The sequence below is a fragment of the Janthinobacterium silvisoli genome, assembly GCF_014200725.1.
Classification (GTDB): Bacteria; Pseudomonadota; Gammaproteobacteria; order Burkholderiales; family Burkholderiaceae_D; genus Janthinobacterium.
Window position 1 is genome coordinate 630993 of the sequence record NZ_JACHCL010000001.1, and the last position, 115055, is coordinate 746047.

At 60.6% G+C, this 115055-nt stretch carries 105 protein-coding genes, 3 tRNA genes and 1 riboswitch (2 of these 109 cut by a window edge); of the genes, 52 read left to right on the plus strand and 56 right to left on the minus strand.

Translation table 11 applies throughout. The features are described from left to right. The 3 genes from HDE75_RS02765 to HDE75_RS02775 all read left to right on the plus strand — a co-directional run. On the plus strand, window positions 1-136 hold the end of the coding sequence (locus tag HDE75_RS02765) for a YecA family protein (protein WP_183676329.1). Its footprint begins 1487 nt before the window's first position; only the last 136 of its 1623 coding nucleotides appear in the window; its start codon lies off the left edge, out of view; its stop codon occupies window positions 134-136. Window positions 137-526: 390 nt separating this feature from the next. Then, window positions 527-687: riboswitch (FMN riboswitch) on the plus strand. Between the two features lie 196 nt (window positions 688-883). Further along, the gene (locus HDE75_RS02770; RefSeq protein WP_183676328.1) at window positions 884-1417 is read left to right on the plus strand and encodes a 6,7-dimethyl-8-ribityllumazine synthase; all 534 of its coding nucleotides are present in this window, start codon (window positions 884-886) and stop codon (window positions 1415-1417) included. 77 nt (window positions 1418-1494) lie between these two features. Continuing rightward, window positions 1495-1860, plus strand: coding sequence for a hypothetical protein (locus HDE75_RS02775; protein WP_183676327.1), 366 nt, complete (start codon window positions 1495-1497; stop codon window positions 1858-1860). 2 nt (window positions 1861-1862) lie between these two features. Here the strand turns inward: HDE75_RS02775 and HDE75_RS02780 are convergent, their stop codons facing one another. Then, on the minus strand, window positions 1863-2576 hold the full coding sequence (locus HDE75_RS02780; protein ID WP_183676326.1) for a hypothetical protein: 714 nt from the start codon (window positions 2574-2576) through the stop codon (window positions 1863-1865). Window positions 2577-2719: 143 nt separating this feature from the next. On the opposite strand from HDE75_RS02780, the gene HDE75_RS02785 reads away from it, so the two are divergent. Both HDE75_RS02785 and HDE75_RS02790 read left to right on the plus strand, forming a co-directional pair. Next, window positions 2720-2899, plus strand: coding sequence for a hypothetical protein (locus HDE75_RS02785; protein WP_183676325.1), 180 nt, complete (start codon window positions 2720-2722; stop codon window positions 2897-2899). 134 nt (window positions 2900-3033) lie between these two features. Beyond that, the gene (locus tag HDE75_RS02790) at window positions 3034-3246 is read left to right on the plus strand and encodes a hypothetical protein (protein ID WP_183676324.1); all 213 of its coding nucleotides are present in this window, start codon (window positions 3034-3036) and stop codon (window positions 3244-3246) included. A gap of 97 nt (window positions 3247-3343) precedes the next feature. Here HDE75_RS02790 and cydX read toward each other — a convergent pair whose 3' ends face one another. The 5 genes from cydX to cydD form a co-directional block, all read right to left on the minus strand. Continuing rightward, window positions 3344-3466 (minus strand): cytochrome bd-I oxidase subunit CydX, encoded by a 123-nt coding sequence (gene cydX / locus HDE75_RS02795; RefSeq protein WP_183676323.1) that lies wholly within the window; start codon window positions 3464-3466, stop codon window positions 3344-3346. A gap of 36 nt (window positions 3467-3502) precedes the next feature. Beyond that, the gene (cydB, locus tag HDE75_RS02800; protein ID WP_183676322.1) at window positions 3503-4657 is read right to left on the minus strand and encodes a cytochrome d ubiquinol oxidase subunit II; all 1155 of its coding nucleotides are present in this window, start codon (window positions 4655-4657) and stop codon (window positions 3503-3505) included. 20 nt (window positions 4658-4677) lie between these two features. Then, window positions 4678-6249, minus strand: coding sequence for a cytochrome ubiquinol oxidase subunit I (locus HDE75_RS02805; RefSeq protein ID WP_183676321.1), 1572 nt, complete (start codon window positions 6247-6249; stop codon window positions 4678-4680). A 110-nt stretch (window positions 6250-6359) separates the two neighbouring features. Beyond that, window positions 6360-8045 carry an amino acid ABC transporter ATP-binding/permease protein gene (locus HDE75_RS02810; RefSeq protein WP_183676320.1) on the minus strand — a complete coding sequence of 562 codons (1686 nt, stop codon included), beginning with the start codon at window positions 8043-8045 and terminating at the stop codon, window positions 6360-6362. Further along, window positions 8042-9730: a thiol reductant ABC exporter subunit CydD gene (gene cydD / locus HDE75_RS02815; RefSeq protein WP_183676319.1), complete on the minus strand. Its 1689-nt coding sequence runs from the start codon at window positions 9728-9730 to the stop codon at window positions 8042-8044. Before cydD ends, HDE75_RS02810 begins: the two co-directional genes overlap by 4 nt. 138 nt (window positions 9731-9868) lie before the next feature. Here cydD and HDE75_RS02820 point away from each other — a divergent pair, with 138 nt between their 5' ends. Together HDE75_RS02820 and HDE75_RS02825 are read left to right on the plus strand one after the other, a co-directional pair. Next, entirely contained in the window at window positions 9869-10432 is a 564-nt protein-coding gene (locus HDE75_RS02820; protein WP_183676318.1) for a GbsR/MarR family transcriptional regulator, read from the plus strand. Between the two features lie 120 nt (window positions 10433-10552). Beyond that, window positions 10553-10735 carry a hypothetical protein gene (locus HDE75_RS02825; protein ID WP_183676317.1) on the plus strand — a complete coding sequence of 61 codons (183 nt, stop codon included), beginning with the start codon at window positions 10553-10555 and terminating at the stop codon, window positions 10733-10735. Window positions 10736-10805: 70 nt separating this feature from the next. Here the strand turns inward: HDE75_RS02825 and HDE75_RS02830 are convergent. From HDE75_RS02830 to HDE75_RS02855, 6 genes are all read right to left on the minus strand, one after another. Beyond that, window positions 10806-10880: transfer RNA gene (locus HDE75_RS02830), tRNA-Arg, on the minus strand. Window positions 10881-10987: 107 nt separating this feature from the next. Continuing rightward, window positions 10988-11064, minus strand: a tRNA-Pro gene (locus HDE75_RS02835). A 92-nt stretch (window positions 11065-11156) separates the two neighbouring features. Next, the gene (gene glmM / locus HDE75_RS02840) at window positions 11157-12494 is read right to left on the minus strand and encodes a phosphoglucosamine mutase (protein WP_183676316.1); all 1338 of its coding nucleotides are present in this window, start codon (window positions 12492-12494) and stop codon (window positions 11157-11159) included. A 41-nt stretch (window positions 12495-12535) separates the two neighbouring features. Beyond that, a complete protein-coding gene (gene folP, locus HDE75_RS02845; protein WP_183676315.1) occupies window positions 12536-13384 on the minus strand; it encodes a dihydropteroate synthase in 849 nt (282 codons plus the stop codon). 141 nt (window positions 13385-13525) lie between these two features. Next, on the minus strand, window positions 13526-15406 hold the full coding sequence (ftsH, locus tag HDE75_RS02850; protein ID WP_311735056.1) for an ATP-dependent zinc metalloprotease FtsH: 1881 nt from the start codon (window positions 15404-15406) through the stop codon (window positions 13526-13528). A gap of 210 nt (window positions 15407-15616) precedes the next feature. Beyond that, window positions 15617-16300, minus strand: coding sequence for an RlmE family RNA methyltransferase (locus HDE75_RS02855; RefSeq protein WP_183676313.1), 684 nt, complete (start codon window positions 16298-16300; stop codon window positions 15617-15619). 42 nt (window positions 16301-16342) lie between these two features. Between HDE75_RS02855 and HDE75_RS02860 the strand changes: the two genes are divergently transcribed. Further along, window positions 16343-16813, plus strand: coding sequence for a YhbY family RNA-binding protein (locus HDE75_RS02860; RefSeq protein ID WP_183676312.1), 471 nt, complete (start codon window positions 16343-16345; stop codon window positions 16811-16813). An 89-nt stretch (window positions 16814-16902) separates the two neighbouring features. On the opposite strand, the gene HDE75_RS02865 is transcribed toward HDE75_RS02860, so the two are convergent. From HDE75_RS02865 to HDE75_RS02890, 6 genes are all read right to left on the minus strand, one after another. Beyond that, window positions 16903-17346 carry a DUF4149 domain-containing protein gene (locus HDE75_RS02865; RefSeq protein WP_183676311.1) on the minus strand — a complete coding sequence of 148 codons (444 nt, stop codon included), beginning with the start codon at window positions 17344-17346 and terminating at the stop codon, window positions 16903-16905. Then, complete coding sequence (gene greA / locus HDE75_RS02870; RefSeq protein ID WP_183676310.1) at window positions 17346-17822, minus strand: transcription elongation factor GreA; 477 nt, start codon at window positions 17820-17822, stop codon at window positions 17346-17348. Before greA ends, HDE75_RS02865 begins: the two co-directional genes overlap by 1 nt. Window positions 17823-17976: 154 nt before the next feature. Next, the gene (gene carB / locus HDE75_RS02875; protein WP_183676309.1) at window positions 17977-21195 is read right to left on the minus strand and encodes a carbamoyl-phosphate synthase large subunit; all 3219 of its coding nucleotides are present in this window, start codon (window positions 21193-21195) and stop codon (window positions 17977-17979) included. Continuing rightward, window positions 21188-22366 (minus strand): glutamine-hydrolyzing carbamoyl-phosphate synthase small subunit, encoded by a 1179-nt coding sequence (gene carA, locus HDE75_RS02880; protein WP_183676308.1) that lies wholly within the window; start codon window positions 22364-22366, stop codon window positions 21188-21190. Before carA ends, carB begins: the two co-directional genes overlap by 8 nt. Before the next feature lie 307 nt (window positions 22367-22673). Then, window positions 22674-23078, minus strand: coding sequence for a GlcG/HbpS family heme-binding protein (locus HDE75_RS02885; RefSeq protein ID WP_183676307.1), 405 nt, complete (start codon window positions 23076-23078; stop codon window positions 22674-22676). 78 nt (window positions 23079-23156) lie between these two features. Next, window positions 23157-24068 (minus strand): patatin-like phospholipase family protein, encoded by a 912-nt coding sequence (locus HDE75_RS02890; protein ID WP_183676306.1) that lies wholly within the window; start codon window positions 24066-24068, stop codon window positions 23157-23159. Window positions 24069-24166: 98 nt separating this feature from the next. Between HDE75_RS02890 and HDE75_RS26580 the strand changes: the two genes are divergently transcribed. Further along, window positions 24167-24892 carry a hypothetical protein gene (locus HDE75_RS26580; protein ID WP_221291744.1) on the plus strand — a complete coding sequence of 242 codons (726 nt, stop codon included), beginning with the start codon at window positions 24167-24169 and terminating at the stop codon, window positions 24890-24892. Window positions 24893-24998: 106 nt separating this feature from the next. On the opposite strand, the gene HDE75_RS02900 is transcribed toward HDE75_RS26580, so the two are convergent. Beyond that, window positions 24999-27071, minus strand: a complete 2073-nt coding sequence (locus tag HDE75_RS02900) for a M13 family metallopeptidase (protein WP_183676305.1) — start codon at window positions 27069-27071, stop codon at window positions 24999-25001. Window positions 27072-27822: 751 nt separating this feature from the next. On the opposite strand from HDE75_RS02900, the gene leuA reads away from it, so the two are divergent. After that, window positions 27823-29520 carry a 2-isopropylmalate synthase gene (gene leuA, locus HDE75_RS02905; RefSeq protein ID WP_183676304.1) on the plus strand — a complete coding sequence of 566 codons (1698 nt, stop codon included), beginning with the start codon at window positions 27823-27825 and terminating at the stop codon, window positions 29518-29520. A gap of 49 nt (window positions 29521-29569) precedes the next feature. On the opposite strand, the gene egtB is transcribed toward leuA, so the two are convergent. After that, window positions 29570-30805 carry an ergothioneine biosynthesis protein EgtB gene (gene egtB / locus HDE75_RS02910; protein ID WP_183676303.1) on the minus strand — a complete coding sequence of 412 codons (1236 nt, stop codon included), beginning with the start codon at window positions 30803-30805 and terminating at the stop codon, window positions 29570-29572. Between the two features lie 19 nt (window positions 30806-30824). Then, the gene (egtD, locus tag HDE75_RS02915; protein ID WP_260173627.1) at window positions 30825-31865 is read right to left on the minus strand and encodes an L-histidine N(alpha)-methyltransferase; all 1041 of its coding nucleotides are present in this window, start codon (window positions 31863-31865) and stop codon (window positions 30825-30827) included. Window positions 31866-32153: 288 nt separating this feature from the next. On the opposite strand from egtD, the gene HDE75_RS02920 reads away from it, so the two are divergent. Together HDE75_RS02920 and HDE75_RS02925 are read left to right on the plus strand one after the other, a co-directional pair. Beyond that, window positions 32154-32843, plus strand: a complete 690-nt coding sequence (locus tag HDE75_RS02920; RefSeq protein WP_183676302.1) for an ABC transporter ATP-binding protein — start codon at window positions 32154-32156, stop codon at window positions 32841-32843. A 186-nt stretch (window positions 32844-33029) separates the two neighbouring features. Next, window positions 33030-33317, plus strand: coding sequence for a hypothetical protein (locus HDE75_RS02925; RefSeq protein ID WP_183676301.1), 288 nt, complete (start codon window positions 33030-33032; stop codon window positions 33315-33317). A 226-nt stretch (window positions 33318-33543) separates the two neighbouring features. Here the strand turns inward: HDE75_RS02925 and HDE75_RS02930 are convergent, their stop codons facing one another. After that, entirely contained in the window at window positions 33544-34305 is a 762-nt protein-coding gene (locus HDE75_RS02930; protein WP_183676300.1) for a GNAT family N-acetyltransferase, read from the minus strand. Between the two features lie 157 nt (window positions 34306-34462). On the opposite strand from HDE75_RS02930, the gene HDE75_RS02935 reads away from it, so the two are divergent. Beyond that, on the plus strand, window positions 34463-36757 hold the full coding sequence (locus HDE75_RS02935; RefSeq protein WP_183676299.1) for an FdhF/YdeP family oxidoreductase: 2295 nt from the start codon (window positions 34463-34465) through the stop codon (window positions 36755-36757). Here the strand turns inward: HDE75_RS02935 and fdhD are convergent. From fdhD to HDE75_RS02965, 6 genes are all read right to left on the minus strand, one after another. Then, entirely contained in the window at window positions 36747-37583 is an 837-nt protein-coding gene (fdhD, locus tag HDE75_RS02940; protein ID WP_183676298.1) for a formate dehydrogenase accessory sulfurtransferase FdhD, read from the minus strand. The genes HDE75_RS02935 and fdhD overlap by 11 nt on opposite strands. Before the next feature lie 91 nt (window positions 37584-37674). Then, window positions 37675-38331 carry a hypothetical protein gene (locus HDE75_RS26910; RefSeq protein WP_183676297.1) on the minus strand — a complete coding sequence of 219 codons (657 nt, stop codon included), beginning with the start codon at window positions 38329-38331 and terminating at the stop codon, window positions 37675-37677. A 90-nt stretch (window positions 38332-38421) separates the two neighbouring features. Continuing rightward, complete coding sequence (locus HDE75_RS02950; protein WP_183676296.1) at window positions 38422-39879, minus strand: Ppx/GppA phosphatase family protein; 1458 nt, start codon at window positions 39877-39879, stop codon at window positions 38422-38424. 170 nt (window positions 39880-40049) lie between these two features. After that, entirely contained in the window at window positions 40050-41132 is a 1083-nt protein-coding gene (locus HDE75_RS02955) for a calcium:cation antiporter (protein ID WP_183676295.1), read from the minus strand. A 120-nt stretch (window positions 41133-41252) separates the two neighbouring features. Beyond that, window positions 41253-42404, minus strand: coding sequence for a GGDEF domain-containing protein (locus tag HDE75_RS02960; RefSeq protein WP_183676294.1), 1152 nt, complete (start codon window positions 42402-42404; stop codon window positions 41253-41255). 36 nt (window positions 42405-42440) lie between these two features. Next, window positions 42441-42716: a hypothetical protein gene (locus HDE75_RS02965; RefSeq protein ID WP_183676293.1), complete on the minus strand. Its 276-nt coding sequence runs from the start codon at window positions 42714-42716 to the stop codon at window positions 42441-42443. Window positions 42717-43127: 411 nt separating this feature from the next. On the opposite strand from HDE75_RS02965, the gene HDE75_RS02970 reads away from it, so the two are divergent. After that, window positions 43128-46004: a bifunctional diguanylate cyclase/phosphodiesterase gene (locus HDE75_RS02970; protein WP_183676292.1), complete on the plus strand. Its 2877-nt coding sequence runs from the start codon at window positions 43128-43130 to the stop codon at window positions 46002-46004. Window positions 46005-46069: 65 nt separating this feature from the next. Here the strand turns inward: HDE75_RS02970 and HDE75_RS02975 are convergent, their stop codons facing one another. The 4 genes from HDE75_RS02975 to HDE75_RS02990 all read right to left on the minus strand — a co-directional run bounded on the left by HDE75_RS02975 (window position 46070) and on the right by HDE75_RS02990 (window position 50534). Beyond that, entirely contained in the window at window positions 46070-46951 is an 882-nt protein-coding gene (locus tag HDE75_RS02975) for a LysR family transcriptional regulator (protein ID WP_183676291.1), read from the minus strand. Between the two features lie 80 nt (window positions 46952-47031). Further along, on the minus strand, window positions 47032-47649 hold the full coding sequence (trhA, locus tag HDE75_RS02980; RefSeq protein WP_183676290.1) for a PAQR family membrane homeostasis protein TrhA: 618 nt from the start codon (window positions 47647-47649) through the stop codon (window positions 47032-47034). A gap of 104 nt (window positions 47650-47753) precedes the next feature. Next, a complete protein-coding gene (locus HDE75_RS02985; protein WP_183676289.1) occupies window positions 47754-49262 on the minus strand; it encodes an NYN domain-containing protein in 1509 nt (502 codons plus the stop codon). 111 nt (window positions 49263-49373) lie between these two features. Next, complete coding sequence (locus HDE75_RS02990) at window positions 49374-50534, minus strand: dienelactone hydrolase family protein (RefSeq protein WP_260173632.1); 1161 nt, start codon at window positions 50532-50534, stop codon at window positions 49374-49376. Window positions 50535-50750: 216 nt separating this feature from the next. Between HDE75_RS02990 and HDE75_RS02995 the strand changes: the two genes are divergently transcribed. Continuing rightward, window positions 50751-51113, plus strand: coding sequence for a flagellar basal body protein (locus tag HDE75_RS02995; RefSeq protein WP_221291745.1), 363 nt, complete (start codon window positions 50751-50753; stop codon window positions 51111-51113). A gap of 26 nt (window positions 51114-51139) precedes the next feature. On the opposite strand, the gene HDE75_RS03000 is transcribed toward HDE75_RS02995, so the two are convergent. Then, entirely contained in the window at window positions 51140-51736 is a 597-nt protein-coding gene (locus HDE75_RS03000; protein ID WP_183676288.1) for a TetR/AcrR family transcriptional regulator, read from the minus strand. 140 nt (window positions 51737-51876) lie between these two features. On the opposite strand from HDE75_RS03000, the gene HDE75_RS03005 reads away from it, so the two are divergent. Genes HDE75_RS03005 through HDE75_RS03015 form a run of 3 tightly spaced genes read left to right on the plus strand, consistent with a single transcriptional unit; the run spans window position 51877 to window position 54742 of the window. Next, window positions 51877-52938 carry a sugar phosphate isomerase/epimerase family protein gene (locus tag HDE75_RS03005; protein ID WP_183676287.1) on the plus strand — a complete coding sequence of 354 codons (1062 nt, stop codon included), beginning with the start codon at window positions 51877-51879 and terminating at the stop codon, window positions 52936-52938. A 17-nt stretch (window positions 52939-52955) separates the two neighbouring features. After that, on the plus strand, window positions 52956-53822 hold the full coding sequence (locus tag HDE75_RS03010; RefSeq protein ID WP_183676286.1) for an alpha/beta fold hydrolase: 867 nt from the start codon (window positions 52956-52958) through the stop codon (window positions 53820-53822). Further along, entirely contained in the window at window positions 53819-54742 is a 924-nt protein-coding gene (locus tag HDE75_RS03015; RefSeq protein WP_183676285.1) for an alpha/beta hydrolase, read from the plus strand. The genes HDE75_RS03010 and HDE75_RS03015 overlap by 4 nt, the downstream gene beginning before the upstream one ends. Here the strand turns inward: HDE75_RS03015 and HDE75_RS03020 are convergent. Then, window positions 54739-55275 carry a molybdopterin-dependent oxidoreductase gene (locus tag HDE75_RS03020; RefSeq protein ID WP_183676284.1) on the minus strand — a complete coding sequence of 179 codons (537 nt, stop codon included), beginning with the start codon at window positions 55273-55275 and terminating at the stop codon, window positions 54739-54741. The genes HDE75_RS03015 and HDE75_RS03020 overlap by 4 nt on opposite strands. A 192-nt stretch (window positions 55276-55467) precedes the next feature. On the opposite strand from HDE75_RS03020, the gene HDE75_RS03025 reads away from it, so the two are divergent. From HDE75_RS03025 to HDE75_RS03060, 8 genes are all read left to right on the plus strand, one after another. Then, a complete protein-coding gene (locus HDE75_RS03025) occupies window positions 55468-56304 on the plus strand; it encodes an IclR family transcriptional regulator (protein ID WP_183676283.1) in 837 nt (278 codons plus the stop codon). A 38-nt stretch (window positions 56305-56342) separates the two neighbouring features. Continuing rightward, on the plus strand, window positions 56343-57497 hold the full coding sequence (locus HDE75_RS03030) for an acyl-CoA dehydrogenase family protein (protein WP_183676282.1): 1155 nt from the start codon (window positions 56343-56345) through the stop codon (window positions 57495-57497). Window positions 57498-57508: 11 nt separating this feature from the next. Next, window positions 57509-59053, plus strand: coding sequence for a class I adenylate-forming enzyme family protein (locus HDE75_RS03035; protein ID WP_260173636.1), 1545 nt, complete (start codon window positions 57509-57511; stop codon window positions 59051-59053). Window positions 59054-59136: 83 nt separating this feature from the next. Then, complete coding sequence (locus HDE75_RS03040) at window positions 59137-60303, plus strand: ABC transporter substrate-binding protein (protein WP_183676280.1); 1167 nt, start codon at window positions 59137-59139, stop codon at window positions 60301-60303. A 91-nt stretch (window positions 60304-60394) separates the two neighbouring features. Beyond that, entirely contained in the window at window positions 60395-61267 is an 873-nt protein-coding gene (locus HDE75_RS03045; RefSeq protein ID WP_183676279.1) for a branched-chain amino acid ABC transporter permease, read from the plus strand. Beyond that, entirely contained in the window at window positions 61264-62241 is a 978-nt protein-coding gene (locus HDE75_RS03050) for a branched-chain amino acid ABC transporter permease (RefSeq protein WP_183676278.1), read from the plus strand. Before HDE75_RS03045 ends, HDE75_RS03050 begins: the two co-directional genes overlap by 4 nt. Beyond that, window positions 62234-62947: an ABC transporter ATP-binding protein gene (locus tag HDE75_RS03055; protein ID WP_183676277.1), complete on the plus strand. Its 714-nt coding sequence runs from the start codon at window positions 62234-62236 to the stop codon at window positions 62945-62947. Before HDE75_RS03050 ends, HDE75_RS03055 begins: the two co-directional genes overlap by 8 nt. Further along, window positions 62940-63641 (plus strand): ABC transporter ATP-binding protein, encoded by a 702-nt coding sequence (locus HDE75_RS03060; protein ID WP_183676276.1) that lies wholly within the window; start codon window positions 62940-62942, stop codon window positions 63639-63641. Before HDE75_RS03055 ends, HDE75_RS03060 begins: the two co-directional genes overlap by 8 nt. 76 nt (window positions 63642-63717) lie before the next feature. Here the strand turns inward: HDE75_RS03060 and HDE75_RS03065 are convergent, their stop codons facing one another. Then, on the minus strand, window positions 63718-64110 hold the full coding sequence (locus HDE75_RS03065) for a VOC family protein (RefSeq protein ID WP_183676275.1): 393 nt from the start codon (window positions 64108-64110) through the stop codon (window positions 63718-63720). 82 nt (window positions 64111-64192) lie between these two features. Between HDE75_RS03065 and HDE75_RS03070 the strand changes: the two genes are divergently transcribed. The 5 genes from HDE75_RS03070 to HDE75_RS03090 all read left to right on the plus strand — a co-directional run bounded on the left by HDE75_RS03070 (window position 64193) and on the right by HDE75_RS03090 (window position 67165). Beyond that, window positions 64193-64732: a GNAT family N-acetyltransferase gene (locus HDE75_RS03070; RefSeq protein ID WP_183676274.1), complete on the plus strand. Its 540-nt coding sequence runs from the start codon at window positions 64193-64195 to the stop codon at window positions 64730-64732. Window positions 64733-64883: 151 nt separating this feature from the next. Continuing rightward, window positions 64884-65135 (plus strand): hypothetical protein, encoded by a 252-nt coding sequence (locus HDE75_RS03075; RefSeq protein ID WP_183676273.1) that lies wholly within the window; start codon window positions 64884-64886, stop codon window positions 65133-65135. Further along, a complete protein-coding gene (locus HDE75_RS03080) occupies window positions 65132-65398 on the plus strand; it encodes a hypothetical protein (RefSeq protein WP_183676272.1) in 267 nt (88 codons plus the stop codon). Before HDE75_RS03075 ends, HDE75_RS03080 begins: the two co-directional genes overlap by 4 nt. 176 nt (window positions 65399-65574) lie before the next feature. After that, complete coding sequence (gene lepB / locus HDE75_RS03085; RefSeq protein ID WP_183676271.1) at window positions 65575-66252, plus strand: signal peptidase I; 678 nt, start codon at window positions 65575-65577, stop codon at window positions 66250-66252. 46 nt (window positions 66253-66298) lie between these two features. After that, window positions 66299-67165 carry an NAD-dependent protein deacetylase gene (locus HDE75_RS03090; RefSeq protein ID WP_183676270.1) on the plus strand — a complete coding sequence of 289 codons (867 nt, stop codon included), beginning with the start codon at window positions 66299-66301 and terminating at the stop codon, window positions 67163-67165. 179 nt (window positions 67166-67344) lie between these two features. Here HDE75_RS03090 and HDE75_RS03095 read toward each other — a convergent pair whose 3' ends face one another. Further along, window positions 67345-68403 carry an aldo/keto reductase gene (locus HDE75_RS03095; RefSeq protein ID WP_183676269.1) on the minus strand — a complete coding sequence of 353 codons (1059 nt, stop codon included), beginning with the start codon at window positions 68401-68403 and terminating at the stop codon, window positions 67345-67347. Between the two features lie 152 nt (window positions 68404-68555). On the opposite strand from HDE75_RS03095, the gene fghA reads away from it, so the two are divergent. Then, the gene (gene fghA / locus HDE75_RS03100) at window positions 68556-69416 is read left to right on the plus strand and encodes an S-formylglutathione hydrolase (RefSeq protein WP_311735057.1); all 861 of its coding nucleotides are present in this window, start codon (window positions 68556-68558) and stop codon (window positions 69414-69416) included. Between the two features lie 11 nt (window positions 69417-69427). Here the strand turns inward: fghA and HDE75_RS03105 are convergent, their stop codons facing one another. The 4 genes from HDE75_RS03105 to HDE75_RS03120 all read right to left on the minus strand — a co-directional run bounded on the left by HDE75_RS03105 (window position 69428) and on the right by HDE75_RS03120 (window position 74278). Further along, window positions 69428-70096 (minus strand): alpha/beta hydrolase, encoded by a 669-nt coding sequence (locus HDE75_RS03105; protein WP_183676268.1) that lies wholly within the window; start codon window positions 70094-70096, stop codon window positions 69428-69430. A 140-nt stretch (window positions 70097-70236) separates the two neighbouring features. Beyond that, entirely contained in the window at window positions 70237-72513 is a 2277-nt protein-coding gene (locus HDE75_RS03110) for a xanthine dehydrogenase family protein molybdopterin-binding subunit (protein ID WP_183676267.1), read from the minus strand. Then, the gene (locus HDE75_RS03115; protein ID WP_183676266.1) at window positions 72506-72979 is read right to left on the minus strand and encodes a (2Fe-2S)-binding protein; all 474 of its coding nucleotides are present in this window, start codon (window positions 72977-72979) and stop codon (window positions 72506-72508) included. Before HDE75_RS03115 ends, HDE75_RS03110 begins: the two co-directional genes overlap by 8 nt. Before the next feature lie 18 nt (window positions 72980-72997). After that, a complete protein-coding gene (locus HDE75_RS03120) occupies window positions 72998-74278 on the minus strand; it encodes a cytochrome c (RefSeq protein ID WP_183676265.1) in 1281 nt (426 codons plus the stop codon). Between the two features lie 205 nt (window positions 74279-74483). Here HDE75_RS03120 and HDE75_RS03125 point away from each other — a divergent pair, with 205 nt between their 5' ends. The 6 genes from HDE75_RS03125 to HDE75_RS03150 all read left to right on the plus strand — a co-directional run bounded on the left by HDE75_RS03125 (window position 74484) and on the right by HDE75_RS03150 (window position 79539). Then, the gene (locus HDE75_RS03125) at window positions 74484-76136 is read left to right on the plus strand and encodes a Na+/H+ antiporter (protein WP_183676264.1); all 1653 of its coding nucleotides are present in this window, start codon (window positions 74484-74486) and stop codon (window positions 76134-76136) included. A gap of 165 nt (window positions 76137-76301) precedes the next feature. Then, window positions 76302-76880: a regulatory sequestration protein YfiR gene (gene yfiR / locus HDE75_RS03130; RefSeq protein ID WP_311735058.1), complete on the plus strand. Its 579-nt coding sequence runs from the start codon at window positions 76302-76304 to the stop codon at window positions 76878-76880. Between the two features lie 5 nt (window positions 76881-76885). Beyond that, entirely contained in the window at window positions 76886-78136 is a 1251-nt protein-coding gene (dgcN, locus tag HDE75_RS03135) for a diguanylate cyclase DgcN/YfiN (protein WP_260173639.1), read from the plus strand. Between the two features lie 17 nt (window positions 78137-78153). Further along, window positions 78154-78657 (plus strand): outer membrane lipoprotein YfiB, encoded by a 504-nt coding sequence (gene yfiB / locus HDE75_RS03140; RefSeq protein ID WP_183676262.1) that lies wholly within the window; start codon window positions 78154-78156, stop codon window positions 78655-78657. Further along, complete coding sequence (locus HDE75_RS03145) at window positions 78654-79163, plus strand: gluconokinase (RefSeq protein ID WP_260173640.1); 510 nt, start codon at window positions 78654-78656, stop codon at window positions 79161-79163. The genes yfiB and HDE75_RS03145 overlap by 4 nt, the downstream gene beginning before the upstream one ends. Before the next feature lie 70 nt (window positions 79164-79233). Next, on the plus strand, window positions 79234-79539 hold the full coding sequence (locus HDE75_RS03150) for a DUF3144 domain-containing protein (protein WP_183676261.1): 306 nt from the start codon (window positions 79234-79236) through the stop codon (window positions 79537-79539). Window positions 79540-79573: 34 nt separating this feature from the next. On the opposite strand, the gene HDE75_RS03155 is transcribed toward HDE75_RS03150, so the two are convergent. The 4 genes from HDE75_RS03155 to HDE75_RS03170 form a co-directional block, all read right to left on the minus strand. Next, window positions 79574-80116 (minus strand): gamma carbonic anhydrase family protein, encoded by a 543-nt coding sequence (locus tag HDE75_RS03155; protein ID WP_183676260.1) that lies wholly within the window; start codon window positions 80114-80116, stop codon window positions 79574-79576. 37 nt (window positions 80117-80153) lie between these two features. After that, entirely contained in the window at window positions 80154-80888 is a 735-nt protein-coding gene (locus HDE75_RS03160; RefSeq protein WP_183752995.1) for a CPBP family intramembrane glutamic endopeptidase, read from the minus strand. A 122-nt stretch (window positions 80889-81010) separates the two neighbouring features. Continuing rightward, window positions 81011-81628, minus strand: coding sequence for an OmpW/AlkL family protein (locus HDE75_RS03165; protein WP_183676258.1), 618 nt, complete (start codon window positions 81626-81628; stop codon window positions 81011-81013). A 132-nt stretch (window positions 81629-81760) separates the two neighbouring features. Beyond that, window positions 81761-82657, minus strand: coding sequence for a LysR family transcriptional regulator (locus HDE75_RS03170; protein WP_183676257.1), 897 nt, complete (start codon window positions 82655-82657; stop codon window positions 81761-81763). Window positions 82658-82833: 176 nt separating this feature from the next. On the opposite strand from HDE75_RS03170, the gene fur reads away from it, so the two are divergent. The 5 genes from fur (at window position 82834) to HDE75_RS03195 (ending at window position 86477) form a co-directional block, all read left to right on the plus strand. Next, the gene (gene fur / locus HDE75_RS03175; protein WP_183676256.1) at window positions 82834-83271 is read left to right on the plus strand and encodes a ferric iron uptake transcriptional regulator; all 438 of its coding nucleotides are present in this window, start codon (window positions 82834-82836) and stop codon (window positions 83269-83271) included. 194 nt (window positions 83272-83465) lie between these two features. Further along, a complete protein-coding gene (locus HDE75_RS03180; protein ID WP_311735059.1) occupies window positions 83466-84683 on the plus strand; it encodes a SpoIIE family protein phosphatase in 1218 nt (405 codons plus the stop codon). Window positions 84684-84754: 71 nt separating this feature from the next. Further along, complete coding sequence (locus tag HDE75_RS03185; RefSeq protein WP_183676255.1) at window positions 84755-85312, plus strand: SiaB family protein kinase; 558 nt, start codon at window positions 84755-84757, stop codon at window positions 85310-85312. A 22-nt stretch (window positions 85313-85334) separates the two neighbouring features. Further along, on the plus strand, window positions 85335-85733 hold the full coding sequence (locus HDE75_RS03190; protein ID WP_183676254.1) for a DUF1987 domain-containing protein: 399 nt from the start codon (window positions 85335-85337) through the stop codon (window positions 85731-85733). A 15-nt stretch (window positions 85734-85748) separates the two neighbouring features. Then, on the plus strand, window positions 85749-86477 hold the full coding sequence (locus tag HDE75_RS03195; protein WP_260173642.1) for a GGDEF domain-containing protein: 729 nt from the start codon (window positions 85749-85751) through the stop codon (window positions 86475-86477). A 3-nt stretch (window positions 86478-86480) separates the two neighbouring features. On the opposite strand, the gene HDE75_RS03200 is transcribed toward HDE75_RS03195, so the two are convergent. From HDE75_RS03200 to HDE75_RS03240, 9 genes are all read right to left on the minus strand, one after another. After that, window positions 86481-87203: a substrate-binding periplasmic protein gene (locus HDE75_RS03200; protein WP_183676252.1), complete on the minus strand. Its 723-nt coding sequence runs from the start codon at window positions 87201-87203 to the stop codon at window positions 86481-86483. A 203-nt stretch (window positions 87204-87406) separates the two neighbouring features. Then, window positions 87407-87502: transfer RNA gene (locus HDE75_RS03205), tRNA-Sec, on the minus strand. 12 nt (window positions 87503-87514) lie between these two features. Continuing rightward, complete coding sequence (gene selB / locus HDE75_RS03210) at window positions 87515-89470, minus strand: selenocysteine-specific translation elongation factor (RefSeq protein WP_183676251.1); 1956 nt, start codon at window positions 89468-89470, stop codon at window positions 87515-87517. Next, window positions 89467-90873: an L-seryl-tRNA(Sec) selenium transferase gene (gene selA / locus HDE75_RS03215; RefSeq protein WP_183676250.1), complete on the minus strand. Its 1407-nt coding sequence runs from the start codon at window positions 90871-90873 to the stop codon at window positions 89467-89469. Before selA ends, selB begins: the two co-directional genes overlap by 4 nt. Continuing rightward, on the minus strand, window positions 90873-91913 hold the full coding sequence (gene fdhE / locus HDE75_RS03220) for a formate dehydrogenase accessory protein FdhE (protein ID WP_183676249.1): 1041 nt from the start codon (window positions 91911-91913) through the stop codon (window positions 90873-90875). The genes selA and fdhE overlap by 1 nt, the downstream gene beginning before the upstream one ends. Before the next feature lie 136 nt (window positions 91914-92049). Next, entirely contained in the window at window positions 92050-92733 is a 684-nt protein-coding gene (locus HDE75_RS03225; protein WP_183676248.1) for a formate dehydrogenase subunit gamma, read from the minus strand. Next, window positions 92723-93646 (minus strand): formate dehydrogenase subunit beta, encoded by a 924-nt coding sequence (gene fdxH / locus HDE75_RS03230; RefSeq protein ID WP_183676247.1) that lies wholly within the window; start codon window positions 93644-93646, stop codon window positions 92723-92725. Before fdxH ends, HDE75_RS03225 begins: the two co-directional genes overlap by 11 nt. Before the next feature lie 13 nt (window positions 93647-93659). After that, a complete protein-coding gene (gene fdnG, locus HDE75_RS03235; protein WP_183676246.1) occupies window positions 93660-96731 on the minus strand; it encodes a formate dehydrogenase-N subunit alpha in 3072 nt (1023 codons plus the stop codon). 244 nt (window positions 96732-96975) lie between these two features. Further along, window positions 96976-99129: a TonB-dependent receptor gene (locus tag HDE75_RS03240; RefSeq protein WP_183676245.1), complete on the minus strand. Its 2154-nt coding sequence runs from the start codon at window positions 99127-99129 to the stop codon at window positions 96976-96978. Between the two features lie 351 nt (window positions 99130-99480). Between HDE75_RS03240 and HDE75_RS03245 the strand changes: the two genes are divergently transcribed. After that, window positions 99481-101202, plus strand: coding sequence for a methyl-accepting chemotaxis protein (locus HDE75_RS03245; RefSeq protein WP_183676244.1), 1722 nt, complete (start codon window positions 99481-99483; stop codon window positions 101200-101202). A 10-nt stretch (window positions 101203-101212) separates the two neighbouring features. On the opposite strand, the gene HDE75_RS03250 is transcribed toward HDE75_RS03245, so the two are convergent. Continuing rightward, window positions 101213-102106: a LysR family transcriptional regulator gene (locus HDE75_RS03250; protein ID WP_183676243.1), complete on the minus strand. Its 894-nt coding sequence runs from the start codon at window positions 102104-102106 to the stop codon at window positions 101213-101215. Between the two features lie 122 nt (window positions 102107-102228). On the opposite strand from HDE75_RS03250, the gene HDE75_RS03255 reads away from it, so the two are divergent. From HDE75_RS03255 to HDE75_RS03290, 8 genes are all read left to right on the plus strand, one after another. After that, window positions 102229-102885 carry an ANTAR domain-containing response regulator gene (locus HDE75_RS03255; RefSeq protein WP_183676242.1) on the plus strand — a complete coding sequence of 219 codons (657 nt, stop codon included), beginning with the start codon at window positions 102229-102231 and terminating at the stop codon, window positions 102883-102885. Window positions 102886-102940: 55 nt separating this feature from the next. Continuing rightward, a complete protein-coding gene (locus HDE75_RS03260; RefSeq protein ID WP_183676241.1) occupies window positions 102941-104056 on the plus strand; it encodes a CmpA/NrtA family ABC transporter substrate-binding protein in 1116 nt (371 codons plus the stop codon). A gap of 11 nt (window positions 104057-104067) precedes the next feature. After that, the gene (cobA, locus tag HDE75_RS03265) at window positions 104068-104847 is read left to right on the plus strand and encodes a uroporphyrinogen-III C-methyltransferase (protein ID WP_183676240.1); all 780 of its coding nucleotides are present in this window, start codon (window positions 104068-104070) and stop codon (window positions 104845-104847) included. 268 nt (window positions 104848-105115) lie between these two features. Beyond that, on the plus strand, window positions 105116-106408 hold the full coding sequence (locus tag HDE75_RS03270) for an MFS transporter (protein ID WP_183676239.1): 1293 nt from the start codon (window positions 105116-105118) through the stop codon (window positions 106406-106408). A gap of 11 nt (window positions 106409-106419) precedes the next feature. Continuing rightward, the gene (gene nirB / locus HDE75_RS03275; RefSeq protein WP_183676238.1) at window positions 106420-108945 is read left to right on the plus strand and encodes a nitrite reductase large subunit NirB; all 2526 of its coding nucleotides are present in this window, start codon (window positions 106420-106422) and stop codon (window positions 108943-108945) included. Window positions 108946-108954: 9 nt separating this feature from the next. Next, window positions 108955-109296 (plus strand): nitrite reductase small subunit NirD, encoded by a 342-nt coding sequence (nirD, locus tag HDE75_RS03280; RefSeq protein ID WP_183676237.1) that lies wholly within the window; start codon window positions 108955-108957, stop codon window positions 109294-109296. Further along, window positions 109293-110513: an NAD(P)/FAD-dependent oxidoreductase gene (locus HDE75_RS03285; protein WP_183676236.1), complete on the plus strand. Its 1221-nt coding sequence runs from the start codon at window positions 109293-109295 to the stop codon at window positions 110511-110513. The genes nirD and HDE75_RS03285 overlap by 4 nt, the downstream gene beginning before the upstream one ends. Before the next feature lie 15 nt (window positions 110514-110528). Then, window positions 110529-113213 (plus strand): nitrate reductase, encoded by a 2685-nt coding sequence (locus HDE75_RS03290; RefSeq protein WP_183676235.1) that lies wholly within the window; start codon window positions 110529-110531, stop codon window positions 113211-113213. On the opposite strand, the gene HDE75_RS03295 is transcribed toward HDE75_RS03290, so the two are convergent. Continuing rightward, window positions 113214-113666: a hypothetical protein gene (locus tag HDE75_RS03295; protein WP_183676234.1), complete on the minus strand. Its 453-nt coding sequence runs from the start codon at window positions 113664-113666 to the stop codon at window positions 113214-113216. It lies immediately after the preceding gene. A 30-nt stretch (window positions 113667-113696) separates the two neighbouring features. Further along, window positions 113697-115055, minus strand: partial view of a SulP family inorganic anion transporter gene (locus tag HDE75_RS03300; protein ID WP_183676661.1) — the 3' portion only. It continues 117 nt past the right edge of the window; the window shows 1359 of its 1476 coding nt (coding positions 118-1476); its start codon lies beyond the right edge, outside the window — the gene reads right to left on this strand; its stop codon occupies window positions 113697-113699.

Below are 115055 nucleotides of genomic sequence, written 5' to 3' on the forward strand. Positions count from 1 at the left end.
GTTCATGCGGGACGCACCAGATATTGGAAGACTGAAGGAGATGACCCAAGAGGCACTAGCCACTGAATATTGCACGCGAATGAGCGACATAATATTAACGCGAGAGAACAAGGGCTCTGGGCGATCACAGCTTTAAAATCTCAATACCAATGACCGCTTCTGGACGAAAGCAGTCGTCTCGATTTCTGCTCCGTGCCGGATGACCGTAAACCGTCGACTTGATTCAGGTTGTGGCCCCCTGATTTCGGTGTCTGTCGTTCAGTTTCAATATCAGATCGCTGAAGATCGCTGTCTCACGATTGCTGGAACAGCGCATCGAAAACTTGTTATAAATCGTCAATTTTCTGGCCACAGGACTCTCGGAACCACGCTCTGTTCATCCGCAAGTCCCTGCGGCGAGTCCAAGAACCAGAACAAGTCATAGGCAAATCAGGGCCGTATTGCCGTACGGCACTTTTCTATGCAGCATCCCAAACAAGCATGTTATAGTCAGACCGCTGCGTCCCGCACCCTGTGCGACGACGCGGCACGTTCTCAGGGCGGGGTGCAATTCCCCACCGGCGGTAATGGCTGCAATGCCTAGCCCGCGAGCGCTTGTTGCTGATGTCGATGACATGGGTGGCAAGGTCAGCAGACCTGGTGAGATTCCGGGGCCGACGGTATAGTCCGGATAAAGAGAGAGCGGGATGGAATCGACGTTTGATGCATGGTTTCTTGCATGCAAATGACGTCGTGCGCGTATCGACCGCGTCCTGGATCAGCCTATGCCAGGCCAGGATCGGTGTACTCGCACCCTGTGGCTAGTCACGCCTGTCACCGGCAGATTGCATCCTTATCTATCCACGCCCTGTTTTTTGTTATTTCTAAAAACAGGAGTCATACCATGTCACAACAAGCTTTTATCACCGCCACTTCCGATCAGGCAGGCGGGCGTATCGCCTTTATTCAAGCCAGCTGGCACCGCACTATCGTCGAACAGTGCCGCGTGTCTTTCATCGCCGAAATCCGTGAACTGGGCTATCTCGAGTCAGACATCGATTTCTTCGACGTCGCCGGCGCCTTTGAAATTACACTGCAAGCACAACGCTTGGCCCAGACCGGCCAGTATGCCGCCGTGGTGGCAGCGGCCTTGGTGGTCGATGGCGGCATCTATCGTATGGAATTTGTTGCCGAAGCCGTTATTTCTGGCTTGATGCAGGTGCAGCTTGCTACCGGCGTGCCCGTACTGTCGGCGGTGCTGACACCGCACCACTTCCACTCCGGGGATGAACATCAGCAATTCTTCTTCCAGCATTTCCAGGTCAAGGGAGCGGAAGTAGCGCGAGCGTGCGCCTCGACCATACGTGCATTACGCCAGATCCCAGCGCTACCGGGGGTGGGCGTTAGCAAACAGGTAGAAATGCTCACCACTAGCTAAGCTTGGCAACATCGGCAAGTTGCACGTAACATCGCAGCTTGCCGATGTTTCCTACACACACTTTGAACGAGTACAGCATGCAAGATTCTCCCTCCTTCCAGTCCCGCGTACAACCATGGATGAATGCCTGTTTTGGCGCAGAACTGGCCGCTGACCACGCAGAGCGTAATCACCGTTTCCTGGAAGAATCGCTGGAACTGGCGCAAGCCTGTGGCGCTACGGCCGGGGAAGCCCATCAACTGGTCGATTATGTGTTTGGCAAAGAAGCCGGCGACAAGAAGCAGGAAGTGGGCGGCGTGATGGTGACCCTGGCCGCCCTGTGCCTGGCGCATGAGCTTGACATGCATGCGGCGGGTGACGAAGAGCTAGACCTGATCTGGGCCAAGGTCGATGCGATCCGGGCCAAGCGGGCGGCAAAGCCCAATTTCAGCAATAGCAAGTAAGACTATTCGCCCAGCAAGGCCAGCGACTCCAGCCAGTCCGCCCTCCAGTCACGCAGCAGCGGCTGGGTGGCGAAGGCTTTTTTCAGGTGGGACATCGGCACGCGGTGTACATCGTGCAAACCGAAGGCCAGGGTGACGGGATGCCACAAGTGGCTATTCTTGCCACCGCGCGAATTCTTGCGCACGCGGGCGCCATCGTCGCCAAAGATACCTACGCCGCCTGCCATGCCCTGGTCCAGGTCGACCTTGCCTACGCCGGCAAAGGCGATCAATATCTGTTCGCGGCTCAAGCCTTTCAAGGCGCTGGGCAAGACCACGGATACTGGCTCGGTTTCTACCTGCGCAGGCTGCTGCAACTCTTTCAGCAGGCGCAGCAAATCGCGCTCCTGGAAATGCAAGCCATCTTTGGATACACGCATGCCTTCGCCCGGCAACTGGATCGGCAAATTACCCGAATCGCGCGTCAAACGCAGGCGCAAGTCGGCGCCACCGGCAGCCAGATGCCGGGTGTCTTCGATAAACACAACCGGGGCCGCATAACGCGTCACGCCGTCGGCAAACAGCTGTGCCCATTCTGCCGAATAATCGAGCCATACATACGCTAACCCGCCCTGCTCCAGCAATCGCGCCAGGGTCCAGGGTGTGCCTGTCTGAGCAGTCAGCCAGGCACAGGCTTCGTCGGCGGTGGCGCGATAGGGCAAGGAAATGGAGGTCATGGAGCGGTTCCGGTGGCAAGAATGGCGGCAGTGTAGCAGAGAGCCAAGCGTCATCTGCGGGGCGCGCCTTTTCTACGCCGTGTGCTAAGCTGAAATCGTCATCAGCGCAATCAGCGCGAGGAGTGCCAGCAATGAACTCAGCCATGAATTCGGCAACCAATGCCGCCGCCACACCATCGCCGCCACCGGAGCGCGACTCGCCCACGCCTGCAAACGAAAGCCACGCGGAAGAAGCCCTCGACGAAGCGCTAAAGGAAAGCTTTCCTGCCAGCGACCCGATTGCCGTGTCGACACCCAAACCAGGCGGCAAGTCCAAAGATTAGCTTAGTCACTGGCAACACCATAGCCACCCTTGCGGTGGCTTTTTTGCGCCTGCTGAATCCGAACAGATCCGTTCTGCGTACATGGCTGTAGCGCCATGCATAACGCGGGCGGCCACAGGATAGAAAGGATAGCCATGCGCCATTACAGCAAACAAGCCGATCCCATCGATCAGCGCCTGTATCTTGCCCAACGGATTGACATCGCCTGCGAACGTTTGCGCCAGCGCGACGATGCGCTGGCCCGCGAACGCTGCGCCTTGTGGGTGACGGCCTGGTCGGTCGCGGCCGGCGCCGATACGCCACGCGGCATGAAGTTGCGTATCCGCGGCGAATTCATCTTGCTTTAGCCCAAACAAAAGGCCTCGCCGAAAGCGGACGCAAATGCGAACGCCGGGCGAGGCCTGCCAGCCATATCATGCTCAATCGGCCATGACGGTCAGCTTCTTATGATTCCTTGCGGTACTTTTCAGGCGTTGTGTCGCCATCGACCATTTCGTACCACATCGCATTGAGCACGGCGAAGGTCGCCGCCAGCGGAAGGCCCAGTATCCAGGCGAAATACCACATAATTTTTCCTTTCTTTCATACTTATTGAAACGCGGCTTAGTACGCGTGGCCCTTGCCTTCTTCGATCGCCTTGCCATCAACCTTGCCCCACAGCACTTTATACACCCAGCTCGTGTAAGCCACGATCAGGGGGATGAAGATGGCCGTGACCACCACCATGATGAACAAGGTCATGTGGCTCGATGACGAATCCCACACCGTCAGGCTGGCGCGCGGATCGATCGACGATGGCAAAATGAACGGGAACATGGCCGCGCCCACGCTGAGGATGATGCCGGCGATGCTGGCCGCGCTGGCCAGCAGGGCTGGCACTTCGCGTCGCGCGCGCAGGAAGGCAAACGCCAGCAGCGGCGCTACCAGGCCCAGCGCAGGAGCGATCCAGGTCCATGGATGGGCCGCGAAATTGAGGAACCAGGCGCCGGCATGCAGCTCGGCCGTTTTCAGCATGGGGTTCGACGGGCCATCGACCACCACCGTGCTGGTGATGCGGTAGCCATCGATCCAGAACCACAGGGCCACGCCAGCCAGCGCATACAGCACGATGGTGGCAAGCGCCGCCACACTGCCGTAGCGGCGCGCACGCTCAGCCACGGCGCCATCGGCCTTCAATTGCAGCCAGGCAGCACCATGCATGACCAGCATGGCGACCGAGACCAGGCCGCACAGCACGGCGAACGGGTTCAGTAGTGCAAAGAAGCTGCCGTCATAGAAGATATGCATATCGGACGAGAAGCGGAACGGCACGCCTTGCAGCACATTGCCGATCGCCACGCCGCAGATCAGGGCCGGCACGAAGCCGCCGACGAACAGGGCCGCATCCCAGCGGGCGCGCCAGCGCGGATCTTCGCGCTTGCTGCGAAATTTGAAGGCCACCGGGCGCAAAATCAGCGCCACCAGGATCACGAACATGGCCAGGTAAAAGCCCGAGAACGAGACGGCGTACAGCTGCGGCCAGGCGGCGAAGATGGCGCCGCCACCGAGGATCAGCCACACCTGGTTGCCCTCCCACACGGGGCCGATACTGTTGATGATGACGCGGCGTTCCAGGTCGGTCTTGCCGGCGAACGGCAGCAGGATGCCGGTGCCCAGGTCGAAGCCATCCGTGATGGCAAAGCCGACCAGCAGCACGCCGATCAGCAGCCACCAGATCAGGCGCAGGGTTTCGTAAGAAATCAATTCATGCAGGATCATGGTATGGTCCTCCTTTCAGCTTAAGCGAGTTGAGTGCGGGTGACGGAAGGCGCGACGGCAGGCGCCGTTTCGGCCGGCCCCTTGCGGATCGCCTTCAGCATCAGCTTCATCTCGATAATCAGCAGCACGGTGTAGATCGCGGCAAAGCCGGCAATCGTGATCAGCAGGGTCGTGATGCCCAGGTTCGATACCGCCACGGCGGTCGGCAACACGCCCTCGATGACCCACGGCTGGCGCCCTACTTCAGCCACGATCCAGCCCGCCTCGGCGGCGATCCACGGCAGCGGAATGGCGAATACGGCCACTTTCAACAGCCAGCGGTGGGCGTCCAGGGTGCGGCGCACGGACAGGATAAAGAAGGTGGCGGTCAGCGCGATGAAGAACATGCCCAGGCCCACCATCACGCGGAAGGACCAGAACAGCGGCGCCACGGCAGGCACGGTGTCTTGCGCGGCCTTGCTGATCTGCTCGGGCGTGGCCAGTCTTGGATCATCGACATAGCGTTTCAGCAGCAGCGCATAACCGAGGGAATTGCCTTTCGATTCAAAGATATCCTTGGCCTCTTGTGGCACTGCGCCGCCTGGCGGCACGCTGCGGATGGTTTGCAGCGCGTCATAGGCCTTGATGCCGTCCTGTATCAGCAACTCGCCGCGTTCGACCAGTTCATTGATGCCGGGAATCTCGGTCGACAGCGAACGCGTGCCGATCAAGCCCATCACCATCGGGATGTGAATCGCGTAATGCGTTTCGCGCGCTTTCTGGTCGGGGAAACCAAAGGCCGTGAAGGCGGCAGGCGCCGGCTCCGTGTGCCACATGGCTTCAATCGCGGCCAGCTTCATCTTTTGATGTTCCGACGACAGATAGCCGCTTTCATCACCGAGCACCACCACCGACAGCGAGGCGGCCAGGCCGAACGAGGCCGCCACCGTCATCGAGCGCTTGGCCAGTTGCACGTGGCGGCCCTTGAGCAGATACCAGGCCGACACGCCCAGTACGAAGATGGCGGCCACCGTATAGCCGGCCGAGACCGTATGCACGAATTTCGCCTGCGCCACCGGATTGGTCAGCACGGCGCCGAAATCGGTCACTTCCATGCGCATGGTTTGCGGGTTGAAGGCGGCGCCGACCGGATTTTGCATCCAGCCATTGGCGATCAGAATCCACAAGGCCGAGAAGTTCGAACCGATGGCCACCAGCCAGGTCGTGGCCAGATGGCCGCGCGCCGACAATTTATCCCAGCCAAAGAAGAAGATGCCGACAAAGGTCGCTTCCAGGAAGAAGGCCATCAAGCCCTCGATGGCCAGCGGCGCGCCGAAAATATCGCCCACATAATGGCTGTAATAGCTCCAGTTCATGCCGAACTGGAATTCCATGACGATGCCGGTGGCAACGCCCATGGCAAAGTTAATGCCGAACAGGACGCCCCAGAACTTGGTCATGTCGCGCCAGATGGTGCGCCCCGTCATCACATAGACTGTTTCCATGATGGCCAGCATCACGGACAGGCCGATGGTCAGCGGAACGAAGATAAAGTGGTACAGGGCGGTCAGCCCAAATTGCAGTCTTGATAATGCAACAATGTCGAGGTCCATTTGCTTTCCTTGGTGTTTCTATTTCTTAAGTGTAAACTTTTTATTAAGACAAGGCCGTACGTTTGTTTCTTTAATGCACCATATTTACTGCACAATATTTAGTGCGCCATTCAGTCAGCCCGCAAGCTCTGCAAAGCCGCTTCAAACCCCACCGTACCGCGCCGCACATCGCCATTGACGCGGCCATGGCGGATGCTGATCAGGCGATCCGCCAGCGCTGCTTCGCGCCGCAAGTGGGTTGCGATCAGCAAGGTACGCCCCTCGCAACGGGCGGCCAGGCGCACCAGCACGTCATGCGCGGTGGCCGCATTGAGCGCCTCGGTGGCTTCATCCAGCAGCCACAGCGGCGACTCGTGCAGGAACAACCGCGCCAGCGCCAGGCGGCGCGACTGCCCGCCCGACAAGCCCAGCCCGCCCTCGCCCAGGCGCGTGTCCAGGCCGCCCGTCATGGCCTGCACTTCCGCCTCCAGGCCCGCCGCCCGCAGCGCTTCCCACAGCCGACCGTCGTCGGCCTGCGGGTCTGCCAGGCGCAGGTTGTCGCGCACACTGTCCTGGAACAGCTCGGTACGCTGCGTGAACAGACAGGCGCGCGGCCCGCTGTAGTTGCCGGCCAGCGCAGCGATTTCACGCGCCGCCACCGCCAGCAAGGTCGATTTACCGGCGCCGCTGGGGCCAATCAAGGCCACCCGTTCGCCAGCGGCCACTGTCAGCGATACGCCGTGCACGATGGCCATATCACTGCCAGCGTGGGCGGCGCTCACTTGCTCGAAGCGCACGTCCGCCGTCACCTCTGCATCAGGCGCAGTGGAACCAGCTGAGGCCACGCGCGGTCCCAGCCTGCGGACCGCCAGCAACATGCGCCCCGCTTCCAGCGCGCCACGGCGCAAACTAGCAAACGGTTCGACGGCGGTGAGCGCAATGAGCACACCCAGCGCCGCCACCGGCACCGTGATGGCCTGGCTATCTACCAGCGCAGCCACCGCCAGCAGCACGCCGGCCAGGGTAATCGCGCCGGCGATGCTGTAAGCCGCAGCGGCGCGCGTTTCCAGGCGGTTCAGTTCCAGGTCGGCCCGGGCCAGCGCACCATCGATGCCAGCCAATACATCGCATTGGGCGCCGATACGGCCCGCCATCACCAGGTCAGTCTGGCCTGCCACCAGGTCGATGGTGGCTGATCGCAGTTGCTCGGTGGCGCGCGAACGCACGATGGCGTGGCGCTGCGCACGGCGTATCAGCAGCGCGCTGATGCCACCGCCGCTGAGCAGCAGCCAGACGGCAAACACCACACCCATACTGATCTGCATGAAACCGAGGGCCACAGCGGCCAGCAGCGCCGCGCACAGGGCCGTAAAGGCAGGCACGATCAGGCGCAGATACAGCGATTCCAGCGCATCAATATCGGCCGTCAAACGAAACAGCAATTTGGCCGGCTGGCGCAGCAAGCGCTTGCCCGCTTCCGGCAGCGACCAGCCACGGAACAGGTCCACGCGGATAGTGGCCAGCGCGGCGAAGGTGGCGTCATGCGTGACCAGCCGCTCCGCGTAGCGCGAGCCGGTGCGGCCTATCGCCAGCAAACGGATGCCGGCCGAAGGACCGAAGACGTCGAACATCAAGGCAGTGGAAGCATGCAGGCCGGCAATCGAGGTGGCCGTGATAAACCAGCCCGACAAGCCCAGCAAGGCCATGCCGGCAATCACCGTCAGGGCTGCCAGCACGGCGCCGGCGACCAGCTTGCCCGGCTGGGCCAGCAGCAACTGGCGCAGCACGGGATTGAGTGGAAAGAACAAGGATTTCATGCGCGCCGTGCCTCCATCATTGCCAGCTCTGGGCCGATGACGATGCTGCGCTGCAAGCGGCTGGCCAGCACGGGATCATGCGTGGCAACGAGCATGGTCTTGCCCTTGGCCAGGGCCAGCAAGGCGTCGGTGACGCGGCTAGCCGTTTCACTGTCGAGGTGGGCGGTCGGCTCATCGACCAACAGCAAGTCGGCACCGGCAGCATTGACGGCGATCACTACGCGTGCCAGGGCCAGCCGTACCGCTTCGCCACCGGACAAACCGTGGCCGCCATCGCTGAGCATCACACTGGGCCGCGCCTGGGCCACGGCAGACAAGTCGGCCAGATGCAGTGCGGCATTAACATTCGCCACGTCAGCATCGGTGCGGCCCAGGGTCACGTTCTGGCTGACGGAAGCGGCAAATACGTGCGGCCGCTGGCCCATCCAGGCCATGCGCTGGCGCAAGGCGGCCACGCTGGCATCGCTCATCAGCACGCCGCCAATACGGATTTCGCCTCCATCGGCTGGCAACAGACCTGCCAGCAAGGACAGCAAGGTCGTCTTGCCAGCGCCGCTGACGCCCAGCAAGGCCACGTGTTCGCCGCCACGCACATGGAGGTCGAGTTGGGAAAACAGCGGCGCTTCGCCAGGCTGGGTAAAGTGCAGCTGGCGAATCTCGATGGAGGGTGGTGCTGAAGAAACAGCCGGCGCAACAGAACGGGTTGCGCCACCAGGCAAGGCCATGCCTTCGGCGGCCAGCTCATGCATGCCGGCCAGGGCCGCTTCGCCGGCCGCCTTGTCATGCCAGACGGCAGCCAGTTCACGCAGCGGCTCGAAAAAGGCGGGCGCCAGCAGTAGGATGAACATGCCCTCCCCCAGAGTCAAGACATGGCCCCAGCTGCCGAAGTGGAAGGTGCCCAGCAGTGAAAAGCCGATATAGGCGGCCACCATGGCCACACCTAATGCGGAAAACAGTTCCAGCACGGCGGATGACAGAAAGGCGATGCGCAGCACAACCATCGTGCGCCGGCGCAAGGATTGCGCGGTCTCATCGAGGCGGCTGGCCGTAGCGTCGACTGCATCAAGGGCGCGCAAGGTGGACAGGCCACGCAGGCGGTCCAGCAAGAAAGCATTCATGCCGCCCATTTCCACCATCTGCGCGCGGCTGGCTGCCTGTGCGCCCATGCCGACCAGGGCCATAAAAATCGGGATCAGCGGTGCGGCGATCAGCAGGATCAACGCGGCCACCCAGGAGAGTGGCAGAACTACCGCCAATATCACTAGCGGCACCAGCATCACTTTCCAGCGCGTGGGTTTGTAGCGCACCAGGTAGGGCACGATGGCTTCGGCCTGTTCAGCCATCACGCTGGCCGCCTGGCCTGATTGCGCACGCTGGCGGTCCATCGGCGAACGGTGTGCCAAAGAATGCGCTACTTGCGCACGCAATGTGGATAAATGGCCACGGGCGGCCGCATACATCACGCGCGCGCCCCACGCTTCTGCCCAGGCGCGCAGCAGGCCCAGCAGCAATACGCCAGCGACCGGCGCCAGCGCGGCTTGCCAGGCAGAGCCCTTCAACATGCTATCGATAGCCCAGGCCAGCAAGGCCGCCTGCGGCAACCACAGCAAGGCGGCGCCGCCCTGCACCAGACTGGCAAAACGGGGAAGATCAAACTGCGGCAAAGAAAGTGGCGTGTTAGACATTAGATACTTATTGAGTTTTCAGAAATCTCTGTAAATTCGATATTTTGTATAATACTGCGAAACGTGCCATATATCAATTGACCCAGCCTCCACTGCGTGCAAAAATTTCAGTTAATTATGAAAACTCACCATATCAACATGACTCCGCTGATCCTGACCTTCGTCAGCCACTTCGGCGAGATGGGCAGCCGCTGGGGCTTTAACCGAACGGTTGGGCAAGTGTACGCTTTATTGTTTGTTTCTGAGCAACCTTTGCATGCAGACGAAATCGCCGAACACCTGAGTTTTTCGCGCTCGAACGTGAGCATCGGCCTGAAGGAATTGCAGGGCTGGGGCTTGATACGGTTGACGCGCATCCCGGGTGACCGGCGCGAGTATTTTTCGTCGCTGGGGGATGTGTGGCAAATCTTCCGCGTGGTGGCTGCCGAACGCCGACGCCGCGAAGTGGCGCCCACCCTCACGGTGCTGCGCGAATCGCTGATGACGCCGGCCACCGAACCCGTAGACCAGTATGCGCAGGAGCGCATGCGCGAAATGTATGAATTGGTCGACTTGGCCAATACCTGGTTCGACGACTTGCAGCGCTTGTCGCCTGAATCGATGGCGCAGTTGATGAAGATGGGCGCCAAGGTGCACAAGCTGCTCAACGCCAAGGATCGCCTGTTTGGCAGCAACAAGAATACGGAAAACAAGGAAGACTAGGCGCTGGAGCGCAGGCGTTTTTATACCTTCGCTACACGCCAGGGCCAGCTATTTACACGGTTTTTAGGTCTCTCTCGCTATGCTGGACAGCATCAGCACTGTCCACGCGAGGAGGCTTTCATGCACTATCAGCACTTGTCCCAATCACGCGCACACCGCGCAGCACGCCATCACTTGCCTACGCGCGAACGGCTGCGCCTGGCGCATGTGTTTACGCGCAAGACGTGCACGCTGGTCGCTGCGCTGCTATGCGCGGTGCCGCTGCTCTATCTGTTGAAAGTGGTGCTGTACGCACAGCCATAGACAAGGAAAAAAACGGGAAAGAGAGAACGCCTGAAGGTGGCGCCTGGGTCCGGCATATGGAAGCATATACTGGCCCGCCCAGAGGGAATCGAACCCCCATTCACGGTTTAGAAGACCGTTGTCCTATCCGTTGAACGATGGGCGGAAAGGTGCAATATTTTAACTGATGCTTGATGGCAATGGAATGCTCATCGGCACTCACTGCTACACAATGAAAAACGGGCTGTCATTTCTGACAGCCCGCTTATATTTTGGTCGGAGTACAAGGATTCGAACCTTGGACCCCCTGGTCCCAAACCAGGTGCGCTACCGGGCTGCGCCACACTCCGAAGACAAGATAATAGCGCTTCCCCACAATTTCGTCAATTGCCATAGACAAAATAAGGGGAAATAAAATCGATTCCTGCCTTAAATCCCGGCTTTAAACAGGGACGTGCGCTGCAATTCTACGCGCCATGCTTTCGGCCTTGTCCTTGTCCTTCGCTTCCACCATCACGCGGATCAGCGGCTCGGTGCCGGAAGCGCGGATCAGCACGCGCCCCGTATCGCCCAGCTCTTCTTCCACCGTGGCTTTTTCCGCCACCATCGCAGCGTTTTGCTGCCAGTCGAAACCGGGCGCCACGCGCAGGTTGATCAGGGTTTGCGGGAACAGCACCAGGTCGCTCAGGCAGTCCTGCAAGCTTTGGCCGCTACGCTTGAGAGCGGACAGCACTTGCAGCGACGACACGATGCCATCGCCAGTCGTATGCTTGTCCAGGCACAGCAAGTGGCCCGAACCTTCACCACCCAGCAGCCAGCCGCGCTCTTTCATGATTTCCAGCACGTAGCGGTCGCCCACCTTGGCGCGCGCGAAACCGATGCCTTTTTCCTTGAGCAGCACTTCCAGCGCCATATTCGTCATCAGGGTGCCGACTGCCCCCTCCACAGGGCCACTGGCCAATCTATCCTTGACCATCACATACAGCAACTCGTCGCCGTTATACAAGCGGCCCGTGGCGTCGCACATGATCAGGCGGTCCGCATCGCCATCGAGCGCGATACCCAGGTCGGCGCCATGCTCAACCACGGCTGCCGCCATGGCCTTGGGCGCCGTGGCGCCAAAGCCCGCATTGATATTCAAGCCATCAGGCTTGTTGCCGATGGCGATCACTTCCGCACCCAGCTCATGGAAGACGTGCGGCGCGATGTGGTAGGCGGCGCCATGCGCGCAATCGACGACGATCTTCAAGCCATGCAAGTCCAGTTCGGTAGGGAAAGTGCTCTTGCAAAATTCGATGTAACGGCCTTGCGCGTCATCCAGGCGCTTGGCGCGGCCCAGCTTGTCGGAGGCCACACACGCCATGGGCTCGTCGAGCGCCAGTTCGATTTCCTGCTCCACGCTGTCAGGCAGCTTGGTGCCCTGGCCCGAGAAAAACTTGATGCCATTGTCGTGGAAAGGATTGTGCGACGCGGAAATCACCACGCCAGCCGTCAGGCGCAGCGCGCGTGTCAGGTAGGCGATCGCGGGTGTCGGCATGGGGCCAGCGAGCATCACATCGACGCCAGCGGCCGAAAAGCCCGCTTCCAGCGCCGCTTCCAGCATATAGCCAGAAATGCGCGTGTCCTTGCCGATCAGCACGGTCGGATGCACCTTGCCACCATGCGACTTGGCCAGCACCTTGCCGGCCGCATAGCCGAGGCGCATGACAAAGTCGGGAGTGATAGGGGCGTCGCCCACCAGACCACGGATGCCATCGGTACCAAAATATTTACGGCTCATAGATACTCTCTTCTTTTTATAGGTAATAGTGACTTCAAAACTCAAACTTGCGCGTGCGCCATGCGCCACACCTTCAATGCATCGACCGTCTCCGCAACATCATGTACGCGTACAATTTCCGCACCTTGCGCTACAGCAAACAGCGCTCCGGCCAGGCTGCCCGCCAGGCGCTGCTCGACAGGACGGCCCGTCACGGCGCCTATCATGGACTTGCGCGACAACCCCGCCAGCACTGGCAGGCCCAATTCGCTACGCAAGTGACGCGTAGCGCCCAGCAAGGCGTAATTCTGTTCCACCGTCTTGCCAAAACCAAAGCCAGGATCGACGCACAGGCGCTCACGATCGACGCCGGCCGCCGTCATCACTTCCACGCGCTCGCGCAGGAAATCCGTGACGTCGCGCACCACATCGTCGTATGCGGGCTGGTCCTGCATGGTGGCGGGCACGCTTTGCATATGCATGATACACAGCGCGCAGTCACTGTCGCGCACGGCAGCTATGGCGCCCGGCGCACGGAAACCGTTGATGTCATTGATCATGTCGGCGCCGGCCAGGATGGCTTCGCGCATGACTTGCGGCTTGTAGGTATCGACGGACAAGGGTTTGCCGCAATCGCGCAAGGCGTACAGCACCGGCATTACCCTTTGCAGCTCATCGTGCAGCGGCAACGGCGGTGCGCCAGGGCGGCTCGATTCGCCTCCGATATCAATGATATCGACGCCGTCGGCAATCATCTGCTCGGCGCGCGACAGTGCAAACTCCAGGCTGTGAAACTGGCCCGCATCGGAAAACGAGTCTGGTGTGATATTCAGGATGCCCATCACCAGCGCCTGCGCGCCCTGCCCTTGCAGCTGGAAGCCGAAACGGCCAACTTGAAAATAGTGTCGCATGTGCATCTAATAGTTCAATGAAAAAACAGGCATAGTCGTCTATACGATCGCTTGCCCGAGTGCAGATTGTAGCGCTAAAGAAAAAGGGTAAGGATCACTCCTTACCCTTTGTTACTTTAACTACAAACTACCAGACTGTCATCAGGCTGGCGCCGTCGCGTTCGGCGAGATGCCGCCCGTACCGCTGTCGCCTGCATTACGGCGTGGCGGAATGACTTTAGGCGGACGCGGCTCCTGTCCCGCCATGATGTCGTTGATCTGGTCTGCATCGATGGTTTCCCATTCCAGCAGAGCCTTGGTCATCACTTCCACCTTGTCGCGGTTTTCTTCCAGCAGCTTGCGCGACAGCGCATATTGCGTGTCGAGAATGCTGCGGATTTCAGCATCGACCTTTTGCTGGGTCGCTTCGGAAATCGTCTTGGTCGCGCCGCCGAAGAAACCTTCGTTTTCGCTGTCTTCGTAGACCATGACGCCCATGCTGTCGGACATGCCGAAGCGGGTCACCATCGAACGGGCCAGCTTGGTGGCGCGCGAGAAGTCATTCGAGGCGCCGGTCGACATCTGGCCGACGAAAATTTCTTCAGCGATACGGCCGCCGAACAGGATGGAAATTTCTTCCAGCATCTTGTCCTTATAAGCGGACAAGTTATCGTGCTCCGGCAACTGCCAGGTCAGGCCCAGGGCCCAGCCGCGCGGCATGATCGTCACTTTATGGACTGGGTCGGCTTTCGGCAGCAACTTCGCTACCACCGCGTGACCGGACTCATGGTAAGCCGTATTGCGGCGTTCTTCCTCGCGGATGATCATCGATTTACGCTCAGGACCCATGTAGATCTTGTCTTTTGCATCTTCGAAGTCCGACATTTCCACCAGGCGCTTGCTGCGGCGCGCGGCGAACAAAGCAGCTTCGTTGACCAGATTGGCCAGGTCGGCGCCCGAGAAACCAGGCGTACCGCGGGCCAGGATATCGGCCTTGACGTCGGTGCCGATAGGCACTTTGCGCATGTGCACGTTCAAGATCTGTTCACGGCCGCGGATGTCTGGCAAGCCGACGGATACCTGGCGGTCGAAACGGCCTGGACGCAGCAGCGCTTTATCGAGCACGTCTGCACGGTTGGTCGCGGCCACGACGATCACGCCGGAGTTCGCTTCAAAACCGTCCATCTCGACCAGCAACTGGTTCAGGGTCTGTTCGCGCTCATCATTACCACCGCCCGTACCGGCGCCGCGGTGACGGCCAACGGCATCGATCTCATCGATAAAGATAATGCAAGGCGAGTGTTTCTTGGCGTTTTCAAACATGTCGCGTACGCGGGAGGCACCCACACCGACGAACATTTCAACGAAGTCCGAACCGGAAATCGAGAAGAATGGCACTTTGGCTTCGCCGGCAATGGCGCGCGCCAGCAGGGTTTTACCCGTGCCTGGAGGACCAACCATCAGCACGCCGCGTGGAATACGGCCACCCAGTTTCTGGAATTTGCTAGGGTCCTTCAGGAAGTCGACGACTTCATTGACTTCTTCCTTGGCTTCGTCGCAACCGGCGACGTCGGCAAAGGTCACCGTGTTGCTGGCTTCATCCATCATGCGGGCTTTCGACTTGCCGAACGAGAATGCCCCGCCCTTGCCGCCGCCCTGCATCTGACGCATGAAGAAAATCCAGACGCCGATCAATAGCAGCATCGGGAACCAGTTCATGAAAATTTGCTGCAGGAATCCTACTTCCTCTGGTGGACGCACATCGAAGTGCACGCCATTGTCACGCAGGTCGCCGATCAAGCCCTTGTCGAGCATGGTGGCAGTGGTACGTACCTTGGTATCGTCCATCATTTTGGCGGTAATCGCCGAACCCTCGATCACCACATCCTTGACACGCTTGGCTTTGACTTCATCCAGCAAATCGGAATAAGCGATGGACTTGCTGCCACCCGAGCTGCCGTGGCTGTCGAACTGTTTGAACAGCATGAACAACAGCAGCAAGACGACTACCCAGATGGCAGATTTGGAAAACATGTTATTCACGAAGACTCCTTGGATGCAGTGCGCATCTTTTACTTATAGCAGAAATACGATTTTACTCGCAATAAGCGGGCCGTGCCAAAGCCCGCCGATCCGTGCGCGCGAAACGAAACCAAACGAAACGCGCTCACGTCAACAAGTGCAGTATAAACAATTTAGGTGCTAACACCACGATTGCTACGGCACTTCTCGTTCTTATGTGCGGATTCTGCCTTAAATATCAAGAGTGGAATCATCTTCCTCGATAACATTTTTAACAGGATTCTTCAGTCCACGTCCCATCAGGAAGATTTCCGACGACTTGTCGCGGCTGGCCTTGGGCTTTTTCTGCACCACAACCTTGAATTCGCCGCGGAATTTCTCCACGATCTGGCTGAAACCCATGTTTTTAAAGCATTTCACCAGCAATACGCCCGATGGTTTCAGGTGCAGCTGCGAAAACTCGACGGCCAGGTCGATCAGATGTTCCATGCGCGCGGCGTCTGCGGTGGCGATACCGGACAGATTGGGCGCCATATCCGACATTACCAGATCCACTTTGCGTCCTTGCAAGACCACTTCCAGCTGACGCAGCACGCGCGCTTCGCGGAAATCACCCTGGATGAAGTTAAAGTCGGCAATCGGCTCCATTTCCAGCATGTCGAGGCCAATCAAGGTACCATTGATACCGCCGCCGTCCTTGCCAGCGAGCTTGCGGCGTGCATACTGTCCCCAGCTGCCAGGGGTGCAACCGAGGTCGACAATCACCTGGCCAGGCTTGATCAGTTTCTCGTCTTCATCGATTTCTTTGAGCTTGTAAGCGGCCCGGGCGCGGTAGCCCTCTTTCTGTGCCAACTTCACATAAGGATCATTTATGTGGTCGTGCAACCAGTTTTTGTTTAATTTCTTCTTTGCCATTCGCGTAGAATACTGCTTTTAAGGGAATTACTAAAAATTATTATGCTAAAACTTACACCCGTAGAGCGCAGCGCACTGCGCGCCGAAGCACACGCGCTGAAGCCTATCGTCATCATTGGCGAAGCGGGCTTGACACCTGCTGTCCTCAAAGAGATCGATCTGGGCCTCGATTCGCACGGTCTGATTAAAGTCCGTGTATTCGGTGATGACCGCGAAGCCCGCGTTGGAATGTACGATACGATTTGCGGCAATCTCGGCGCCGCCCCGGTACAACATATTGGCAAGCTGCTGGTACTTTACCGTCCGAAAAAAGAAGTGGTTAAGGAAAAGATCAGCTCCGGCAAAGGTTTGCGCGAAGTGACGATCGTCAAAGCCAGCGCCAGCGGTACCAAGCGCCCGAGCGTGACCAAGGTCATGATCAAAGGCAATGAGCGCGTTACCGAAGGCGGCACCATCAAACGTGCAAAACCACGTCAGAAGAGCGCCAAGAAAAGCGCACTGGGCAGCAAATAAGCTTGCACAGTGGCAGCCGTCAGGCTGTTTAAACAAGAAGCGGAGCAAGGATTTATTCCTGCTCCGCTTTTTTTTGCTCAGTTAATTGCTTACTGCTGCTTCCAGATCAACACGCCAGCCAACAGGCTCTGCACGGCGAAGATCAGGGTCGACACGCCATGCAGCATGCCGAAACGGCTGCGCATCGCGTCATCCATCACGCCGGACGGCGCTTGCGCACGCAGCTCGGCCATCAAGGGAGTGATGCCAAAATAGCTGACCAGGGTACACACCAGCATGGACAGCACCAGCGCGCCCAGCAGGCGGCGGCGCTTGGGCTCCAGGGCGTCTGCATCCCATTGCAGCAGCGCCAGCAATATCAGCGCGCACGCAATCGACAGCCACGCTTCGACCCTGAACAGGCTGCCGGCGATCGTGCCGGCCAGCATGCGGTCACTCAGGGTGGCAAACAGGGTCGGCGCGACAACAAAGCCGACCGTCCACAGACTGCCCGCCCAGAGGGTGGCGACGAGAAAACGTACGCGGCTCAGCATCAGATGTACAGTACTTCCAGGATTTCGTATTCGCGCGGGCCGGACGGCGCCTGCACTTCGACCACATCGCCGGCATATTTGCCGATCAGGGCGCGGGCGATCGGCGAAGTCACGGAAACCTTGTTCAGTTTCAAGTCCGCCTCATCGAGGCCGACGATCTGGTAGGTGACTTTCTGGCCCGATTCCAGGTCTTCCAGGTTCACGGTCGAGGCAAATACCACGCGGCCTTCCGCGTCGAGCGCAGCCGGGTCGATGATTTGAGCAACGCTCAGCTTGCCTTCCAGTTCGGCGATACGGCCTTCCACGAACGCCTGGCGTTCCTTGGCGGCGTCATATTCGGCGTTTTCCGACAGGTCACCGTGCGAGCGCGCTTCGGCGATGGCATCGATGACGATGCGGCGTTCCTTGGTCTTCAGGTGATGCAACTCCTCTTTCAGAAGTTCGGCGCCGTATTTGGTCAGTGGGACTGTGGTCATGTTATCTCTACTATCTGCTAAATGTGATCGGTGATCGGTGATCGCTAACCGGTCTAACAAGTGAAAACCACAGAGGCCGCGCATTATTTTGCGCGAAACTCTGTGGTTCGTGTTCCTACAGTGTACTGCATTAACAGCAGCAACTGCAATCAGCTTAGCCTAGTGTGCGATGCAAACCTTGCAAATCGTACACACGCAGCTCATCGAGGTGACGGATGCCTTCGACAGCCGCTTCCGCGCCGGCGATGGTGGTGTACGTGGTCACGCGAGCGGCCAGGGCCGAGGTGCGGATGGCCCGCGAATCGACAATGGCGCTGCGCTTTTCTTCCACGGTGTTGATCACCAGCACGATTTCATGGTTTTTCACCATGTCGACCACGTGCGGACGGCCTTCGATCACCTTGTTGACTGGCGTGACAGGAATGCCGGCGGCAGCGATGACGGCAGCCGTACCCTTGGTGGCGCAGACGGTGAAACCGGACTCGACCAGGTCGCGCGCCACTTGCACGGCGCGCGGCTTGTCCGACGCTTTCACGCTGATGAAGACCTTGCCCGATTTCGGCAGGTTCACGCCAGCGCCCAGCTGCGATTTCACAAACGCTTCGCCAAAGGTCTGGCCTACGCCCATGACCTCACCGGTCGACTTCATTTCCGGTCCCAGGATGGTGTCCACGCCTGGGAACTTGACGAACGGGAACACGGCTTCCTTGACGCTGAAGTAAGGCGGCACGACTTCTTTGGTGATGCCTTGCGACGCCAGCGATTGGCCAACCATGCAGCGGGCGGCAATCTTGGCCAGTTGCAAACCGGTGGCTTTCGAGACGAAAGGCACGGTACGCGAAGCGCGCGGGTTCACTTCCAGCACGTAGACGACGTCTTTGCCATCCTGTTTCTGGATCGCGAACTGCACGTTCATCAGGCCGACCACGTTCAAGCCCTTGGCCATCAGCGAAGTCTGGCGCTTCAGTTCTTCAATCGTTTCAGCGGCCAGCGAGTATGGTGGCAACGAGCAAGCCGAGTCGCCCGAGTGCACGCCTGCCTGTTCGATGTGTTCCATCACGCCGCCGATGAAGGTGGTTTCGCCGTCGGAGATGCAATCGACGTCGCATTCGATGGCGTCGTTCAGGAAGCGGTCCAGCAGCACCGGCGAATCGTGCGATACCTTGACCGCTTCGCGCATATAGCGTTCCAGGTCGCGTTGCTCGTGAACGATTTCCATCGCGCGGCCGCCCAGTACGTAGGAAGGACGCACTACCAGCGGGTAGCCGATTTCCTGGGCCAGCGCCAGCGCTTCAGTTTCGGTGCGTGCGGTGCGGTTAGGCGGCTGGCGCAGTTCCAGCTTGTGCAGCATCTGCTGGAAACGCTCGCGGTCTTCGGCAGCGTCGATCATGTCAGGCGAGGTGCCGATGATAGGCACGCCATTCGCTTCCAGGTCCAGCGCCAGCTTCAGCGGAGTCTGGCCGCCGTACTGCACGATCACGCCGACCGGTTTTTCGATGGCGACGATTTCCAGCACGTCTTCCAGGGTCAGGGACTCGAAATACAGACGGTCAGAGGTATCGTAGTCGGTCGACACGGTTTCCGGGTTGCAGTTGACCATGATGGTTTCGTAGCCATCTTCGCGCATGGCGAGGGCCGCGTGCACGCAGCAATAGTCGAATTCGATACCCTGGCCGATACGGTTCGGGCCACCGCCCAATACCATGATCTTTTTCTTGTCGGTCGGATTCGATTCGCACTCTTCGTCATACGTGGAATACATGTATGCCGTGTCGGTCGAGAATTCAGCCGCGCAAGTATCGACGCGTTTGTAAACCGGGCGGATGTTCAGGGCGTGGCGTTGCTGACGCACGGCAGTATCCGTCGTTTGCAGCAGGAAGCCCAGACGACGGTCCGAGAAACCTTTTTGCTTCAACTTGTACAGGGTGTTCTTGTCCAGGTTTTCCAGCTTCTGCGTGTCCAGCCACAGTTCCAGGTCGACGATTTCCTTGATCTGGATCAGGAACCATGGGTCGATCTTGGTCAGCTGGTGCACTTCTTCCAAGGTAAAGCCCTGGGCAAACGCATCGCCCACGTACCAGATACGTTCAGGACCAGGCTCGCCCAGTTCTTCTTCGATCTTTTCGCGGTCCTTGGTTTTTTCGTTCATGCCATCCACGCCCACTTCCAGACCGCGCAAGGCTTTCTGGAACGATTCCTGGAAGGTACGGCCGATCGCCATCACTTCACCGACCGACTTCATTTGCGTCGTCAGGTGGTGGTCGGCGGTCGGGAATTTCTCGAACGTGAAACGCGGGATCTTGGTGACCACGTAATCGATCGATGGCTCGAACGATGCTGGCGTGGCGCCGCCCGTGATTTCATTGCGCAACTCGTCCAGGGTGAAACCCACGGCCAGCTTGGCAGCGATTTTTGCAATCGGGAAACCGGTGGCTTTCGACGCCAGTGCCGAGGAACGCGATACGCGCGGGTTCATTTCAATCACGATCATGCGGCCATCGACCGGATTGATCGAGAATTGCACGTTCGAACCACCGGTGTCGACGCCGATCTCGCGCAGCACTGCCAGGGAGGCATTGCGCATGATCTGGTATTCCTTGTCGGTCAGGGTTTGCGCTGGCGCAACCGTGATCGAATCTCCCGTGTGTACGCCCATCGGGTCAAGGTTTTCAATCGAGCAAATGATGATGCAGTTGTCCGCCTTGTCGCGCACCACTTCCATCTCGTACTCTTTCCAGCCCAGCAAGGATTCTTCGATCAGCAATTCTTTGGTCGGCGAAGCTTCCAGGCCGCGTTTGCAAATCGTTTCGAATTCTTCTTCGTTGTAGGCGATACCGCCGCCGCTGCCACCCATGGTGAACGATGGACGGATGATGGTCGGGAAACCGACTTCGCGCTGGACCGCCCACGATTCTTCCATCGAGTGCGCCACGCCAGAGCGGGCCGAACCGAGGCCGATCTTGGTCATCGCGTCCTTGAACTTGGAACGGTCTTCGGCCTTGTCGATGGCTTCCGGCGATGCGCCGATCAGCTCGACGTTGTATTTCGCCAGCACGCCATTGTTGAACAGGTCCAGTGCGCAGTTCAGCGCGGTCTGGCCACCCATCGTTGGCAGGATCGCGTCAGGACGCTCCTTGGCGATGATGCGCTCGACTACCGACCATGTGATCGGTTCGATGTAGGTGACGTCGGCCATTTCCGGGTCGGTCATGATGGTCGCAGGGTTGCTGTTGACCAGGATGACTTTGTAGCCCTCTTCGCGCAGGGCCTTGCACGCTTGCGCGCCGGAATAATCGAATTCGCAGGCCTGGCCGATCACGATCGGGCCAGCGCCAATAATCAGAATACTTTTAATATCTAAACGTTTAGGCATTTTTCTTTTTCTCCTCCGCAGCCATCAAGTTGATGAAGCGGTCAAACAGGTAAGCAACATCCATCGGGCCCGGCGACGCTTCAGGGTGGCCCTGGAAGCAGAAGGCCGGCTTGTCCGTGCGGGCAAAGCCCTGCAGGGAACCGTCGAACAGCGATTCATGGGTAACGCGGCAGTTGGCAGGCAAGGTGGCTGCATCAACGGCGAAACCGTGGTTTTGCGAAGTGATCAGGACCTGTTTCGTTTCCAGGTCTTGCACCGGGTGGTTGGCGCCATGGTGGCCGAACTTCATCTTCAGGGTTTTTGCGCCGGAAGCGATCGCCATGATCTGGTGGCCGAGGCAAATACCGAAAGTCGGAATGCCTTTTTCGATCAGTTCCTTGGTGGCCGCAATCGCGTAATCGCATGGTTCCGGATCGCCAGGACCATTCGACAGGAAAATGCCGTCAGGATTTAAGGCCAGCGCCTCAGCCGCCGTCGCCTGCGCCGGCAGCACGGTCACTTTGCAGCCGCGCGCCGTCAGCATGCGCAAGATATTGCGCTTGACGCCGTAGTCAAACGCCACCACGTGGTATTTCACGTCGGCGTCCGCCAGCTGGCCGTAGCCGGTACCGAGAGTCCACTCGGTTTCGCGGTATTCATACGCATCCTTGACGGACACCACTTTGGCCAGGTCCATGCCGGACAGGCCAGGGAAGGAACGCGCCAGTTCCAGCGCTTGCGCGGTGGATGGCTCATTGCCTTGCGTGCCGACCAGGATGGCGCCGCCCTGCGCACCTTTTTCACGCAGGATACGCGTGAGCTTGCGTGTATCGATGCCGGCGATGGCAACGATATTTTCAGCTTTGAGGTAGTCGGACAGGGAAAGGGTGGAGCGGAAATTGGATGCCAGCAATGGCAGATCGCGAATAATGAGGCCAGCGGCATGTACTTTGGAAGATTCGACGTCTTCCGGATTGACACCCGTATTGCCGATATGCGGATAGGTCAGGGTGACCATCTGGCGGCTATAACTAGGGTCGGTAAGGATTTCCTGATACCCGGTCATGGAGGTGTTGAAAACAACCTCACCCGTGGTATGACCGGCGGCACCGATCGAAAAACCTTTGAAAATCGTTCCATCAGCAAGCGCTAATATGGCTGGAACGGCAGGGCCAGAAAAAAATGGCGGCAAGGGCAACTCCTGATAAAGTTACCGTAGCTGCGCCACGTCAGACCGACCGCCAGGAAACCCGAACGCGTGTGTTCATGGGCTTTTGACGATCATGGTGAATGAGGGGATGGGTAGTCGCTACGGTATATGTGTGATTGGCTAAACCTTTGAATTATAACCAAAAGGAAGCTTTTCCACAAGGAAGAAAATTCAAAGGTGCTGCGATTTTTTTGCAACGCAGCATCCCTTGCCGCCGCCATAAAAAAAGCCGCCCGGCATGCGCGGAGCGGCTTTCAAATCAATATCGGTTAGTACTTACACTAGCCACTTACACTACTGCAGCAATCCCGGCCTTGGCAATTTGTGCATCTTCAGTCGATTTCACGCCGGACACACCGACGGCGCCGATACAATGACCTTCGACGATGATGGGAACGCCACCTTCGAGCATGCCATCAATTTCCGGCGCGCTCAGGAAAGATACGCGGCCACCATTGATGATTTCTTCATAAATGCGCGACTCGCGACGGCCCATGGCGGCAGTCTTGGCCTTCGATGGAGCGAGGTGCGAGGAAATCGGCGCCACGCCATCCATGCGCTGCAGCCACAGCAGGTGGCCGCCGTCATCGACGATGGCGATCGTCACCGCCCAGTTGTTCTTGACCGCTTCCGCTTCGGCGGCAGCAGCGATTTTCTTTACGTCGTCCAGGGTCAAAACCGGTTTCGATTGCATGAGACATCCTTGTTATGTTGAAGCAAAATTGTAGCCGAAACAGGGCCAGTATCTATAGTGTCCCGCAACTATCCATTATTACTGTTCGCGCTTGGCCTTCAGTTTTTGCTTGATCTGCGCCATCACCGCGAACGTTGCCTGCTCGCCCGCCAGGATCGCCTGGTTGCGGCTGTTGAAATCATTACCCTTCATCGTACCCAGGCTGGGCTGGATGACCACGTCCGCATCCTTCAACTCAAACTGATTGATGCGCTGCCCCATGATGGCAAACGTCTGCATGATCACTTCCATCGAGCTGATGGCTTTTTGCGTATCGGTTTGCGAGGAAATATTGACGGCAATAATAAAGTCGGCGCCCATATCGCGCGCAGCTTTCACGGGCACCGGCGCTACCAGGCCGCCATCGACATAGGTGCGGCCCGCAATCACGACCGGCTGGAATACCCCGGGCACAGCCGAGGAAGCGCGCACGGCCATGCCGGTATTGCCGCGCTGGAAGAGGATCGGCTGGCCATTTTTCAGGTCGGTCGCCACCACGCCAAACGGAATCTTCAGTTTTTCCAGCGGCAAGCCGCCCACTGCCTTGTTGACATAGGCTTGCAGGGCCTCGCCTTTCAGCACGCCAGACGACTTGCCAAACAGGGGCAAGGCCCAGTCGGAAATGGCCGCTTCATCCATATCAAACGCCATCTTTTGCAAGGCAAAGCCGGAATTGCCCGCCGCATACAAGGCGCCCACCACGCTGCCCGCGCTGGTGCCGGTAACGATATCGGCATCGATACCTTGCGATTCGAGCGCCTTGATCACGCCGATATGCGCAAATCCACGCGCCGCGCCGCCACCCAGCGCCAGGCCTATCTTGATCTTGCGCGGCGCAATCACCACCGGCTCAGGCGGCGTCAAGGTAGCGGCAGGTTTGGGGGCGGAAGTTTCGCAGCCGGCCAGGGCAAAGGCAGCCAGGGCAAGCAGGGTCAGGCGTTTAGGGTGCATAGTGGAAAGAAAGGAGCCGCAGGCGGCAGTGGCAACAAAGCGCCGATTGTAGCGCAAGCACGGCGGCCAGGACTGAAGCGGATCTTAAAAGTTTCCAAATGACAAATCGTGCGCGCGGCCTGGCTGCTAGACTATCGCTGCATTCATCTTTCCAATTTCATATGCCAGAACAATACCGCCACTTTGACAGCCGCGACCTGAGCGCGCCATTTGCCGAACAACTCATCAGCAATCCTGCCGACGGCGCCCTCGCCTGGCTGACCAGCGTGCTTGCCATCCAGTCGCCCGCCCTGCGCGCTGCAAATGTCATCTTGCTAGCCTACACCGGCAACCCCGCCGCCATCGACTGGATCGAGAGCAACGTCGGCTCGCCGGTGTCCAGCCAGTGGGGCGTGGCGGCAGCATTGCTGGGCACACCCTGGCCTCGTCTCGCCGGCTGGCTGCAACGCGGCGGTCCACACCGTTTGATGGCGCTCGACGCCCTGCTCGCCTGCCGCAAACCGGCCGTCAATATGTCGCCCCTGCAACAGATCGCCGCACCCGTGCTGCCGCAGCAACCCTCCCGCGCCGAGTTCGCTAAGGCACTCAATGCCTGCCTGTCCATCAACAGCACGCCGCGCATCGAGTCGTCCGTTGCCTCCCTGATCCGTCTGGCCGATGAAATCCTGCGCGACGAAGCACGCGGCGTGGCGGTTGCGGACTTACCCAGGCTCTACCTGGACCCTGAGCCCTTCCGCAACGCACCCGGAATTCTGACGCAGCACAATAAGGTGCTCGAAGGCATGCGGGAAAACCTGCAGAACGTGCTGCAAGGGAAGTCGTAAGCAGGCAGATCAGACGTAAAAACGGCCCATATCATCGAAGATGAAACGGGCCGTCGCCGCAAAAAAAACCTGTCAGGCTATTTTTGCATGATGAGCATCTGCACTATTACCACATGATCACGCGCTGTTCAGGCGCCAGGTACATAGCGTCGCCCGGCTTGATGTCAAACGCCTTGTAGAAGCCAGGCTGGTTCATCACGGTGCCTTTGGCGCGGAATTCGCCAGGCGAATGCGGATCGCTCTTGATCTGGGCAATCGCCGCTTCAGGACGCAATTTAGCGCGCCATTTCATGGCAAAACCGATATACAGACGCTGTTCGCCGGTCAAGCCATCGATCACGGGCGATGGCTTGCCGCCCAGCGAACGCTCGTAGGCGTTGTAGGTTACCGACAGGCCCGAGTTGTCGCCAATGTTTTCACCGAGGGTCAGTTCGCCATTGATGAAATAGCCAGGCACGGGGCTGTAAGCGCCGTATTGCTTGACCAGCCCGGCGGCGCGCGCCTTGAAGGCGGTGCGGTCTTGCGCCGTCCACCAGTTGCGCAAACGGCCATGGGCATCGTACTGGCTGCCGGAATCATCGAAGGCATGGCTGATTTCATGGCCAAAGGTAATGCCGAGCAAGCCATAGTTCACCGCATCTTCCGCTTTCACATTGAAGAATGGCGGCTGCAGGATGGCGGCGGGAATCGTGATCGCGTTCAGCAATGGATTGTAGCTGGCGTTGACGGTTTGCGGCGTCATCGACCATTCCTCGCGGTCGACCGGTTTGCCCAGCTTGGCCAGGTTTTGCTGGCGGCCCCACACGCGCGACGCGCGCACGTTGGCGATCAGGTCATGCGGCTGGGTTTTCATGGCGCTGTAGTCGCGCCATTTTTCCGGATAGGCGATGTTCGGCTTCAGGGCGGCCAGCTTGGCTTGCGCCTCCTTCTTGGTTTCCTCGCCCATCCAGTCCAGCTTGTCGATGCCATCCTTGAAGGAAGCCACGAAATTGTTGAACATGGCCATCACGCGAGGCTTGGTTTCAGGCGGCAGATACATCTCTACATAACGTTTGCCGACGGCGTCGCTGACGGCGCTATCGGTAAAGCGCAGCGCCAGTTGCCACAGCGGTTCGCTTTGCGGCGTGCCGCGCAGCACCGTGCCTTCGAAGGCGAAGCGCTCCTTGACGGTGGCGCTGTCCATATAGGGCGCATAGCTTTCGATAATGCGCCAGTTGAAATAGCTCTTCCACGCTTCCAGCGGCACGGCGGTGATGGTGGCAGACAAGCTGGCCAGGTAGTCGGGCTGGCGCACCACGGCTGACGCGGCTTTAGGCGCCAGGCCGGCAGCCTTGAAGTAAGTCGCCCAGTCAAACGCGGGCGCCAGCTCGGCAAACTTGCTGAACTCGATGCGGTTATACGATTTGACCGGGTCGCGCATCGCCACGCGGGTCCATTGCGCCGCAGCCAGGCGGGTTTCGATATCGAGAATCTGGGCAGCGTGCTCCGCAGCATTCTTGTCGCCGCTCATGCCCAGCATGGTGGCGATATGCTGCTGGTACTTGCCGCGCACGGCCTTGAGCTTGGCGTCGTCATCTTTCAGGTAATAGTCACGGTCAGGCAAGCCCAGGCCGGACTGGCTGATGCCGACCGTGTATTGCTCGGGATTCTGGGCATCAGGCGACACGCCGGCCGAAAACGGCGTCTGGATGCCATTGCGCTGCAGGTAGGCAAACAGCGCCGGCAAGTCCTTCTTGTCCTTCACTGCAGCCACATGCGCCAGATCAGCCTGCAAAGGCTTGAAACCGGCAGCATTGCGCGCCTTTTCATCCATGAAGCTGGTGTACAGGTCGGCAATCTTATGCGTATCGCTGCCGGCCTTGCCCGGATTTTTCAGGGTCGCATCGATCAGCGCCTTCAACTGACCTTGCGCCGTTTCGCGCAATTCGATATACGTGCCCCAGACCGACTTATCGGCTGGAATTTCGGTATTGCGGGTCCAGACGCCATTGACGTAACCGTAGAAATCATCCTGCGGACGCACTGCCGGGTCCAGAGATTTCAGGTCGATGCCGGACACGGGCGCAGCAACAGAACCAGCGGCATTCGCGCTTTGCTCGGCACTTTGCTGTGCATACGATGACGGGGAGGCAAAAGCCAATAAGGCGCAGCAGGCGGCGCTGATAAGCGTACGATTCACGAAGACTCCTATTTTTTAGTTAGATTCCATGCCGGCGCACCGGTGCGCCTGGCATGTGGCGCAAGATTATAGTCGGATAGTCAGCATATCCTGCCATATTCGTGACAATGTGTGATTTTTTCCAGGCTGGCGCTTCGTCATGTTCCAGGGTCGACATGGACAAGCTGCTGACATCACACAACATGCAAGCGAAGGAATTCATACGGTGAAGATGCCATTGCACGCCCTTGTATCGCCATCACCTTTTACTATCACCTTATCGCTATCACTTTATTGCCATCACTTGCCCGCCAAAATCGCCAGTCACTGATGCATGCAAAAAGACGACCACACTCCCGCCTGGCATTGACTGCCCATGACAAGCGGGACGGATAATAGACAAAACAAGATACCACCAGGAAACGCTTGACAGCCCGCCACAAACTCCCGTACATTAAAGGCATGTCCTCCTTCAAACTTCCATCCCCTTCCCTGCTGTCGCTATCGCGACTACTACTAGCACGCGCTTAAGTTTGCCGCTTTGCTGCGCCTGGCCACACGCCGGCGTGTTTTAAAAACCCTGGAAGGTTTGATGATGTTTGCACCAATCCCCGCACCAACTGCAATGTCCGACGCGAACGCCCCATCTGGCGCCGTGGTCCTGTTTTGCCTACTAAACCTAGCGATCGCTTGCCTGGCCTAGTGTCCCGTGGCCGCCCGGCAAGCTTGCGCCGCAACCATTGATTTCCCCTATATTCAGGAGTACCCGATCATGATGTTGAAAAACCCAGCTTCCAAATACCGCGCCTTTCCTCCAGTCAAATTGACCGACCGTCAATGGCCTAACCAGATCATCAGCAAACCGCCTATCTGGATGAGCACCGACTTGCGCGATGGCAATCAGTCCCTGATCGAGCCGATGAGCGCGGAAAAGAAGCTGCGGTTTTTCGAGATGCTGATCGCCATCGGCCTGAAAGAAATCGAAGTGGGCTTCCCATCGGCATCGCAGACGGATTTCGATTTCGTGCGCAAGCTGGTCGATGAAAACCGTATCCCGGATGACGTCACCATCATCGTGCTGACGCAATCGCGTGAAGAATTGATACGCCGCACGGTGGAATCGGTGGCCGGCGCCAAGCGCGCCATCGTCCACCTGTACAACTCGGTGGCGCCCGTGTTCCGCAAGGTGGTGTTCGGCATGTCGCGCGAAGAAATCACGCAGATCGCCACCACCGGCACCACGCTGGTCAAACAACTGGTGGCGCAGCACCCGGAAACGGAATGGGGTTTTGAATACACGCCGGAATCGTTCTCGACCACCGAACTCGATTTTTCCAAGCATATCTGCGACGCCGTCAGCGCCATCTGGAAGCCGACCCCCGCCAACAAGATGATCATCAACCTGCCATCGACCGTGGAATGCAGCACGCCCAACGTGTACGCGGACCAGATCGAATGGATGTCGCGCAAGCTGGCCCGGCGTGACTCCATCATCATCAGCGTGCATCCGCATAACGACCGCGGCACCGCCGTTGCCTCGGCAGAACTGGCCGTGATGGCCGGCGCAGACCGTGTGGAAGGCTGCTTGTTCGGCAATGGCGAGCGCACCGGCAATGTCGACCTGGTCACCCTGGCGATGAATCTGTACACGCAAGGCGTGCATCCTGGCCTCGATTTCTCCGATATCGACACGGTGCGCAAGTGCGTGGAAGAATGCAACCAGTTACCCGTCCACCCGCGCCACCCGTATGCGGGCGACCTGGTGTTCACGGCGTTTTCCGGCTCGCACCAGGATGCGATCAAAAAAGGTTTCGCCAAGCAGCAAGCTGATAGCATCTGGGAAGTGCCTTATTTGCCGATCGATCCGGCCGACCTGGGCCGCAGCTACGACGCCGTGATCCGCGTCAACAGCCAGTCCGGCAAGGGCGGTATGTCTTACTTGCTGGAACAGGAATATGGCCTGGTCTTGCCGCGCCGTTTGCAAATCGAGTTTTCGCGCGCCGTGCAAGCGGTAGCAGACGCCACCGGCCGCGAAATTGCCGCCCAGGATATCCATGAAATCTTCCAGCGCGAATACCTGGAACAAACCACGCCCTACGCCTACGCTGGACACCGCATGGTGGAAGACAGCAACAATGATGAATCGGTGCAGATTGACATCAGCCTGAGCCACCGCCAGGCGCCGCTGGCCCTGCAAGGCGGCGGCAATGGCCCGATCGACGCTTTCGTCAATGCGCTGGGTCTCGATATCAAGCTGATGGATTACCATGAGCACTCGATCGGCTCGGGTGCCAACGCGCAGGCAGCTTGCTATGTCGAGTTGCGCCTCGATAACGGCCCTACCCTGTTCGGCGCCGGCATCGACAGCAATATCGTCACCGCCTCGTTCAAGGCTGTGCTGTCCGCCGTGAACCGCCGCATCAAACAGACGGAAGTGGAAAGCGCTGCCAAGGCCGCTGTGACGGCCTGATAGTCAACGCAAGGAAATAAAACAAAGGCAGCCTCAAGGGCTGCCTTTGTTATTTGGCTAGTCGTATTCCGGCAAACTGCCAGCGCGCGCCGGCAGGAAAGAAATTGCGGTAGCTGGCGCGCGCATGGCCGGCCGGTGTGGCGCAGGAAGAGCCGCGCAGCACATACTGGTTCAGCATGAACTTGCCGTTGTATTCGCCGAGGGCGCCGGCCGCCGGGCGGTAGCCGGGATACGGCGCGTAACTGCTGCTGGTCCATTGCCAGCAATGGCCAAACATTTGTCTCAAGCCTTTTTGCGCACTAGCCACGGCGGGATGCAGCGATCCAGCCTCTACAGCAACGTCCTGCGCGGCAAACTCCCATTCCGCTTCCGTCGGCAGGCGCGCGCCGGCCCAATGCGCGTAGGCATCGGCTTCGAATAGCGACAAATGGGTGGCCGGTTGTTGTAAATTGAGCGGCTGCAAACCGTGCAAGGTGAATTCCAGCCAGCGGCCATCGTCGTCTTGCTGCCAGTACAAGGGACAGGTGAGCTTCTGGTTGCGCACCCAGTCCCAGCCCTCGGACAGCCACAGACTGGCCGTGCGATAGCCGCCCGCTTCGATGAAGGCCAGGTAATCGCCATTCGTCACCAGGCAGGAAGCGAGCTCGAACGGCGACACATATTGCCGGTGGCGCGGCAATTCATTGTCGAAGCAAAAGCCGTCGCCCGTATGCCCGATGTCGGTCAGGCCGCCTTCAAAAGCCAGCCAATCCGTTTTGGCATTGCCGGGATGCGCGATGACGCTCGTCTCCACGCTTGTGTTCAGATATGCAGGAAACAGGGGGCTTTGCGCCAGCAAATGCTTGACGTCAGTCAATAGCAACTCCTGATGCTGCTGCTCGTGTTCCAGGCCCAGCGCCAGCAGCATGGTCAGCCGTTCACGCTCGCTGCGCGGCAGTTCACTGGCCAGCAGGCGGACGATGCGCGCATCGACATCATGGCGATAGGCACGCACCTGCGCCATGTCGGGACGCGTCAGCAAGCCCCGCTGCGCGCGCGGATGCTTGTCGCCGACGCCGTTGTAATAGGAATTGAACAGCACCCGAAAAGCGGGGTGGAATGGCACAAAGCCCGGCTCCAGCGCTTCCAGGATAAAGGTTTCAAAAAACCAGGTGGTATGCGCCAGATGCCATTTCACGGGGCTGGCGTCGGGCATCGACTGGGCGCCGCAATCCTCGTCGGACAGGGGCTCGGCCAGCAGCAAGGAATGCTGGCGTACTTGTTTGAAATGGTCGCTCAAGATCATCTTCGTTCAACTTTTCAAATCAATCCGGCATGGCGCGTGCATGGATGACGGCGAACCACTGCTGTTCATCCATCCAGATACGCGCCGTGCGATAACCGGCCTGTTCCAGCAAGCCCACGAAGCCGGCCCGCGTGTATTTATAACTGTCTTCCGTGTGGATGCGTTCCCCTTTTGCAAAGCGCCGCTGTCCACCCTGCCAGTGCACCAATTGCTCGCTGCGCGCTTCCAGATGCATTTCTACCCGGCCCAGGTCGGCATTAAAGAAGCCGTGGTGGCGCCACTGGCGTACATCAAAGTCGGCCCCCAGCAGCAGGTTCAGGTGGCGCAGCAGGTTCAGATTGAAAGCGGCCGTGACGCCCAGCGCATCATCGTAGGCGGCGTCCAGCACGGCGCTGTCTTTAATCAGGTCCACGCCGATCAGCAAACCGCCATCGCTGTCGGAGTTCGCCCGCAGGCGGCGCAGGAAAGCGATGGCCTGTTCCGGCGCGAAATTGCCGATCGATGAGCCTGGGTAAAAGAACAGGCGCTGGACCTCGCGCACGCTGGCAGGTAGGGTCAGTCCGCTGGAAAAATCCAGCCCCAACCCTGTCATCTCGATATGCGGGAAACGCTGGCGCAAGCTGGCCAGCGATTCGCTGAGGAAATCATAGGAAATATCGACCGCCACGTATTGCGCCGGATGCAGCAGTGGGAACAGGCTGGCGGCCTTGGCGCAATTGCCCGCCCCCAGGTCGATCAGGGTGCTGCCCGGCCCCACGGCATGGGCGATATCGGCGCCATGACGGGCAAAGATGGCTGCCTCGGTACGCGTCGGATAATACTCATCGAGGCCGCAGATGGCTTCAAACAGCTTGGAGCCGAGCGCATCGTACAAGTACTTGGGCGAGGTCCAGGCCTGCGGCGCCAGCAAGCCGTTTGCAACCTCGGCTATCGTGGCGGTAGTTGCACCCGCCTTCGCACTGGCCTTGCCGGCGGCTGCCGGAATGTCACTGGAACGGACGCCCTGGTGAAGACTGGACGGCTGCTGATGCTGCTGAAACTGCGTAGGTGGCATGGTCATGGACTCGCATCATGGTAAGGGCTTACACGGGCATACGAAGGAGAAAACTGAACGGTAACGATTTTTTTCATCATAGCGGAATCTACAAAACCCAGCTGTACGACACTTCACTTAAGGGCGATGACAATTTCACGCCAATCGGCCGCACACGTGAAATTGGTATTGCCAAGCAAAAAGCATAAGCCTGTCGTATACTACACATTGCCGGCCAAACAATCCGCGCGCCATTGCACTCTCCAGGCCCCCCTCTCCCCCGCGTGCCTGCCCTTACACATAGATAAACACACCATGCTTGAATTGCGCCATCTGTCCAAGTCTTATGCCAACGCGCGTCCCGTGCTGGCCAATCTGTCGTGCCGCTTCGAGGCGGGCGAGTTCATTGCCATCATGGGCGATTCCGGCGTCGGCAAGTCGACCCTGCTGAACCTGATCGCCGGCCTCGACACGCCCGATCCGGGTGTAGCCCAACCGATCCTGGTCGATGGCATTGCCATGTCCAGCCTGGACGACGCGGCAGCCACCCGGCTGCGGCGCTCGCGCATGGGCTTTATCTTCCAGGCTTTCCATGTTTTGCCGCACCTGACCCTGCTGCAAAACGTGGCTTTACCGCTGCTGCTCAACGGCCTGCCACAGGAACGTGCCGCCAGCATGCTCGACGCCGTTGGCTTGAAAGGCCGCGGTGGTGATTTTCCGCAGCAATTATCGGGTGGCGAAATGCAGCGCGTAGCGATCGCCCGCGCACTCGTGCACAAGCCTGCACTGGTATTGGCCGATGAACCAACCGGTAATCTGGACCCGGATACGGCGCACAGCATCCTGCAATTGCTGCGCGCTGAAATCAAGGCCAACGGTAGCTGCGCCATCATGGTGACGCACTCGCTGGCCGCCGCAGAAATGGCGGACCGGACCATGATATTGACGAAGAGCGGCTTACAAAATGCAACAAATCCCAAGGAAAATATCGCGACATTCAGTTAATTTTAATAACCATGTATCACACTATTTGTTATCGTAGTATTATGTAAATCACTTGCCTGGTTATCAATGTTGTACGCTGTACCGCAGATGTTGTACGACGTCATACGCAGATAGCCGTCCTGCAGTGACGAATACTCGCCGGGACCAGCCATGGTCCTGCCCCTTGCTAACCGAAAGGAGAAGTAAATGAACGTCCGGCAAAAAAAACTGGAATTGATCGAAGCGATGAACCGGGCCCGCGCGCTCGAACCATCGAGTTTTGTACCCAACAAGCTGCTCGATACCCTGATCGAAAAGCTGAACCTGAAAAATGACGCGGAACTGTGCCGCGTACTGGAAGTGCAGCCGCCCATCATCAGCAAGATACGGCACGGCAAATTGTCGGTCGGCGCGACGATTTTATTGCGCATGCATGAAAAATCGGAAATCGCCATCCGTGACCTGAAGGAATTATCGGCCACGCCCGTCCATTAAAACGTTTTACCGTAGGTTTGCCCTGCCAGGCACCCAGGTCCCCGGCGCCATGAACTTTTGCCTTACCATTCGCGCAGTTCGTCCAGCATAAAACGCACGAACACCCTGCCGAAGAAGCCCAGCCCAAAACATGCTGTCCGTTTCTCCCGCACCTCTCCTGCAACAACACCTCAGACAAGACAAGTGCAGCCGCCAATAGCACGGCCGCAGCCCGATCACGTCAAAATCAGTCCGCCTTCACGCCATAGTGACGCGCATACCGTTCGTCCAGATTCGCCAGCGGCATCATCATGAACATGTCCGCGCTTTCAAAATCAGGATCCCAGGCAGGTTCGCCGCAAATCCAGGCGCCCGAACGCAGATAACCCTTGATCAGCGGCGGCACTTGCGGCTTGTGCGCTGCTTCCACCTGGTGGATAGGGAAAGGCAGGTGCGGCGTAACGCGGTATTCCGACGGCGCCAGATGCTTTTCCGCCAGCGCCTGGTACACGGCGACGGCATTATGGCCACCATCGGCCAGGCTGATGCTGGCGCAGCCCACCAGGTAATCGCAGCGTTCGCGGCGCATGTATTCGGCCAGGCCGGACCACAGCAGCATGATCACGCTGCCGCCCCGGTATTTGGGATGGATGCAGGCGCGCCCCGCTTCGACCATGCGGCCGCGCAGATTGTTGAGGCGGCTCAAGTCGAACTCATTTTCCGAGTACAGACGGCCTATCTTGGCCGATTTGGCCGCGCTCAGCACGCGGTAAGTGCCCACCACTTTCAGGGTATCGGCGTCGCGCACGATCAGATGATCGCAATGGGCGTCGAACTCATCGCTGTCGAGACCATCGGCATTGGCCAGCGAGGTCAGGCCCATGCTTTCAATAAACACCTTGTAACGCAGACGCTGCACTTCGCGTAATTCCTTGGCCGTGCTGGCCACGCTCAGTACCAGTTGAACTGGCCGGGCCTTGGCTTCGTTGGACGCGATAATGTTTTGCATGGTTTCATCCTTTGTGATCAAGACGGCTCCAGCGTACTTGTCTAATATGTCAGGAAAATGACAGTCCAATGTCATTTCCATGACCTATGTCAAAGCAGCGAGCTGATCAGGCATAATTGCCACACTCCCTCCCTTTTACGACAGGCAGGCACACGCCATGGATGAAAAAGACAGCAGTCACATCAAGCCCTACACACGGCCAGCCGCCGGCTGGGGCGCCCTGAAACAGGTGGCCATCACCCTGCACCAGGAAAGGGTGGCGCCCGCCAATCTGAAGGCCCTGCTGGCGCAAAACCAGCCCGACGGCTTCGATTGCCCCGGCTGCGCCTGGCCCGACAGCAACCATCAGTCCACCTTTGCCTTTTGCGAAAACGGCGCCAAGGCGGTGGCCGCCGAAGCGACCAGCCGCCGCGCCGGCCCCGAGCTGTTCGCCAGCCAGACTGTCACGCAATTGATGGCGCAATCGGACTACGCGCTCGAACAATATGGCCGTTTGACCGAACCGATGGTCTACGATGCGTCCAGCGACCGCTATGCGCCAATCAGCTGGGAAGACGCCTATGCCATGGTGGGCCGCCATCTGCGCGCCCTGCCCGATCCTGATCAGGCGGCCTTTTACACCTCTGGCCGCGCCAGCAATGAAGCCGCGTTTTTGTACCAGCTGATGGCGCGCCTGTACGGCACCAACAATTTCCCCGACTGCTCGAACATGTGCCACGAAGCGACCAGCCGGGGCTTGCCGGCCACCGTCGGCATCGGCAAGGGCACGGTCACGCTGGACGACTTCGCACTGGCCGACACCATCATCATCTTTGGCCAGAATCCCGCCACCAACCACCCGCGCATGCTGGGCGAGCTGCGCGAGTGCGCACGCCGCGGCGGCAGCATCGTTTCCGTCAACCCCCTGCGCGAACGGGGCTTGCAACGCTTTATGGATCCGCAAAGTCCGCTGGAAATGGCCACCCTGGGCAGCACGCGCATCGCCGGCCTGTTCGTGCAGCCGACTCTGGGCGGTGACCTGGCCCTGATCAAGGCCATCGCCAAGCGTGTGGTGGAGCGCGATGATGAAACCGGCGGCATCATCGACCACGCTTTCGTGCAAGAGCATTGCAGCGGCTTTGACGCCTTTTGCGCCGACCTGCGCGCAGAAAGCTGGGAACTGCTGGTGGCCGAATCAGGCGTGACGCGCGAACAGATCGAGGCCTTGAGCACCATTTTTATCGCTGGCCAGCGCATCATCGCCACCTGGGGCATGGGCCTGACGCAGCACAAGCAGAGCGTGGCCGCCATCCGCATGCTGTCGAATTTGATGATGTTGCGCGGCCAGATAGGCAAGCCAGGCGCCGGTCTGTGCCCCGTGCGCGGCCACTCGAATGTGCAGGGCGACCGCACCATGGGCATAGAAGAACAGCCGACCGGCGCCTTCCTCGACCGCCTGGGCCAGGTCTATGGCTTTACCCCGCCGCGCGCGCACGGCCACGACGTAGTGGCGACTATCGAAGCCATGCAACGCGGCGACGTCAAGGTCTTCATCGCCCTGGGTGGCAACTTCGCCGCCGCCACGCCCGATACGCCGCTCACCTACGTTGCCCTGCGCCAGTGCGAGCTGACGGTGCAGATCGCCACCAAACTCAATCGCAGCCACCTGGTGATCGGCAAGCAAGCGCTGCTGCTGCCCACCCTGGGGCGCACGGAAATCGATCTGCAGCACGGTGTGCCGCAGGGCGTGACGGTGGAAGACTCCATGAGCATGGTGCATATCTCGTTCGGCCGCAATGCACCGGCCTCGCCGCAGCTGCGCTCGGAAGTGGCCATCGTGGCCGGCATGGCCGCAGCCACGGTGGGAAGTGAACTGGTGGACTGGGCTGCCTATGCGGGCGACTATGCACGCATCCGCGACGATATCGAAAAAGTGTTCGACGATTTTTACGATTACAACGCCCGGGTGGCCAAGCCGGGCGGCTTTCATTTGCGCGTGGCCTCGCGCGAGCGTGACTGGAAAACCGCCAGCGGCAAGGCCAGCTTCATCGTCGCACCGATCGCTCTGGACACGCCGCTGCACCGGGCAAGGGAGCGGCATGGCCAACGCCTGATGGTGCTGATGTCGACGCGCTCGCACGACCAGTACAACACCACCATCTATGGCATGGACGACCGCTACCGTGGCGTGTATGGCACGCGCCGCGTGGTCTTCGCCAACCAGGCGGATATCGACATGCTGGGATTCGAAGATGGCGCCAAGGTTGACCTGATCGGCGCCTGGGATGATGGCGTGCAGCGCCGTGCCGACGACTTTTTACTGGTCGCCTACGACATTCCACGCGGCTGCCTGGGCGCCTATTATCCGGAGACGAATGCGCTGGTGCCGCTGGCCAGCACGGCCGATGGCGCGGGCACACCGACCTCGAAGTCGGTGCCGGTGCTATTAGAGCGCAGCAGCGTTACAGCGTGATGCCGGGCGTGTAGTCAACGTAGGCGTCCTGGCGGCAGAAGCCCACCAGCTTCATGCCTGCCTGCGTGGCGATCTTGATCGCCAGCGAGCTGGGAGCGGAAATGGTCGCCAGCAGGGGAATCTGCATACGCGCAGCCTTGCGCGCCAGTTCATAACTGCCACGGCTGGACAGGAATACGAAACCGCGCCGCATGTCGATGCCATTCAATGCCAGGTGGCCGATCAGTTTATCGAGTCCGTTATGGCGGCCGATATCCTCGAAGGCGTACAGAATCGCGCCGTCGGGAGCGCACCACGCGGCCGCATGCACGCCACCGGTCGCCTGCATCAGCGCCTGGTGTTCGCGCAAGCCATGCGAAGCGCGCGCCAGGGCTGCCGGCAAATCGATTTGAATCAGGGCTGGCGGCATGGGCGCAGGCTGCAAGTCCAGCATTTCCAGGCTGTCGATGCCGCACACGCCGCAGCCGCTGCGGCCCGTCAGCGCGCGGCGACGGTCTTTCAGGCGCACGAAATCCTCTTGCGCAATCGTCATCGCCACTTCGGCGGAATCAAGGCGTAAAAAGACTTCGCAGTCGAAAATGGCGGCGGCCGACGAGACTATGCCTTCCGTCAGCGCGAAACCATGGGCAAACGCTTCCAGGTCGCGCGGCGTGGCCATCATGACGGCGTGCGAGATACCATTGAACACCAGCGCGACGGGGATTTCCTCGGCCACGTGGTCGATAGCAGGAATGGAAACCAGCGAAGCAGGCGATGCGCCGCCGCGATGGCGGACGATGGTGCGTTCGACAAAGCCGGCGCGTTCGATTTCTGCTTCTTCAGACATGGCAAGCACAATGGGAGCTATCACAAGCTCCCATGGTAAACCAGAATCGGAAAACGTGGCGGAGAGGCACGCAGCCCCTCAGCCCGGGGCATCAATCCTTCTTCGGACGGCCCGTTTTCAGTTGCGGCAAACCTGCCAGCACGTTTTGCAGGGTCGCCAGGTCGATCTGGCTGATCAGCGCCACGCCGATGCGCAGCAATTCGCTTTTCTTGATTTCAAAACCAGCCTTCAGGCAAGCCTTCTTGACCTGGCCCAGAACCTCATACTCGGCTTCCGGCATGGTGAAGCTGTCGCGCACCAGTTTCGGCTTGCGGGCTTTTTCCTTGGAGACGGCCGGCGCCTTGGCGACAGGCTTGGCGACTACCTTGGCGGCAGGTTTCACCGCAGCTTTCGCAACTGGCTTGGCAGCGGCTGCCTTGGCGGCAGGTTTGACTGCCACCTTGGCCGCTGGCTTTGCTGCCACTTTAGCCACAGGTTTGGCAGCAGGCTTGACCGCCGGCTTGGCTACCGGTTTGGCCGCGACCTTGGCAGCGGCTTTCACGGGCGCCTTGGCAACAGGTTTCACGGCAGCCTTGGCAACGGTGGCTTTGGCGGCCGGTTTGGCGGCGGCTGGTTTTGCAGCAACCGGCTTGGCCGCGTTGATCGATGCGCTGGTAGGGAAGATCGAGACGGGGGCCGACGCAGGAGCGGCCGTAGGGCTCGATGCAGGCTTGGCGGCGGCTTTTTTCACTGGCACAGTTTTAGTCATGGTTTTTCCAATTTAAAGAATATAAACAATATATACTGTTTTTTTAGAACTTGCTTGCAAAACATGAATTGTTACATAGTCCGCTAAGGGCTATGCGCTGGCGCGGATGGTGAAATCGACGCCTACTTCATCCCAGAACTCCTGCTCTTTCTCGATCCAGAATGACACCGTCGGGTGATGCGCCACCCAGCTGCGCTTGATATCGAGCTCGATGCGGCTCTTCATGCGCAAGCGCAGTTCGCTGAAGTCCGCCTCGATACGCGCGTGCATCAGCAAAATCGACAGGCGCAGCGCCAGCACGGCCTTGGCAAAGTCGGGGTCGGCCAGCGCCTCGCCCACCTTGCGCAAATTGCCCTTCTGCGCCAGGATCAAACGGCTCATGGTTTTTTGCTCGCGCGTGGTAAAACCGGGCAAGTCCGCGTTCTCGACAATATACGCCGCATGCTTATGGTAACCCGTCTGTGACACGGCCAGCCCCACTTCATGCAGCAGGCCGCCCCAGCGCAGGCATTTGACCAGCGCGTCGGAAGTCGGCTTGAGCTGCGCATACATGGCCAGCGCCTGCTCGGCCACCCTGCCTGCACGGCGCTGGTCGATATGGAATTTCTCCATGCAGCCCTGCACCGACTGCTCGCGGCGGTCCCGCTTGGTCGACCGCAGGTACAAGTCCCACATCACGCCCATGCGCAAACCAGCCTCGATTGGCGTCATGACAGGGATCGCCAGTTCGCGGAACAGGCCGATCAAAATGGCCAGGCCGCCGACGATGGTGCTGGCGCGGTCCGGGCGCAAACCGGGCATGTCGATCTTGCTGGTGTGGCCAATTTCAATGAAGCGGCGCGCCAGCGCGTCGAGACTGGGGCCAGTCAGCAGGCCATCTCCCAGCTTGTTGCGGGCGATGATGTCGGCGATCGTGCGCATGGTGCCCGACGATCCGTAGGCGGTCTTCCAGTGCTGCGGGCGATACGGCGGCGCGGCATCCTCGAAATGGCTGCGCGCCGACAGAATGGCCGCTTCGAACGATGGCGCATCGATGCGCCCGCCGATGAAAAAGGACAGGCTTTGCTTGACGGTGCCCAGGCTGAACGACTCGACCCGCTCTGTATCCTGGCCACGGCCCAGTATCAACTCGGTCGAACCGCCGCCGATGTCCATCACCAGGCGCCGCTCGGCAGGAATGGCCAGCGCGTTGGCCACGCCCATGTAGATCAGGCGTGCCTCTTCCTCGCCAGAGATGATTTCGATCGGATAGCCGATGGCTTGTTCGGCCAAGGGCAAAAAAACGGCGCCATTGCGCGCCACGCGCATTGCCGAGGTGGCCACCACGCGTACGGCGTCGAGTTCATAGTCGGCCAGCACGGCGCGAAAACGCCGCAAGCAGGCCAGCGCGCCCTGCATCGCCGCCTCGGTCAGGTCGCCGTCGGCGTCCAGGCCAGCGGCCAGGCGTATCGGATCGCGCACGCTTTTGAGCACGCGTATCGCCTCGCCATCATGCTTGCCTATGTGTAAACGAAAACTATTGGACCCCAGGTCCACCGCTGCATACATTCTAGCCTCTTGTCTTGTCGGTGCATTGCCATTGCGATATGCATGCAAGTCAGCGACCGGCATGCAAACCATATAAATCATTTAAACGATTTAAAAATGCTACCACACTACCCCCATCGTATGACAGCAGCATGACAGGACGGTGACAAAACAAGGGCCAGCAACAAAGCTTAAGGAACGATGGTCGTAAACAGGTACACGGCAAAAATCACCAGGTGGATAGTGCCCTGCATGACCGTGGTACGGCCCGTGCCCAGCGACAGGGTGGCCACCATCAGCGACAGCAGCAACAGCACGGTGGACTTGATATCCAGGCCCAGTGTGACCGTCAGTCCAGTTGCCAATGACACCACCACCACGGCAGGAATCGTCAAACCGATACTGGCCAGGGCGGAACCGAGCGCCAGGTTCAGACTTGTTTGAAGGCGATTTGCGCGTGCCGCACGCACCGCAGCCAGGCCTTCGGGCAGCAGCACGATGGCGGCGATCACGATACCGACCAGGGTTTTCGGCGCCCCGATGCCGGCGATCGCCGTTTCCAGTGCGGGTGCCAGCGATTTGGCCAGCAGCACCACGGCGCCCAGGCATACCAGCAAGGCGCCGGCACTGATCCAGGCCACGGCAGGGGTAGGCGGTTCGGCGTGCACTTCTTCGTCGCCCACGGCTTCCTTGGGCAGGAAGTAATCGCGGTGGCGCACCGTCTGCACCAGCACGAACGTGCCGTACAGGACCAATGAAATGACAGCGATGAAAATCAGCTGGCTGGAATTGTAGAATGGGCCGGCCGCGCTCGAGGTGTAATTGGGCAGCACCAGGGTCAGGATGGCAATCGCCGCCAGGGTCGCCAGCGAGGCGCTCACGCCCAGCAGGCCGAAGCTCTGCTCCTTGTGGCGGCCGGCGCCCAGCAGCAGGCAAATGCCGACGATGCCGTTCAGGATGATCATGATGGCGGCAAACACGGTGTCGCGCGCCAGGCCTGTGGTTTCCGGCCCGCCGGCCAGCATCAGCGAGACGATCAGCGCCACCTCGATCAGGGTCACGGCCAGCGCCAGCACCAGGGTGCCGTACGGTTCGCCGATACGGTGGGCCACCACTTCCGCGTGATACACGGCGGCCAGCACGCTGCCGATCAAACCGATCACCAGCAGGATCTGGTAGGCGCCGCCGAAGCCCAAGCCGGCTCCCAGCAAAAACAGCCAGCCGGCGATCGGTGCGGCCAGCGGCCATACGGGAATGGATCTGATACTTTTCATGAGTGAGCCTGACAAGAGTGAACGGAGGAAGTGCATGCGAAAGACGCACGCAGACGGCGGCGGCAGGCGCAGTCGTCTGCTGCATCTTAACGTACTTAGCTTAAATGAAAGTTAGGAGATTCACACGTCCAGTGTGCTGGCCGGCTGCGCCTCCATCACGCGGTTGCGGCCAGCCTGCTTTGCCGCCTGCAGCGCTTGGTCGGCGCGCTTGAACAGGCTGACCGTGCTGTCCTCGGCACGCACGGTCGTCACGCCCAGGCTGGCCGTCAGGCTCAATACGGCGCGCTCTGTCTTGACAGGCAGGCTGGCCACGGCGGCGCGGATGCGCTCGGCCACCATCAATGCGTCGGGCAAGGTGGTGCGCGGCAGCTGGATGGCGAATTCGGCGCCGCCCAGGCGGCCCATCAAGTCGCTGTCGCGCAATTGCTGGCGGCAGATATCGACCACTGTTTTGAGCACGGCGTCGCCAACCGGATGGCCATAACTGTCATTGACGCGCTTGAAGTGGTCGATCTTGAGCACCACCAGCGCCGTCGGCAGGCCGGGACGGCGCGCCAGCGCCATCCACGGCGCCAGTGCCTGGTAAAAGCCGCGCCGGTTCGGCACGCCGGTGGCCGTATCCTGCACTTCCAGGCGCGCCAGCTCCAGCGCCAGATTTTCACGCGACAGCAGCAAATAGCCAAACGCATTCGCCAGCATCATCAGATACAAAGCAGTAAACCCGGCCAGCTGCATCCATTCCCCGTCAAGGCCAGGCGCCAGCACGGACAGCAGGCCACGCACCGCGATCAGCAGCGACAATAATCCCATGCTGACGGCCAGGTAGCGGCGAAGCATGGTCGCTTCCAGCCACTTCAGGCACAGCGCGGCCACGCCGGCCAGGAAGAAACCGGCCACGATCAGCGCGGCAGCGGCGCTACGCAGCACGGGCGCCACATCGGACAGGTAGCAAACGCCAAACAGCGCCACGGCCAGACCCAGCGCCGGCAGCGCGATGCGGCGCCAGCGGAGGCGCCCGGCGAGCTGCCACAAGGCGCCCGCATCGAGCGCCATGCCGGCAAACAGCAAACTGTTAGCCAGCAAAATGGAGAGGAAATCAGGCAGCACGCCTCTGAAATACAGCAAACACCAGGCGAGCGCCTGGCACTGCTTGGCAACCGCCCAGGTCGACATACCGAACGGCTTCCTGCGTTCGTACTCGAAGAAGAACAGGGCCGCGCACAGGCTCAGATTACCGAGCGCCAGGGCCAGTACCAGGGTCTGGATATCCATGGGGACCATGCTAGCGCCGCTCAGGACCGCGCGCCATCAGATTTCATGTTCGACATTGGTGCTGCCATCGCCTACCTTGCTGGCCCAGGCTTGCACGAAATACTGCTTTTCCAGCTCGCCGGGCGCCTCATGCCAAAAGACGATCAGGGTGCCCTTGTGGTCGTGGATCTGCGCCACTTTTTCAATGAAAACAGGATTGCCCGCCTGGTCCGCCAGCGCCGCCGCATACCCATATACGCGGGTCAGCCGCTCGATACGATCGGGTTCGGTAAAACTATTCGTCGCCGTAATGATGGGGTGATCCAAAAACATGTCGTCTCCGTGGCGCCTGTTACGGCACTGCATTGCAGCAGGTAGCCAGCCCGCGCCCTCTCTGAGTGGAGGATGAATCGGCTCTCCACTGAGTATCAACCGATGAGTATCAGATGTGCACCAACCATGCAGCAACTACGTATCAATTGACTATCAATCGGCTATGCTCACGGGAGCTTATCAGATTTCTTCTAATGCAACAAAACATCGCTCATAAAGTAGCGGCGAGCATGCCGCCCGGAGCTGGCGCGGGCGGCAGTCAACGATTGCTTATTGCCTTTTTGCATATACTTGGCGCAAAATCTGCATGGAGGCCGGGGTTTATGACAAACTACCGCCTTCGCGGCCCCGCAGGCGCCGTTGAACACGGCTCCCCCACGATATTGTCCCTGAAGCGAGATAGGAAAACCCATGCTGCGTGGCCGCCTGCCATTGTCCATTTCCACCGCGGCTGCGCTGACCCTGGCTTGCGGCTTGTGCGTGACAGGCGTACTGTTTGCCGCCATCAGCCAGCTTGAATACGACAAGATGACCCTGAGCCTGCAACAGCGGGCCGGCGCACGCGTGGCCGTTATCGAACGCGGCATCGATGACGCGGTCGAAGTACTGAACACCACGAACCAGCTGTTTGCCGCCATCGTGCCCGTCACGCGGGAACAATTTCGCGACTTCACCGCGCCGCTGCTGCAGCGCCATCCCTACATCCAGGCTTTCAGTTTTCACCGCCATGTGCCGCAAGCGCAGCGCCCTGCGTTCGAAGCCGATTTGCGGCGTATCGTACCTGGCCACAGCATCACGGAATTGCGCGATGGCCTTGTGCGGCCGGCCACTGACCACGCCAACTACCTGGTGATCGATTACCTGGAACCACTGCAAGACAATATCGCCGCCTTCGGCTTGAATGTACGGCCCAATGGCATTCTGGCAGATGCGCTGGAACAGTCCCTGCAAAGCAGCCAGGCCACCGCCACCGGCCTGCTGGCCCTGGCCCAGGGAGTGCAAGGCAGCTTTGTCATCCTGCGGCCCGTCTATCGCCATGGCTTGCCGCTGCATACGCTGGAACAGCGGCGCGCGGCACTGAGCGGCGAAACGGCGGTGGTGATACGCAGCCGCGAACTGGTATGGAAAATCCTCTCGCGCGCCGACCTGCTGAGCGACCCGCAACTGGAAGTGAGTGTCTACGCCAGCGCCAGCGCCGATCCGCAAACGCTGATCTTCCAGCATGGGCAACCCGGTGCAAACAAACACAACAGCGGCAGCTCCAGGCTACCCCGCTGGCTGAGTTTCGACTACCACAGCCATTACGATAGCGCCTTCGCCTCCGCCGGCCGGCCATGGCATGTGCGCGTGGTAGCCCATCCACGCCCCTTCCTGGCCGACCATCTGGGCTCGCTGCTGACGCTGGCCGCAGGCTTGCTGTTCAGCGTGCTGACTGCCGCCTTCGTGCAGTCGCTGACACAGCGTTCGCGCCGCGTGCAAAAGCTGGTCGAACAACGCACTGCCGACCTGAAGCACAGCAATGAGCTGCTCAGTGCAGACGTGCGGGCGCGCCAGCGTACGGAACGGGCGCTGCAGGAAAGCGAAAAACGCTTTCGCCGCCTGCTGGCCCTGTCGTCGGACTGGTACTGGGAGCAGGACGTCAATCTCTGCTTCACCCACATCACCAGCGGTTTCAGCGACAAATCGAATATGCCGCCGGAACGCTTCATCGGCATGACGCGCTGGCATCATCATCCCGAGATGCGCAATGCGCGCTGGGGCAAACAGCATATCGCCCAGCTCGAAGCGCGGCTGCCCTTCTCCAACCTGGAATACTCCATGCAGGACCGCGATGGGCAGTTGCGCTGGTTTAGCATCAATGGCGAGCCGCTGTTCAATGAGCTGGGCGAGTTCCGGGGCTACCGCGGTACGGGTTCGGATATCACCGAACGCAAGCTGGCCGAACAGCAGATCCAGCACATCGCCCATCACGATGTGCTCACGGGCCTGCCCAACCGCGCGCTGCTGCGCGACCGCCTGACGCAGGCGATGGCGCAGTCGCGCCGCAAGGGATGTCCGCTGTGGGTGCTGCTGATCGACCTGGACCGCTTCAAGTTCGTCAACGACAGCCTGGGCCACAAAGCCGGCGACCTGCTGTTGAAAACCATCGCTGCGCGGCTGATGGCAAGCCTGCGCGATAGCGATACCGTGGCGCGTTTGTCGGGCGATGAATTTGTCGCCATCTTGAGCGAACAGCCCGACGAAGCGCTCAGCGCCGCCATCGTACAGCGCGTGATGGACACGGTGGCGCAGCCGGTCCTGCTCGATGGCAAGGAGTTCTTTGTCACCTGCAGTATCGGCGTGGCCGTGTACGACGGCTCGCAGCACAATGCACCGGGCGACGTCACGCTCAACGGCGAAACGCAGAACCTGATCGAACAGGCCGACATCGCCATGTACTGCGCCAAGAAGCAGGGACGCAACAACATCAAGTTCTACACGTCCGCCATGAACCAGGCCACCTTGGAGCGGCTGCGCATCGAAACGGCGCTGCGCAACGCGCTGGAGCGGGAGCAGTTCGTGCTGCATTACCAGCCGCAGCTGGACCTGGCCAGCGGCCGCATCGTCGGCGTGGAAGCGCTGCTGCGCTGGCGCCATCCTGACCTGGGCATGGTGGCGCCGCAGCGCTTCATTGCGCTGGCCGAAGATACCGGCCTGATCGTGCCGATCGGCGCCTGGGTCTTGCGCCAGGCTTGCGCGCAAGTACAGGCCTGGCATGCGGCCGGCCTCGGTCCGCTGCGCCTGGCCGTGAACCTGTCGGCGCGCCAGTTCAATGAACCGAATCTGGTGGCGTCGATCGCCACGGTACTGGCGGAAACGCAGCTGCCGCCAGCATGCCTGGAGCTGGAATTGACGGAAAGCCTGTTCATGCACGACGTGGCGCTGGCGGTCAGCCAGCTGCACGATATGAAGGCGCTGGGAGTACAACTGTCGATCGACGATTTCGGCACCGGCTATTCCAGCTTTGCCTATTTGCGCACCTTCCCCATCGACGTGCTGAAGATCGACCGCAGCTTTATCAACGACGTGGCCCGCGACGCCGACGACGCGGCCATCGTAGTCTCCATCATCGCGCTGGCGCACAATCTGAAACTGCGGGTAGTGGCCGAAGGCGTGGAAACGGCCGAACAACTCGATTATTTGCGCCGCCATGGCTGCGACGAAGTGCAAGGCTTTTACTTCAGCCAGCCGCTGCCGCCGCAAGAGATACAGCCGCTACTCCAGCGCGATTCTTGCGTAGTGCAGTAAGGCCACTGGCGCAGGGCGGTGGCCATCACTGCCCCCTGTGCTTTGTCACATAGGCCAGGCTGCGATTACAATTTTTGCTGCAGGAATTCCAGGAAACAACTGATGCGCTGCGATAGCTGCGTGTTGCGGTAGTAGACGGCGTGGATCTGCTGGCGGTAGCCCGTATAAAACGGCTGCAGTATGCGCACCAGGCGGCCGGCAGCGATGTCATGCTTCGTCATGAAATCGGACAGGCAGACGATGCCCTGGTCGTTCAGCGCCAGCTGGCGCAGGGTTTCGCCGCTGGAGGCAGCCAGCGCGGGCACGATCTGCAGGCTGTTGCCCGTTGCGTGGCGCAGCGGCCAGTTGTTGCCCAGTTCGTACTGCGCAAAGCCCAGCAACGCGTGGCCGGCCAGTTCTTCCGGCGTGCGCGGTTCGCCATGGCGCGCCAGGTAGGCTGGCGTGGCCAGCACATGCAGCGGACTGGAACTCAAGGCGCGCGCATGCAGGGTAGAATCGCTGAGCGCACCGATGCGGATGGCGATATCGGTACGGTGTTCCAGCAGGTCGGCGATCTGGTCATTGCTGCTCAATTCCAGGCGAATGTCCGGATACATGGCGCGAAACTCGGCCACATGGGGCACCACGCAATGGAGCATGAAGGGCGAGGCGGCGTCAACGCACAAACGGCCGGCCGGCTTCTGGTGGCGGATGCGGATCGACTCCTCCACCTCTTCCATTGCATCGAGAATGGTGCGGGCCCGCTCCAGGAACAACTGCCCTTCTTCCGTCAATTCCATGCGCCGCGTGGTACGCGTCAGGAGCGATGTGGCCAGCTTGTCTTCCAGCCGCGACAGGGCGCGGCTGACACCCGACGTAGTTTGCCCCAGATGCACGGCGGCCGCGCTCAGGGTGCCGCTGTCGATCACGGTGACGAAGATTTTCAGGTCGTCTGAATTGATGTCCATTGCTGCCTTATTGTTGCCTTAGTTTCACATATCGCGCCATTATAGTGGAATCATGGCAACAGTGAAACCGACAAACAATATCAGGTAACGTAGAACAAAATGGCGGCAAAATGGCAGCAACTGCCCGCCAGTACGAACAGATGCCAGATGCCGTGGCCATGGCGCAGTTTGTGATCGGTGGCATAAAAAACGATGCCGCCCGTGTAGCACAGGCCGCCAGCCACCAGCCACAGGAAACCGTTCCACTCCAGCGCCGCCAGCAGCGGCTTGATGCCGATCACCACCAGCCAGCCCATGGCCACATAAATCACCAATGACAGGATGCGCGCTCCCCTGGCGTACAGATATTCCTGGGCGATGCCGAACAACGCCAGCCCCCACACGACGCCAAATAGCGACCAGCCCCACGGCCCGCGCAGGGTCACCAGCATGAAGGGCGTGTAAGTGCCTGCTATCAGCAGATAGATGGCGCAGTGGTCGAGCCGCTGCAGCACCGCCTTGGCCTTGCCGCGCACGCTGTGGTACAGGGTAGATGTGAGATACAGGGTCAGCAGCATCGCCGCATAGACGCTGCAGCTGACGATTTTCCACGGGTCGCCCGTGCGGGCCGCGGCGACAATCAGGATGATGCCGCCGATGGCAGCCAGCGCCGCGCCTACCGTATGGGAAATGCTGTTGAACCGTTCGCCGTAGTACATCGTGGACCGCCCGCCGCATTGAAAACAGGCTTATCGTACACGGTTGAGGAAAAAAGCCGGGGCAGACGCGTCGCATCTGCCCCGGCCACAGCTTACTGGATCACTTAAGCTGCTTCAGCCTTCTTGCGCGCAGGACGGCGCGGCGCCGTCTTGCGTGGCGCCTTGGCCGGCTTGTCTTCGGCCACTGGCGCAACTTCCACTGGCGCCGCTTCGACCACGGGCGTGGCTTCGACAACGACTTCGGCCGCTTTCTTGGCAGGCTTCTTCGCCGCCGCCACCTTGCGTGCCGGCGTACGCGGCTTGGCTTTCGGCTTGGCCTCGGCAACCGGCTCGGCAACCACTTCGATTACCGGCACAGCTTCTGGAGCTGGCGCCACGACCTCCGCAACCGTTTCGACAACAGCCGCCCGCGCCTCGCGGCCGGTATCACGGCCAGCGTCGCCGTTCTTGCGACCGCCACGGCCATTACGGCGCGAACCGCGCTTGGCGTTGCCTTCTTCCGCCACGGCAGGCGCTTCCGCCACCTCGGGCACGGCTTCAATCTGCGGCGCTTCCTGATACTGCTCAAATGCGACGGCAGGCGCTTCCGCCTCGGCCACCGGCACGACAGCTTGTGGCGCCGCTTCATTGCGGCGGTGATCATTCTGCTTGCGTCCACCGCGGCCATTGCGGCGCGATTCGCGGCGGCCGCCTTCACGCTGATGCTCTTCCGGCGCCGCGACAGCATCCACTACCACGGCTTGCTGCTCGGTCTCGGCATTGGCATCAACGACAGGCGCAACGGCAGCTGCAGCGCCGCTGCTGCGGTAAACATACGCGCCCGACTTTTCATCGCGGCCAAATTCCAGCAAGCCGCGCGTTTGCGCTTCTTCCAGCAAGTTGCCGAAGGTGCGGAAACCGTAATACGATTCGCTGAAATCGGGTTTGCGGCGCTTGATCGCCTCCTTCAGCATCGAAGCCCAGATCTTGCCGCTGTCGCCGCGCTCGGAGACCAGCGCATCGAAGGTGGCGACAGCCATCTCGATCGCCTCGGTCTTGCGCGACTCGTATTTTTCCTTGCGGCGCACTTCTTCGTCCGGCGAGCGCTTGACGGCTGGCGTTTCGCGCGCATCGCGCTTGGCAGCCGTGCGGCGGCTTTCGCGCACCAGGTCATCGTAGAAAATGAATTCGTCGCAGTTCGCCACCAGCAAGTCGGAAGTCGACTGCTTGACGCCCACGCCGATCACCTGCTTGGCGTTTTCACGCAGCTTGGAGACCAGCGGCGAAAAGTCGGAATCGCCACTGATGATGACGAAGGTATTGACGTGGGCCTTGGTGTAGCACAGGTCGAGCGCATCGACCACCAGTCGGATGTCGGCCGAATTCTTGCCGGACTGGCGTACATGGGGAATTTCGATCAATTCGAAATTCGCTTCATGCATGGTCGACTTGAAGCTTTTATAGCGGTCCCAGTCGCAATACGCCTTCTTGACCACGATGCTGCCCTTGAGCAGCAAGCGCTCGAGGATAGGCTTGATATCGAATTTTTCGTAGTTTGCATCGCGTACGCCAAGTGCGACGTTTTCAAAGTCGCAAAATACGGCCATGCTGAGGTTTTCTGGGGATGACGCCATAGGGGTGTATTCTCGCTTGAAATAAGGGCGGATGGGAGGCTGTGAGCTTCCCTTTTCCCCTAGTATATTCGCCCGCTCCCCATTTCGGCGACAACTATCGTGCGAACCCGCCTATTCGGCGCCGCCGGCGGCGCTGGCATTGCCGGCATTGAGGCCGCCCGGCCAGACCACGCTGTCGTCCACCAGATACAAATGACAGGGCTTGCTGCTGCTTTGCTGGCACGAAGCCAGCGCGCGGTAATCGGGACTCTCGCCCTCTTCGGCCCAGCCCCAGGCGCCCGTTTCCGAGACGGCGAACGCGCGCGGCAACTGCTTGCCGAGGAGATCGCGGTAGGCGACGCGGCCCTGTTCAGCCAGGTAAGGCACCGCGCCCACATCGTCCAGCAGCGCAAAATGCGTTTCGGGCAGTGGCGGCGGATCGATCACGCTATACACAGTTTGCGTCGGCATGCCGATCGCTTCCAGGAAGCGCTCGACCCTGGGCAGCCAGACGGCCACGCCATCGCGGCTACCCAGGGTCAGGTGGGCGTCGCGCTTGAAGGCGCTATAGGCAAACAACTCAGCCTTGCCGCCCGATCCCGTATAGGAATGGTACCAGCGCTGCGCCAGTTGCGGGCCAAAATAGGAATCGTTGGCCCCATACAGCCACAGGCTGGGCACGTGGCTGTAGGCGCCAAAGGTGGCATAGGCTTTGGCCAGCGCAGACTGCCAGTCGCAAACGGGCTTGTCGACGCGCAGGCCGCCGGCAAAATTGAGCAAGCCACGCACGCCGGGCAAGCTGGCGGTGTCCAGCGCCAGCGCCGCCAGCCCGCCATACGACTGGCCTGCCACGACAATGTGTTCCGGGTCAACCCAGCTCTGGCGCCGCGCATAAGCGAGCGCATCGAGCACATCGCGCGCCTGGGCGAGACCGTTGGCCGTCATGTCGCAGCCATAGTCGCGGTAGGCGCCGGTGGATAAGGCAAAACCGCTGCGCATCGGCAGCATCACGGCATAACCGCGACGCACAAACTCGGTCGCCATATAGATGAAACGCTCGCGCTTTTGCTGCCTGGCTGGCCCCTCCTGCTTGCCATGATTCATCAACAGCAAGGGAAACGGGCCGGGGCCGCTGGGGCGAAAGATGGTGGTTTCCAGCACATCGCGCCCGCCGGGACCGGCAGGCACCATGACGATCTGCTCATTGAGCCGCGTATCGAGCGGCAGTGCCACCGGCAGGCGCTGCGCCAGCGACGGCGTGCAGAACAGGCATAGGCACAGCAGTGCCAACAAGGGAAAATGCGGGCGGAAAATGGCGGGCTCCAGGGAATGAACCGATCAATCCGGAGCAGTCTAGGCAGCAAAACACACTTTCTCAATGTTAAAAAGTTACTGCATACAATTTTTTTATGGCAAGAGTTAAGCGGACCGCCGCCATTGAATGTTGCCGCGCACCAACCACTTTGACGACAAAGCGGAGTACACTCAACCTACTTTCAAGGAACCGCCATGTCCATTTCCGCTCTCACCACCGGCACTGCAGGACTGACCGCCAACCAGCGCGCGCTGGATGTATCCGCCAATAATATTGCCAATGTCAATACGCCCGGCTTCCAGCCGCAAAACGCGAACTTCCAGGAAAACAGCCCCGCAGGCACGGGCGTGACGCTCTCGGTAGAAGGGCGCAAGCTGGCCGCCGATGATCAGGCAGGCAGGACGGAAAACAGGCTGGCCGAGAACCGCCCCAGCGGTGTGGGCCTGGCCTCGGAACTGACCGATACCCTGGTCTACAAATCGGGCTTCAACCTGTCGGCCAATGTCGTCAAGGCCGCCGACCAGGCGCTGGGCAGCCTGATCGACGTCAAGTCCTGATCAGCCGCAACTAGCAAGACCGTAGTCTAGGCCAGTGCCAGATCGAGTGGCGCCATGGCCGGAACGATCAGCGCCAGCAGGCGTGCTGCGGCAATGCCATCGCGCGCCTGCACCGACAAGCCATGCAGCAGCGCCGCATAATAATCGCCCAGCGCCTGCACATCGGCGTCTTCGCGTAGCTCGCCCTTGGCTTGCGCGTCGCGCAGGCGTTCGATGAGACTTTGCGTGCGTGCGCGGCGGTGCTGCGCCAGCCAGTCGGCGATACCGGCGTTTTCCGCACTGGTGTTGGTGGCCGCCGTGACCACCATGCAGCCTTGCGGCTGGCCGCTGCGCGTGTACAGCAGCACGGCTTCTTCCAGCATGCGGACCAGCGCGTTACGTACGTTGAGCCTGGCGGCCAGTGCGTGCACGGCAAAAGCGCCCTCGCCTGTTTCATACAACTCCACCGCTTCGCGAAATAACTGCTCCTTCGAGCCAAACGCCGCATAGATGCGCGCCGAAGCGATACCCAGCGCCGCGACCAGATCGGCCATCGATACCCCTTCATAACCACGCGTCCAGAACAAGTCACGTGCTTTTGCCAACGCCTGGGCGCGGTCAAATTCCCTCGGTCTTCCTGCCATTATCATCCTCTGCTAGCAAACTGGCGGCCAGTATAACGCCTGGCCGCGCGAGCCGTTTGCGCTTTTATTTTCCATCGACATCTTGACCGCAGCAGCAATTTCGCCTATTCTTTGTCGATCGCCAAACAATAGGAGCCGATATGAAAACCATTCAAGGACCCAGCTTGCACCTGGCGCAATTTGCCGCCGATACGGCGCCCTTCAACAGCTTGCCGGCAATCGCCGAATGGGCCTCTGGCCTGGGCTTCAAGGCCCTGCAGATTCCCGCCTGGGATGCGCGCCTGTTCGACGTGGCGCAAGCGGCCCACAGCCAGGCGTATTGCGACGAACTGGTGACCATGCTGGCCAGTCACGGCCTGGTCATCAGCGAATTGACCACGCATATCTTCGGCCAGCTGGTGGCCGTACACCCGGCCTATGACGCACTTTGCGACAGTTTTGCCCCGCCCGACCTGCAAGGGCGGCCGGAAGCACGCACTGCCTGGGCCATCGAGCAGATCAAGCTGGCGGCGATGGCATCAAAACGCCTTGGATTGACGGAGATGGGAACGTTTTCAGGTTCCTTCGCCTGGCCTTATCTGTTCCCGTTTCCACAGCGTCCACCCGGTTTGATCGAGACAGCATTCGATGAACTGGCGCGCCGCTGGCTGCCGATACTCGACGTGTGCGAGGAACAGGGTATCAATCTGTGCTACGAAATCCACCCTAGCGAAGACTTGCATGACGGTGTCAGTTTCGAGATGTTTTATGAGCGCACAGGGCGCCACCCGCGCTGCAAGATGCTGTTCGATCCCAGCCACTTCGTGCTGCAGCAGCTGAACTATCTCGATTTCATCGACATCTATAAAGACCATATCCACATGTTCCATGTGAAGGATGCGGAATTCAATCCGACTGGGCGGCAAGGCATTTATGGCGGTTACCAGTCATGGGAAAACCGCGCCGGGCGTTTCCGTTCGCTCGGTGACGGCCAGGTCGATTTCAAGGCGATTTTCTCGAAGATGGCGCAATACGATTACGCCGGCTGGGCCACCCTGGAATGGGAATGCTGCCTGAAGGACCAGGAGGCAGGCGCGCGCGAAGGCGTGGCCTTTATCAATGCCCACATCATTCCCGTGACAGACAAGATCTTCGACGACTTCGCCGGCGCGCCTGTCAGCGCGCAACAGATCAATACCCTGCTCGGCATTCAAAACAATTAATTAAGTAAGGACGCACCATGCATCAACACGAAAACCACATCACTCACGACTACGTGCGCATCGCTGGCCAGCGCCTGCACTGTGCCATTACAGGAACTGGCAAGCCGGTGCTGCTGATCCCCGGCTGGCCTCAAACCTGGTACGCCTGGCGCCATGTGATGGCGGCTCTGGCCAGCCAGGGGTATCAAGCAATCGCCATCGACCCGCCAGGCAGCGGCTATTCGGACCGCCCGGCCGGCGGCTACGATACGGGCGCCGTGGCGGCGACCCTGCATCGCGCCATGCTGGCCCTGGGCCACACGCAGTACGACGTGGTGGGCCACGATATCGGCATGTGGGTAGGCTATGCGCTGGCCAGCGATTTTCCACAAGCCGTAACAAAACTGGCGCTGACGGAAGCCGTGATACCCGGCCTGGCGCCCGCGCCGCCCATCTTTGTCGCCCCTGCCGACAATATCTTTTTGTGGCATTTCATGTTCAACCAGGTGCTTGACCTGCCGGAAATGCTCACGGCCGGCAAGGAGCGCGAATACATCCGCTTCATCTTCGACCGCTGGTCTTACCGGCGCGACAAGGTCGCCGTGGACGTATATGCCGAGGCCTACGCCACGCCAGGCGCGCTACGCGCCGGCTTCGCCTACTACCGTGCGATACCCGAAACCATACGGCAAAACCTGGAACGGGCCAAACGCTGCCTGGCCATGCCGGTGCTGGCCATCGGTGCCGACCATGCGACCAATGATGCGCCGCTATTGACCATGCAGGGCAAGGCCAGCAATTTGGCGGGCGCCATCGTTGCCGAATGCGGCCACTTCATCATGGAAGAGCAGCCGGAAGCGTTTATCGCCCACTTGCTGCCCTTCCTGGCGGGAGAGCCGGCATGAGCCTCGATCCACGCATCGCCGCCTATCTGCGTCAGACGCAAGAGGCACCGCAGCCCGCCTCGCTGGCAGAGCTGCGGGCGGCCACCGATACCGCGTTGCGCCAGTTGCATGGCCCCCTGGAAGAGGTGGCCTCGATCAAGGATTATGTACTGCCTGGCGAGCCTGCGCTGACCGTGCGCGCCTATGTGCCCGCCGGTGCGGACGCTGCCAGCGCCTTGCCCGCCATGGTGTTCGCGCATGGCGGCGGCTGGTGCCTGGGCTCGCTGGACGTGTATGACAACCCTTGCCGCGCGCTGGCCAATGCCACTGGCAACGTCATCTTTTCCGTGGATTACCGGCTAGCGCCTGAACACCCATTTCCGGCGCCACTGAACGATGTGTACCGCGCCCTGTGCTGGGTGGCCGAACAGGCAGCGGAGCTGGGTATCGATGCAGGCCGGCTGGCCGTGGGCGGCGATAGCGCGGGAGGCAACCTGGCGGCGGCAGCGGCCCTGATGGCGCGCGACCTGGATGGCCCTGCGCTGGTCCATCAATTGCTGCTGTATCCGGCACTCGACTTTGCCTTCGACACGCCGTCTTACCAGCGCTACGCCGAAGGGTATTCGCTGACGCGCGAAGTCATGCGCTTTTGCTGGTCGGCCTATCTTGCCACCCCGGCCGATGGCAAGCAGCCGTATGCGGCACCGCTACGAGCCACGTCCTTGCGCGGCTTGCCGCCGGCAACGGTGCTGGTATGTGAATACGATCCGCTGCACGACGAGGGTGTGGCCTACTCCCAGCGCCTACGGAATGCGGGCGTGGCCGTTGACTGCCTGCGCCTCGATGGTCTGATCCACGCAGCCATCCATATGCTGGGGCTGACGCCCAAGGCGCGCCAGTTGTTTGAGCACGCCAGGCAGGCCATGAGCAAGCCGGCTTAATCAGCCAGCTTGCGCACTTCGATACGGTTCAGCCACTTCACGTGGCGCGGTCCCGTGCGGATATCCTTGGCCGAGATCAGCGCGATCTCGCCATCGCTCTCGTCGAGCACCTTGCCATTTTTCTCGACATACACGATCACGCTATCGCCGGCGGGCGAGTTATACAGCTCGCCCCAGGAAAACACCACCGCGTAGCCATCGGTGGCGCTGGCGATGATGGCCAGCTTTTTCACATCGTTGTGACCGGGCGCATCCAGCACCGCCTTGTCGAGGATGTCGCGCAGGCGCACGCCCTTGTAGCTGGTGATCGTCTCGGCCTTGCCGCCGTTCTGGCGCGTAACCGCCAGCTCACCCCCATTGACAGGCGCCATCTGGCGCAGCTCGGCCACCGTCAGGATCAAAGGCGTTTTCACGCTACCCGTCACCTGCAGGCTATGGCTCATGCTGTCGCGCGAGGGCGCCGGCGGCCCTGCCTGCGCGCTGACGGGAAGCAGGCAGGCCATCAGGGCCAACAATCGAATAATGTTCAACATGGTGCGTCCTTTCTTTTGCTGCACGGCCCACATACGAAGTTCGCAATATACGCAGGTAAATAACGATCTTCAAGCAACGTTTTTTGATCTTCTTTTCTCGCATTGCAGCATTTCGCTGTGCGAACGAATGTTCCACAAAACGATTGACATGCTGTGCCCGCCTAGGCAAACTGGTTTGCAAGGGGGACGCAAATGAACGCCAAAACAAGCCATCACCAGCCAGCAGCAGATCCGGATTTGATCGTCTTCAGCGATGATGAGGAAGGCAAGGACCGGCAATTCGTCAACGCGCTGGCGCGTGGCCTGGAAGTGCTGCGCTGCTTTCGCCCCGGCGAAGTGTTCCTGTCGAATGCAGAGATGGCCAAGCGCACGGCCATCCCCAAACCCACCATCTCGCGCCTCAGTTATACCCTCACCAAGCTGGGTTATTTGAGCTACTCCGAACACCAGGGCAAATACCAGTTGGGCGCCGGCGTGCTGGCCCTCGGCTACCGCATGCTGTCCAATCTCGACGTGCGCAAGATGGCGCGCCCCCTGATGGAAGAACTGGCCGAACATGCGCAAGCTTCCGTGGCGCTGGGCACGCGCGACCGCCTCAGCATGGTGTACGTGGAAACCTGCCGCAGCAGCGCCAACGTCACCTTGCGCCTCGATGTGGGTTCGCGCATTCCCCTGATGACGACCGCCATGGGCAAGGCCCTGCTATGCATCCTGCCGCAATCGGAACGCGACTACCTGATGGACCATGCGCGCCTGCATGACACGGAGCGCTGGCCGCGCATCAAGGCCGGCATCGAACAAGGCTACAAGGATTACCAGGACCGGGGCTTTTGCATCTCGGCCGGCGAATGGCAAACCGACGTACACGCGGTGGGCGTGCCCATGCGGGATGCCGATGGCGGGCCGGTGATGGCCTTCAATTGCGGCGGCCCGGCCTTTCTGCTCTCGCGCGACAAGCTTGAAAACGATCTGGGGCCACGCCTGGTGGCCCTCGTAAAAACAGTTGAAACCAATCTGGGACGCGGTTAGACTGCGCGCCCCTCTCTATCAAGTCTCCGAGGACCCCGATGATACGCGACCAAGAAACCCTCAACATCCTGCTCGACAGCATAAGCCGCTTCGTGCGCGAAGTACTGGTGCCGAACGAGGCGCTGGTGGCCGAAACCGACACCATCCCGCCAGCCATCGTGGCGCAGATGCGCGAACTGGGCCTGTTCGGCCTGTCCATACCAGAAGAATACGGCGGACTGGAATTGAGCATGGAAGAAGAAGTAAGGGTGGCCTTTGAAATCGCCCGCACCTCGCCCGCCTTCCGCTCCTTGATCGGCACCAATAACGGCATCGGTTCGCAAGGCATCGTCATCGACGGCACGCCGGAACAAAAACAAAGCTACCTGCCCAAGCTGGCGGCCGGCGAGATCATCGGCTCGTTCGCCCTGACGGAAGCGGGATCGGGATCGGACGCCGCCTCGCTGCGCACCACGGCCGTGCGCGATGGCGACTTTTATATCCTGAACGGCAGCAAGCGCTATATTACGAACGCGCCGGAAGCGAGCATTTTTACCGTCATGGCGCGCACCGATCCGGCCAAGCGCGGCGCTTCGGCCATCTCCGCCTTCATCGTGGAAAAAGATACGCCAGGCCTCTCGCTGGGCAAGATCGACAAGAAGATGGGCCAGCAAGGCGCGCATACCTGCGACGTGATCTTTGAAAACTGCCGCGTGCCGGCCGCCAATCTGATCGGCGGCAAGGAAGGCGTGGGTTTTAAAACCGCCATGAAGGTGCTCGACAAGGGCCGGCTGCATATCGCCGCCGTCTGCGTGGGTGCGGCCGAACGCATGCTGGCCGATGCGCTGGCCTACGCGATGGACCGCCAGCAGTTTGGCCAGCCTATCGCCGAATTCCAGCTGATACAAGCCATGCTGGCCGACAGCAAGGCCGAAATTTATGCGGCCCGCAGCATGGTGCTCGACGCCGCCCGCCGCCGCGACAACAAGGAAGACATTTCGACCGAAGCGTCGTGCTGCAAGCTGTTCGCCTCCGAGATGTGCGGCAGGGTGGCCGACCGCTCGGTGCAGATCCACGGCGGCGCCGGCTATATCAGCGAATACGCGGCCGAACGTTTTTACCGCGATGTGCGCCTGTTCCGCATCTATGAAGGCACGACGCAGATCCAGCAAATCGTGATTGCCCGCAACATGATCAAGGCAGCGCAAAAGTAATGGAGACCGTGATGGATATCCCTGCCCTGCTGGCCAGCTTGCCGGCGCGCCTGTCGGCCATTCCTGCACACTGGGCGGCGCGCACGCCCGAGGCGCCCGCCCTGCACGAAGACGGCCGCCACTGGACTTACGCCCAGCTGCAGCACAGCGTGGACAGTGCCGCGCAGCTGTTGCATAGCCTGGACGTGCGGGCCGGTGACCGTGTGATGGTGGTCGGCGAAAACTGCGCGCAGCAAGTGGCGCTGATCTTCGCTGCCGCCAGCATCGATGCCTGGATCGTCAACGTCAATGCGCGCTTGTCGCCACGCGAAGTCGACACCATCTTTGCACACGCCGGTGCACGGCGTGTGCTGTTCTTAAACAATAACTCACCGGAGGCAGCAGCCCATGCGGCGCGGCGCGGCGCACTGCCTGCCAGTATCGATGGCATGGGTGGGCTGCTGGCGGGAGAACTCAATACGTCAGCCGTGGCGGAAAACACCGTGGCCAGCAATGAACAAGTGGCCGCGCTGATCTACACCACCGGCACCACGGGGCAGTCGAAAGGCGTGATGCTGACGCACCGCAACCTGCTGTTTATCGCTGCCGTCTCCAGCACCTTGCGCGGCCTGACCCGCAGCGACCGCGCGTATGGCGTGCTGCCGATTTCACATGTCTATGGCCTCGCTTCCGTTACCCTGGGCACCTTGTATGCGGGCGCCAGCCTGTATCTGGTACCGCGCTTTACCACCGCCGGCCTGCTGGCGGCGTTGAAGGATGATGGCTTGACCATCGTGCAGGGCGTGCCCGCCATGTATGCCAAGCTGCTGCAAACCCTGGGCGGCGCCGACACACCGCTGCCGACGCAGCTGCGCTTTGCCTATGCCGGCGGTTCGCCGCTGGCGCCATCGCTCAAGCGCGATGTGGAAAAGCTGCTGGGTACCCCACTGCACAATGGCTATGGCATGACGGAAAGTGCGCCCACCATCAGCCAGACGCGCCTGGAGACACCGCGCCATGACGATTCCGTCGGCACGCCGATACCAGGCGTGGCCGTGCGCGTGGTCGACGTGGCGGGCAACGATGTGGCGCAAGGCGAACCGGGCGAACTGTGGATACATGGGCCGAACATCATGGCTGGCTATTACCACGAACCGGCGATGACGGCTGCCACCATGCGTGCAGGCGGCTGGTTAAATACGGGCGACATGGCGCGCCAGGATGCAGACGGCGCGCTATTCATCGTCGGGCGCACCAAGGAGCTGATCATCCGTTCCGGTTTCAATGTCTATCCGCTGGAAGTGGAAACGGCCTTGAATGCTCACCCGTCGGTGGTGCAATCAGCGGTGGTCGGGCGCAGCGTAGCCGATGGTAATGAGGAAGTCATCGCCTATGTGGAACTGGACCCGCGCCAGCCGGTGACAGTAGCAGTCCTGCACGACTACCTGGCGCACACACTGTCGCCCTACAAATGCCCGTCAGCCATCATCGTCATGGATGCACTGCCGGCGGCGGCCACCGGCAAGATCTTGAAAGGCCAGTTGCGGCAGATGGCGCAACTGGCAGTAGCAAAGTAACAGGAAAGCCGACAATAAAAAAACAGCGGCTTACGAAGCCGGCGCCCATCCTGGCGCCGGCGCATATCACGGGAGGAGACAAGATGAAGCACACACTGACACGTATTGCCCTGGCTGCAGCCATTTCCAGCGCCTGGATACCCCATGCCAGCGCCGAGGAATTCCTGGTCGGCGCCGAAATCCCCCTGACCGGCAATTTGGCGCGCGTCGGCGCCGGCATGCAGGAAGGGATCATGGTCGCCGCCGAGGTCTTCAACAAGACTAACGGCAAACACAAGATCAAGATCGTCACCGTCGACGATGAATCGGCGCCTGCCAAGGCGATTGCGGCCGTGGAAAAACTGGCCAGCCAGGGCGTGGTGGCCATCACGGGCGGCTACGGTTCCAATAATATTTCGCCCGCTTCCGACACGGCCAATAAACTGGGCCTGGTCTACATCACCTCGGGCGGCGTGGACGACAGCCTGGTAGCTAGCGGACGCAAGAATTTTTTCCGCATCAATAACACGGCAGGCTACGAAAAAGCCATGCTGGGATTGCTGCAGGAGGTAGGCGCCAAGTCCGTCTCGATCATCTATTCCACCAAAGACGCCACCACCGGCCTGGCCAAGGATGTGGAAAAGGCACTGGCAGCGAAGGGAGTGAAAGTGACCGCCCACTCGTTCGACCCTGCCATCACGGACTTCAAGCCCATCATCAACAAGATCAAGCTGCAGGATAAATCTGAAGTGGTCGCCATGGTCGGCTATGAAAACGATTATGTGGGCATCATCCGCGCCGCGCGTGTGCTGAAACCCAAGGTCAAGGCCATGGTGGGCGTATGGTCGCTGGCCACGCCCAAGATGGCGGCCGACTTCCCCGACCTGATGCCGAACGTGTTCGGCACGGCGCTGCTGCCCTTCCCCACCGAATTCAAGACGGCCGACGGCAAGGCCTTCAGCGACAGCTACCGCCAGTTGTACAAAAAGGAGCCCGACTACCTGGGCCAGTTCGGCTATGTGCAATCGATGCTGCTGTTCGAAGCGATTGCGCGTGCGGCCGACAAGGGCACGATCAAAAAGGGCGGCGTGGCCGAAGAAATGCGCAAGACCGACCGCGAAACGCTGATCGGCCGGGTGCAGTTCGCCGCCAATGGCGACAACCAGAACTTCGTACACCGCATGGCGCAGCACCAGGACAAGAAAGTGGTGATCGTCTGGCCGAAGGAAAACGCCACCGGTAAACTCATCTACCCAGCAGTGCCCTGGTAACTCTTCCCCTGCATACGCACACGCCCGCCCCGGGCGTGTTTCGATCAACGGCAGTACTGGCCAGCGCCGGGCTGCCTGACGGGATAACGACATGACAGAATTAATCCTGCAAGCCCTGTATTCGGGCCTGCTGCAGGGCGGTTCCTACGCCCTGATCGCGCTAGGCCTGGCGCTGGTGTTCGGCACCATGAAAGTGATCAACCTGGCGCACGGAGAACTGGTGCTGCTGGCCGCCTATATCGCCTATAGCGTGGAATCCGGCCTGGGCCTGGGGCCGATGTTCGCCATCCCCATCGCGCTGGTGATCGTCAGCCTGACATCGGTCGGCGTGTACGCCATCGTCAGCCGCATCAAGAAAGACCGCGAAATCAATTCGCTGATCCTTACCTACGGCATCGGCGTGATCCTCACCAACGCCATCCTGCTGATATGGAAGGCCGATATCCGCTCGACGTCGTCCAGCTGGCTGCAGGAAGGCATCGAGATCGGACCGTTCTTCAGCATGCGCAGCGAAGTCATTTTCTTCGGCGTCAGCCTGGTGCTGATGGCAGCCCTGTGGCGCTGGCTATCGACCAGCTGGTATGGCCGCGCCGTGCGGGCCGTCTCCAGCAACCGCGACGCGGCCAAGCTGATGGGCATCGATCCGGGCCGCACGGAACTGGTCTCCTTTCTGGTGGCCGGCATCCTGGCCGCGTTTGCGGGCGTGGCCCTGTTCAGCTATGGCGTGATCCAGCCAGCCTACGGCGGCGCACTGACGGTCAAGGCTTTCATCATCACCGTATTGGCAGGCATCGGCTCCATTCCCGGCGTGCTGCTGGCGGCCGTGCTGCTGGGCATCGCTGAAGCCTTGACCGTCACCCTGGCCAGTTCGGCGCTGCAAGAATTGTCGGGCATGGTGCTGTTCCTGCTGGTCCTGTTCATCATGCCGAATGGCTTGTTCGGTGCACAGCGGAGGCGCGGATGAAACGTTCAACAATATTCTCGTTCACCCTGCTGCTGGCGGCCTACCTCGCCGTGCCGCTGGCCCTGGGCGGCAACCAGTATGTGATGAGCATGGTGGTAGCGGCGCTGATCATCGGCGGCGTGGCGCTGTCGTGGGCATTGCTGGGCAATCTGGGTGGCATGGTCAGCTTCGGCCATGCGGCCTTCTTTGGCGTGGGCGCTTACGTGTCAGCCTTGCTAAGTGTGAAACTGGGCTTGCCCGTATTTGCCGCCATGCTGCTGGGCGGCGCGGGTGCCGCTATGGCAGCGATTATCATGCTGCCCGTGCTGCGCCTGCACGGGCCATATTTTGCGCTGGCGATTTTGGCTTACGCGCATATCTTCCGCATCCTGGCCACCGAATGGAGTTCCGTCACGGGCGGCGCCGGTGGCGTGAACAATATCCCTGCCCTGCCCACCGTTTTCGGCTTCGACCTGGCCAGCAAGACGGGCGCCTACCTGGTGGTGCTGACCCTGGTGGTGGCGTGTGCGTTTGCCTACAGCCGCATCCGTTCCAGCCATTACGGCATCGCCCTGCGTGCCATGCACGACAGCGAAGACGCGACGCGCGTGGTCGGCGTCAACAGCACGCTGTTGAAAGGCATGATGCTGCTGGTGTCAGCCTTTATGGCAGGCCTGTTCGGCGCCTTCAATGCCCACTACATCAATTTTCTGGAACCCGACTATGCCTTCAACAGCCTGTGGGTGACCTTGCCTATCGTGGCAGCCATCTTCGGCGGCTACCGCACCATCCTCGGCCCGGTACTCGGCGCGGTGGTGGTGTATCTGGTCGACCAGTTGATCTTCAAGTCGCTGATACCCACCGGCCACCAGCTGGTACTGGGGGTGCTGCTGGTGGCGATGATCGTGTTCAGCCCGAACGGCTTGCTGCCGCTGCTGCGCAAGCTGTTCAAGGGTAAAGAGAAGGCCAAGGCCGAGGGAGAAAAACATGCTTGAACTCGATAATGTCTCGGTGCGCTTCGGCGGCCTGACTGCCGTCGACCGTGTCACCCTGAATGTGGGCAGCCACGATGTGATCGGCCTGGTGGGCGCCAATGGCGCCGGCAAAACTACCCTTTTCAATGCGATTTCCGGCCTGGTGCGCCCCACCAGTGGCGCCATCCGCTTTGAAGGGCGCGACATCATGGCCACGCCCATGTACCAGCGCGCGCGCCTGGGACTGGGCCGCACCTTTCAGATCCCGCAGCCTATGCATGAATTGACGGTGCGCGAAAACCTGATCGTGGCGCAGCGCTTCGGCACGGGCAAGGTGGACATGCGCAAGATCGATGAAATACTGGACTTCACCAGCCTGGCGAACAAGGCCGGACGCGATGCGGCCAGCGAACTGGCGCTGACGGAATTGAAGGCGCTGGAAGTGGCGAAAGCACTGGCCACGAATCCCAGGCTGCTGCTGCTCGATGAAGTGCTGGCCGGCCTGGAAACCAACGGCAAGCGCCGCTTCATGGGCATGCTGAAAGAGCTGCATGCGACATTCGGCGTGGGCATCGTGATGATCGAGCATGACATTGAAACCATCAGCAATCTGTGCCAGCGCGTGGCCGTGCTCAATTTTGGCCAGCTGATCGCCGACGGCGCGCCGGAAACCGTGTTCCGAGATCCGGCCGTGATCCAAAGCTATACGGGAGCCGTCCATGCTTAAGATAGAGAATCTGCGCGCCGGTTATGGCGCCATCAACGTGCTGTGGGATGTCTCGCTGGATATCGAGAAAGGCAAGCTGACCACCATCATCGGCCCGAATGGCGCCGGCAAGACCACCCTGCTGCGCGCCATCATGGGCTTGCTGCCAGCTGCCGCGGGGCAGATCATCCTTGATGGCCATGTCCTCAACGGCACCCCCACCTGGAAGATGGGCGACACCGGCGTGACCATGATCCCCGAAGGGCGCATGACCTTCCGTGACATGAGCGTGGAAGAAAACCTGATCATGGGTGCCTTTCCAAAAGCGCACCGGGCACACTGCAAGGCGCGCCTGGAAGAAGCCTGGGCCATGTTCCCCCGCCTGCACGAGCGGCGCCGCCAGCTGGCCGGATCGCTGTCGGGCGGCGAGGCGCAGATGCTGGCGATGGCGCGCGGCCTGATGTCCGATCCATCGCTATTGATCATCGACGAACCGTCCTTGGGCCTGGCGCCGCTGGTAGTCAATGAGTTGTTCGAAATCCTCGAACGGCTGAAGGATGGCGCGCGCACCATCATCCTGGTCGAGCAGAATACAGCGCGCGCCGTGGGCGTGGCCGACCATGTCTACCTGTTGCAAAGTGGTAAAGTGGCGCTCTCGCAGCCAGCGTCCGAGGTGGACCTGGAACATCTGCATGCGCTGTATTTTGCCAGGTAAGCATGAACGGCGCCTGAGGTACAAGACTTTCTTGATCTGGGCTGGACCGAAGCCCAGGTCTGGGAACAAGACTGATCTATTCTGCGCGGTGGCAGCAGACGCACAGCTTGTTGCCATCACTATCGCGGAAGTAGGCGCCATAATAATTGGCGTGGTAATGCGGCCGCAGGCCCGGCGGGCCTTCACAGACGGCGCCCTGCGCCAGCACCGCTGCGTAGCAGCGATCCACTTGCGCGCGGCTGCTGGCCAGGAAGGCAATCATTTGTCCATTGCCGGGCGTTGCCTGCAGACCGTCGTAGGGCGCGCTCAACACGAACAGCGGTTGCGGCGCGTCCTTCGCCATCCAGCCCGCGATCGGCTTGGCCGGGTTGTGGAATTTCTCGGTCAAATCCAGTTCGCGCATCAGCGCCGTATACAAAGGGTAAGCGCGGGGGAAATCGTTGGTGCCGATAAAAATATGAGACAGCATATGCTTCCTTCATGAGGGGAGTCGGTGCGCGGCAAAATGCGCCGCATGATTATAATGGCGCAACTCTTTTTAACGAGCACCCATGTCAGATTTCAATCACATCCAGCTGCACCCGCTCGCCAGCGCCGACACACATGAACTGCTGGCTTTCGAGCTTGAAAACCGTCGCTACTTCGAAACCTGGGTCGCCGCCCGCGCGCCCTCCTATTACAGCCTGGAAGCCATCGCCGCCGTCATCGAGCAAGCCCAGCGCGAACGCCAGCAAGACCTCTCGCACCAATACCTGGCAAGGCATGATGGCCAGATCGTCGGGCGCGTCAACCTGACCGCTGTCACGCGCCCGTATTTCAACAAGGCCCAGTTGGGCTACCGCGTGGGTGAAAAATTCGGCGGACGCGGCTATGCCACGCGCATCGTGGCGCTGCTGCTGGAAGAAGCCTTCGGCAAGCTGGACCTGTGGCGTTTGGAAACGACGATACAGCCACAAAACCTGGGCTCGATCGCCGTCATGCAGCGCAATGGTTTCAACCAGTATGGCAGGGCAGAAAAGGCCATGCTTTTCCAGCAAGAATGGTCGGACTTGCTGTACTTCGAACGGCGCAATGAGAGGCTTGGCATTTAATTAAAAACGAGGGTTTTCCTGGCATAAACGCTCTTTTTTCAGCATGGCGTGCGACTTTATGCCAGCGCAAGCCAGAACACGATTGGACTGATAACGTCTAGCTTAGTGAATCTTTAAACCTTTGAACCTTTTCCAGCTAGCAGAGTCCAACATGAAACTGCGCAACCGCCTGTTTGAACATGTGCTGCTGATGCTGGCGTTAGCCATCGTGATTTTTGCTGCCGCCATCATACTGGCATGGATGACGCAATGGGTGGAAGCGCATGAATTACCTGCCTACCTGGCGCAGGGCATGCACCTGATTGGCATGGCGCTGTTTTTTCTCGATGGCTGCTTCGTCATCGCTGCCAGCAGCATCCTTGCCGCCCGGTTGTACCGCCTGTTATCGAAGGAGGACCTATGAATGAACAGATGGATGAGCTACAGCAGCTATTCACCCTCAGGCATCCGCGGCGCTTCTGGTGGAGTTCCCTCGCCATCGCCATCATTTCGGCCGTGTTGCTGGGGCCATGGCTGGACGGTACGCCGTGGCTGGTCGGCATTCCCTTTATCGCAGGCGGCTTGCTGGTGGCCGTGGGCGAACTGTGGGAAGAACTGGGCGGCAAGCAACTATCCCAGGGAACAAGCAGGAAAGACGACCCGCAGTCGCCTTGCCGGCGCCGGTAAAAGCAGCTTGGGCTGACGCTGGCTTGTAACATACGCCACCTCTTAAGCATTCTGTACCGCTTTTAAAATGACTATTTAAGACAATCTTCAGTCTCACTCTGCATTGTTGCTATTACGCGAAAGTAACATGACGCGTATTCCCAACGATCACGGGCACAGGCACAGAGCGAGACACGATGAAACCATGGATGCGGGCCAACAAGGGCTTTTTACTGTTTTTGCTGCTGTTCGGCGTATTTCGCACGGCCGTAGCTGACTGGAATCCCATCCCGTCCGGCTCCATGCGGCCGAACTTGCTGGAAGGCGATGTGGTGTTCGTCAACCGCCTCGCTTTTAACTTGAAAGTACCGCTGACCAATATCGTGCTCCAGCGTCTGGGCGAACCGGAACGCGGCGATATCGTCACCTTTTTCTCACCCAAGGATGGCACGCGGCTGATCAAGCGCGTCATTGCCCTGCCCGGCGATACTCTGGAAATGCGCGATGAACACTTGACCATCAATGGCCAGCCGGCCCAGTACACCATGCTCGATAGCGTGCCGGAAAGCGTCGACCATGTAGGTCAATTGACGGCCCAGCACATCAGTGAAAGCAGCGCCGTAAACGGCGGCCATGCGCACCGTATCCAGGTTCTGGCACAACTGCCGGCATTGCGCAGCTTTGGCCCCGTCACCGTGCCTGCCGATCATTATCTGATGCTGGGCGATAACCGCGACAATAGCGCCGATTCGCGCTACTTCGGCTTCGTGCCACGGGAGCTGCTGATCGGCAAGGCCGAACGCATCCTCGTTTCGGCCAATATCGAGGATCATTGGCAACCGCGCCTGCAGCGCTTCGGCATGAAGCTGGAATAAAGCGGTACATCACACAGGCGCCATGCTTCGGTTAGTATGGCGCATCATGCAAACTTTTTCCCTTTTCAGCCCACAGCCCGACAGGGAACAACAAGCGGCCGAACAGCTGGCGCAATTCCTGCTGCGCCACCCGGACGTGCTGCTGCTGACGGGGGCCGGCATCAGCACGGCGTCCGGCATCCCCGATTACCGCGACGCGGATGGCGTGCGGCGCGGCAATGCTCCCGTACAGGGACCCGAGTTTCGCCGCCAGGAAGCCGTGCGCCGCCGCTACTGGGCGCGCAGCATGGTCGGTTGGCCACTACTGTCGCGCGCGCTGCCCAATGCGGGTCACCTGGCGATTGCCCAGCTGGCGCAGCAAGGCCGCATCGGTGGCTTGATTACACAAAACGTGGATGGCTTGCATCAGCAGGCAGGCAGCAAGGATGTAACGGAATTGCACGGCAGCATACATGGCGTGGTCTGCCTGGCGTGCCATGCCAGTTACACGCGCCGCTTCATCCAGGACATGCTGGAACAAAGCAATCCGCAGATGGCAGGCGCCATCGCCACACCGGCGCCCGATGGCGACGCCCTGCTGGAACCATCGCAACTGGCCACCTTTCATGTGCCGCACTGCCCGCAATGCGGCGGCGTGCTCAAACCGGACGTGGTGTTTTTCGGCGACGGCGTGCCGCCAGCCTGTGCGGCCGAAGCGCAGCGCAAGATGGAGCAAGCGAGCGCACTGCTGGTGATCGGTTCATCCGTGATGGTGTATTCCAGTTTTCGCCTGTGCCGGATGGCGGCCGAAACGGGCAAGCCCGTGGCCGCCATCAACCTGGGCAAGACACGCGCCGATCATTTGCTGGTTTTTAAAACTGAAGCACCGGCGCAAGCCATCCTGCCGTCTGTCGCGGCGCTGCTGAACAGATAACAGCGCTGACTTTCTCCGCGATGCTGCCATAGCGCAGGCCATCGCCCGCGCCGCACGCCCCAAATGCGATAACGACTACAAGCAGCAAATCAGTAACGTCAGGTTTGAGGGCCTGGCGAACACCCCCTTCCTGCTAAAGGGCGCCACCGGCGACAGCGGCTGCAAGTGGTAAAGGCAAGTCAGGCGACAGGAATAAATGGCCCCCGCAGCAAGGCGCCCTGCCCGCCCGTGATATTGCCCGCGCTATTGGCAATCGCCTCGAATGGCGCACCGAGGGCAATAGTGCTGGCAGTGTCGAGGCGCTGCAGCTGTTCTGGCGTCAAGCTCAGTGCCAAAGCACCCAGGGTGGCGTCAAGCTGGGCCCGCGTGCGCGAACCGAGGATGGGTACTAGCGCTGTCGATGAGCGCGCCGCCCTGGCCAGCAGCCAGGCGATGGCGATTTCACCGGGTGCAACACTTAGTTCAGCGGCGATGGCCAGCACGGCATCGAGGATGGCAGTTTCACGTGTGCTTTTTTCGGTATGCACCAGCACGCCACCCAGACCCGTCAAGCGGCCTTCCTTGCTGTCGCGATATTTGCCGGTCAATAAGCCGCCACCCAATGGCGACCATAGCGCCGCACCCAGGCCCAGTGCCTCGGCCATGGGCAGCAACTCCCGGTCAGCGCTGCGCTCGACCAGGCTGTATTCGGTCTGGATGGCGATCAATGGCGCCCAGCCGCGCAACTCGGCCAGCAGCTCGGCGCGGGCAATGCGCCAGGCGGGAAAGTTCGACAAGCCCGCGTACAGGATTTTTCCGGAGCGCACCAAATCGTCAAAGGCACGCATGATTTCATCGATGGGTGTGACACCATCGCTGAAATGCGCCCAGTACAGGTCGATGCGGTCCGTCTTGAGCCGCTTCAGGCTCGCTTCGACGGACTGGACCATGTTCTTGCGGCTATTGCCCGTGCGCGACAAACCGCCATTCGGCGCACCACCGAGCGTATATTTGCTGGCCAGCACGAAATGATCACGCTCGGCAGCGATGAACTCACCGACCATTTGTTCCGATTGCCCCACCTGATAGGTATCGGCCGTGTCGATAAAATTACCGCCAGCCGCCACATAACCGTCAAACACGGCCTTGGCCTCTGCGCGCTCCGAGCCATACCCCCAGCCCGTGCCGAAATTTCCCGTGCCCAAAGCCAGTTGCGAAACGCGCAGGCCCGTGCGGCGGCCAAATGTACTGTATTGCATGATTTATCTCCGGTGATTAGATCAAGTATTAGATGACGATCATAATTTTTGCAGCATACACCCGATACCGCATAGATGTCGATCATAATTTATTCAACCAGGTGCTGGCCCATGCCACTCTGGCTATACTGTGGGATTGACAAGGAGAATTCATGCTGGAACTGTTGAGTGAGCACGCCTGTTTTGGCGGCGTACAACGTTTTTACCGCCACGATGCGCAAGCGATCGGCTTGCCGATGCGTTTTTCCGTGTTTATTCCGGCTGGCGCGCAAGACGCCAAGGCCGACAAGAAACACCCTGCCCTGTTTTACCTGGCGGGCCTGACCTGTACCGAAGAAACGTTCATGATCAAGGGTGGCGCCCAGCGCGTGGCAGCCGAAGAAGGCTTGGTGCTGATCGCGCCCGACACCAGCCCCCGTGGCGCCAATATTGCCGGAGAAAGCGAGTCCTGGGATTTCGGCGCGGGCGCGGGCTTTTATGTCGACGCCACCGAAGCGCCGTGGAGCAGCCACTACCGCATGTATAGCTACCTGCTGGAATTGCGGACCCTGCTGGTGCAGGAACTGGGCATCGATCCGCAGCGCACCGGCATTTTTGGCCACTCGATGGGCGGCCATGGCGCGCTGGTACTAGCCTTGCGCAATCCCCACCTGTTCCGCTCCGTGTCGGCCTTTGCACCGATCGCCGCACCATCGCAGTGTGCATGGGGCAAGAAGGCATTCACAGGCTATCTGGGCAGCGATGAAAGCAGCTGGCAGAAATACGACGCCAGCGCGCTGGTACGCAGCCGGCAAGGCAAGCAGCCGTTATTTCCGAATGGAATATTGATCGACCAGGGCCTGGCCGACAAATTCTTGCCGGAACAATTGTTCCCTGAAGTCTTCGAGGCAGCCTGCTGCGATGCAAACCAGCCCTTGCAGCTGCGCCGCCACGCCGGCTATGACCATGGCTATTATTTTATCGCCACTTTCATGGAAGAGCACTTGCGCTTCCATGCCCGCAATCTGCGCTAACCCTCGTAAAACTACTGGACCGTACTGGCATGCCCGTTGAAATGATGGGTGTACCAGTCCGTGGCCAGCAAGGCAGCCTGATGGCGGGCGTCCAGGCCGCCCGGTGCGGCGATCTGTTCCAGCTGTTTATCGCAGCGCAAGGTGGTAAACGCCATGCGGTTCAAGCCCAGCACATCGGGATCGTGGCCACCCACCATCAGCAGCGAGGGCACGCGCACATTTTCCAGCGCCGCCTTGCCCGCCATTCCCATTTGCCCGTCGCATACGGCCAACGCCGCAATCTGGCTACCGCGCCAGGCCGCCAGTTGCATCACCACGGCGGCACTGACGCCATCGCCATACAAACCGCAGGGCAAATGCCGGGTGGACGGGTCAAGCTTGAGCCAGGCCAGCGCCTTTTCCAGCTGGCTCGCCAACAAGACGATATCGCTATGAACAAAGTAGGCATGGCCATTGCTGCCACCCGCCGGGCTGACTTCGCCCTGGTCAAAACGCAGGGTGGCGATGCCAGAACGTAAAAAATCCTGGGAAGTAGCATGGCTCGATGCGTTCAGATAATCACCGGAACCTGGATCCGCGCCATGGGCAAACAGCACAACGCCAACCGCGCCTTCCGGCACGGATAGCACGCCGTCCAATTGAAGTTCATCCGCCGTGATGCTGACAAATTGTTCTTGCATGTCTGCCTCCACAATCGAGCTGGTTGGACCAAACCGGGCGCGGGCCACTACACTATTTTCAGCACCAGGCGGCAGCCTTTAGTGTAACAGCCTGCGCCGGCTCACGCAGGGGCACGAAAGCAACTGTGTGATCAAGCTGATCACACAGCGCCATACCGGTCCAGCGCCTTCAATACCGCTTCCGGCCGTATCGGCAAATGCCGCACGCGCGCCGCTACCGCGGCAAAGATGGCGTTGCCGATAGCGGGTGCCACCACAGTTACGGGCGGTTCGCCCAGGCCCGTCGCCATCTCCGTACTGCAGATAAATTCAATGTCCAGTTCCGGCACGTCGGCCATGCGCAAGGGCAAGTAGGAATTCAGATTGCTATCCTTCACGGCACCGTTCAAAAACGCCGTACCTTCATGCAGCGCCATGCTCAGGCCCAGCAGTGCGCCGCCCTCGGCCTGGGCCAGCGCGCCATCAGGGTCAATAATCACGCCCGCATCGATCACCAGGGTCAGTTTTTCGACTTGCACCATGCAGGTCTTGCGGTCTACCCGCACCCTGGCTACGCAAGCCGTCCAGGTCGGCATGCCGCGCTCCTGGCCGCCCGTAGCGGCGATACCCAGCCCCGTGTCGGCCGGCATGGCGGCGCCCCAGCCGGCTTTTTCCGCAGCACGCCGCAGCACGTGGGCCAAGCGTTCGGCGCCGCCCGCATTGCGGCCCTTCCCCTGCAATAGCGACAAACGGAAATCGAGCGGATCGGCCTTGGCCGCCTGCGCCGCCTCGTCCATAAAACTTTCCACCGCCCAACTGGTCCAGGCCGGACCCGTGCCACGTAGCCAGCCGGGCCGGAAACTGCTATTGGCCTGGTCGTTGGAAACAGTGCGCACGCGCTGCGCTCCCACCGTGTACCAGTGGTCGGCGCCGGCGATGGCGGACGGATCATAGGGGTGGCCTTGCTTATCCTTGACCAGCCAGGCGGGGAACATCACCTGCGCGGGCCAGCCGGCGCTGGCTTCATGCTGCATGGCAATCACTTTACCCGCCCCATCAAAAGCCAAACGCAGATGCTGCAAGGAAGGTGAGCGGGGCGAGTCAACATGGCTATCGTCGGCACGCGTACAAATCAGCTTGACGGGACGGCCCAGTGCCTGCGCCGCCAGCGCGGCCGGCACGCAATAATCGCCATTCAGGCGCCGGCCCATGTTGCCGCCCAGCAGATAGGTATGCAAGACGATGTGGCTTTGCGCTACCTTCAATGCCTGCGCCAGCACGGGCAAGATCAGCGATGGCGCCTGATTGCCCGCATGCACATGCCATATGCCATCGATTTGCTGCACCAGCGCATTGAGCGGTTCCAGCTCGAAATGCAGCACGGTACTGGTGGTGTAGTGGCGCTCCAGGGTCAGCGCTGCCCCCTTGAATGCTTGCTCCAGACCATCGTCATCGACCACGCGCGCGCCCAGGCTGGCATCGTGGAGCTGCCTGGTGGCATAGGCCAGAATGTCCTGCTCCGACACATGCGCTGCCGCTCCCGTGCGCCATTTCACTTGCACCAGCTCGGCGGCGCGGCTGGCCGCCGCGTAGGAATCGGCATACACCATGACCCAGCCGGGCACCGTATTGCTGGGATCGTTCAAGGCGGCAGCCCCGATATAGCCCTTGATTTTACGGGCGGCCGTGTCGTCGATGGAAACGACCTTGGCGCCATGGCGCGTGGGTGGAATTTTTGGCCGCGCATGCACCATGCCTGCTACCTGGACATCGATGCCATAGACGGCCGAGCCATCCGTTTTGGATGGAATATCGAGCGCCTGCACGCTCTGGCCGATCAGGGTACGCTGCTGCGGTGTTTTCAGCACGATGGCCTGTAATTGCGCGGGCGTGTAGTGGCGGGCCAGCTTGCCACGGCGCACGATCTCGCCATACGACACGGAGCGGCCACGTCCATGCACCACGCCTAGTTTGGCCGTGCACGCGGCAACAGGTACGCGCAACAGCCTGGCGCCCTCCTCGATCAGCGCGATGCGTCCAGCCGCGCCGGCACGGCTGAGCGGATCGAAATCTTGCCATACGGAGCGGCTGCCAGCCGTCACCATCGGCCCCCACCTGGGATCGCTATCGACATACTGCAGGCGCACCTTGTCCCAATCGGCTTCCAGTTCCTCGGCAACGATGCGCGCCAGCGCCGTGCCGATATGCTGGCCCACTTCTGCCCTGGCGATATTGACGGTGACGATGCCGTCGCGGCCGATCCCGAACCAGATGCCGGGATCGAACGCAGGCGCGGCTTCTGGTCCGGATATCGCCGGCGCCAGCTTGCTATCGGCCAGGGAACTGTCGGCACGCAAAAAGGCCAAGGTAAAACCGGTGCCGGCGGCGGCGATCAGGAAACCGCGGCGGCCCGGCGAGACAGGTATGGAGTCATGCATGGGGCGGCATCTCCTGCCCACTGGCGGCCGCCAGCTTGATCGCCTTGCGGATGCGTACATACGCCATGCAGCGGCACAGGTTGCCACTCATCACGGCATCGATGTTGGCATCGGTCGGTTGCGGATAATCGCGCAGCAAGGTGGCCGCTTGCATGATCTGGCCCGGCTGGCAATAACCACACTGTGGCGCTTGCGCCGCGATCCACGCTTGCTGCAACGGGTGTTTTCCATCGGGCGACAAGCCTTCGATGGTGGTGATGGCGCACGCCTCGACAGAAGCAACCGGCGTGATGCACGAACGCACGGCGCGCCCATCCACATGTACGGTACAAGCTCCGCACAGGCCGATGCCGCAGCCAAACTTGGTACCGGTTAATTGGGCGACCTCGCGCAGCACCCATAGCAAAGGCGTTTGCGGATCGACATCGGCGGCGAGTGGCTGCCCATTGACAATAATATTATGCATACTGGTCTTTCAATTCAATCACTGGGCAGCACGGGCGCGGACCACCGCCGCTTCCAGCTCGGGCCACGCCGGCTGGCTGCTGCGGCTACGGCGCAGATAAGCGGCCAGCTGGGCAATATCAGCATCCGACAGCGCCTGCGCAAAGCCCGGCATCAAGCCTGGATTGTTTGATCCATGCAGTATCACCTGCAGCAGATTGGCCGGATCGGGCAAACTGACAGCGCTGTTCAAGCTCAGCTCGGGGCGCACCGCCACCGGCCGGCCATCGCTATTCGAGTGGCACGCGGCGCAAGCCGCCACATACAGGCTGGCGCCACGGTCATTATCGACCAGGCTGACCTTTTGCGAGTGGGCAATCGCCGCCTTGACGACCGCATCCACATCGGTCTTGCTGTGTTCCGCATCGGCCACATCGGCAAAATAGATGGCCAGCGCGCGCACGTCGCTGTCAGGTGCGCCCTTCAAGCCCTGCACGACTGTCGACATGGGTCCGGCCGCCACACCGTGCAAGGCGGTGGCGCCCGTGCGCAAGAAAGCAGTCAGCTCATCCTTCGTCCATGGCAGTGGCGCCGTATTGGCGCTGGTCAAGGCTGGCGCATACCAGTGGGCCATGGGACGGCCCAGGTAAGCGGAGCTGGCAATTTCGGCGCCCAGCGCATTGCGCGGCGTATGGCAGGCGGCGCAATGGGCCAGCCCTTCGGCCAGATAGCGGCCCCGGTTCCAGTCTTGTCCATGTGCAGCATCCGGCGCCAGCGCGCCTGGCTTGAAGTACAGCAACTTCCAGCCCGCCTGCAGCGCGCGCAAGTTCAGGGGAAACGGCAAGGTATTCGCGCGCGGCGCCGCATAGACAGGCGGGCGCGTCATGAAATAGGCGTACAGGGCCGTCAAATCGGCATCATTGACGTGGGTAAAATGTGTGTAAGGAAAAGCTGGATACAGATGGTCGCCATCGCGGCGCACGCCTTCGCGCATGGCGCGCTGAAATGCGGCCAGCGACCAGCGGCCGATACCGGTCTGCGTATCGGGCGTCAGATTGGTGGCGTAAATCGTGCCAAACGCGGTGGCCAGGCCGCGCCCGCCCGCATAGTCGGCGCCGTCTTTGGCCGTGTGGCAGGCGGCGCAATTGCCAATGCCGGCCAAGACCCGGCCTTGTTCGACCAGTTGCCGTGAAAAAGTCTCCGCGGGCGGCGGATTGATGGGCGCTATGGCGGGACGCCAGTAATAAGCGGCAACAACGCCGGCCAGGGCAAGTAACAGGGCCAGCAATATGGACAGGCCGGCAACAATCTTCTTAATCAAACGATAATTCCATTCAAAACAGGCTGGACACGCGGTGCAACAAACAGCGAACGGCATGGCAGTGGGATGCCCAATCTTACCCGATTGCGACTTGTTGCATGTACGCAAAGACAAGCCTGCCGATGGGTATCCACAGCAGGCGGGCACGGCTGAGGGGCACTGCGCTTTATAATCGTCTTTTCAGCACGCCGGCCTCGTTTCTCCCATGCATACCGTTACCGTAATCCTTATCCTGGTCCTGACCGTCGTCCTGTGCGGCTTTGCCGCCCGTACACGCTGGGTCAGACTACCGCTGCCGCTGGTGCAAATTGCCGGTGGCTCGGTGCTCGCCCTGCTCGGCATGCAATTGCCGCTCGACCCCGATATTTTCTTTCTGCTCTTCATTCCGCCGCTGCTGTTCCTCGATGGCTGGCGCATTCCCAAGGGGGCGTTTTTCAGCGATGCCCGCTCGATCCTGATGCTGGCCATCGGCCTGGTGCTGTTTACCGTGCTGGGCATGGGCTTCTTCATCGACTGGCTTATCCCCAGCGTACCGCTGGCCGTGGCCTTTGCCCTGGGCGCCATCCTGTCGCCGACCGATCCGGTAGCGGTGTCGGCGATTGCGGCCGGCAATCCGATTCCGCCACGCCTGATGCATATCCTGGAAGGCGAATCGCTTCTGAATGACGCATCGGGCCTGGTCTGCTTTACCTTTGCCGTGGCGGCCATGATGACGGGCGGCTTTTCCATCGGCGCTGCCTCGCTGAGCTTTTTACGCGAAGCGGGCGGTGGCATCGTCATCGGCCTGGCTATTTCCTGGGGTGTGGGCCTGGCCAATAAGTGGCTGGTCAGCAAGGTCGGAGAAGAACCGGGCTTGCAAATCCTGATCAGCATTCTGATTCCGTTCGCCGCCTATCTGGGCGCCGAGCAAATTCATGGCTCCGGCATTCTGGCCGCCGCCACGGCCGGTGTTTCCATGCATTACGCCGACCTGATCGGCCGCCCGCTGGCCGCTACCCGCACCCAGCGCAAGGCCGTCTGGGATACCGTACAACTGGTGTTGAATGGCGCCATCTTCGTCATGCTGGGCGCCCAATTGCCCGCCAGCATAGGCAGCCTGCAGGCGGCGTCCATCGAAGTGGGCGCCGGCAGCGCCTGGAAACTGCCGCTGTATGTGGTGGCGATCACCGTCGGCCTGACCTTCATGCGCTTCCTGTGGGTCTTCATTTCCATGAAACTCACCTTGTTCAAGCAAAACAAGAAAGACGGCCTGGCAGGCAAGGAGGGCAAGCAGCTGGTGCGTCCCAGCCTGCGCTTGCTGCTGGTAGCCTCGTTTGCGGGCGTGCGCGGCGCCCTGACCCTGGCCGGCATATTGACCCTGCCGCTCTTCTTGCCGGATGGTACGCGTTTTCCTGCACGCGACCTGGTCATTTTTATTGCCATGGGCGTGATCCTGCTGTCCTTGATCCTCGCCAGCATCACCCTTCCCCTGCTGACCAAGGGCCTGGTGTTTGCGCCGCCGGCCCGGCGCTCCAGCGAAGAGCGCAATGCGCGTTCGGCAGCGGCCGAAGCGGCCATCGCGCGGCTGGAAAAAGTATGCGAAGGCGTCAGCACGGAAGGCAAGCAGCAAGTCGTCACGGAAGCGGCGAACCGCTTGATCGAAGCTTACCGGCGGCGCCTGGCGTATGGCGAAAGCAGCAATGATGAAGCGGCCCGCATGCAGGAACTGGCCAAGGCGGAACGGGCGCTGCGCCTCGAAGCCTTGACGGCCGAACGCGATGAACTGTTCCGGCGCCGCATTTCCGGCGAACTCGATGACGCCATCCACTTGCGCCTGCTGCGTGAAATCGATTTACTGGAAGCCACCCTGGAAGAGTAAAAGCATGCCATATGGCAATAAATGCAAGCTTTTGATTAAGTGTTTATAATGCAAGGTTTTCGTGGTGATAGTGATTTACTTTCATCACACAGTTCCGTACAGTTTATGTGTGTGCTGTATTTACCACCTGACCTTGCTTGTAAATAATTAAAGATAGCCATCGCCGTGCCTTTCCTCTTCCGCCCCTGGCGCCGCCTGCCACTGCTGCTCGGCTGCCTGTTGCTGGCCTGCGCCACCGTCGGCACGGGTACGGCGTCGGCGCAAGGCGCGGCGCCGGCCACGCCCGCCAGCGCCGAAGCCAGGCGCCCGGCCGATATCGCCCAGATACTGTTCGGTATCATCAGCTATGTGCGCTGGCCTTTGGCGCGGCCGGAAGTACGCGTCTGCATGGTCGGCAACGTGCGCCAGGAAAATGCGATTACCGACACCCCGGCATCGAGCATGGGGCAGCGCGTCCGCCTGAAGATCCAGACCGCCGTCGGCGCCGCCAGCGAATGCGATGTCGTGTATCTGGGCAGCCTGCCCGACACCGAACGCGAGCAGTTGCTGGCGCAAATCATCGGCAAGCCCATCCTGTCGGTCAGCGAACCGGGCACTAGCTGCATCACCGGCACCATGTTTTGCCTGCGCCTGGTCGACACCCAGATCGGTTTTGACGTCAACCTCGACGCCATCGCCCGCAGCGGCTTGCGCGTGCATCCGAACGCGCTGCAGATCGCCCGCCGCAAGGCCCCTTCGCCATGAAATCCATGACCATCAAGAAACCCCGGCCCACCCTGGATAGCGTCTTGCGGCGCGCCCATCTGAGCGTCTCGCTGATCGCCGTGCTGGCGGCCGGCCTGACACTGACGGCCGTGGCGCTGCTGGCCCTGCGCGTGTATTCAGACCAGAATTTGCGCCTGGTGGCACGCTCGATGAGCTACACGGTGGAAGCGGCCGTGGTATTTGGCGATCCCATTGCCGCCAAGGAAGCGCTGGCCCTGATCGGCGTCAATGAAGATATAGACCAGGCCTGGGTCAAGGATAAGGAAGGCAAGATTCTGGCCCGCTGGGAACGGGGTGAACACGGCACGCGCTACTATATCGAGCGCGCGCTGACGGGCTGGATGCTGCCCGACCAGCTGACGTTTCCCATCACCCATGACGAGCAGGCGATCGGCAGCATCGCGCTGGTGCCGCACAGCCGCAGCCTGCTGCCCTTCTTGCTCACCGGCCTGTCTTGCCTGCTGGGCTGCCTGGTACTGAGCCTGGCCGTGGCGGTGCGCATGTCGCGCCGCATGGAAATCGACATCACGGCGCCGCTGCGCCATCTGGCTGAAACAGCGCACCGCGTGCGGCGCGAGCGCTCGTTTGAATTGCGTGTGCCAAGCGCCAATATTGCCGAACTCAATCAGCTCAATGATGACTTTAACGCACTGCTCGACGAGCTGGAAGCATGGCAAAGCCATCTGCAAAAGGAAAATGCCTCACTGTCGCACCGCGCCAACCATGACAGCCTGACGGGCTTGTCCAACCGTGCCTTTCTGGAAACGGAACTGGAGCGGGCCGTCAGCGAAGCGCGTATCAGCAATGGCAAGGTAGCCGTGCTGTTTCTCGACAGCGACCGCTTCAAGTACATCAATGACACCTACGGCCACGCGTCGGGCGACCGCGTGCTGGTAACGATCGCCGCCCGCATCAAACAGCAATTACGCGAAGGCGACCTGGTGGCGCGGCTGGGCGGCGATGAATTTGCCATCCTGCTCAAGCCGCTGCGCCACAGCAGCGACGCCATGCATATCGCCGACAACATCATCGCCGTCATGTCGCAGGCGATCGAATTGCCGACCGGCGAGAGCATCGTGACTTCGCTGACCATCGGCGTGGCCGTCTTCCCCGACCACGCCATCGATTCTGCCTCGCTGGTGGGCGCGGCCGACGAAGCGATGTACCGCGCCAAGCAGGCCCAGCGCGGCACGCGCGAAGTGGCACGCCTGTCGTGCAACCATCCTCCAACATGATGACAAGGAGCTTCACCATGCATTTTATTTATCAGCGTCTACGCCTGGGTTTCCTGGGATTGCTCATGCTGAGCCTTTTGGCCGCTTGCCAGAGCACGCCAGCAACGACATCGCCCTTCAATGCCGCCCAGGTAGCCACCTTGAAGGAACAGGGTTTCTATCAAACGGATGAAGGCTGGGAGCTGAGCTTTACCGACAAGCTGCTGTTCGACTTCGGCGCATCGAGCCTGAACAGCGCCAGCCGCAACGGCATCCAGAAAATCAGCGCAGCCCTGTTGAAAGTCAACATCACCCACTTGCGCGTGGAAGGCCATACCGACAACGAAGGGGCCGAAGCGCTTAACAACAAGCTGTCGCTGGCGCGCGCCAACGTGGTGGCCGACGCCATGGGCACGGCAGGGATTCCACGCAACAACATGATCGTGCGCGGCCTGGGCATGAGCAAGCCGGTAGCGTCGAACGCCAGCAAGGCGGGTCAGGCTGAAAACCGCCGCGTTACCGTCATCGTCACCTCGCCATGACGGCAAGCCGGACAAACACGCTGCGCTGGGTCGTGATGGGCGTGTCCGGCTGCGGCAAGAGCAGCGTCGGCAGCCTGCTGGCCAGCCAGTTGAAAGTGGACTATGTGGAAGGCGACGAGCTGCACCCGCCAGTCAACGTGGCCAAAATGGCGGCCGGCGTGCCGCTCACCGATGCCGACCGCGCCGGCTGGCTGGCCACCTTGCGCGAGCGTATCGCACTGGCGCGCGCGCAAGGCGTCGGCCTGGTGGTCTCGTGCTCAGCGCTGAAACGCGCTTACCGCGATCTCTTGCGCGAGGGCGATCCCGCCTTGCGCTTTGCCCACCTGGCAGGTCCGCGCGAAGTGCTGCAGCAGCGCATGCAGCGCCGGGAGCACTTCATGCCGGCCAGCCTGCTGGACAGCCAGTTACAGACTTTGCAGCCACTGCAGGCCGATGAAGCAGGCATCGTGCTCGATATCCGCCAGTCGCTGCCTGACCTCGTGGAACAGATACTGCAAGCGGCTTGAACCTTGTCCTGGCGGCTGGACAGCCTGCAGCGCGCTGTGTAGACTGGCATGCACTTTCATGAGGAGTTGTATGAGCACACCAAAAACGGCCCCCGAATTCTGGGAACGGGCTGACCAGATCATCGCCGTAGCCAATCAGCAATGCGAGCACAGCAATGGCGGCGAAGTAGCGACTTCGCTGCTGTATGCCGCTGCCCGCTTCAACGCCTTCCTGGTCGCCAGCAAGACCAATGACCCGGTCAAGATGCAGCAAGAAAAAGAAGAAGCCGTCGCCTTTTTCACCGAGCAATACAAGCGCATGCTGAACGATAACTTCAACGACTATATCGCCAACTTCGCCAAATACACCGATCCTGCCGCCGCTCCCAAGGCTTGATCTTTACGCCGGCCAAGGACACCCACGCCTGCCGTCAGGCGTCATCCTTGCCGGCCAGGTAATTGTTCTTCACACGCACATAGTGCTCGGCCGAGTAGCGCAGGTAGGCGATCTCGGCTTCCGTCAGGGCGCGCACTTTCACGGCCGGCCGGCCCACGTACAAATGCCCGCTTTCCAGCACCTTGCCGGGCGACACCAGGCTGCCGGCGCCCAGCATCACGTTTTTCTCGACCACCACATCATCCATGACGATGCTGCCCATGCCGATCAGGCATTCATCGCCGATGGTGCAGCCGTGCAAGATGACGGAATGGCCGATGGTCACGTATTTGCCGATGGTCAAAGGCGAACCCTCGGGCTTGGACGCGCTCTTGTGCGACACATGGCCCATGGAAAAGTCTTGCACATTGCTGCCCTCGCCGATGACGATGCGGTTCACGTCGCCGCGCAGCACGCTGTTGCACCAGATCGAGCAATCGTCGCCGATCTGTACATCGCCGATCACTTGCGCCGTGCCGTGCAGATAAACACGTTCACCGACCACGGGACGGGTATTGAGGTAAGAACTCAGAGGCATGGTTTTCTCGCTTCAGACTAAAAATAAACAAACAGTATTACACCCAGCCGGCTGCCAGCGCAAAAATCGCCAGGCCATGCGCCAGCGACGCACCCAGCAAACCGGCACGACTATATACCAGCCCCGCCACCACGCCTTCGATCACGGTAAACACCAGAATGGGCGCACCCACCTGGGTGACGGTGGTAGCCAGGAAAGCATGGCACAGGCCAAACAGCAGGCCCGACACCAGCGCCGCGCGCGCGGCCGGCATGTGTTCCTGTAACTGCTGCTGCAGCAAGCCGCGAAACAGCAGCTCTTCATAACAGTTGGCCGCCAACGCAAATACCAGCAACAGCGGCAGCAAAGAGGTCTCGACAGGCGGCAAGGACGGCAAGCCGGACAGCGCTTTCAACATCATGGCCAGCAACACCACCAGCGCTGCGCCGGCCAGGCCCCAGGCGGCAGAGATGGCATAGCCCTCCCCTTTCCAGCTAATGCGCGATCGCATCTCTTTTTCCAAACCACAAATGCTACCCACCAATCCCAGCGATATGGCGCCCAGCGCCAGCAAGATCAACGGAGGCGCTGTAAAGCGCAAGCCTCCGGCCGCCACTTGCCAGTAACCATGGATTGTCATCGCATCGCGCGCCAGCACGAAAAACAGTATATGCACCAGCACGCGCAGCAGCGCCAACTGGCGCGGCACGGTCAGCAGCAAGGCGCCGCAGACGACAAACGCGGGGGTAATGGCCAGCAGGTATTGCATCAGGGACTGCAGTTCAGGCATCATCAAAAGGGAAATGCATGCAAAAGTGCCAATCGACACGACGGCAGCAATTGTATGCGGCAACAAAAGAAATAGGCGAAAAAAATCCGGCTGCGTGAGCCGGATTCCATGACAGCGCGAGTTGCTTAGAAGCGATAACCGACGCCCACGCCGATCAGCCATGGATCAACTTTGACCTCGCTGGCCTTGGCGCCCGAGATAAACACATCGCTGCGGATCTGCACTTTCTTGACGTCGAAGTTCAGCGACCAGTTCTTGTCGAACTTGTAGTCAGCGCCCGCTTGCAAGGAGAGGCCCCAGCTGTCGTGTTCAAGGCGGCCGGCGCCGTCCAGCAGATTGACGCCCGACATGGTGGTGTAGTTCACGCCCGCGCCCACATAAGGGCTGAACTGTTTTTCCGGCGTGAAATGGTATTGCAGGGACAAGGTCGGCGGCAAATGTTTGAAGGTGCCGATCTTGTTGCCGTCGAGCGTGACGTCATGCTTTTGCGGGTAGGTCAGGATCAGCTCGGAAGCGATATTGGGGGTAAAGAAATACGAGATATCGATTTCAGGAATCGTCTTGCTGCTGACATGCAAACGATCGGATGCGCCCACGCCGCCGATCGGAGCAGACTTGTCGGCCGGGTCAATATGCACGGCGCGGACGCGGACCAGCCACGGGCTTTCCTCTGCCATTGCATTGCCGGCGTAGGCGCCGAGGATGGCCAGGACGAGTGCTGCTGCAGTTGCGGACTTTTTCATTTCATTCTCTCTGTCGTTAAGTAACGCTGTGCAGTCTAAAAGTGCAGTGCAGCAAAAACTTTGATCCACATCAAATAGCTCCCGATGACGATCACAGAGGGATTTTTTCCTTTACCTAAGTCAAAAAGCGGCTCAATGCACGCCGGCAAACAGGCTGGCCAGCCAATCCGCAAACACGCGCACCCGGGACGACAGTTGCCGGTGATGCGGATACATCACGGAAACGGGGACAGGATCCGGACGCAGTGCCGGCAAGATTTCACACAGCTCGCCAGCCGCAATCGATGACGCCAGATGATAACGGGGCGCCTGTATCAAACCCATGCCCGCGCGGCAACAGGCGTGATACGCATCAGCATTATTGACCGACACCGTGCCCGGCAATTCCAGGCTCTGCAGCTGGCCATCGACCTTGAATTCGAATGGCCACAGCTTGCCGGTATGGGCAGAAAAGAAATTGACGGCGCGATGGCCCTGCAAATCGGCCAGCGTGTGCGGCGTGCCGTGCGCAGCCAGGTAGGCGGGACTGGCGCACGTTACCTGTTCCAGCAGCGCCACCCGGCGCGCCACCATGGACGAGTCCGTCAACACGCCCACCCGCAAGACGCAATCGACACCTTCGCGCACCAGATCGACCAGGCGGTCGCCCATGCCGATTTCCAGCTCGATCAGCGGGTAGCGGACGCAGAACTGGTCCAGCACGGGCATCACGAAATGCATGCCCAGGGTGCTATGCATATCGATGCGCAACTTGCCGGCTGGCTGCTGCACGGCTGCCGAAAACACGTTTTCCGTCTCTTCCAGGTCCGCCAGCAAGCGCACGCAGCGCTGGTAATAAGCCTGGCCATCGAGCGTAGGCGTCACCTGGCGCGTGGTCCGGTGCAACAGGCGCACGCGCAGCCGCGCTTCCAGTTGCTTGATCGCATGCGTCACCGTCGCCTTGGGAAAACCCAGATCATTGGCCGCCTGCGTAAAACTGTTCAGCTCCACAATGCGCGTAAATATCCGCATCGCATCAAATCGGTCCATAGTCGCCTCATTGTTTATCCTTACTGCACAGTGTAGCGATATCGCTCAGGCCTTTCCAGTTGTATCAACAAATTCATGCCGCACAGAACAAATGAGAATAGTAATTATTATCATTTGCGATATAATATTGTGGTACGCCAAGGCCATAGTCAGGGCATCCACAAGAAAGGGAGACAATGGATATATTGAGGGAACTGCGGGATTCAGGTTTGAAAGTCACGATCCCCCGTTTGCGCATCTTGCAGCTGTTTCAGGAAGGATCGATCAAGCACTTGAGTGCGGACGATGTCTATAAGCTCTTGCTGGCTGAAAAAATCGATGTGGGCCTGGCCACCATTTACCGCGTGCTGATGCAGTTTGCCGAAGCGGGTATCTTGTTTCGCCGCCATTTTGAATCGGGCCACGCGGTGTTTGAACTCAATGAAGGCCAGCACCACGACCATCTGGTCTGCACAGGCTGCGGCAAGGTCGATGAGTTCGTCGATGAAAGCATCGAGCTGCGCCAAAATGAAATCGCCGCCGAACGCGGTTTCGTGCTGCACGAACATGCGCTGTCGCTGTACGGCACCTGCGCCGATTGCACGGCCAAAAAAATTCCTCCTCGCAAGGTCTGAGCGCGCCAGGCATCACGCGATCTGGCAAGCCAAGGCTTGCCAGACATCCATCTTTCATGCGCTTTTGACACATTCCACAGCGGCTGGTAATCAAGCTGTCATATTCAGCGGCTACCATGGTGATATTGCCTTTTTGCCAGTCGCCTTGCAGTAGCGGCAACAGGGTACCGACCGTTATGTAAAGGTAGCCGCCTGTGGAGTTCAACGCCTCTCGTCTGCATCTTCCCCGTTATCGCTCTTCCGTGGCGGCCGACCTGTGCATCGCCACCGAGTCGGTGCAGGCCGACGCCAGCAATTTCGATGTGCTGGAACTGTTTACGGAACGGCGCGACATGATGAGCCTGCCCGTGACGGAACAGCAGCGCCCGATCGGCTTGATCAGCCGCAATATCTTCATGTCGCAAATGTCCAAGCCCTTTTATCACGAGGTGTATGGCAAGAAGAGCTGCATCGCCTTCATGGACAAGGAACCGCTGATCGTCGATGCGGCCATGAGCATCGAAGACCTCACCTTCCGCGCAGTGGAAGCGGGCGAAAAGGCGCTGGCCGACGGCTTCATCATCACCGAAGATGGCGCGCTGTCCGGGGTGGGTTTTGGGTTACAGCTGATGAACGTGGTGGCCACCATGCAGGCCGAGAAAAACCGCCAGATCATGCACAGCATCGATTACGCCAGCGTGATCCAGCGCGCCCTGCTGCGCACATCAAGTGCCGAACTGTCCGCCACCCTGCCCGATGCGCACCTGGAATGGCAGCCGCGCGACGTGGTCGGCGGCGACTTTTATTTTTTCGAACGCCATGCAGGCGGCTGGTTCGCCGCCATCGCCGACTGCACCGGCCACGGCGTGCCCGGCGCCTTCATGACCCTGATCGCTTCGTCCGCCTTGAGCCAGGCCTTGCGCGAACTGGGGCCGCATGATCCGGCCGCCCTGATCGGCGCCGTCAGCCGCGCCATCAAGACCCTGCTGGGCCAGGATGGCAGCGCCACCGGTTCGAACGACGGCATGGACTGCGCCTTTTTATGCTACGACACCGCCAGCGCCAGCCTGCGTTTCGCGGGGGCGAAACTGGCGCTGTACCAGCTGGCGCCTGGCGACGATGCCGTGCGCGCCATCGATGGCGCGCGCATGGGCGTCGGTTATGTCGACACGCCGGCCGGCTATTGCTGGCATAACGAAACACTCGAAACACCGCAAGGCAGCCTGCTGTTCATCACCACCGATGGCTTGCTCGACCAGATCGGCGGCAGCCGCGATATCGCCTATGGCAAGCGGCGCATGCGCGAACAATTGCTGGCCCGCCGCGATGCCCCGGCCCGCGAGGTGGCGGCTGCGCTGCTGCACGATATCGCCGCCTGGCAGGGCGCGCAGCCACGCCGCGACGACCTGACCTTTTTCTGCTTTCGCCTTTAACTCGCCTGTAGCCCGCCTTCAGGCCTTCCATCCACATCACGCCGGGGTACCGGCCAGCCAGGAGCACTGTCGTGCTGTACGAAGAATTCAACGAGTTTTGGGATGTGGCGCGCAAGCGCAATATCATCTTTTTTTACGTGGGCTACTTTTCGCAGCACGTGGTCAGCGCGATTTCCGAAACCATCAAGGCGCGCCTCGATACGGCCGGTGCGGCCGGTCCCACGCGGCGGCGCATTTTTTCCTCGTTCATCGAAATGTCGCAAAACATCATGCACTACTCGTCGGACAGCCTGACGCCCGATGCGCAGCTGGACCAGCAGATGCGGCGTGGCTCGTTTTGCATCGGCACCCGCGGCGACAGCTTTTTCCTGTTGTGCGCCAATCCCGTTTCGACCGATAACGTGGCGAAAATCCGCACCCGCCTCGAACCGCTGCACACCATGACCATGGAAGATATCCGCCTGGCCTACAAGCGCGCCCTGCGTGAAGATACGCCCACCGACAGCAAGGGCGCCGGCCTGGGCTTTCTGACCATGGCGCGCGACGCCAGCGAACCGCTGGAATTCGAATTTGCCCAGGACGCGCAGGAACCGGGCAGCACCATCTTCTGCATCAAAGCCATCATTTGAAAGAGCCGACTCAGGAAAGCATATGCAATTACCGTCACCACTGTTCATCACCGCGACCCCGAGTTCGCCCGAAATCGATTTCCGCTTCGAGCAGCACACCCTGTCGATCAAGGGCGAGTCCTATCCGGAAAACGCAGCCGCTTTCTATGGCCCGCTGATCGCCGCCGTGCGCAGCTACCTGGAAGGCTGCCGCGAGGCGGAAATCAGCGTCAATGTCTCGCTGGCCTATTTCAACAGCTCCAGCACCAAGATGCTGTTCACCCTGTTCGATATCCTGAACCAGGCGGCCATCGACGGCAACCACGTGCGCCTGAACTGGTACCACGACGAAGACGACGACACCATCCTGGAGTTTGGCCAGGAACTGCAGCTCGACTTCACGGCGCTCGATTTCTGCGACCATCCCGTGCGCGGCAACTAAGGCATGGGAACAGCGATGTCCGAGTCCAGCCTGGAACCCGATCTGTTTACCGTAGAAGCGGCGGCGCTGGCGGCCGCCCGCAGCATGCACGCCGATCTGAGCGCGCCCGGCGCGGAGCAGCGGCGCGTGCTTGGCGAGCTGATCGTTCATTACGAGCGCCTGATGCGTGAAACGCGCCGGCTGATACGCCGCAGCGACCGCGCCGAGCGCGACATGAATCAGCTGAACCGGCAATTGCAGGAGCTGGCCAGCCAGCTGGAATACCGCGCCACGCACGACCCGCTGACGGGCGCCCTGAACCGCGGCGCCGTGATCGAACACGCGCAAAGCCGCCTGGCCTTGGGCGACATGGCCCTGATCGTGCTCGATATCGACCTATTCAAGCAGGTCAACGACGACTTTGGCCATCCAGCGGGCGATGGCGTGATACAGGCCGTGGTCGATTGCCTGAAACGCCTGCTGGGCGATGAAACGGCCATCGGCCGGGTCGGTGGAGAAGAATTTTCCGTGGTCTGGCCCACCACCTCGCGCGACGACGCCGTCAAGGTGGCGCAACAGATTTGCGACACTATCGGCCGTCACCACCATGCGCCCCCCATCTCGCGCGCCATCACGGCCAGCGTGGGCCTGAGCTGGAACCGCGCCGGCACCGCATTCGAGACAGCCTACAGCCACGCCGACCAAGCCTTGTATCAAGCCAAGCGCGAAGGACGCAATTGCGTTCGCCTGTGGCAGGAAAATTGATCTTCAGTAGGAACTATCGTGGCGCGCCATGCTGCCATCGCGGCGCATGGCTTGCACGGCGCGCTGCATGGCAGCAAGCTGCGCTTCGGGCACGCGCTTGTTACAGGCCAGATAAGTCTGCACCCGCTTGAATGTCAGCAGCGGCACCACCCGCGCATCCCAATCCTTGCCGGTGAACGGATTGCTGCCGACCGCCTTGCCGACCGCCCACAGGTCGATACGGCCCAACAGCAGCTTTTGCGGATTGATCCAGTCCTGCGTTACGGGCGCCACATTGAAACCGCGCTGGCGCAGATACTCTTCGCGCGCATCGCCCAATACCGTGCCTATGATCAAACCGCGCGCATCATCGAGCGTGCGCAGCGCCAGGCGCCGGCCCGCCAGTCCGTACAAAACCCATTCGGCTTCGTTGAGGGGGCCTATCCAGCGGAACAGCGCTTCGCGGTCCGGCGTGCGCGTGGTGGAAAACACGCAGGTGTCGGCATCGCGCAGCGCCTGCGCATACGCGCGTTTCCATGGCAGCAGCACCATGCTGTAGCCTATGCCGGTACGCGCCATGATATCGCGCACCTTGGCCGTTTCGCGGCCCACGATCTGGTCGCCGTCCATCATGCTCGATGGCGCCAGATGCTGTTCGCCGACGATGCGCAGCCCGGCGGCCGCTCCGGCATTCGCCGCCAGCAGCAGCGCCGCTACCAGCAGCCATGCCCTTCGTCCCTGCTTCATGCTCGCCTTCTTGTGCCTGTCTTATTATCGTGCCAGACCGCCAGACACCGCGCCCAGCCTGCTTCTGCCACCGGTTCGATGTTAGCATCCGATTCAGTTTTTCCGTTAGGAAATGTTGCTTGTAAGGTCATTATTTGATCGCGACGTGGCGGCAAGCCAACGCTGCAGGCGATCAGGGGGAAGAGCGGGAAGAAAGAAGGACTTGGCGGAAAACAGTAGGAGTCGAACCTACGGGAGAACGTCTGACGCCCTCCACCGGGTTTGAAGCCCGGCCACATCACCGGATGAGTGTGCTTTCCGTAGTGCCTGAGCTAGATATTGATGGGACTGCTGCTATACGACCACTGCGCATGCGGCCGCAATAAATGCCCATTACCAACACGGCGAGTATAACCGACACGGTCAAAAAACTCCAAAACCTGTATCGCCCGCTTGCGCCCCAGGCCGCTGGCGTCGCGGAACACGGCCGCGCCGACGGCGCCGGAACCCGTTTCCAGCCCCGCATCCACTGCCGCTTTTTCAGCCAGCTCGCGCGCCAGCTGGGCCAGTTCGGCCAGCGCCGCCGGATGATAAAACAGGTCGTGCACCACCTGGCTGATCTGGCCCGCCTTGGCAAGTTTACGCAGCAAACGCCGCGCTTCGTCTTCAGCAAGGCTGAATTCACGCGCCAGGTCGCGCGTCCATGGCGGGTCGAAACGGCCGCGCGCCAGCGCCGCCAGCATCGGCTCAGCCACCTGCTGTTCCTGCGCCGTCAAGGCCACGCTATGACCGGGCAAATGCAGGCTGGCGCCCAGCGATTGCACCTCGCCGCCGGCCAGCAATTCATCGACCAGGCCAGTCCACAGCGCGTCTTCCATCTCGGTGTCGACGATGCGTTTCAAACGCCACAGTTCCGGCCCTGCTTCGTCGGGCGCGCGCGCATGGAAATTCTCCAGCGCCAGCAGCACGCGCTGGCGCAGCGCATCCCAGGCGGCAGGCGCCAGCAGCAAGGCGTCGCCACCGCGCAAGGCGATGCGCCGCGTATCGTCCGGCAGTGCGATGGCGGCCGCTGGCAGCAGCGACAGGCGCACCAGCAGCGATACGCGCAAACCCAAGGGACTTTGCGCCAGCAAGGCCGCGTAATCGCCCTGCGCGATAAACGCAGCCAAAGCATCGAGCCAGGCCAGGCGCGCTGGACTGCGCCGCTTGCGCGCCGGGCCGAACGGGTCGAGCACCAGGCCGCCGCCCACCGTTTGCGTCGCTTGTCCATTGCGCACCACGAACCGGTCGCCGGGCACCGCATGCATGGGCGCCTCGAATACCAGTTGCACCCTGCCCGTTTCCCCTGGCGACAGGCTGTCGCCATCGAGTGGCACGGCGCGCGCCAGTTGGTGCGCCGCGCCCAGGTGAACATGCAGCGGCGACCAGGCTTTCAATTGGAGGCCAGCGTCGGGCAGCAGGGTCAGTTCCACATCGATGCGTTCCGAACACTGGGCCAGCTCGGGCGCAACGATCCAGTTGCCCCGTTCGATGCGTTCGCGGGCGATGCCGGCCAGGTTCAGCGCCAGGCGCTGGCCCGCCAGGCCAGTTTCAGTAGCGCGGTTTTGTGCATGGATGCTGCGCACCCGCGCCTGCGCGCCGCCCGGCACCAGCTGCAGCGTGTCGCCTGTTTGCGCGCGTCCCGCCAGCGCCGTGCCCGTGATAATGGTGCCCTGTCCCGACAAGGTGAACAACCGGTCCACGCCCAGGCGGAACAGGCGCCGTTCATCGCGCTGCGGCAGGCTGCGCGACACTTGCGTCAAATGCACCAGCAAGGCGGCCACGCCAGGGTCGCCATCCATGCTGGCGGCGGTCGGAAAAATCGGGCTGCCGGCCAGCGGCGTGCCATCGAGCAGCGCTTCGATATCGGCTTCCACCTGGGCCACGCGGGCGCCATCGGCGCGGTCGATCTTGGTCAATGCCACGGCGCCCCGCGTCACGCCCAGCAGCTGCAAAATCGCCAGGTGCTCCTGCGTCTGCGGCATGATGCCGTCATCGGCCGCCACCACCAGCAGGGCGAAATCGATGCCGGTCACGCCGGACGCCATGGTGCGGATGAATTTTTCGTGGCCGGGCACGTCGATCACGCCCAGCACCGTGCCGTCTGGCAGCGGCAGATAGGCGTAACCGAGTTCGATCGAAATGCCGCGTACCTGCTCTTCCTTCAAGCGGTCCGTATGCACGCCCGTCAGCGCGCGCGTGAGCGTGGTCTTGCCATGGTCGATATGGCCTGCGGTGCCGACGATCATGGATGCAGCTGCCCGAGCTGCTGCACGAAAGCGGGCATATGCGCTTCTTCCAGGCAGCGCAAATCGAGCCATAAGGTATCTTGCCCGATGCGGCCGATCACCGGTTGCGGCAAGCCCCGCAAGCGCTGCTCCAGCACGCCGAGCGCATTGCTCAGGCGCGAGCTGGGAGCACTGCGGATGGCCAGGCCACAGCTTGGGAGCTGATCGACGGGCAAGGCGCCGCTGCCGATCTGGCTCAGCATGGATTCCACTTTGATCACATACTTATCGCCCAGCGCCTGCTGCAGCAGCGGCGCGATTTCCTCTGCCTGGCTGCGCATGGCGGCGGCGGGACGCGTCAGCAAACGCAAGGTCGTCAGGCGTTCGGTCAGCAAATCCGGCGCGCGGTACAGCTGCAACACCGGCTCCAGCGCGGCCAGGGTCAGCTTGCCGACTCTTAATGCGCGCTTTAATGGATTGCGTTTGATCTTCGCGATCAGGTCGGCGCGGCCGACGATTACGCCGCACTGCGGGCCGCCCAGCAGCTTGTCGCCGCTGAAGGTCACCAGGTCGGCGCCCGCCTCGATCGTTTCACGCACCGTGGTTTCATGCGGCAAGCCATATTGCGCCAGATCGACCAGGGTGCCGCTGCCCAGGTCCACGGCGGTAGGAATCGCATGCTGCGCGGCCAACGGCACTAGCGCATCGAGTTCCACGCTCTTGGTGAAACCGGTAATCGCGTAATTGCTGCAATGGACCTTCATCAGCAAGGCAGTTTTTTCATTGATACCGTTGGCGTAATCGGCCAGGTGTGTGCGGTTGGTGCTGCCCACTTCGCGCAGCACGGCGCCGGCGCGCGTCATCACGTCGGGGATGCGGAAGGCGCCGCCGATTTCCACCAGCTCGCCGCGCGAGACGATCACCTCTTTACCCTGCGCCAGGGTATTTAACATCAGCAGCACGGCGGCCGCGTTGTTGTTGACGACGGTGGCCGCTTCGGCGCCCGTCAATTCGCGCAGCAATTCCTCGACCAGGTCGTCGCGGTCACCGCGTTTGCCCGTTTCCAGATCAAATTCCAGATTCATCGGCCATTGCAGCGCTTCGACCACCGCCTGCACGGCGCTATCCGGCAACAGCGCGCGGCCCAGGTTCGTATGCAGCACCGTGCCTGTCAAATTAAACACGGGCTTCAGGTGCGAGCGCGACTGCTCGCGCAGCCGCACGCCTGTCTGGGCCACGATGGTTTCCAAGGTGGCCGCCTCTTCCAGCGCGGCGCCCGCCAGCATCGCTGCCCGCAGTTCGGCCAGCAGCGCCCGCGCGCACGCCAGGGTTTGCACGCGACCGTATTCGGCGATCAAGGCCAGACAAGCTGCATGACCAAGGATGCGGTCGACCGAGGGCAGGTGCACGGTTTGTTCGCTCATTACTGTGCGCCCCCTTTGCCCAGCCACAGCAGCGGATTGCCGCTGGCGCGCTGGTAGCCGGCTTCGCCCACCAACAGATCGAGCATCAGGCTGGCCAGATCGTCGGCCACCGGTTCGACCTGGTAATCGTGTTCCTGGTTGAAGACCTTGCGGTAGGTGTGGCAATCGTCGCAGGTTTCCGCGCGCGCCACTTTTTTCGGATCGTTGGCCTTGTTGGGCAATTTGTCGTCCTTGGCCGTCACCGGGTCGAACGGCGCCGCATCGGCTGCGTCCAATCCCTGATAAGCGATCTTGCCATTCTGTTCGCAAGTCGAGCACTTGACGCGCACCATATGCCATTCGCTTTCGCAGATGCCGCAATGCAGGTAACGATAACCTTGCGCCTGGCCGCCGATGCGGATCACGCTGGCGACAGGATGCGAACCGCAGACCGGGCACAAGGTACCCGTTTCCAGGTCGGGCACGCGGGTGGCGCGCAACTGGCTGGCCGAGACCGACCACAGGATTTGCAGGGCGGCCGCGACAAACGGCGCATGCATGGGATTGAGGTTGTCGCCATTTTCATCGAGCACGGCGTCGGCGCAGGCTTCCAGCGCTTCGCCATCGAGTGCGCGCAGCTGCGCCAGCACTTGCGTCAAGCCACCAGCCAGCGCGGGCTGGCGTGCGGCCGTGGCCGCCAGTTCATCGAGCAAACTATTAAAAATCGTGCGCCAGACAGGTGGGCGCGCACCGCTGACAGGCAGCACCGGCATGCGATGCTGTATCGCGCGGCCCAGCACTTCGGCGTCCGCCACGGGAACGGCATTCGGCGCCAGGCCCGCTACCACGGCTGCCTGCGCATCGGCCAGCGCAGCCATCAGCAGCAGATAACCCTGCATGCCCGCATCGACGGGGATGCCCTTGATATTGCCTTGCGCCAATTCACGCAAGCGCACAGCGCGCGCCGTAAACAGGCTACTTGGCTGCGGCAGCAGCAGGCGCGGAATCGCGTTGTGGTCCAGGCCTTCGATTTCGCCTGGCTGGAGTATGCGTTGTACCACGGAAGTTTTCCCATCAAAAAAGGGCTGTAAAAGTATTTTAGTCGATAACGTTCTATCTAGACGCAACGTAAAACCGGGGTCAGACCCGACGGGTCTGACCCCAGCTCTTGCAGTTGGGCTCAGCAGCAAAGAACCATCAGTCCTTTGAATGCCTCACCACATCCTCAAACCACCGCGGATGATGCTTGCGCGCCCAGCCGTAGGTGACGGTGCCGCGCACCATGGCGCCGATCGAGCCCTTGACCCACAAGGCCGCATAGATATGCACGATGATGGCGCAGATGATGCCAAACGCGCACACGGCGTGCAGCACGGCGGCCGCGCGCACGACGTCGATCGGGAAATAGAACGCGAAATAGGCGCGCCAGATCACGATGCCCGAGACCAGCAAGCCCAGCATGCACAGCAACAGTGTGTAGAACAGCAGCTTCTGGCCGGCATTGTATTTGCCGATCTTGGGCAGCTTTTCTTCCCGGTTGTTGAGCACGTCGTCCATCTGTTTCAGCCATTGCTTGTCGCCCTCTTCGAACTTATTGTGGTGCCAGAAGCGCACCACCAGGATCGCGAACGAGACAAACATCACCAGGCCGGCGAACGGGTGCAAAATGCGCGTCCATTGGCCGCCGCCGAACAGATTGGCCAGCCACGCCATCGACGGATGGAACATGGACAGGCCGGACAAGGCCAGCATCACAAACGTAATGGCGGTCACCCAGTGATTCGAACGCTCGTTGGGGTTGTAGCGTTGAATCAAAGGATTACCATCCTTGTCGCGCAGCTTGCCGTCATGGCGCTCACTATGGGTGTCATTATGGCTCATGATGCTCCTCCTCCCGGATGCGCTGGGCCTCTTCCAAGGCTTCGTGTTCCTCATCCTTGCTCACTTCGTTCGGACCGACACGCGTGTAATGGAACAGGCCAGCCAGGGCCGTGACGGCCATGCCGGCCACCGCGAGCGGCTTGGACCAGCCCTTCCAGAAGCCCACCATCGGGCTGATGCGCGGGCGTTCCGGCAGGTTCGAATACAGCTTCGGCTTGTCCGCATGGTGCAGCACGTACATCACGTGCGTGCCGCCCACGCCCAGCGGATCGTACAGGCCCGCGTTCTCGAAGCCGCGCGACTTCAGGTCTTCGATGCGCTCTTCCGCATGCACCTTCATGTCCTCCTTGGTGCCGAAGACGATGGCGCCCGTCGGGCAGGTTTTCACGCAGGCCGGCTCCTGGCCCACGGCAACGCGGTCCGAACAGAGCGTGCACTTGTAGGCGCGGTCATCCTTTTTCGAAATGCGGGGCACGTCGAAAGGACAACCGGCCACGCAGTAGCCGCAACCGATGCAGTTTTCCTGGTGGAAATCCACGATGCCATTCGTGTATTGCACGATGGCGCCCGGCGAAGGGCAGGCCTTCAGACAGCCCGGATCGTCGCAGTGCATGCAGCCATCCTTGCGGATCAGCCACTCGAGATTGCCTGCCTCGTTTTCGTGTTCGGCAAAACGCATCACCGTCCACGATTGCGGCGTCAGGTCGGTCGGGTTGTCATAGGTGCCGTGGTTTTCGCCCACTTCATCACGCAGGTCGTTCCACTCCATGCACGCCGTCTGGCATGCCTTGCAACCGATGCATTTCGACACATCGATCAGCTTGGCAACGGTGCCGGTGACGGGACTGCGCGCCTGCGGCGGCGTTACCGTGGTGGCGGACAAGCGCCGGATATCTAAGGATTGCAAAGACATTATCGATCTCCCATCATGCTTTTTCCACCTTCACGAGGAAGGACTTGAATTCCGGCGTTTGCGAATTCGCATCCCCCACGCCCGGCGTCAGGGTATTAATCAGATACCCCGGCTTGGCCACACCCGTAAAGCCCCAGTGCAGCGGCAGGCCCACGGTATGCACCGGCTTGCCTTCGATGATCAAAGCCTTGATGCGCTTGGTCACTACCGCCTTGGCGATGATATGGCCCCGCTTGGAGCTGACCCTCACCTCGCCACCCGCCACCACGCCGATGCTCTTGGCCAGCTCTTCGCCAATTTCAACGAATTGCTGCGGCTGGATGATGGAGTTCAGCTTGGCATGCTTGGTCCAGAAGTGGAAATGCTCGGTCAGACGATAGCTGGTCGCCACATGCGGATATTCCTCATGCGTGCCGAACATCTTGCGGTCATCGTCGAACACGCGGGCGCCCGGATTGCTGGTCGCGCGCGGGTTTTTCGGATGCATGGGGTTGTAGCCCAATGGGTTTTCGAACGGCTCGTAATGCTCGGGGAATGGCCCTTCAGCCATCGCTCCGCGCGCAAAGAAACGCGCCACACCTTCGCCCAGCATGATGAACGGACCCATGCCGTTTTCCGGCGGTTCGTCGACCTTGAAGTCGGGCACGTCGGCGCCGGTCCAGTTGGTGCCATTCCAGGCGATCAACTTGCGGGTCGGATCGAAAGGCTTGCCCTTCAAGTCGCACGAGGCGCGGTTGTACAGCACGCGGCGGTTGGCCGGCCATGCCCAGGCCCAGCCCAGGGTCTGGCCGATGCCCGTCGGGTCGCTATTGTCGCGGCGTCCCATCTGGTTGCCCGCCTGCGTCCAGCAGCCGGCGAAGATCCAGCAACCGCTGGTGGTCGTGCCATCGTCGCGCAATTGCGCAAACGAGGCCAGCTGTTCACCTTTTTTCACCAGCAGCTTGGTGGCGTCCTTCGGATCGTACAGGTCGACCAGCGCCTTGCCGTTGAATTCCCGTGCCAATTCCTCCGGTTGCGGGCTATGCGGCTGCGCATAGTTCCACGTCAGGTTGACGATAGGGTCAGGGAACTTGCCGCCCTCTTTCTGGTACAGGGTGCGCATGCGCAGGAACAGGCCCGACATGATCTCAAGGTCGCTGCGCGCCTGGCCCGGCGGTTCCGACGCTTGCCAATGCCATTGCAAGACACGCGAAGAACTCACCAGCGAACCGCGCTCTTCGGCGAAGCAGCTGGTCGGCAGGCGGAACACTTCCGTCATGATCTTGCTCGGATCGACTTCGTGGTACTGCCCGTGCGGTTTCCAGAATTCGCCCGTTTCCACCGCCAGCGGGTCCATCACCACCAGGAACTTCAGCTTGGACAGCGCTTCCGTGACCTTTTGCTTGTTCGGCGCGGACGCGATGACGTTGAAGCCCTGGCAGATATAGCCGGTCATCTTGCCTTGGTGCATCAGCTCGATGGCTTGCATCAAGTCGTACGGCTTGTCGAGCTTGGGCAGGTAGTCGTAGGCGAAATTATTGTCCGCGGTGGCGAAATCGCCCCACCACGTCTTCATGAAGCTGACGTGGAACTTGCGGTAATTACTCCAGTAGCTGAGCTGATTAGGGCGCAGCGGCTTGGTGGCGCGCGCGGCGATAAAGGCGTCGAAATCCTGTTCACCCTCGTTCGGCAGGGTCATATAACCCGGCAACAAGTTAGACATCAGGCCCAGGTCGGTCAGACCCTGGATATTCGAGTGGCCGCGCAAGGCGTTCATGCCGCCGCCGGCGATGCCCATATTGCCCAGCAACAGTTGCACCATGGCGCCCGTGCGGATGGTTTGTGCGCCCGTCGAGTGGTGCGTCCAGCCCAGTGCGTACAGGATGGTGCCGGCGCGTCCAGGCACGGCGGTCGAAGCGAGCGCCTCCGCCACCTTGTGGAACTTGTCCGCCGACACGCCGCATGTGCGCTCGACCATCTCGGTCGTGTAGCGCGCATAGTGCTTCTTCATCATCTGGTAGACGCAGCGCGGGTGCTCCAGGGTCGGGTCGACCTTGGCATAACCGTCGGCGCCGATTTCGTAATCCCAGGTGGCCTTGTCGGTGTACTTGCCTTTTTCCTTGTCGAAACCAGAGAACAGGCCGTCTTCGAACGCATAGTCTTCGCGCACGATGAAAGGCATGTCCGTGTAGTTGCGCACGTACTCATGCTGGATCTTGTCGTTCGTCAGCAGATAATTGATGATCGCGCCGAGGAAGACGATGTCCGTGCCGGTACGCGTGGCGCAGTAGTAGTCTGCCACGGATGCGGTACGGGTAAAACGCGGATCGACAACGATCAGCTTGGCCTTGTTATGCGCCTTCGCTTCCGTTACCCATTTGAATCCGCAAGGATGTGCTTCTGCTGCATTGCCGCCCATGACCAAAATCACATCGGCATTCTTGATATCGACCCAATGATTCGTCATCGCGCCACGGCCAAACGTCGGGGCAAGACCTGCCACCGTCGGTCCGTGTCATACACGCGCCTGATTATCAAAGGTCAGCATCCCCATGCTGCGCACTGTCTTGTGGGTCAGGTAACCGACCTCGTTGCTGCCGGCGGACGCGGCCAGCATGCCGGTGGAGAGCCAGCGGTTGACGGTCTTGCCGTCGGCATTCTTTTCGATCAGGTTGGCGTCCCGGTCATCCTTCATCAGGCGCGCGATCTTGTCGAGCGCCACGTCCCAGGAGATCGGTTGCCATTCCGTGCCGCCCGGTGCGCGGTATTCCGGCACTTTGAGACGGTTAGGACTGTGGATGAAGTCGATCAAGCTGGCGCCTTTCGGGCACAGCGTGCCGCGATTGACGGGGTGATCGGCATCGCCTTCCACGTGGATGATGCTGGAAACGGCGTTTTTCGCGCCATCGCCCAGTCCATACAGCAGGACGCCACATCCTACCGAACAGTAAGGACAGGTATTGCGTGTCTCGGTGGTGCGAGACAGCTTGTATTGCCGTACTTCCGCCAGCGCCTGGCCCGGTGCAAAACCGAGCATGGCGAGGCTGGAACCAGCAATGGTTGCGCCAGTGACCCTGAGGAACTGGCGCCTGGACATCTGAACCATATCAGGCCTCCATCATGTGAATAAGTAAAAAATCCTACGGCGCCAGGCAGGCGTTATTAAAAAAAGGAATAACGATGCACTTGTGCCATATCAACGTATTTTACTCCTCAACCACATCCAAAGCCGAATTCGCCTGACATTATTGCAATTAGTCAATGTTTATTTAATTTTATCGGACATAAAAAAGCCCGGCTCCTTGCGGATACCGGGCCCAGCTTTTGCCTCCACACTGCAGGCTCACTCTTTACATGCTGTAGCGCACCGTCAACGCCACGCTGCGCGGCGCACCTGGCAAGCTCAGGTTCGGGCTGCTGCCGTGGCCGGAAACGATGTAGCGCGTATCGGTGATGTTGTTCACGTTCAGTTGCACTTCATACTTGCCAGTGCGGTAAGCAGCCATCACGTCGGCCGTCATATAGCCAGGCAAAATCACCGTATTGCCCGGATTGGCGAAGCGGCTGCCGACGGCATTGGCGCCGCCACCCACCGTGAAGCCGGAACCGAGGTCTTTGGTCAGCCATAGGTTGCCGCTGTTGCGGGCCGTCAAGGTGGCACGCTTGCCCTTGAATGGCACCGAACTGGCAATCGTCGTGCCAGGCAGATTGACGCTCTTGTCGACGGCAATCGAATCGGTGATCACGGCATCGAGGTAGGCATAGCCTGCCGTCATCTTCCAGCCACCGCTCAAGTCAGCATTAAACGTCAGTTCCAGGCCATCGGTACGCTGCTTGCCGACCGGCACGATCAAGTTGGTCAGCGGATCGGTGGTCTTGATATTGTCGCGCTCCAGACGGAATACCGACACGGTAGCGTTGGCGCGGCCGCCCCACAAATCATACTTGGCGCCCACTTCCGTGTTGCGCGTGGTTTCCGGCGCCAGGTCGGCATTGTTGGCGGCCAGCGCCAGGGTTTCGCCACTAGGCTGGAACGAGCGGCTCCACGACGCGTAGTACGACTGGGTGGCGCCCGGCTGCCAGACCAGGCCGGCACGGGGGCTGAGGGCCGAATCGGTGCGCGACAGGTCGGCGGTGGTCACGCCAGCAGCATTGGCCAGGCGCGACTGCTGCTTGAAGCTGTCGTAGCGCAAGCCGGCCAGCGCCTTCCACTCTGCATTGAGGGTGATCGCATCCTGCACATAGCCAGCCGCCGTATCGTAGACGCCAAAGGTATCGCTGCGCGGACCCAGCGCCGTGCGGTCGACTTGCGGCAAGACGGGATTGAAGATCGACACATTGGTCGCCACCGTGGTCGCTGCCCAGCTGTTGGCGTTCTTGTTCTGCTTGCCGAACTCCACGCCATACAGCACTTCGTGGGCCACGTCGCCGGTGACCAGCTTTTGCGTCAGTTCGGTCTGGTTGAACCAGCCGTGTTCGTCACGGTTGAGCTTGGCGTGGCCCAGGTTCATCAGACCTTTGACTTCATTGACGTTGCCCGAAATATTCGTGTTGTTGCGGTCCAGGTGATAGTCGTAGTAGCGGAAGGCATTGCGCAGCGACAAGGTATCGCTGAACCTGTGCGTCAGCGTGGCGGCCGTGGATACCACGCGCGATTGGCTGAAGTCCGCATCGCGCGCATTGGCCGCGCCGTAATACGCACCCGGATCGACGTCCACCGGACGGCCCTGGTAAGAAGGAATGCCGAAGTCCGTCAGGCGGCGGTCTTCCAGGTAATCGGCTTGCAACAACAATTTCGTATCGCTGGAAAAACGCACCAGGGCCGATGGCGCCAGCGCCGTGCGGTTCAGGAACTGCTGGTTACGGTAGCTGTCGGACAATTCGCGCGCGCCTGTCAAACGCCAGTCCACGCTTTCACCGGTGCGGCCCACATCGATTTCGCCACGGCGCCCCGCCGTATTGGTCAGGCTCAAGGCCACGTCGGTGATATCGATGCCAGGCTTCTTAGTGATGCGGTTAACCAGCCCACCCGAGGAACCACGGCCATACAGCACGGCAGCCGGGCCCTTGATCACTTCCAGGCGCTCCACGTTCGACAGATCGCGAAAATACAGGGCGTCGTCGCGGAAACCGTCGACAAACTGGTCGCCGATGGCCGTAAAGCCGCGAATGAAGACCTGGTCGCGCTGGCCGTCGCCGGTGGACAAGCCCACGCCGGGAATATTCTTCATCACGTCCTGGATCGACAGCGCGTGCTGGTCGCGGATGATGGCGGCTGGCACCACGTTGATCGATTGCGGCACGTCGCGCAAGGCCATCTCTGTCTTGGTGCCGCTGCTCGAGGTAGGCGCTACGTAGCCATCCTTGTCCTTGGTGGCCGTGACAGTCACGGCGGGCAAGCTGTCTTGCGCAGAGGCGAAACCAGGCAAGACGGCAGAAAAGGACAAGGCGCCTAATACGGCGAGGGAAATGAGGGAGAGTGCAGGCTTGTGGCGCGACGGCATACCGTTCCTTGATGGTGAAATAATAATGCGAATGATTCTCATTAGATTTTACCAGCAAGATTTACACAGTAATAAGCGCTAGTTACTATCACCATGCAACTTGATGTAAAAATACAACACAAGAAAATGGTACTAAAAAATCATTTTTTATTTCCCACAGAGACTATTTCATTAAGTAAATGTTATACTGATAGCCATCGGATGCGCGTCGATAGCGGCACGCCTCCCCTGCACCAAACCCATCGCCACAGCTTGCCGGCGCGGCAGCTTGTAGCCCCGATCTTGCGCACTTCACCGTGCCTGCCCGTCCCGCGACGCGGCGATCTTGATTATTAAACTGTTAGGAAATTCATGAAGAACCTGAAAATCGGCAGCCGACTCGGTGTCGGCTTTGGCGCTGTCTTGCTATTGCTCGCAGCCCTGACCACCACCGCCCTGGTACGCATGCAAGAATCCAGTAATCTGGTCGACCGCCTGGTCAACGTCAGCCTGAAAAACCAGCGCATGGTGGCCGAGTGGACCAAGATTATCGAAGCCAATATCGTGCGCGGTTCGGCCGCCTTCCATATGAGCGATCCGGTCGAAGAAAAGCTGCTGGACGAGCAGTTGAAAACAGCTGCGGCCAACGCCAGCCAGTTGCAGGAAAAGATAGGCGCTTCCGTGCGCAGTCCGGAAGTGCAAGCGCAATTCGAGGTGGTGCGCAAAGCACGCGCCGCCTATCTGTCATCGCGCGCGCAGGCGCAAAAAGCCAAGACCGATGGCAACCTGGAGTCGGCCAAGCATATTTTCGATACTGAAACCATGCCGCTCAGCGTGACTTACCTGGAGCAGGTCAACCTGTTTTCCGCCACCCAGATCAAGGCGGCCGACGCCGTTGCTGGCAGCGTGCTCGATGCCTACAACAGCACGCGTACCTTGCTGCTGGAGCTGGGCTTGCTGGCCCTGGCGCTGGGCATCGGCTTTGCCTGGAGCATCACCCGCTCGATCACTGGCCCCATCCGTGCCGCCGTGAAAGTGGCTGAAACGGTGGCTGCTGGCGACCTTAGCAGCAATATCACCGTCGATCGCAGCGACGAAACGGGCCAACTGATGCATGCCCTGAAAACCATGAATGACAGCCTGGTGTCCATCGTGGGCGAAGTGCGCAGCGGCACGGACACCATCGCCACCGCCTCGGCAGAAATCGCCGCCGGCAACCAGGACTTGTCTTCGCGCACCGAGCAGCAAGCCAGCTCGCTGGAAGAAACCGCCTCGTCGATGGAAGAGCTGACCTCGACCGTCAAGCAAAATACCGACCACGCGCGCCAGGCCAACCGCCTGGCCAGCGAGGCGGCCGACATCGCCAGCCGCGGCGGCGCGGTGGTGGCCGATGTGGTGACCACCATGGGCGATATCAACACGTCGTCGAAAAAGATCGTCGACATCATCGCCGTGATCGACGGCATCGCCTTCCAGACCAATATCCTGGCTTTGAACGCAGCCGTCGAAGCAGCCCGTGCCGGTGAACAGGGACGCGGCTTTGCCGTGGTCGCCACCGAAGTGCGCAACCTGGCGCAACGCTCGGCAGCGGCAGCGAAAGAGGTCAAGGGCTTGATCGACGACTCCGTGCAAAAAGTTGGCGCTGGCACGGTCCTGGTCGACAAGGCGGGCAAGACGATGGAAGAAATCGTGCAAAGCATCGGCTTCGTGACCTCCATCATGAGCGAGATCAGCAATGCCAGCGAAGAACAAAGCGCAGGTATCGAGCAAGTCAACCAGGCCATTACCGAAATGGACCAGGTCACCCAGCAAAACGCCGCCCTGGTGGAAGAAGCCTCGGCCGCTGCCGAAGCGATGCAGGACCAGGCCAGCGAACTGGCGCGCGTGGTCAGCGTATTTCGCCTGAGCGAGACCGCAGGCAGCGCCAGCCGTTTCCAGCACAAGCCGGCCGTGCGGCAACCCGCTCAGGCACCGGTTGCAGCCCCTGCGCGCAAAACCGCTGCCCCAGCGCCGCTATTGTCGCCACAAACGCCCAGCGCCAAAGTGTTGAACAAGGTGAGCAACAGCGCCGATGGCGAGTGGGAAGAGTTTTAAGCTGGTTTAATCAAGACCCTGACGCATGTTGCAACATCCCCGCCACCAGGGCGTCGAACGTCACCTTGCAGCGGGGGCTGTTGCGCAAGTCTTCATGCACGGTGATCCAGGTATCGAGCTGCATGGAAAACTGATCGGGCAAGATGCGCAGCAAGGCTGGCGCGCGCTGCGCCAGCGGCACCTGGCAGATGCCGATACCGGCGCCGCAACGTATCAAGGCCAGTTGGGCCAGGTCGCTATCGGCCCGCAATGAAAATAATTCCCGCTTGAACCACGTGGCGGCCTTGGAGGCGCTGCGGACATACGCCGTCATCTGGTCGTAGCCGATGACAGCATGCCGGGCCAGCGCCGCCATGCTGTCGGGCACACCATGTTGCGCCACATACCCCTCGCTGGCAAACAGGCCCAGCTCGATGCGCCCCACATGGCGCGCAATCAATTGCTCCTGCTGCGGCGCCGTCATGCGCACGGCAATATCCGCTTCCCGCTGCAAGAGATCCTGCACCTTATTGCTGAGCGTCAATTCCACCTTCAGGTCCGGATGACGTTCACGCAATGCGGCGATTATGGGCGGCAATACTTCCACCCCCACCACTTCACTGGCCGTGATGCGCACGACGCCACGCACGCCGCCGCCCTGACTGGCGGCCGAGCGTTCGAGCGCCGCCGCCGTGCTGGCCATCGCCTCGGCATGCACGCGCAATGCCAGCGCCGCTTCGGTCGGTAGCAAGCCCGCTTGCGAACGGGTAAATAACACCAGCTTCAGGGATTTCTCCAGGGCCGTGATATGCCGCCCCACGGTCGGCTGCGTGATGCCCAGGGCCCGCGCCGCGCCCGACAGCGAGCCTTCGGTCAGGACGCCAAGAAAAGTATGGTACAGCTCCCAGGGAATGGTCGAGTTCATACAATAATGTATAGCTCCCCTGGCCTGCCAGTCAAATACAGATTGCTTGTCAAAGCAAAACAATGCTCTGGTTCGATTTTTGCTTAGGTTCAAGGCATATATCACCAGCAAGCAAGTACACCATGCCGTCCAGACCACCCCTGTCCAAGCCCTTGCACAAGCTGCGTATCGTGGTGGTCAATACCATCACCGCTGCCGGCCATGAGATGGATGCCGCCTTGCAAGCCCAGGCGCAGCGCGGCGCAGCCTTGCGTATCGGCTTGCTGGAAGCGGGCTACGACATCATCGCGTCCTTGCCGGCCGACATCTATCTGCCGGAACGCATCGCCCAGCTGCAACCGGACATGATCATCATCGACGCCGAATCGGATGCGCGCGATGTGCTCGAACATATCGTCATCGCCACCCGCGACGAGCGCCGCCCCATCGTACTGTTTACGGAAGACACGACCACCTCCAGCATGGATGCGGCGATGGCGGCCGGCGTGTCCGCGTATATCGTGGCCGGCCTGCAAACCGAGCGCATCCAGCCCGTGCTGAACGTGGCGCTGGCGCGTTTCAAGCAAGAACAGAAACTGCTGGCGGAGTTGTCGGATACCAAACACAAGCTGGCCGAACGCAAGGTGATCGAACGGGCCAAGGGCTTGCTGATGAGCCACCACCAGCTATCGGAAGAGCAGGCATATCAAAAGCTGCGCAGTATGGCGATGAACAAGAAATTGAAGCTGGCGGAAATTGCCCAGCGAATACTGGACGTGGAAGATTTGCTCGGCAACTGAGCATACAGGATAGTGCAATGCACCGAAACGGTGCGTTTTTTAGATCAGGAGTGGTATGTCGGACAATATGAGCGCCTGGGTAGCAGGATCGGACAGGCCGGAAAAACAAGTGGTCAGGATAGGCTTCCTGCCGCTGACCGATTGTGGGTCGCTGATCATGGCCTCGCTGCTGGGTTTTGATGAACAGTTTGGCATCAAGATCGAACTGAGCAGGGAAGCGTCCTGGGCCAGCGTGCGCGACAAGCTGGGCAGCGGCGAACTCGACGCCGCCCACGTGTTGTACGGCCTGATGTATGGCGTGCAGATGGGCATCGGTGGACAGGCGCGCGGCATGGCGGTGCTGATGAATCTGAACCATAATGGCCAGGCGGTCACGCTATCGTCCAGCTTGGCGCAGCAAGGCGCCATCGATGGGACCTCGCTGGCCGGCGTGATACGCAGCACGCCGCGCCCTTATACCTTTGCGCATACCTTTCCCACCGGCACACACGCCATGTATCTGCATTACTGGCTGGCCGCGCACGGCATCGACCCGCTGCGCGAGGTGCGCATGGTGACCGTGCCGCCGCCGCAAATGGTCGACAATCTGCGCGCCGGCCGCATGGATGGGTATTGCGTGGGAGAACCTTGGGGCATGACGGCGGTACACGACGGAATCGGCGTCACGGCGGCCACCACGCAAGACATCTGGCCCGACCACCCGGGCAAGGTGCTGGGCACGACCGCCGATTTTGCCGACAAGTACCCGAACACTTGCCGCGCCCTCATCGCGGCTGTGCTGGAGGCGGGCCGCTGGCTGGACGCTTCTGTTGAAAATAAAAAAACCATGCTGAAGACCATCAGCCAGCCGCACTACGTCAAGACCGCCCAGGCCTGGGAAGACCAGCATGGCTTGCAGTTCTACAACAGCGGCGCCGTCAACTTCCCCTATTTGTCAGACGGCATGTGGTTCATGACCCAGCACCGGCGCTGGGGCTTGCTGAAGGATGACCCCGGCTACCTGGCCGTGGCCAGCAAGGTCAACCGCATCGACCTGTACAAACAAGCAGCGGAAATGACAGCTACGCCGCTACCGTCCGACGTGCTGCGCAGCTCCACCCTGATCGATGGCGTCGTATGGGATGGCACCGAACCCGAACGCTACGCTGCCTCGTTCGCCATCCGCAAATAAAGGAATCCATCATGCAACAAGGAAACGTGACACTGGTGGGCGCCGGCCCCGGCGATCCGGAATTGCTGACATTGAAAGCCGTCAAGGCACTGCAGCAGGCAGACGTGGTCTTGATCGACGACCTGGTCAACCCGGCCATCCTGGCCCATGCACCAGCTAGCGCGCGCGTGATCGAAGTAGGCAAGCGCGGCGGCTGCAAGTCGACGCCACAGGAATTTATCGAGCGCCTGATGATCGCCGAAGCCAACGCGGGCCAGCGCGTCGTACGCCTGAAAGGCGGCGACCCTTATCTGTTCGGCCGCGGCGGTGAAGAGCGCGCCCATCTGATGAGGCAAGGAGTCAGCGTTGAAGTCGTGCCCGGCATCAGCAGCGGCCTGGCAGCGCCAGCCAGCATCGGCGTGCCGCTGACCCACCGCCGCTGGAGCCAGGGCGCGGTATTTGTTACGGGCCACGGCAAGGACGCCGCCTCCGAACCAAACTGGACCGCCCTGGCGCAAAGCCGGCTAACCCTGGTCATCTACATGGGCGTGGCCCGCTGCGCGCAGATCCAGGCAGGATTATTAGCCGGCGGCATGGCGCCCGACACGCCCGTGGCCATAGTGCAATCAGCCAGCCGCAGCGACCAGCGCCAACTGCTGACGACCATGGGCGAACTACCCGCCGCCTTGCTGGCCAGCGGGCTGGGCAGTCCAAGCATTATCGTGGTGGGCGATGTCGTGCGGTGTGCGGATCAGTGGAGTGCCGAGGAAGTCACATCGCACGAAATCTATGGCAATGCTGGTTTGCGCTGATTCATCAATGCAATCATCGCACCACAATCGCGCATCCCCGCACCATCATCTGGCCTTTCTTTCGCACAAGTCCCCTGCTCCACCCTGCGTAGCCCCTACAACGTATCTGGCACGGCGTTTGCTAGAGCATAGATGCGGATCAATGGCGATCCCCTGAACAATGAGTGTCGGTCCAACGAGGGGCTGGCAAGGACAACGGCGTCCGCCCAGCTTGGTTTTTCAAACCTTGCCGGGCGGACGCTTTTTTGTTTTTAACGGGATACGAAAAATGGCCAGCAAAGCAAATAGCATCAATCTCTTTTCCCTGGGCACGCCGCAGATGCGGGCCTTCCATCTGACGTGGATGGCGTTCTTTGTCTGTTTCTTCGCCTGGTTCGCCTGCGCGCCGTTGATGCCTGTGATCAAGGGCGAGTTCCATCTGTCGGTGGGACAGATCGCCAATATCAATATCGCCGCCGTCGCCATCACGATCCTCGTGCGGCTGCTGGTGGGGCCGCTGTGCGACCGCTACGGTCCGCGCAAAACTTACACGGGGCTGTTGCTGCTGGGTGCAATCCCCGTGCTGGGCGTGGCCCTGTCGCAAAGTTATGAAAGCTTTTTGATCTTCCGCCTCGGCATCGGCGCAGTGGGCGCCAGCTTCGTCATTACCCAATATCACACGTCCGTCATGTTTGCACCGAACGTGGTCGGCACGGCCAACGCCACCTCGGCCGGCTGGGGCAATGCGGGCGCAGGTGCGGCGCAGGCGCTGATGCCGTTGCTGCTGGGTGCGCTGGTAATGCTGGGCGTCACGGAAGCCATGGGCTGGCGTGTCGCTTTGCTGGTGCCAGGCGTGCTGATGCTGGTGATGGCGGCTTTGTACTGGCGCTATACGCAAGATACGCCGGATGGCAATTACGATCAGCTGCGTGCCGATGGCGTGAGCATCGACGGTGGCAAGAAAGGCGGCTGGGCCAGCTTCAAGGCGGCCAGCGCCAACTACCGCGTCTGGCTGCTGTTCGTCACCTACGGCGCCTGTTTCGGGATTGAACTGTTTATCCATGGCGTGGCCGCCGTGTATTACGTCGACCACTTTGGTTTGTCGCTGAAATCGGCTGGCTTTGCCGCAGGCAGCTTCGGCTTGCTGGCCCTGTTTGCCCGCGCCCTCGGTGGCTGGCTGTCCGACAAGCTGGCCTTGCGCGGCAACCTCAATAGCCGTGTCACTCTGCTGTTTATGCTGATGATAGGCGAAGGCCTGGGCTTGCTGTGGTTTGCCCACGCGGGCAGCGTGACGTTTGCCGTGATCGCCATGCTGGGCTTTGGCTTGTTCACGCACATGGCTTGCGGCGCAACCTATGCGCTGGTGCCGTTTATCGACCGCAAGGCTTTGGGCGGCGTGACTGGCATTATCGGCGCCGGCGGCAATGTGGGCGCGGTGCTGGCTGGTTTCCTGATGAAAGGCACGGGCGATGTGCAGCAAACCTTGAGCATCCTCGGTGCGCTGGTACTGGTCTCGGCTATCTGCGCGATTGCCGTGCGTTTCAGCAATGCCGCCGACCAGGCTGCCATGGCTGCGGCTTGAAAGGTATCAGCATGAAAATCATCGTTATCGGCCATGGCATGGTCGGCCATAAATTCCTCGAGCAACTGGCTGATAGTGGTGCGCCGCTGGAAGTGACCGTGTTGTGCGAAGAACCGCGCCCTGCCTATGACCGCGTGCATCTGTCGGAATTTTTCTCCGGCAAGTCGGCCGACGATCTGTCGCTGGTGCCACCCGGTTTTTTCGAGCGCGGCAATGTATTGTTGAAACTCAATGCCCGCGCCAGCGCCATCGACCTGGCAAGCAAGACTGTCACCGTCAGCAGCGGTGAAGTGCTGCTTTACGACAAGCTGGTGATCGCCACCGGTTCCACGCCCTTCGTGCCCCCCCTGCCCGGCAAGGACCGCAAGGATTGTTTTGTCTACCGCACCATCGAAGATCTGCAAGCGATGCTGGAATGCGGTCAGCGTTCAAAAACAGGGGTGGTGATCGGCGGCGGCTTGCTGGGACTGGAATGCGCGAAAGCCTTGCGCGACATGCAGCTGGACACGCACGTGGTGGAATTTGCACCGCGCCTGATGGCGGTGCAAGTCGATGAAGGCGGCGCGCGCGTGCTGCGCCGCAAGATCGAAGACCTGGGCGTGACCGTGCACACGCAAAAAAACACCCTGGCGATCACCGATGGCGAGCAAGGCACACACCGCATGGTGTTTGCCGATGGCACGAATCTCGATGCCGACATGATCGTGTTTTCCGCCGGCATACGCCCGCGCGACGAGTTGGCGCGTGCCTGCGGGTTAACGGTTGGCCCGCGCGGCGGCATCGCCATCGATGACAGTTGCTTGACGTCTGACCCGGACGTATATGCGATCGGCGAATGCGCCTTGTGGGGCGGCCAGACCTTTGGCCTGGTGGCGCCCGGTTATGAAATGGCGCGCATCGCCGCCCGCCATATCCTGGGTGAACAAGGAAGCTTCGCTGGCGCCGATATGAGCACCAAGCTGAAACTAATGGGCGTGGACGTGGCCAGCCTCGGCGATCCGCACGGGACCACCGCCGGCAGCCGCTCGTATCAATTCACCGATGAGCGCAAGCAAATCTACAAGAAAATCGTCGTCTCCGACTGCGGCAAGTACTTGCTGGGCGGCGTGATGGTGGGCGACGCCAGCGAGTACGGCACCCTGCTGCAAATGATGCTCAACAAGATAGAGCTGCCGGCATCGCCGGAATTTTTGATCTTGCCGCAATCGGATGGCCAAAGCAAACCTGGCCTGGGCGTGGATGCCCTGCCGGACAACGCGCAAATCTGCTCGTGCAACGACGTCTCGAAAGGCACGCTATGCGCGGCGGTGGCGGATGGCAACACGTCCATCGGCGCCCTGAAAAGCTGTACCAAGGCAGGCACGGCTTGCGGCGGCTGCGTGCCGCTGGTGACGCAGATCATGAAAGCTGAAATGAAAAAGCTGGGCATGGATGTCAACAACCATGCCTGCGAGCATTTCGCGTACTCGCGCCAGGAATTGTTTCACCTGGTGCGCGTCGGCAAGATCCGCAGCTTCGAGGATTTGCTGGCGCAACACGGCAAGGGTCTCGGTTGCGATGTCTGCAAACCGATGGCGGCCAATATCCTGGCTTCATGCTGGAACGACTTCGTGCTCAAGAAGGAGCACGCCAGCTTGCAGGATACGAACGACTATTTCCTCGGCAATATCCAGAAAGACGGCACCTATTCCGTGGTGCCGCGCATGCCGGGCGGCGAAGTCACGGCCGATGGCTTGATCGCGGTGGGCCAGGTGGCCAAGAAATACGGTCTCTACACCAAGATCACGGGCGGCCAGCGGGTCGACCTGTTTGGTGCGCGGGTCGAGCAATTGCCGCTGATCTGGGAAGAGCTGATCGCAGCTGGTTTTGAATCGGGCCACGCGTATGGCAAATCCTTGCGCACGGTCAAATCATGCGTGGGTTCCACCTGGTGCCGCTATGGCGTGGCCGACAGCGTCGGCTTTGCGATAGCACTGGAAAACCGCTACAAGGGCTTGCGCACGCCGCACAAGATCAAGTTTGGCGTGTCCGGCTGCACGCGCGAATGCGCCGAGGCGCAAGGCAAGGATATCGGCTTGATCGCCACTGAAAAAGGCTGGAATCTGTATGTCTGCGGCAATGGCGGCATGAAGCCGCGCCACGCGGAATTGCTGGCGTCCGACCTCGACAATGCCACCCTGGTGCGTTATGTCGACCGTTTCCTGATGTTTTATATCCGCACCGCCGACCGGCTGCAACGCACCAGCGTATGGCGCGACAACCTCGAAGGCGGCCTCGATTACCTGAAAGCCGTGGTGATCGATGACAAACTCCATATCGCGCAAGAACTGGAAGCGGACATGCAGCACGTGGTCGACAACTATGCCTGCGAGTGGCAAGCGGCCGTCAGCGACCCGGCCACGCGCCAGCGTTTCCGCCATTTCGTCAACAGCGATGAAAAAGATAACAACGTGGTCTTCATGGAAGAACGGGGGCAGATACGCCCCGCCACGGTGGAAGAGCGCAAGCGCATTCCTATCATCGCCAAGTCTGCCTGAGGAGCCATCATGCACAGGGATTTAATCAATGCTCGCTGGACATCGATTTGCCAGCTGGACGCTATCGTGCCAAACACGGGCGTCTGCGCCCTCGTCAATGGCGAGCAGGTGGCGGTATTTCGCCTCGGCGATGAACGTCTGTTTGCCATCGATAATTACGATGGCAATGCCGGTGCTTCGGTGCTGTCGCGCGGCTTGCTCGGCAGCATGGGCGAGCGCATCGTGGTGGCCTCGCCCATCTATAAACAGCATTTCGACCTGCTAACGGGCGACTGCCTGGAAGCGCCCGAGCATTCAGTGGCCACCTGGCCCGTCAAGGTGGAAAACGGCCAAGTATGGGTGGGTGCATGACAGACGCTAAGGCAAAGCCATCGCTGGTGGTGATCGGCAACGGCATGGCCGGCATGCGCACGGTGGAAGAATTGCTTAAGCTCACCCCGGACCTGTATGACATCACCGTGTTTGGCGCCGAACCACACGGCAATTACAACCGCATCCTGCTGTCGCCCGTGCTGGCCGGTGAAAAAAGCATGGACGACATCATGCTCAACACGCGCGAATGGTATGGGCAGCATGGCATTACCCTGCATGCGGGCGACCCTGTCGTGCATATCGACCGCGTGCGCAGGATGGTGCGCGCCGCCTCCGGCCTGGCCGTGCATTACGACAGGCTGCTGCTGGCGACCGGCTCCAAGCCCTTCATGATCCCCGTGCCCGGCCATGCCTTGCCGGGCGTGATCGGTTTTCGCGATATTGACGATGTAGCAACGATGGTGCAGGCCGCAAAAAACCACCGTCACGCGGTGGTGATCGGCGGCGGCTTGCTGGGACTGGAAGCGGCCAATGGCTTGTTGCGCCAGGGCATGGAAGTCACCGTGGTGCATGTCAGCGATACCCTGATGAACCAGCAGCTCGACAAGCCTGCCTCGGCCCTGTTGAAGCAGGCGCTGGAAGTGAAGGGCCTGCGCTTTCTGCTCAATGCCCACACAGCAGAAATCGTCGGCAGCGAGAGGGTCACGGCCGTGCGCTTCAAGGATGGCTCGGAAATTCCCGCCGACCTGGTGGTGATGGCGGCGGGCGTGCGGCCCAATATTGCGCTGGCGCAGCAAGCGGGCTTACATTGCGAACGCGCCATCGTGGTCGACGACACCTTGCAAAGCTACGATCCACGCGTGTACGCAGTCGGTGAATGCGTGCAGCACCGCAGCGCCACCTTCGGCCTGGTGGCGCCGATCTGGGAACAAGCCAAGGTATGCGCCGCGCATCTGGCGGGGAACGGCCACCGCCGCTACGTACAGCAAGCCAGCCCCACCAAGCTGAAAGTGACGGGCATCAACCTGTATTCGGTCGGCAATTTTATCGGCGGCCCCGACAGCGAAGACCTGGTCTTGCGCGATCCGCGCCGCGGCATTTATAAACGGCTGGTGGTGGAACACAACCGCCTGGCCGGCGCCGTACTGTATGGCGACGTGGCCGATGGGTCCTGGTATTTCGATTTGATACAGCAGCGCAGCGATATTTCCGCCATGCGCCAGCGCTTGCTGTTCGGCAAAGCCGCCTCCGTGTAGCATCAGGAAACCATCGTGTATCTTTCCTCTCCCCCCTTTTCCGTGCGCACCACCTGCCCGTATTGCGGTGTCGGTTGCGGCGTATCCGCTACGCCGATGCCGGACGGCGCCATCCAAATTGCGGGTGACACCAGCCACCCGGCCAACTTTGGCAAACTGTGCGTCAAGGGTTCGGCCCTCGGTGAAACCGTCTCGCTCGATGGCCGCTTGCTGCACCCGCAAGTACGTGGCCCCGACGGTTTGCAAGAAGTAAGCTGGGATGATGCATTGCAAAAAGTAGCCGATGGCTGGAGCCGCACGATTGCCGAATATGGCCCCGATGCCGTGGCGCTGTATATCTCAGGGCAATTGCTGACGGAAGACTATTACATCGCCAACAAGCTGATGAAGGGCTATGTCGGCAGCGCCAATATCGACACCAATTCGCGGCTGTGCATGTCGTCCGCCGTGGCGGGCCACAAGCGGGCCTTTGGCGAAGACCTGGTGCCCGGCTGTTATGAAGACCTGGACCAGGCCGACATGGTGGTGCTGGTCGGCTCCAACACGGCGTGGTGCCATCCGATCTTGTTCCAGCGCATAGCACAGGCCAAGGAAGCGCGGCCGGAGCTGAAACTGGTGGTGATCGATCCGCGCCGCACCGCCACCTGCGAACTGGCCGATCTGCATTTGCCCGTCAAACCGGGCACCGATGTGTGGCTGTTCAATGGCTTGCTATGCTACCTGGCCTTGCATGGTTTCGTCGATGAAACATTTGTTGCTGAACATACCAATGGCCTGTTTGACGCTTTGACGGCGGCCAGGGTCGATTGCAGCGATCCGGCGGCAGTGGCGAAAATCTGCCGCATCGACGAGCGCGACTTGCTGATCTTTTACCAGTCCTTTGCCGCCACCGGCAAAGTGGTCACGGCTTTTTCGCAAGGCGTGAACCAGTCGTCGGCCGGCACCGACAAGGTCAACAGCATCATCAATTGCCATCTGGTTTGCGGGCGCATCGGCCAGCCCGGCATGGGACCATTTTCACTGACAGGCCAGCCTAACGCGATGGGCGGGCGCGAAGTGGGCGGCCTGGCCAATATGCTGGCTGCGCACATGGATCTCGATAATGCCGCGCACCGCGAGACAGTGCAAACTTTTTGGGATTCACCGAAGATTGCCAGCAAGCCCGGCTTGAAAGCGGTGGACTTGTTCCGCGCGATTGAAGATGGCAAGGTCAAGGCCGTGTGGATTATCGCCACCAATCCCATGGTCAGCATGCCGGACGCCAGCCAGGTACAGCGCGCGCTGGAAAAATGCCCGCTGGTGGTGGTGTCCGACATCAGCCAGCATACCGACACCAATGCCTTTGGCCATGTGTTGCTGCCGGCCCTGGGCTGGGGTGAAAAAGATGGAACGGTCACCAATTCAGAGCGCCGCATTTCACGCCAGCGCGCCTTCCTGCCAGCTCCGGGAGAAGCGCGCGCAGACTGGAAGGCGCTGTGCCAGGTGGCGCAGCGTTTGGGCTACGACGGTTTCGATTTTGATGCTCCCCACCAGATTTTCGATGAACATGCACGGCTCAGCACATACCGCAACGACGGCGCCACGGCCCGTTTCTTTACCCTGACGGGCCTGGAAGGCTTGAGTGCGCAACAGTATGACCAGCTCGATCCCGTGCAATGGCCGCTGGACCAGGCCCGGCTGTTCGAAGATGGCTGCTTTGCGCATGCCGATGGCCGCGCCCGTTTTATTGCCACCACGCCACGCGCGCCCGTCAACGCCGTCAGCGAGGATTATCCGCTGGTGTTGAATACGGGCCGCGTGCGCGACCAGTGGCATACCATGACGCGCACGGGCAAGTCGGCGCGGCTGGCCGATCATGTGCCGGAATCGTTTGTCGATATCCACCCGCAAGACGCCTTGCTGTACAGCGTGCGCGAGGGCGAGCTGGCGCGGGTGTCCACGCCGTGGGGCGCGATGGTGGCGAGGGTGCAGCATGGCGGCGGCATCGCGCGCGGCACGATTTTTGTGCCCATCCACTGGAATGGCCAAACGGCGTCCGATGCAAGGGTCGGTCCACTGGTCAACCCGGTTGTGGACCCTGTCTCGGGCGAGCCGGAATTCAAGCATACGCCGGCGCGGGTCGAGCAATTCCGCGTCAACTGGCATGGTTTTGTGCTGAGCCGGCGCGAGCTGGATCTGGAAAGAGTCGCCCACTGGACGCGTATTCAGGGCAAGGATTTTGCCCGTTATGAGTTGGCGGGCAGGAATACCATCAAGGACTACACAGACTGGGCGCGCCGCTTGCTGCAGGTCGATGACGAACAGGCCGACTGGCTGGAATACGAAGACCGCAGCGCCGGCCTGTACCGTGCCGTGCACCTGGTCGATGACCGTATCGATCAATGTGTGTTTTTATCGCCGCGCCCGGACTTGCCTTCGCGCGCCTGGCTGGCTAGCCTTTTTGCCCACGAACAACTACCGCCAGCGGACCGGGTAGGCTTGCTGCTGGGCCAGCCGATAGAAAAAGGTGCAGATACGGGCCCCACCGTATGCTCGTGTTTTGGCGTGGGCCGCAACACCATCTGCGAGACGATCCGCAGCCAGAATCTGGACAGCGTGGCCCAGGTAACGGCTTGCCTGAAAGCAGGCGGCAATTGCGGATCGTGCGTGCCAGAAATTAAGAAACTGCTGGTGGAAACGCGGGCCGAACAAACCGCTTGATCAAGCCAGTTGCGCTTGTCTTTCCTCGATCAATGTGGCCAGCTCGCGCGGCACCGGACCGGATAAAAAGGCCAGCGCCGCTTCATCGGGATCGATGGCGGCGTCCAGCGGCAAGCCATGTTCGAAACCACCCACCATGTAGCGGCAGAAATGCGGCGACTCAGGACGCGTTTCCAGATACCAGCAGCCTGCGTATTGCTGCACGAAATATTCGCCGATAAAGTAGCCGAGCATGGTTTTCACCCATTGCCAGCTTTCATCGCGGATCACGATGGTGCGCATGGCGGCATCGATATACGGCAGATATTCGGCCGCATTGGTCAGCACTTCATGCGCCGGCTGTATGCCCAGGCGTTCGACGAAATTGACCAGCGCCGACCCCAATTCATCGTAATAGGCGTCAAAACCCGCCTGGCTTTGCTCGATGTGCAGCTCTTGTTCCTTGGTCAGCATGACCCCTCCATTGATACGATCCATAAAATCCTACACCATCTCCGCAGCAACACCGGCGCGCTGCAGCAACAACTGATTGCGCGCCGACAGGTTTTTCACCTGCAACTGCTTGCCTGCCTTGCCGTAGCGCTCGTACAAGCTTTCCAGCGCAGCAATCGCCGAGTGGTCGGCCAGATGCAAGTGGCGGCAATCGATGACCACGCACTGCGGGTCGTCAGCATGGCGAAACAATTCCTGGAACTGCATGGCCGAAGCAAAAAACAGGGTGCCGTGCGGCGCATAAATACGCAGGCCCGGTGTGCTGTCATCGGTCTCGGTGCGCATTTCTCGCGCATGTTGCCAGGCAAAATTCAAGGCTGCAATCACGATACCGCACAGCACGGCCGTCGCCAGGTCCGTCAGCACGGTGATCACCGTGACGGCCACGATCACCAGCGCATCGTGCAGCGGCACCTTGCCCAGCACGCGCAAGGAACCCCAGGCAAAGGTTTGCTGCGCGACCACGAACATCACACCCACCAACGCTGCCAGCGGGATGCGTTCGATCAGCGGTGACAAAAACAGGATAAACAGCAAGATCATCACACCAGCTGTCAGGCCAGACAGCCGCGTACGCCCGCCAGAAGTCAGGTTGATCATGGTCTGCCCGATCATGGCGCAGCCGCCCATGCCGCCAAACAGGCCCGAGACTACATTCGATGCGCCCAGCGCCACACACTCGCGGTTGGCCTCCCCGCGCGTTTCCGTGATCTCATCGGTCAGGTTGAATGTCAACAAGGTTTCCAGCAAGCCCACCATGGCCATCAGCGCCGCATACGGCAAGATGATGTGCAAGGTTTCGCTGGTGAACGGCACGCTGGGGAAATGCAGGCTGGGCAAGCCGCCCGCGATATGCGCCAGGTCGCCCAAAGTACGCGTGGGCAGGTGCAGCGCTGTGCTCAGCAGCCCAACGCCAACGATGGCGGCCAGCGCCGGCGGCACGGCTTTGGTCAGGCGCGGCAAGGCATAGACGATGACCATGGTCAAGCCCACCAGCGCGCACATCACGGCCAGGGAAGCGCCCTGCAGCCATTGCTGACCCTGGTGAAAATGTTCCAGCTGGGCCATGGCGATGATGATCGCCAGGCCATTCACAAAACCCAGCATCACCGGATGCGGCACCATGCGGATCAGCTTACCCAGGCGCAAGATACCGAACAGCGCCATCAGGATGCCGCTCAGCACCACGGTCGCCAGCAGATATTGCACGCCATGCCGGGCCACCAGGGCCACGATGACCACCGCCATGGAACCGGCGGCGCCTGAAATCATGCCGGGACGCCCGCCAAAGATGGCGGTCAGTGCGCAAATGATGCAGGCGCCATACAAGCCCATCAAGGGATTGAGCTG

Coding starts and splice junctions, on each gene's coding strand:
- HDE75_RS02770 (WP_183676328.1), top strand. CDS start 884: ATGTCACAACAAGCTTTTATCACCGCCACTTCCGATCAGGCAGGCGGG.
- HDE75_RS02775 (WP_183676327.1), top strand. CDS start 1,495: ATGCAAGATTCTCCCTCCTTCCAGTCCCGCGTACAACCATGGATGAAT.
- HDE75_RS02780 (WP_183676326.1), bottom strand. CDS start 2,576: ATGACCTCCATTTCCTTGCCCTATCGCGCCACCGCCGACGAAGCCTGT.
- HDE75_RS02785 (WP_183676325.1), top strand. CDS start 2,720: ATGAATTCGGCAACCAATGCCGCCGCCACACCATCGCCGCCACCGGAG.
- HDE75_RS02790 (WP_183676324.1), top strand. CDS start 3,034: ATGCGCCATTACAGCAAACAAGCCGATCCCATCGATCAGCGCCTGTAT.
- cydX (WP_183676323.1), bottom strand. CDS start 3,466: ATGTGGTATTTCGCCTGGATACTGGGCCTTCCGCTGGCGGCGACCTTC.
- cydB (WP_183676322.1), bottom strand. CDS start 4,657: ATGATCCTGCATGAATTGATTTCTTACGAAACCCTGCGCCTGATCTGG.
- HDE75_RS02805 (WP_183676321.1), bottom strand. CDS start 6,249: ATGGACCTCGACATTGTTGCATTATCAAGACTGCAATTTGGGCTGACC.
- HDE75_RS02810 (WP_183676320.1), bottom strand. CDS start 8,045: ATGAAATCCTTGTTCTTTCCACTCAATCCCGTGCTGCGCCAGTTGCTG.
- cydD (WP_183676319.1), bottom strand. CDS start 9,730: ATGTCTAACACGCCACTTTCTTTGCCGCAGTTTGATCTTCCCCGTTTT.
- HDE75_RS02820 (WP_183676318.1), top strand. CDS start 9,869: ATGACTCCGCTGATCCTGACCTTCGTCAGCCACTTCGGCGAGATGGGC.
- HDE75_RS02825 (WP_183676317.1), top strand. CDS start 10,553: ATGCACTATCAGCACTTGTCCCAATCACGCGCACACCGCGCAGCACGC.
- glmM (WP_183676316.1), bottom strand. CDS start 12,494: ATGAGCCGTAAATATTTTGGTACCGATGGCATCCGTGGTCTGGTGGGC.
- folP (WP_183676315.1), bottom strand. CDS start 13,384: ATGCGACACTATTTTCAAGTTGGCCGTTTCGGCTTCCAGCTGCAAGGG.
- HDE75_RS02855 (WP_183676313.1), bottom strand. CDS start 16,300: ATGGCAAAGAAGAAATTAAACAAAAACTGGTTGCACGACCACATAAAT.
- HDE75_RS02860 (WP_183676312.1), top strand. CDS start 16,343: ATGCTAAAACTTACACCCGTAGAGCGCAGCGCACTGCGCGCCGAAGCA.
- HDE75_RS02865 (WP_183676311.1), bottom strand. CDS start 17,346: ATGCTGAGCCGCGTACGTTTTCTCGTCGCCACCCTCTGGGCGGGCAGT.
- greA (WP_183676310.1), bottom strand. CDS start 17,822: ATGACCACAGTCCCACTGACCAAATACGGCGCCGAACTTCTGAAAGAG.
- carB (WP_183676309.1), bottom strand. CDS start 21,195: ATGCCTAAACGTTTAGATATTAAAAGTATTCTGATTATTGGCGCTGGC.
- HDE75_RS02885 (WP_183676307.1), bottom strand. CDS start 23,078: ATGCAATCGAAACCGGTTTTGACCCTGGACGACGTAAAGAAAATCGCT.
- HDE75_RS02890 (WP_183676306.1), bottom strand. CDS start 24,068: ATGCACCCTAAACGCCTGACCCTGCTTGCCCTGGCTGCCTTTGCCCTG.
- HDE75_RS26580 (WP_221291744.1), top strand. CDS start 24,167: ATGACAAATCGTGCGCGCGGCCTGGCTGCTAGACTATCGCTGCATTCA.
- leuA (WP_183676304.1), top strand. CDS start 27,823: ATGATGTTGAAAAACCCAGCTTCCAAATACCGCGCCTTTCCTCCAGTC.
- egtB (WP_183676303.1), bottom strand. CDS start 30,805: ATGATCTTGAGCGACCATTTCAAACAAGTACGCCAGCATTCCTTGCTG.
- egtD (WP_260173627.1), bottom strand. CDS start 31,865: ATGACCATGCCACCTACGCAGTTTCAGCAGCATCAGCAGCCGTCCAGT.
- HDE75_RS02920 (WP_183676302.1), top strand. CDS start 32,154: ATGCTTGAATTGCGCCATCTGTCCAAGTCTTATGCCAACGCGCGTCCC.
- HDE75_RS02925 (WP_183676301.1), top strand. CDS start 33,030: ATGAACGTCCGGCAAAAAAAACTGGAATTGATCGAAGCGATGAACCGG.
- HDE75_RS02930 (WP_183676300.1), bottom strand. CDS start 34,305: ATGCAAAACATTATCGCGTCCAACGAAGCCAAGGCCCGGCCAGTTCAA.
- HDE75_RS02935 (WP_183676299.1), top strand. CDS start 34,463: ATGGATGAAAAAGACAGCAGTCACATCAAGCCCTACACACGGCCAGCC.
- fdhD (WP_183676298.1), bottom strand. CDS start 37,583: ATGTCTGAAGAAGCAGAAATCGAACGCGCCGGCTTTGTCGAACGCACC.
- HDE75_RS26910 (WP_183676297.1), bottom strand. CDS start 38,331: ATGACTAAAACTGTGCCAGTGAAAAAAGCCGCCGCCAAGCCTGCATCG.
- HDE75_RS02950 (WP_183676296.1), bottom strand. CDS start 39,879: ATGTATGCAGCGGTGGACCTGGGGTCCAATAGTTTTCGTTTACACATA.
- HDE75_RS02955 (WP_183676295.1), bottom strand. CDS start 41,132: ATGAAAAGTATCAGATCCATTCCCGTATGGCCGCTGGCCGCACCGATC.
- HDE75_RS02960 (WP_183676294.1), bottom strand. CDS start 42,404: ATGGATATCCAGACCCTGGTACTGGCCCTGGCGCTCGGTAATCTGAGC.
- HDE75_RS02965 (WP_183676293.1), bottom strand. CDS start 42,716: ATGTTTTTGGATCACCCCATCATTACGGCGACGAATAGTTTTACCGAA.
- HDE75_RS02970 (WP_183676292.1), top strand. CDS start 43,128: ATGCTGCGTGGCCGCCTGCCATTGTCCATTTCCACCGCGGCTGCGCTG.
- HDE75_RS02975 (WP_183676291.1), bottom strand. CDS start 46,951: ATGGACATCAATTCAGACGACCTGAAAATCTTCGTCACCGTGATCGAC.
- trhA (WP_183676290.1), bottom strand. CDS start 47,649: ATGTACTACGGCGAACGGTTCAACAGCATTTCCCATACGGTAGGCGCG.
- HDE75_RS02985 (WP_183676289.1), bottom strand. CDS start 49,262: ATGGCGTCATCCCCAGAAAACCTCAGCATGGCCGTATTTTGCGACTTT.
- HDE75_RS02995 (WP_221291745.1), top strand. CDS start 50,751: ATGTCCATTTCCGCTCTCACCACCGGCACTGCAGGACTGACCGCCAAC.
- HDE75_RS03000 (WP_183676288.1), bottom strand. CDS start 51,736: ATGGCAGGAAGACCGAGGGAATTTGACCGCGCCCAGGCGTTGGCAAAA.
- HDE75_RS03005 (WP_183676287.1), top strand. CDS start 51,877: ATGAAAACCATTCAAGGACCCAGCTTGCACCTGGCGCAATTTGCCGCC.
- HDE75_RS03010 (WP_183676286.1), top strand. CDS start 52,956: ATGCATCAACACGAAAACCACATCACTCACGACTACGTGCGCATCGCT.
- HDE75_RS03015 (WP_183676285.1), top strand. CDS start 53,819: ATGAGCCTCGATCCACGCATCGCCGCCTATCTGCGTCAGACGCAAGAG.
- HDE75_RS03020 (WP_183676284.1), bottom strand. CDS start 55,275: ATGTTGAACATTATTCGATTGTTGGCCCTGATGGCCTGCCTGCTTCCC.
- HDE75_RS03025 (WP_183676283.1), top strand. CDS start 55,468: ATGAACGCCAAAACAAGCCATCACCAGCCAGCAGCAGATCCGGATTTG.
- HDE75_RS03030 (WP_183676282.1), top strand. CDS start 56,343: ATGATACGCGACCAAGAAACCCTCAACATCCTGCTCGACAGCATAAGC.
- HDE75_RS03035 (WP_260173636.1), top strand. CDS start 57,509: ATGGATATCCCTGCCCTGCTGGCCAGCTTGCCGGCGCGCCTGTCGGCC.
- HDE75_RS03040 (WP_183676280.1), top strand. CDS start 59,137: ATGAAGCACACACTGACACGTATTGCCCTGGCTGCAGCCATTTCCAGC.
- HDE75_RS03045 (WP_183676279.1), top strand. CDS start 60,395: ATGACAGAATTAATCCTGCAAGCCCTGTATTCGGGCCTGCTGCAGGGC.
- HDE75_RS03050 (WP_183676278.1), top strand. CDS start 61,264: ATGAAACGTTCAACAATATTCTCGTTCACCCTGCTGCTGGCGGCCTAC.
- HDE75_RS03055 (WP_183676277.1), top strand. CDS start 62,234: ATGCTTGAACTCGATAATGTCTCGGTGCGCTTCGGCGGCCTGACTGCC.
- HDE75_RS03060 (WP_183676276.1), top strand. CDS start 62,940: ATGCTTAAGATAGAGAATCTGCGCGCCGGTTATGGCGCCATCAACGTG.
- HDE75_RS03065 (WP_183676275.1), bottom strand. CDS start 64,110: ATGCTGTCTCATATTTTTATCGGCACCAACGATTTCCCCCGCGCTTAC.
- HDE75_RS03070 (WP_183676274.1), top strand. CDS start 64,193: ATGTCAGATTTCAATCACATCCAGCTGCACCCGCTCGCCAGCGCCGAC.
- HDE75_RS03075 (WP_183676273.1), top strand. CDS start 64,884: ATGAAACTGCGCAACCGCCTGTTTGAACATGTGCTGCTGATGCTGGCG.
- HDE75_RS03080 (WP_183676272.1), top strand. CDS start 65,132: ATGAATGAACAGATGGATGAGCTACAGCAGCTATTCACCCTCAGGCAT.
- lepB (WP_183676271.1), top strand. CDS start 65,575: ATGAAACCATGGATGCGGGCCAACAAGGGCTTTTTACTGTTTTTGCTG.
- HDE75_RS03090 (WP_183676270.1), top strand. CDS start 66,299: ATGCAAACTTTTTCCCTTTTCAGCCCACAGCCCGACAGGGAACAACAA.
- HDE75_RS03095 (WP_183676269.1), bottom strand. CDS start 68,403: ATGCAATACAGTACATTTGGCCGCCGCACGGGCCTGCGCGTTTCGCAA.
- fghA (WP_311735057.1), top strand. CDS start 68,556: ATGCTGGAACTGTTGAGTGAGCACGCCTGTTTTGGCGGCGTACAACGT.
- HDE75_RS03105 (WP_183676268.1), bottom strand. CDS start 70,096: ATGCAAGAACAATTTGTCAGCATCACGGCGGATGAACTTCAATTGGAC.
- HDE75_RS03110 (WP_183676267.1), bottom strand. CDS start 72,513: ATGCATGACTCCATACCTGTCTCGCCGGGCCGCCGCGGTTTCCTGATC.
- HDE75_RS03115 (WP_183676266.1), bottom strand. CDS start 72,979: ATGCATAATATTATTGTCAATGGGCAGCCACTCGCCGCCGATGTCGAT.
- HDE75_RS03125 (WP_183676264.1), top strand. CDS start 74,484: ATGCATACCGTTACCGTAATCCTTATCCTGGTCCTGACCGTCGTCCTG.
- dgcN (WP_260173639.1), top strand. CDS start 76,886: ATGACCATCAAGAAACCCCGGCCCACCCTGGATAGCGTCTTGCGGCGC.
- yfiB (WP_183676262.1), top strand. CDS start 78,154: ATGCATTTTATTTATCAGCGTCTACGCCTGGGTTTCCTGGGATTGCTC.
- HDE75_RS03145 (WP_260173640.1), top strand. CDS start 78,654: ATGACGGCAAGCCGGACAAACACGCTGCGCTGGGTCGTGATGGGCGTG.
- HDE75_RS03150 (WP_183676261.1), top strand. CDS start 79,234: ATGAGCACACCAAAAACGGCCCCCGAATTCTGGGAACGGGCTGACCAG.
- HDE75_RS03155 (WP_183676260.1), bottom strand. CDS start 80,116: ATGCCTCTGAGTTCTTACCTCAATACCCGTCCCGTGGTCGGTGAACGT.
- HDE75_RS03160 (WP_183752995.1), bottom strand. CDS start 80,888: ATGATGCCTGAACTGCAGTCCCTGATGCAATACCTGCTGGCCATTACC.
- HDE75_RS03165 (WP_183676258.1), bottom strand. CDS start 81,628: ATGAAAAAGTCCGCAACTGCAGCAGCACTCGTCCTGGCCATCCTCGGC.
- HDE75_RS03170 (WP_183676257.1), bottom strand. CDS start 82,657: ATGGACCGATTTGATGCGATGCGGATATTTACGCGCATTGTGGAGCTG.
- fur (WP_183676256.1), top strand. CDS start 82,834: ATGGATATATTGAGGGAACTGCGGGATTCAGGTTTGAAAGTCACGATC.
- HDE75_RS03190 (WP_183676254.1), top strand. CDS start 85,335: ATGCAATTACCGTCACCACTGTTCATCACCGCGACCCCGAGTTCGCCC.
- HDE75_RS03195 (WP_260173642.1), top strand. CDS start 85,749: ATGTCCGAGTCCAGCCTGGAACCCGATCTGTTTACCGTAGAAGCGGCG.
- HDE75_RS03200 (WP_183676252.1), bottom strand. CDS start 87,203: ATGAAGCAGGGACGAAGGGCATGGCTGCTGGTAGCGGCGCTGCTGCTG.
- selB (WP_183676251.1), bottom strand. CDS start 89,470: ATGATCGTCGGCACCGCAGGCCATATCGACCATGGCAAGACCACGCTC.
- selA (WP_183676250.1), bottom strand. CDS start 90,873: ATGAGCGAACAAACCGTGCACCTGCCCTCGGTCGACCGCATCCTTGGT.
- HDE75_RS03225 (WP_183676248.1), bottom strand. CDS start 92,733: ATGAGCCATAATGACACCCATAGTGAGCGCCATGACGGCAAGCTGCGC.
- fdxH (WP_183676247.1), bottom strand. CDS start 93,646: ATGTCTTTGCAATCCTTAGATATCCGGCGCTTGTCCGCCACCACGGTA.
- HDE75_RS03240 (WP_183676245.1), bottom strand. CDS start 99,129: ATGCCGTCGCGCCACAAGCCTGCACTCTCCCTCATTTCCCTCGCCGTA.
- HDE75_RS03245 (WP_183676244.1), top strand. CDS start 99,481: ATGAAGAACCTGAAAATCGGCAGCCGACTCGGTGTCGGCTTTGGCGCT.
- HDE75_RS03250 (WP_183676243.1), bottom strand. CDS start 102,106: ATGAACTCGACCATTCCCTGGGAGCTGTACCATACTTTTCTTGGCGTC.
- HDE75_RS03255 (WP_183676242.1), top strand. CDS start 102,229: ATGCCGTCCAGACCACCCCTGTCCAAGCCCTTGCACAAGCTGCGTATC.
- HDE75_RS03260 (WP_183676241.1), top strand. CDS start 102,941: ATGTCGGACAATATGAGCGCCTGGGTAGCAGGATCGGACAGGCCGGAA.
- cobA (WP_183676240.1), top strand. CDS start 104,068: ATGCAACAAGGAAACGTGACACTGGTGGGCGCCGGCCCCGGCGATCCG.
- HDE75_RS03270 (WP_183676239.1), top strand. CDS start 105,116: ATGGCCAGCAAAGCAAATAGCATCAATCTCTTTTCCCTGGGCACGCCG.
- nirB (WP_183676238.1), top strand. CDS start 106,420: ATGAAAATCATCGTTATCGGCCATGGCATGGTCGGCCATAAATTCCTC.
- nirD (WP_183676237.1), top strand. CDS start 108,955: ATGCACAGGGATTTAATCAATGCTCGCTGGACATCGATTTGCCAGCTG.
- HDE75_RS03285 (WP_183676236.1), top strand. CDS start 109,293: ATGACAGACGCTAAGGCAAAGCCATCGCTGGTGGTGATCGGCAACGGC.
- HDE75_RS03295 (WP_183676234.1), bottom strand. CDS start 113,666: ATGCTGACCAAGGAACAAGAGCTGCACATCGAGCAAAGCCAGGCGGGT.